Annotated in this window: 104 protein-coding genes and 2 tRNA genes (2 of these 106 cut by a window edge); 48 read left to right on the plus strand and 58 right to left on the minus strand. The window is 71.6% G+C overall.

The window, feature by feature from the left end; genetic code table 11:
* On the minus strand, window positions 1-381 hold the 5' portion of the coding sequence (locus ACMTAK_RS20240; RefSeq protein ID WP_413807527.1) for an MFS transporter. It extends 987 nt beyond the left edge of the window; the window shows 381 of its 1,368 coding nt (coding positions 1-381); the start codon lies at window positions 379-381; its stop codon lies beyond the left edge, outside the window.
* 229 nt (window positions 382-610) lie between these two features.
* Between ACMTAK_RS20240 and ACMTAK_RS20245 the strand changes: the two genes are divergently transcribed.
* The 9 genes from ACMTAK_RS20245 to ACMTAK_RS20285 all read left to right on the plus strand — a co-directional run bounded on the left by ACMTAK_RS20245 (window position 611) and on the right by ACMTAK_RS20285 (window position 5,087).
* Window positions 611-1,372 (plus strand): FadR/GntR family transcriptional regulator, encoded by a 762-nt coding sequence (locus ACMTAK_RS20245; protein ID WP_262702879.1) that lies wholly within the window; start codon window positions 611-613, stop codon window positions 1,370-1,372.
* 131 nt (window positions 1,373-1,503) lie between these two features.
* Window positions 1,504-1,815 (plus strand): gas vesicle protein GvpO, encoded by a 312-nt coding sequence (locus ACMTAK_RS20250; RefSeq protein WP_413807528.1) that lies wholly within the window; start codon window positions 1,504-1,506, stop codon window positions 1,813-1,815.
* Between the two features lie 26 nt (window positions 1,816-1,841).
* A complete protein-coding gene (gene gvpJ, locus ACMTAK_RS20255; protein WP_413807529.1) occupies window positions 1,842-2,318 on the plus strand; it encodes a gas vesicle protein GvpJ in 477 nt (158 codons plus the stop codon).
* 3 nt (window positions 2,319-2,321) lie between these two features.
* Window positions 2,322-3,062, plus strand: a complete 741-nt coding sequence (locus ACMTAK_RS20260; RefSeq protein ID WP_413807530.1) for a GvpL/GvpF family gas vesicle protein — start codon at window positions 2,322-2,324, stop codon at window positions 3,060-3,062.
* A 1-nt stretch (window position 3,063) separates the two neighbouring features.
* On the plus strand, window positions 3,064-3,324 hold the full coding sequence (locus tag ACMTAK_RS20265; protein WP_413807531.1) for a gas vesicle protein GvpG: 261 nt from the start codon (window positions 3,064-3,066) through the stop codon (window positions 3,322-3,324).
* Complete coding sequence (locus tag ACMTAK_RS20270) at window positions 3,321-3,686, plus strand: gas vesicle protein (protein WP_413807532.1); 366 nt, start codon at window positions 3,321-3,323, stop codon at window positions 3,684-3,686. The genes ACMTAK_RS20265 and ACMTAK_RS20270 overlap by 4 nt, the downstream gene beginning before the upstream one ends.
* Window positions 3,683-4,498, plus strand: coding sequence for a GvpL/GvpF family gas vesicle protein (locus ACMTAK_RS20275; RefSeq protein WP_413807533.1), 816 nt, complete (start codon window positions 3,683-3,685; stop codon window positions 4,496-4,498). Before ACMTAK_RS20270 ends, ACMTAK_RS20275 begins: the two co-directional genes overlap by 4 nt.
* Window positions 4,495-4,794 carry a gas vesicle protein gene (locus ACMTAK_RS20280; protein WP_413807534.1) on the plus strand — a complete coding sequence of 100 codons (300 nt, stop codon included), beginning with the start codon at window positions 4,495-4,497 and terminating at the stop codon, window positions 4,792-4,794. The genes ACMTAK_RS20275 and ACMTAK_RS20280 overlap by 4 nt, the downstream gene beginning before the upstream one ends.
* Entirely contained in the window at window positions 4,791-5,087 is a 297-nt protein-coding gene (locus ACMTAK_RS20285) for a gas vesicle protein K (RefSeq protein ID WP_413807535.1), read from the plus strand. The genes ACMTAK_RS20280 and ACMTAK_RS20285 overlap by 4 nt, the downstream gene beginning before the upstream one ends.
* A gap of 12 nt (window positions 5,088-5,099) precedes the next feature.
* On the opposite strand, the gene ACMTAK_RS20290 is transcribed toward ACMTAK_RS20285, so the two are convergent.
* Window positions 5,100-5,561: a MarR family winged helix-turn-helix transcriptional regulator gene (locus ACMTAK_RS20290; protein WP_413807536.1), complete on the minus strand. Its 462-nt coding sequence runs from the start codon at window positions 5,559-5,561 to the stop codon at window positions 5,100-5,102.
* A 99-nt stretch (window positions 5,562-5,660) separates the two neighbouring features.
* Here ACMTAK_RS20290 and ACMTAK_RS20295 point away from each other — a divergent pair, with 99 nt between their 5' ends.
* On the plus strand, window positions 5,661-6,032 hold the full coding sequence (locus ACMTAK_RS20295; protein ID WP_413807537.1) for a VOC family protein: 372 nt from the start codon (window positions 5,661-5,663) through the stop codon (window positions 6,030-6,032).
* Window positions 6,033-6,176: 144 nt separating this feature from the next.
* Here ACMTAK_RS20295 and ACMTAK_RS20300 read toward each other — a convergent pair whose 3' ends face one another.
* The 4 genes from ACMTAK_RS20300 to ACMTAK_RS20315 all read right to left on the minus strand — a co-directional run bounded on the left by ACMTAK_RS20300 (window position 6,177) and on the right by ACMTAK_RS20315 (window position 11,213).
* Window positions 6,177-6,575: a VOC family protein gene (locus ACMTAK_RS20300; protein WP_413807538.1), complete on the minus strand. Its 399-nt coding sequence runs from the start codon at window positions 6,573-6,575 to the stop codon at window positions 6,177-6,179.
* A gap of 72 nt (window positions 6,576-6,647) precedes the next feature.
* Window positions 6,648-7,634, minus strand: a complete 987-nt coding sequence (locus ACMTAK_RS20305; protein ID WP_413807539.1) for an aldo/keto reductase — start codon at window positions 7,632-7,634, stop codon at window positions 6,648-6,650.
* Between the two features lie 223 nt (window positions 7,635-7,857).
* Window positions 7,858-10,428: an ABC transporter permease gene (locus ACMTAK_RS20310; protein ID WP_413807540.1), complete on the minus strand. Its 2,571-nt coding sequence runs from the start codon at window positions 10,426-10,428 to the stop codon at window positions 7,858-7,860.
* Window positions 10,425-11,213, minus strand: coding sequence for an ABC transporter ATP-binding protein (locus ACMTAK_RS20315; RefSeq protein ID WP_044570893.1), 789 nt, complete (start codon window positions 11,211-11,213; stop codon window positions 10,425-10,427). The genes ACMTAK_RS20310 and ACMTAK_RS20315 overlap by 4 nt, the downstream gene beginning before the upstream one ends.
* A gap of 446 nt (window positions 11,214-11,659) precedes the next feature.
* Here ACMTAK_RS20315 and ACMTAK_RS20320 point away from each other — a divergent pair, with 446 nt between their 5' ends.
* Window positions 11,660-13,246, plus strand: a complete 1,587-nt coding sequence (locus tag ACMTAK_RS20320; RefSeq protein WP_461773813.1) for an MFS transporter — start codon at window positions 11,660-11,662, stop codon at window positions 13,244-13,246.
* Between the two features lie 62 nt (window positions 13,247-13,308).
* Here the strand turns inward: ACMTAK_RS20320 and ACMTAK_RS20325 are convergent, their stop codons facing one another.
* From ACMTAK_RS20325 to ACMTAK_RS20335, 3 genes are all read right to left on the minus strand, one after another.
* On the minus strand, window positions 13,309-14,229 hold the full coding sequence (locus tag ACMTAK_RS20325; protein ID WP_413807541.1) for a coiled-coil domain-containing protein: 921 nt from the start codon (window positions 14,227-14,229) through the stop codon (window positions 13,309-13,311).
* Between the two features lie 253 nt (window positions 14,230-14,482).
* Window positions 14,483-17,719 (minus strand): SUKH-4 family immunity protein, encoded by a 3,237-nt coding sequence (locus ACMTAK_RS20330; RefSeq protein ID WP_413807542.1) that lies wholly within the window; start codon window positions 17,717-17,719, stop codon window positions 14,483-14,485.
* A 5-nt stretch (window positions 17,720-17,724) separates the two neighbouring features.
* Window positions 17,725-18,702 (minus strand): HNH endonuclease, encoded by a 978-nt coding sequence (locus tag ACMTAK_RS20335; RefSeq protein WP_413807543.1) that lies wholly within the window; start codon window positions 18,700-18,702, stop codon window positions 17,725-17,727.
* A 196-nt stretch (window positions 18,703-18,898) separates the two neighbouring features.
* Here ACMTAK_RS20335 and ACMTAK_RS20340 point away from each other — a divergent pair, with 196 nt between their 5' ends.
* Both ACMTAK_RS20340 and ACMTAK_RS20345 read left to right on the plus strand, forming a co-directional pair.
* A complete protein-coding gene (locus tag ACMTAK_RS20340; RefSeq protein ID WP_413807544.1) occupies window positions 18,899-19,420 on the plus strand; it encodes a YwqJ-related putative deaminase in 522 nt (173 codons plus the stop codon).
* A 92-nt stretch (window positions 19,421-19,512) separates the two neighbouring features.
* Entirely contained in the window at window positions 19,513-20,001 is a 489-nt protein-coding gene (locus ACMTAK_RS20345) for an SUKH-3 domain-containing protein (RefSeq protein ID WP_044581511.1), read from the plus strand.
* Window positions 20,002-20,177: 176 nt separating this feature from the next.
* Here ACMTAK_RS20345 and ACMTAK_RS20350 read toward each other — a convergent pair whose 3' ends face one another.
* A complete protein-coding gene (locus ACMTAK_RS20350; RefSeq protein WP_413807545.1) occupies window positions 20,178-21,716 on the minus strand; it encodes a sensor histidine kinase in 1,539 nt (512 codons plus the stop codon).
* Between the two features lie 156 nt (window positions 21,717-21,872).
* Here ACMTAK_RS20350 and ACMTAK_RS20355 point away from each other — a divergent pair, with 156 nt between their 5' ends.
* From ACMTAK_RS20355 to ACMTAK_RS20385, 7 genes are all read left to right on the plus strand, one after another.
* Window positions 21,873-22,766, plus strand: a complete 894-nt coding sequence (locus ACMTAK_RS20355; RefSeq protein WP_413807546.1) for a hypothetical protein — start codon at window positions 21,873-21,875, stop codon at window positions 22,764-22,766.
* A 29-nt stretch (window positions 22,767-22,795) separates the two neighbouring features.
* Window positions 22,796-22,867, plus strand: a tRNA-Gln gene (locus ACMTAK_RS20360).
* A gap of 107 nt (window positions 22,868-22,974) precedes the next feature.
* Window positions 22,975-24,432: a bifunctional UDP-N-acetylglucosamine diphosphorylase/glucosamine-1-phosphate N-acetyltransferase GlmU gene (gene glmU, locus ACMTAK_RS20365; protein ID WP_413807547.1), complete on the plus strand. Its 1,458-nt coding sequence runs from the start codon at window positions 22,975-22,977 to the stop codon at window positions 24,430-24,432.
* Window positions 24,433-24,503: 71 nt separating this feature from the next.
* On the plus strand, window positions 24,504-25,481 hold the full coding sequence (locus ACMTAK_RS20370; protein ID WP_413807548.1) for a ribose-phosphate diphosphokinase: 978 nt from the start codon (window positions 24,504-24,506) through the stop codon (window positions 25,479-25,481).
* A gap of 199 nt (window positions 25,482-25,680) precedes the next feature.
* Window positions 25,681-26,280: a 50S ribosomal protein L25/general stress protein Ctc gene (locus ACMTAK_RS20375; protein WP_413807549.1), complete on the plus strand. Its 600-nt coding sequence runs from the start codon at window positions 25,681-25,683 to the stop codon at window positions 26,278-26,280.
* An 87-nt stretch (window positions 26,281-26,367) separates the two neighbouring features.
* Window positions 26,368-26,958 carry an aminoacyl-tRNA hydrolase gene (pth, locus tag ACMTAK_RS20380; protein WP_037950921.1) on the plus strand — a complete coding sequence of 197 codons (591 nt, stop codon included), beginning with the start codon at window positions 26,368-26,370 and terminating at the stop codon, window positions 26,956-26,958.
* Window positions 26,959-27,027: 69 nt separating this feature from the next.
* Entirely contained in the window at window positions 27,028-27,546 is a 519-nt protein-coding gene (locus ACMTAK_RS20385; RefSeq protein WP_413807550.1) for a hypothetical protein, read from the plus strand.
* Between the two features lie 538 nt (window positions 27,547-28,084).
* Here the strand turns inward: ACMTAK_RS20385 and ppc are convergent.
* On the minus strand, window positions 28,085-30,805 hold the full coding sequence (ppc, locus tag ACMTAK_RS20390; RefSeq protein WP_413807551.1) for a phosphoenolpyruvate carboxylase: 2,721 nt from the start codon (window positions 30,803-30,805) through the stop codon (window positions 28,085-28,087).
* A gap of 247 nt (window positions 30,806-31,052) precedes the next feature.
* Here ppc and ACMTAK_RS20395 point away from each other — a divergent pair, with 247 nt between their 5' ends.
* Window positions 31,053-32,033 carry an acyl-CoA desaturase gene (locus ACMTAK_RS20395; protein ID WP_413807552.1) on the plus strand — a complete coding sequence of 327 codons (981 nt, stop codon included), beginning with the start codon at window positions 31,053-31,055 and terminating at the stop codon, window positions 32,031-32,033.
* Complete coding sequence (locus ACMTAK_RS20400; RefSeq protein ID WP_413807553.1) at window positions 32,030-32,740, plus strand: TetR family transcriptional regulator; 711 nt, start codon at window positions 32,030-32,032, stop codon at window positions 32,738-32,740. Before ACMTAK_RS20395 ends, ACMTAK_RS20400 begins: the two co-directional genes overlap by 4 nt.
* Before the next feature lie 561 nt (window positions 32,741-33,301).
* Here ACMTAK_RS20400 and ACMTAK_RS20405 read toward each other — a convergent pair.
* Both ACMTAK_RS20405 and ACMTAK_RS20410 read right to left on the minus strand, forming a co-directional pair.
* A complete protein-coding gene (locus tag ACMTAK_RS20405) occupies window positions 33,302-33,520 on the minus strand; it encodes a DUF397 domain-containing protein (RefSeq protein ID WP_413807554.1) in 219 nt (72 codons plus the stop codon).
* Complete coding sequence (locus ACMTAK_RS20410) at window positions 33,517-34,389, minus strand: helix-turn-helix domain-containing protein (protein ID WP_413807555.1); 873 nt, start codon at window positions 34,387-34,389, stop codon at window positions 33,517-33,519. Before ACMTAK_RS20410 ends, ACMTAK_RS20405 begins: the two co-directional genes overlap by 4 nt.
* A 185-nt stretch (window positions 34,390-34,574) precedes the next feature.
* Here ACMTAK_RS20410 and ACMTAK_RS20415 point away from each other — a divergent pair, with 185 nt between their 5' ends.
* Complete coding sequence (locus ACMTAK_RS20415; RefSeq protein WP_413807556.1) at window positions 34,575-35,090, plus strand: hypothetical protein; 516 nt, start codon at window positions 34,575-34,577, stop codon at window positions 35,088-35,090.
* Window positions 35,065-35,649, plus strand: a complete 585-nt coding sequence (locus ACMTAK_RS20420; RefSeq protein WP_413807557.1) for an ATP-binding protein — start codon at window positions 35,065-35,067, stop codon at window positions 35,647-35,649. The genes ACMTAK_RS20415 and ACMTAK_RS20420 overlap by 26 nt, the downstream gene beginning before the upstream one ends.
* On the opposite strand, the gene ACMTAK_RS20425 is transcribed toward ACMTAK_RS20420, so the two are convergent.
* The 3 genes from ACMTAK_RS20425 to ACMTAK_RS20435 form a co-directional block, all read right to left on the minus strand.
* Window positions 35,574-36,218: a Uma2 family endonuclease gene (locus tag ACMTAK_RS20425; protein ID WP_413807558.1), complete on the minus strand. Its 645-nt coding sequence runs from the start codon at window positions 36,216-36,218 to the stop codon at window positions 35,574-35,576. The two genes, ACMTAK_RS20420 and ACMTAK_RS20425, sit on opposite strands and share 76 nt — an antisense overlap.
* 125 nt (window positions 36,219-36,343) lie before the next feature.
* The gene (locus tag ACMTAK_RS20430) at window positions 36,344-36,706 is read right to left on the minus strand and encodes a VOC family protein (protein ID WP_413807559.1); all 363 of its coding nucleotides are present in this window, start codon (window positions 36,704-36,706) and stop codon (window positions 36,344-36,346) included.
* Window positions 36,703-37,527 (minus strand): trans-aconitate 2-methyltransferase, encoded by an 825-nt coding sequence (locus ACMTAK_RS20435; protein WP_413807560.1) that lies wholly within the window; start codon window positions 37,525-37,527, stop codon window positions 36,703-36,705. The genes ACMTAK_RS20430 and ACMTAK_RS20435 overlap by 4 nt, the downstream gene beginning before the upstream one ends.
* Window positions 37,528-37,661: 134 nt before the next feature.
* Between ACMTAK_RS20435 and ACMTAK_RS20440 the strand changes: the two genes are divergently transcribed.
* A complete protein-coding gene (locus ACMTAK_RS20440) occupies window positions 37,662-38,159 on the plus strand; it encodes a MarR family winged helix-turn-helix transcriptional regulator (RefSeq protein ID WP_413807561.1) in 498 nt (165 codons plus the stop codon).
* Here the strand turns inward: ACMTAK_RS20440 and ACMTAK_RS20445 are convergent.
* From ACMTAK_RS20445 to galT, 4 genes are all read right to left on the minus strand, one after another.
* Window positions 38,118-38,996 carry a LuxR C-terminal-related transcriptional regulator gene (locus tag ACMTAK_RS20445; protein ID WP_413807562.1) on the minus strand — a complete coding sequence of 293 codons (879 nt, stop codon included), beginning with the start codon at window positions 38,994-38,996 and terminating at the stop codon, window positions 38,118-38,120. The genes ACMTAK_RS20440 and ACMTAK_RS20445 overlap by 42 nt on opposite strands.
* Window positions 38,997-39,341: 345 nt before the next feature.
* Window positions 39,342-40,535, minus strand: a complete 1,194-nt coding sequence (galK, locus tag ACMTAK_RS20450; RefSeq protein ID WP_413807563.1) for a galactokinase — start codon at window positions 40,533-40,535, stop codon at window positions 39,342-39,344.
* On the minus strand, window positions 40,532-41,560 hold the full coding sequence (gene galE / locus ACMTAK_RS20455) for a UDP-glucose 4-epimerase GalE (RefSeq protein WP_413807564.1): 1,029 nt from the start codon (window positions 41,558-41,560) through the stop codon (window positions 40,532-40,534). The genes galK and galE overlap by 4 nt, the downstream gene beginning before the upstream one ends.
* Entirely contained in the window at window positions 41,557-42,600 is a 1,044-nt protein-coding gene (gene galT, locus ACMTAK_RS20460) for a galactose-1-phosphate uridylyltransferase (protein ID WP_413807565.1), read from the minus strand. The genes galE and galT overlap by 4 nt, the downstream gene beginning before the upstream one ends.
* 162 nt (window positions 42,601-42,762) lie before the next feature.
* On the opposite strand from galT, the gene ACMTAK_RS20465 reads away from it, so the two are divergent.
* Entirely contained in the window at window positions 42,763-44,433 is a 1,671-nt protein-coding gene (locus ACMTAK_RS20465) for a sodium:solute symporter family protein (RefSeq protein WP_413807566.1), read from the plus strand.
* 27 nt (window positions 44,434-44,460) lie between these two features.
* Window positions 44,461-44,832, plus strand: a complete 372-nt coding sequence (locus ACMTAK_RS20470; protein WP_413807567.1) for a hypothetical protein — start codon at window positions 44,461-44,463, stop codon at window positions 44,830-44,832.
* A 73-nt stretch (window positions 44,833-44,905) separates the two neighbouring features.
* On the opposite strand, the gene ACMTAK_RS20475 is transcribed toward ACMTAK_RS20470, so the two are convergent.
* The 9 genes from ACMTAK_RS20475 to rsmI all read right to left on the minus strand — a co-directional run bounded on the left by ACMTAK_RS20475 (window position 44,906) and on the right by rsmI (window position 56,129).
* Window positions 44,906-45,634: a response regulator transcription factor gene (locus ACMTAK_RS20475; RefSeq protein WP_413807568.1), complete on the minus strand. Its 729-nt coding sequence runs from the start codon at window positions 45,632-45,634 to the stop codon at window positions 44,906-44,908.
* 270 nt (window positions 45,635-45,904) lie between these two features.
* Entirely contained in the window at window positions 45,905-47,752 is a 1,848-nt protein-coding gene (locus ACMTAK_RS20480) for a hypothetical protein (RefSeq protein WP_413807569.1), read from the minus strand.
* Between the two features lie 314 nt (window positions 47,753-48,066).
* Window positions 48,067-49,887 carry an ABC-F family ATP-binding cassette domain-containing protein gene (locus ACMTAK_RS20485; RefSeq protein ID WP_413807570.1) on the minus strand — a complete coding sequence of 607 codons (1,821 nt, stop codon included), beginning with the start codon at window positions 49,885-49,887 and terminating at the stop codon, window positions 48,067-48,069.
* Between the two features lie 60 nt (window positions 49,888-49,947).
* Window positions 49,948-50,913 (minus strand): 4-(cytidine 5'-diphospho)-2-C-methyl-D-erythritol kinase, encoded by a 966-nt coding sequence (locus tag ACMTAK_RS20490; RefSeq protein WP_413807571.1) that lies wholly within the window; start codon window positions 50,911-50,913, stop codon window positions 49,948-49,950.
* A 260-nt stretch (window positions 50,914-51,173) separates the two neighbouring features.
* Window positions 51,174-52,040, minus strand: a complete 867-nt coding sequence (gene rsmA / locus ACMTAK_RS20495) for a 16S rRNA (adenine(1518)-N(6)/adenine(1519)-N(6))-dimethyltransferase RsmA (RefSeq protein WP_413807572.1) — start codon at window positions 52,038-52,040, stop codon at window positions 51,174-51,176.
* A gap of 189 nt (window positions 52,041-52,229) precedes the next feature.
* Entirely contained in the window at window positions 52,230-53,405 is a 1,176-nt protein-coding gene (locus tag ACMTAK_RS20500) for a ubiquitin-like domain-containing protein (RefSeq protein ID WP_461773814.1), read from the minus strand.
* Window positions 53,406-53,537: 132 nt separating this feature from the next.
* Window positions 53,538-54,458: a TatD family hydrolase gene (locus ACMTAK_RS20505; RefSeq protein WP_413807573.1), complete on the minus strand. Its 921-nt coding sequence runs from the start codon at window positions 54,456-54,458 to the stop codon at window positions 53,538-53,540.
* A 132-nt stretch (window positions 54,459-54,590) separates the two neighbouring features.
* A complete protein-coding gene (locus tag ACMTAK_RS20510; RefSeq protein ID WP_413807574.1) occupies window positions 54,591-55,067 on the minus strand; it encodes a hypothetical protein in 477 nt (158 codons plus the stop codon).
* Between the two features lie 186 nt (window positions 55,068-55,253).
* Window positions 55,254-56,129, minus strand: coding sequence for a 16S rRNA (cytidine(1402)-2'-O)-methyltransferase (gene rsmI, locus ACMTAK_RS20515; protein WP_413807575.1), 876 nt, complete (start codon window positions 56,127-56,129; stop codon window positions 55,254-55,256).
* A 259-nt stretch (window positions 56,130-56,388) separates the two neighbouring features.
* Between rsmI and ACMTAK_RS20520 the strand changes: the two genes are divergently transcribed.
* The 4 genes from ACMTAK_RS20520 (at window position 56,389) to ACMTAK_RS20535 (ending at window position 61,579) form a co-directional block, all read left to right on the plus strand.
* Window positions 56,389-58,170, plus strand: a complete 1,782-nt coding sequence (locus ACMTAK_RS20520) for a dolichyl-phosphate-mannose--protein mannosyltransferase (protein ID WP_413807576.1) — start codon at window positions 56,389-56,391, stop codon at window positions 58,168-58,170.
* A gap of 159 nt (window positions 58,171-58,329) precedes the next feature.
* Window positions 58,330-59,970, plus strand: coding sequence for a penicillin-binding transpeptidase domain-containing protein (locus ACMTAK_RS20525; RefSeq protein WP_413807577.1), 1,641 nt, complete (start codon window positions 58,330-58,332; stop codon window positions 59,968-59,970).
* A gap of 239 nt (window positions 59,971-60,209) precedes the next feature.
* On the plus strand, window positions 60,210-60,704 hold the full coding sequence (locus ACMTAK_RS20530; protein WP_413807578.1) for a YbaK/EbsC family protein: 495 nt from the start codon (window positions 60,210-60,212) through the stop codon (window positions 60,702-60,704).
* The gene (locus tag ACMTAK_RS20535; RefSeq protein ID WP_413807579.1) at window positions 60,701-61,579 is read left to right on the plus strand and encodes an EamA family transporter; all 879 of its coding nucleotides are present in this window, start codon (window positions 60,701-60,703) and stop codon (window positions 61,577-61,579) included. The genes ACMTAK_RS20530 and ACMTAK_RS20535 overlap by 4 nt, the downstream gene beginning before the upstream one ends.
* A 26-nt stretch (window positions 61,580-61,605) precedes the next feature.
* Here ACMTAK_RS20535 and ACMTAK_RS20540 read toward each other — a convergent pair whose 3' ends face one another.
* The gene (locus ACMTAK_RS20540) at window positions 61,606-62,388 is read right to left on the minus strand and encodes an SDR family NAD(P)-dependent oxidoreductase (protein ID WP_413812948.1); all 783 of its coding nucleotides are present in this window, start codon (window positions 62,386-62,388) and stop codon (window positions 61,606-61,608) included.
* A gap of 159 nt (window positions 62,389-62,547) precedes the next feature.
* Between ACMTAK_RS20540 and ACMTAK_RS20545 the strand changes: the two genes are divergently transcribed.
* Window positions 62,548-63,822, plus strand: coding sequence for a serine hydrolase domain-containing protein (locus ACMTAK_RS20545; RefSeq protein WP_413807580.1), 1,275 nt, complete (start codon window positions 62,548-62,550; stop codon window positions 63,820-63,822).
* A gap of 190 nt (window positions 63,823-64,012) precedes the next feature.
* On the opposite strand, the gene ACMTAK_RS20550 is transcribed toward ACMTAK_RS20545, so the two are convergent.
* From ACMTAK_RS20550 to ACMTAK_RS20570, 5 genes are all read right to left on the minus strand, one after another.
* Window positions 64,013-64,783 (minus strand): energy-coupling factor ABC transporter ATP-binding protein, encoded by a 771-nt coding sequence (locus ACMTAK_RS20550; RefSeq protein ID WP_413807581.1) that lies wholly within the window; start codon window positions 64,781-64,783, stop codon window positions 64,013-64,015.
* Window positions 64,780-65,544 carry a cobalt ECF transporter T component CbiQ gene (gene cbiQ / locus ACMTAK_RS20555; protein ID WP_037948253.1) on the minus strand — a complete coding sequence of 255 codons (765 nt, stop codon included), beginning with the start codon at window positions 65,542-65,544 and terminating at the stop codon, window positions 64,780-64,782. The genes ACMTAK_RS20550 and cbiQ overlap by 4 nt, the downstream gene beginning before the upstream one ends.
* A 2-nt stretch (window positions 65,545-65,546) precedes the next feature.
* A complete protein-coding gene (locus ACMTAK_RS20560; RefSeq protein ID WP_413807582.1) occupies window positions 65,547-66,677 on the minus strand; it encodes an energy-coupling factor ABC transporter permease in 1,131 nt (376 codons plus the stop codon).
* A gap of 214 nt (window positions 66,678-66,891) precedes the next feature.
* Window positions 66,892-69,150: an MMPL family transporter gene (locus tag ACMTAK_RS20565; RefSeq protein WP_413807583.1), complete on the minus strand. Its 2,259-nt coding sequence runs from the start codon at window positions 69,148-69,150 to the stop codon at window positions 66,892-66,894.
* A 135-nt stretch (window positions 69,151-69,285) separates the two neighbouring features.
* Complete coding sequence (locus ACMTAK_RS20570) at window positions 69,286-69,903, minus strand: TetR/AcrR family transcriptional regulator (protein WP_413807584.1); 618 nt, start codon at window positions 69,901-69,903, stop codon at window positions 69,286-69,288.
* A gap of 173 nt (window positions 69,904-70,076) precedes the next feature.
* Here ACMTAK_RS20570 and ACMTAK_RS20575 point away from each other — a divergent pair, with 173 nt between their 5' ends.
* Window positions 70,077-73,376, plus strand: coding sequence for a S41 family peptidase (locus ACMTAK_RS20575; RefSeq protein WP_413807585.1), 3,300 nt, complete (start codon window positions 70,077-70,079; stop codon window positions 73,374-73,376).
* Window positions 73,377-73,515: 139 nt separating this feature from the next.
* Here the strand turns inward: ACMTAK_RS20575 and ACMTAK_RS20580 are convergent, their stop codons facing one another.
* The 4 genes from ACMTAK_RS20580 to ACMTAK_RS20595 all read right to left on the minus strand — a co-directional run bounded on the left by ACMTAK_RS20580 (window position 73,516) and on the right by ACMTAK_RS20595 (window position 77,487).
* Entirely contained in the window at window positions 73,516-73,821 is a 306-nt protein-coding gene (locus tag ACMTAK_RS20580; protein WP_413807586.1) for a hypothetical protein, read from the minus strand.
* Between the two features lie 119 nt (window positions 73,822-73,940).
* Window positions 73,941-74,864 (minus strand): SDR family oxidoreductase, encoded by a 924-nt coding sequence (locus ACMTAK_RS20585; protein WP_413807587.1) that lies wholly within the window; start codon window positions 74,862-74,864, stop codon window positions 73,941-73,943.
* Window positions 74,861-75,961, minus strand: coding sequence for an alpha/beta fold hydrolase (locus tag ACMTAK_RS20590; RefSeq protein WP_413807588.1), 1,101 nt, complete (start codon window positions 75,959-75,961; stop codon window positions 74,861-74,863). The genes ACMTAK_RS20585 and ACMTAK_RS20590 overlap by 4 nt, the downstream gene beginning before the upstream one ends.
* Window positions 75,958-77,487 carry a flavin-containing monooxygenase gene (locus ACMTAK_RS20595; RefSeq protein ID WP_413812949.1) on the minus strand — a complete coding sequence of 510 codons (1,530 nt, stop codon included), beginning with the start codon at window positions 77,485-77,487 and terminating at the stop codon, window positions 75,958-75,960. Before ACMTAK_RS20595 ends, ACMTAK_RS20590 begins: the two co-directional genes overlap by 4 nt.
* A gap of 200 nt (window positions 77,488-77,687) precedes the next feature.
* On the opposite strand from ACMTAK_RS20595, the gene ACMTAK_RS20600 reads away from it, so the two are divergent.
* The gene (locus ACMTAK_RS20600; protein WP_413812950.1) at window positions 77,688-78,389 is read left to right on the plus strand and encodes a MerR family transcriptional regulator; all 702 of its coding nucleotides are present in this window, start codon (window positions 77,688-77,690) and stop codon (window positions 78,387-78,389) included.
* Window positions 78,390-78,523: 134 nt separating this feature from the next.
* Here ACMTAK_RS20600 and ACMTAK_RS20605 read toward each other — a convergent pair whose 3' ends face one another.
* A complete protein-coding gene (locus ACMTAK_RS20605; RefSeq protein WP_413807589.1) occupies window positions 78,524-79,327 on the minus strand; it encodes an exodeoxyribonuclease III in 804 nt (267 codons plus the stop codon).
* 63 nt (window positions 79,328-79,390) lie between these two features.
* Here ACMTAK_RS20605 and ACMTAK_RS20610 point away from each other — a divergent pair, with 63 nt between their 5' ends.
* Complete coding sequence (locus tag ACMTAK_RS20610) at window positions 79,391-79,960, plus strand: GNAT family N-acetyltransferase (protein WP_413807590.1); 570 nt, start codon at window positions 79,391-79,393, stop codon at window positions 79,958-79,960.
* Between the two features lie 62 nt (window positions 79,961-80,022).
* Here the strand turns inward: ACMTAK_RS20610 and ACMTAK_RS20615 are convergent, their stop codons facing one another.
* Window positions 80,023-81,189: a trypsin-like serine peptidase gene (locus ACMTAK_RS20615; protein WP_413807591.1), complete on the minus strand. Its 1,167-nt coding sequence runs from the start codon at window positions 81,187-81,189 to the stop codon at window positions 80,023-80,025.
* 339 nt (window positions 81,190-81,528) lie between these two features.
* Here ACMTAK_RS20615 and ACMTAK_RS20620 point away from each other — a divergent pair, with 339 nt between their 5' ends.
* Window positions 81,529-82,026, plus strand: coding sequence for a Dps family protein (locus ACMTAK_RS20620; RefSeq protein ID WP_413807592.1), 498 nt, complete (start codon window positions 81,529-81,531; stop codon window positions 82,024-82,026).
* 69 nt (window positions 82,027-82,095) lie between these two features.
* On the opposite strand, the gene ACMTAK_RS20625 is transcribed toward ACMTAK_RS20620, so the two are convergent.
* The 7 genes from ACMTAK_RS20625 to galU all read right to left on the minus strand — a co-directional run bounded on the left by ACMTAK_RS20625 (window position 82,096) and on the right by galU (window position 87,604).
* A tRNA-Ala gene (locus ACMTAK_RS20625) sits at window positions 82,096-82,169 on the minus strand.
* A gap of 75 nt (window positions 82,170-82,244) precedes the next feature.
* Window positions 82,245-83,510 (minus strand): divisome protein SepX/GlpR, encoded by a 1,266-nt coding sequence (gene sepX / locus ACMTAK_RS20630; RefSeq protein ID WP_413807593.1) that lies wholly within the window; start codon window positions 83,508-83,510, stop codon window positions 82,245-82,247.
* A gap of 142 nt (window positions 83,511-83,652) precedes the next feature.
* The gene (locus tag ACMTAK_RS20635) at window positions 83,653-84,276 is read right to left on the minus strand and encodes a GNAT family N-acetyltransferase (protein ID WP_413812951.1); all 624 of its coding nucleotides are present in this window, start codon (window positions 84,274-84,276) and stop codon (window positions 83,653-83,655) included.
* A complete protein-coding gene (locus ACMTAK_RS20640) occupies window positions 84,273-84,833 on the minus strand; it encodes a MogA/MoaB family molybdenum cofactor biosynthesis protein (protein WP_413807594.1) in 561 nt (186 codons plus the stop codon). Before ACMTAK_RS20640 ends, ACMTAK_RS20635 begins: the two co-directional genes overlap by 4 nt.
* Window positions 84,830-85,312 (minus strand): cyclic pyranopterin monophosphate synthase MoaC, encoded by a 483-nt coding sequence (gene moaC, locus ACMTAK_RS20645; protein ID WP_138914182.1) that lies wholly within the window; start codon window positions 85,310-85,312, stop codon window positions 84,830-84,832. Before moaC ends, ACMTAK_RS20640 begins: the two co-directional genes overlap by 4 nt.
* Before the next feature lie 65 nt (window positions 85,313-85,377).
* Complete coding sequence (gene glp / locus ACMTAK_RS20650; RefSeq protein ID WP_413807595.1) at window positions 85,378-86,697, minus strand: molybdotransferase-like divisome protein Glp; 1,320 nt, start codon at window positions 86,695-86,697, stop codon at window positions 85,378-85,380.
* 4 nt (window positions 86,698-86,701) lie between these two features.
* Window positions 86,702-87,604 carry a UTP--glucose-1-phosphate uridylyltransferase GalU gene (galU, locus tag ACMTAK_RS20655; RefSeq protein WP_413807596.1) on the minus strand — a complete coding sequence of 301 codons (903 nt, stop codon included), beginning with the start codon at window positions 87,602-87,604 and terminating at the stop codon, window positions 86,702-86,704.
* An 85-nt stretch (window positions 87,605-87,689) separates the two neighbouring features.
* Between galU and ACMTAK_RS20660 the strand changes: the two genes are divergently transcribed.
* On the plus strand, window positions 87,690-88,289 hold the full coding sequence (locus ACMTAK_RS20660; RefSeq protein ID WP_413812952.1) for a 5-formyltetrahydrofolate cyclo-ligase: 600 nt from the start codon (window positions 87,690-87,692) through the stop codon (window positions 88,287-88,289).
* A 134-nt stretch (window positions 88,290-88,423) separates the two neighbouring features.
* Here ACMTAK_RS20660 and ACMTAK_RS20665 read toward each other — a convergent pair whose 3' ends face one another.
* Window positions 88,424-91,192, minus strand: coding sequence for a penicillin acylase family protein (locus ACMTAK_RS20665; RefSeq protein WP_413807597.1), 2,769 nt, complete (start codon window positions 91,190-91,192; stop codon window positions 88,424-88,426).
* 252 nt (window positions 91,193-91,444) lie between these two features.
* Between ACMTAK_RS20665 and ACMTAK_RS20670 the strand changes: the two genes are divergently transcribed.
* The 5 genes from ACMTAK_RS20670 (at window position 91,445) to mscL (ending at window position 95,789) form a co-directional block, all read left to right on the plus strand.
* On the plus strand, window positions 91,445-92,932 hold the full coding sequence (locus ACMTAK_RS20670; protein WP_413812953.1) for a potassium/proton antiporter: 1,488 nt from the start codon (window positions 91,445-91,447) through the stop codon (window positions 92,930-92,932).
* A 134-nt stretch (window positions 92,933-93,066) separates the two neighbouring features.
* Window positions 93,067-93,423 (plus strand): FmdB family zinc ribbon protein, encoded by a 357-nt coding sequence (locus tag ACMTAK_RS20675; protein ID WP_413807598.1) that lies wholly within the window; start codon window positions 93,067-93,069, stop codon window positions 93,421-93,423.
* A 99-nt stretch (window positions 93,424-93,522) separates the two neighbouring features.
* Window positions 93,523-94,368 carry an S-methyl-5'-thioadenosine phosphorylase gene (locus tag ACMTAK_RS20680; RefSeq protein WP_413807599.1) on the plus strand — a complete coding sequence of 282 codons (846 nt, stop codon included), beginning with the start codon at window positions 93,523-93,525 and terminating at the stop codon, window positions 94,366-94,368.
* A 149-nt stretch (window positions 94,369-94,517) separates the two neighbouring features.
* Window positions 94,518-95,189: an RcpC/CpaB family pilus assembly protein gene (locus ACMTAK_RS20685; RefSeq protein WP_413807600.1), complete on the plus strand. Its 672-nt coding sequence runs from the start codon at window positions 94,518-94,520 to the stop codon at window positions 95,187-95,189.
* A gap of 132 nt (window positions 95,190-95,321) precedes the next feature.
* Entirely contained in the window at window positions 95,322-95,789 is a 468-nt protein-coding gene (gene mscL, locus ACMTAK_RS20690; protein ID WP_107073523.1) for a large conductance mechanosensitive channel protein MscL, read from the plus strand.
* Window positions 95,790-95,796: 7 nt separating this feature from the next.
* Here the strand turns inward: mscL and ACMTAK_RS20695 are convergent, their stop codons facing one another.
* Both ACMTAK_RS20695 and ACMTAK_RS20700 read right to left on the minus strand, forming a co-directional pair.
* Window positions 95,797-95,985, minus strand: coding sequence for a hypothetical protein (locus ACMTAK_RS20695; RefSeq protein WP_020868976.1), 189 nt, complete (start codon window positions 95,983-95,985; stop codon window positions 95,797-95,799).
* A 3-nt stretch (window positions 95,986-95,988) separates the two neighbouring features.
* Window positions 95,989-96,531, minus strand: a complete 543-nt coding sequence (locus ACMTAK_RS20700; protein WP_413807601.1) for an AMP-binding protein — start codon at window positions 96,529-96,531, stop codon at window positions 95,989-95,991.
* A 202-nt stretch (window positions 96,532-96,733) separates the two neighbouring features.
* Between ACMTAK_RS20700 and ACMTAK_RS20705 the strand changes: the two genes are divergently transcribed.
* Both ACMTAK_RS20705 and ACMTAK_RS20710 read left to right on the plus strand, forming a co-directional pair.
* Window positions 96,734-97,876 (plus strand): P1 family peptidase, encoded by a 1,143-nt coding sequence (locus ACMTAK_RS20705; protein ID WP_413807602.1) that lies wholly within the window; start codon window positions 96,734-96,736, stop codon window positions 97,874-97,876.
* A 105-nt stretch (window positions 97,877-97,981) separates the two neighbouring features.
* Window positions 97,982-99,010: a pyridine nucleotide-disulfide oxidoreductase gene (locus ACMTAK_RS20710; protein WP_413807603.1), complete on the plus strand. Its 1,029-nt coding sequence runs from the start codon at window positions 97,982-97,984 to the stop codon at window positions 99,008-99,010.
* Between the two features lie 7 nt (window positions 99,011-99,017).
* Here ACMTAK_RS20710 and ACMTAK_RS20715 read toward each other — a convergent pair whose 3' ends face one another.
* The 3 genes from ACMTAK_RS20715 to ACMTAK_RS20725 form a co-directional block, all read right to left on the minus strand.
* Window positions 99,018-101,117 carry a PTS fructose transporter subunit IIABC gene (locus ACMTAK_RS20715; RefSeq protein ID WP_413807604.1) on the minus strand — a complete coding sequence of 700 codons (2,100 nt, stop codon included), beginning with the start codon at window positions 101,115-101,117 and terminating at the stop codon, window positions 99,018-99,020.
* A gap of 85 nt (window positions 101,118-101,202) precedes the next feature.
* Window positions 101,203-102,147 carry a 1-phosphofructokinase gene (pfkB, locus tag ACMTAK_RS20720; protein ID WP_413807605.1) on the minus strand — a complete coding sequence of 315 codons (945 nt, stop codon included), beginning with the start codon at window positions 102,145-102,147 and terminating at the stop codon, window positions 101,203-101,205.
* Complete coding sequence (locus ACMTAK_RS20725; protein WP_413807606.1) at window positions 102,144-102,905, minus strand: DeoR/GlpR family DNA-binding transcription regulator; 762 nt, start codon at window positions 102,903-102,905, stop codon at window positions 102,144-102,146. The genes pfkB and ACMTAK_RS20725 overlap by 4 nt, the downstream gene beginning before the upstream one ends.
* A gap of 296 nt (window positions 102,906-103,201) precedes the next feature.
* On the opposite strand from ACMTAK_RS20725, the gene ACMTAK_RS20730 reads away from it, so the two are divergent.
* Window positions 103,202-103,939, plus strand: a complete 738-nt coding sequence (locus ACMTAK_RS20730; RefSeq protein ID WP_413807607.1) for an SDR family NAD(P)-dependent oxidoreductase — start codon at window positions 103,202-103,204, stop codon at window positions 103,937-103,939.
* A 188-nt stretch (window positions 103,940-104,127) separates the two neighbouring features.
* Here ACMTAK_RS20730 and ACMTAK_RS20735 read toward each other — a convergent pair whose 3' ends face one another.
* Window positions 104,128-105,132, minus strand: a complete 1,005-nt coding sequence (locus ACMTAK_RS20735; RefSeq protein WP_210951328.1) for a sigma-70 family RNA polymerase sigma factor — start codon at window positions 105,130-105,132, stop codon at window positions 104,128-104,130.
* Window positions 105,133-105,504: 372 nt separating this feature from the next.
* Here ACMTAK_RS20735 and ACMTAK_RS20740 point away from each other — a divergent pair, with 372 nt between their 5' ends.
* Both ACMTAK_RS20740 and ACMTAK_RS20745 read left to right on the plus strand, forming a co-directional pair.
* On the plus strand, window positions 105,505-105,939 hold the full coding sequence (locus ACMTAK_RS20740) for a hypothetical protein (RefSeq protein WP_413807608.1): 435 nt from the start codon (window positions 105,505-105,507) through the stop codon (window positions 105,937-105,939).
* Between the two features lie 156 nt (window positions 105,940-106,095).
* Window positions 106,096-107,214 carry a questin oxidase family protein gene (locus ACMTAK_RS20745; protein WP_413807609.1) on the plus strand — a complete coding sequence of 373 codons (1,119 nt, stop codon included), beginning with the start codon at window positions 106,096-106,098 and terminating at the stop codon, window positions 107,212-107,214.
* Between the two features lie 112 nt (window positions 107,215-107,326).
* On the opposite strand, the gene ACMTAK_RS20750 is transcribed toward ACMTAK_RS20745, so the two are convergent.
* On the minus strand, window positions 107,327-108,109 hold the full coding sequence (locus tag ACMTAK_RS20750) for a dioxygenase family protein (protein WP_413807610.1): 783 nt from the start codon (window positions 108,107-108,109) through the stop codon (window positions 107,327-107,329).
* 127 nt (window positions 108,110-108,236) lie between these two features.
* Between ACMTAK_RS20750 and ACMTAK_RS20755 the strand changes: the two genes are divergently transcribed.
* Window positions 108,237-108,737 (plus strand): MarR family winged helix-turn-helix transcriptional regulator, encoded by a 501-nt coding sequence (locus ACMTAK_RS20755; RefSeq protein WP_413807611.1) that lies wholly within the window; start codon window positions 108,237-108,239, stop codon window positions 108,735-108,737.
* Between the two features lie 153 nt (window positions 108,738-108,890).
* On the opposite strand, the gene ACMTAK_RS20760 is transcribed toward ACMTAK_RS20755, so the two are convergent.
* Together ACMTAK_RS20760 and ACMTAK_RS20765 are read right to left on the minus strand one after the other, a co-directional pair.
* Window positions 108,891-110,399 (minus strand): MFS transporter, encoded by a 1,509-nt coding sequence (locus ACMTAK_RS20760; RefSeq protein WP_413807612.1) that lies wholly within the window; start codon window positions 110,397-110,399, stop codon window positions 108,891-108,893.
* A gap of 182 nt (window positions 110,400-110,581) precedes the next feature.
* On the minus strand, window positions 110,582-111,082 hold the 3' portion of the coding sequence (locus ACMTAK_RS20765) for a TetR/AcrR family transcriptional regulator (protein ID WP_413807613.1). The gene runs 150 nt beyond the window's last position; 501 of the gene's 651 nt are visible here — the last part of the coding sequence; its start codon lies off the right edge, out of view — the gene reads right to left on this strand; it ends in the stop codon at window positions 110,582-110,584.

Raw genomic sequence — 111,082 nt, forward strand, 5'->3', positions numbered from 1 at the left:
CTCGGCGACCCCCAGCAGAAAGCGCAGGGCGTACAGCTGCTCGGTGGAGTTCACCCAGGTGAAGAGCAGAGAAACGATTCCCCAGGTGACCATGATCCGAGCCAGCCAGCGGCGGGCACCGAACCGGTGCAGCGCCATGTTGCTGGGCACTTCCAGCAGGATGTAGCCGATGAAGAAGACGCCCGAGGCGAGCCCGAACTGAGCGGCGCTGAGGCCCAGGTCCTCGCCCATGCCGTTGGGCTCGGCGAAGGAGACCGCGGTCCGGTCGAGGAAGTTCACGAAGAACATCAGGGCGACGAACGGGACGAGTCGGATCGCGATCTTCCTGATCGCCGATCTCTCGACGTCCGTCGTGACCGGGGTGACGACAGGGGTGCCCATAGCGGCTCCTCACTGGGCGGGACGGCGTTGTCCGGTGGAGTGAGCCTCACGCTAGCCACTCATCGAAAATTGGTCACCAATTAACCAAAGTGATGAGCATCGCTTTTACCGCAGGCCAATAGCCTCTTGACAGAACCCCGCCGGACACATAGCCAGGAGCCGGAGACGTCCGCTCCGGCAACTGGTGATGTACTGGTGGGTCCAGCCAGACCGCTAAGGGGAACGCCACGTGAGCGCTGAGTCCGACCAGCCGAACTTCACCGCCTTGCTGCGTCCCGTCGTCCGGGAGTCGTCGGTGAGCGAGGTGGCCAAACGGCTGCTCGACCACCTCTCCGAAGGCCATCTGCGGCCCGGCACCCGGCTCCCCGCGGAGCGTCAGCTCGCCGAGGCGCTGAACGTGGCCCGGTCCAGCGTCCGTGGCGCGCTGTCCGCCCTCGACGTCCTCGGCATCATCGAGATCCGTCCCGGCTCCGGGTCCTACGTCCGGGCCGGCACCTCGGAGTTCCTGCCCCGCGCCATCAACTGGGGCCTGATGCTGGGCCAGCGCCGCACCCATGACCTGGTCGAGGTGCGCACCTTCATGGAGGGCATGTCCGCCCGCCTCGCCGCCGAGCGCGCCGAACCCGCGGACGTGGACCGCCTCGAGGCCCATCTGGAGCACATGCGCGAGGCGGGCAGCGATGTCACGGCGTTCATCGACGCCGACATCGCCTTCCACCTGGAGACGGCGACCATCGCCCGCAACTCCGTGCTCAGCGACATCCTGCACAGCATCCGTTCGCTCCTCCAGGTCTGGATGGAGCGCGCGGGAGACATCGAGGGCACGGTGGCCGGCACGCTCAAGGAACACGCCGCGATCCTCCAGGCCATCCGCGACCACGACCCGGAGGCCGCCGAGCGGGCCATGGCGGAACACATGCACTGCGCGAGCGAACGGCTGTGGTCCTCGCTGAGCCCGCAGGAGCGGGACGAGGCGGGAAAGGGCGCCTGAGCGCTCCGCCGCGAGTGCCCTGAGCCGCCGTCCGCCGCAGCTGCCCTGAGTCGCCGTCGATCGTCCGGCGGTCCCGCGTCCGGCCCATCACGACAGGCGGCCGGACACGCCCTGTGATCACACTGATGCACATGGCAGAGCGAGACCCGCGCCCGTCGCCCACCAAGACGAGTACCCGGCCCCGGGCCCCCAAGCCGGCCGAGGCCGCCCGGCACGCGTGCGAACAGCTCGCCTCGCTGCTCGTCCATGAGCCCGAGGGCGTCAGCGGCGTGGCCCGCCACGAGGACGGCTGGCTCGTCAGCGTGGACGTTCTCGAGGTCGCCCGGATCCCCGACACCACCAGCCTGCTGGCCACGTACGAGGTGCGCGTCGACGAGCGGGGCGAGCTCCAGGAATACCGGAGGGTCCGTCGCTACCGGCGCGGTGCGGCCGACGACTGCTGAGACGACAGCCGAAAGGACGCTCCGAGATGCCCACTGGCACTTATACGGAAGAAGTCGTCTGCGTCCAGCGGACCGGCACCCTCTACGACTGCCTGGAACTCATCCTCGACCGGGGCATGGTGATCGACGTCTTCATCCGGGTCTCCCTCGTCGGCATCGAGATCCTGAAGATCGACGCCCGGATCGTGGTCGCCAGCGTGGACACGTACCTCCGCTTCGCGGAGGCCTGCAACCGCGTGGACCTCGAATTCGACCGCAGCAGCACGACCGTTCCCGAGCTGCTGGGCGGGGTCGCGAGCGGCGGCGGGAGTCCGGCCGGGCGGATGGCCACTGGCCTCGGCAGGAAGAAGGCCAAGAAGGCGGTGGCGGGCGTGGGCGAGAAGGTCAAGCGGGCCGTCGGGGCCGATGAGGAGGAAGAAGGGGAGCGGGAGGAGCGGGAGAGCCGCCCCCGGCGGCGCACCGCCCCGACCCGCCGCCGTTCCGCTTCTTCGGAGGAGGGCTGATCCATGACCGCGCCCGCGCCCGCACCGCAGAGCGTGTACGTCTACGGCGTCGTCCGCGCCTCCCATACGGTGCCGCCCGGCCGCACCGGAGTGGGCGAGCGGCCCGCCCCGGTCCGTACCGTCCGGGCCGGAGCGCTGGCCGCGGTGATCAGCGACGCTCCCGCCCGGCTCCGCGCCAAGCGCCGCGACCTCCTCGCCCACCAGGACCTCGCCCTGACGCTGGGGCGGGACGGGCCGGTGCTGCCGATGCGCTTCGGGATGGTCGCCCCCGACGAGGAGTCGGTGCGGCGGCAGCTGCTGTGCACACAGAACGACTGCCTGGCCGCGCTCGAACGCGTCGACGGGCGGATCGAGATGAACCTCAAGGCGCTGCCCACCGAGGCCGACCTGGGCGCGCTGGTACGGGAGGACCCCGAGGTGGGCCGGTTGCGCACCGCCGCGCGCCGGGCCCCGGGGTACGAGGCCGACGTGCGGCTCGGCGAGGCCGTGGCACGCGGGCTGAAGCGCCGGGCAGTGGCGGCCGCCGCCACGGTGCTCGCGGAGCTCTCGGCCGTGGCGGACGCCACGGTGCACGGCCCGGAGGTCGAGGGATGCGTACTCAACGCCTCGTTCCTGCTGGACCTGCGCGAACAGCGGGGGTTCGAGGGCGCCGTGGAACGCCTCGCGGCCGCCCACCGCGACCGGGTCGAACTGCGCCTCACCGGCCCGCTGCCCTGCTACAGCTTCACGGAAGGCCGGGCCTGAGATGGGCGTACTGAGCCAGGTCGTCCTCTTCCCGCTGGCGCCGGTGCGCGGGGTGGTGTGGGTCGCGGAGCGCGTGCGGGACATGGCGGAGGAGGAGATGTGCCATCCGTCGGTGCTGCGCGCCCGGCTCGCCGCGCTGAACGAGGCCCTGGAGTCGGGGGCGATCGGCCCGGAGGAGTTCGACCGGGAGGAGGACCGGCTGCTGGATCTGCTGGAGCGCTCGGGCGGCCGGGGAGGAAGGGCGAGGGTGCGGACGCCATGACTGAACGCGACCTGGCCCACCCCTCGTCCGTGACCACCGAGCGGCACCCCTCCGACCTCGCCGAGATCCTGGAACGCGTCCTGGACAAGGGCATCGTGATCGCCGGTGACATCAAGATCGACCTGCTGGACATCGAACTGCTCACCATCCGGCTGCGGCTGTTCATCTCCTCCGTGGACACCGCCCGCAAGGCCGGAATCGACTGGTGGGAAACCGATCCCGCGCTCTCGTCGCGCGCCGCGCGGGACACCCTCGCGCAGGAGAACGCGGAACTGCGCGAGCGGCTTCACGCCCTGGAGTCACGGATCGGCGCGGAGGAGCTCAGCACGGTCGGCGCGGCCGAGGAGGAGAGGCGCCCATGACCGAGGCCCCCACCCTCGTCTACGCCTTCGCGGTCTGCCGGGGCGGCGACCTCACCGCACCGGCGGGGCCGTTGGCGGAACTCCCCGGGCTCGGCACCGGCGCCCCCGTCCGTACGGTCGCGGCGGGCCCGCTCACCGCCGTGGTCCAGGACGTGCCCCCGGCCGGGTACGACGAGGAGGCGCTGCGGCGGCGGCTGTCCGACGGCGCCGAGCTGGAGCGCTGCGCCCGCGCCCACCACGCGGTGATCACGGCGGTCTCGGCGCTCGCCCCGGCCGTTCCGCTGCCCCTGGCCACGGTCTATCTCGACGACGGCCGGGTCCGCGAGGCCCTGGGCGACCGGGAGACGTCCTTCCTGACCGCCCTGGACCGGATCGCTGGCCGGGTCGAATGGGGCGTCAAGGTCTACGCCCCCACGGGACCGCCACCCGCCCCGGAAGCGGCCCCGGCGGAGGGCCCCGGTCCGGCCAGGAGCGGCCGCGCCTATCTGGACCGCGTCCGCACCCGGCAGCGCGGCCGCGAACAGCGCCACACCCTGGCGCTGCGGGCCGCCGAGCGGGTGGACACCGTCGTCCGGGGCCTCGCCGTGGCCGCGCGCCGACTGCGCCCGCACGGCGTCGAGGTGACCGGGAAGCACCGCACCCATGTGCTGAACGCGGCCTACCTCCTCGACCTGGGCCGGGAGCGCGAACTGCGCGCCGCGCTCGCGTCGTTGCGCCGCGACGAGACGGACGTCCAGATCGAACTCTCCGGACCGTGGGCGCCCTACTCCTTCGCCGACGGCGGGATCACGGACCCGGGGGCGACCCCATGACCAGCCCGCCCACCGGGGACACCACCCCGGCGAAAGCGCTGTGGGAGACGACCCCCGCCGCCACCGCCCGCAAGGAGTCCCCCGAGTGGGGAACCACCCCCGCCGAGGCGCTGGGCCCGCTCGGCGTCCCCCTCGTGGACCTCCTGGACCGGGTGCTCGCCACCGGCGTCGTCATCAGCGGCGACCTGGTCATCGCGATCGCCGAGGTCCCCCTCGTCCGCCTCTCCCTGCACGCCCTCCTCTCCTCGGTCAACGAACGGGTCCGGGCCCCATGGACCGACAGCGGCCCACTATGAGCGCGCCGATCCCCGCCACCCCCTCCCGCGTGGACATCGACCGCGACTCGGTCGGCCGCGACCTGGTGGCCCTGGTGCTGACGGTCGTCGAACTCCTCCGCCAGCTGATGGAGCGCCAGGCCATCCGCCGCATCGACGCGGGCGGCCTCACCGACGACCAGATCGAGCGCATCGGCACCACGCTGATGCTGCTCGACCAGCGCATGACGGAACTGTGCGACCAGCACGGCCTGACCCCGGAAGACCTCAACCTGGACCTCGGCCCCCTGGGCACCCTGCTCCCCCGCGACTGAGGCAGGGGCCGGTCAGCCGCCGAGGGCTTCCGCCATGCGGTCGAGGTCGGCGAGGAGGGCGGCCAGACGCCGCCGCGGGAGGGCGTCGACCATCGTCCGTTCGATGGCGTAGACGGCGGACCGGGCCGCGTCGAGGCGTTCGCAGCCGTGCTCGGTGAGGTGGGCGGGGAGCGCGCGGCCGTGGTCGGTGGTGGCGGGCCGGGAGATCAGGTCCGCGTCCTGGAGGCCGCGGAGGACGACGTTCATGGACTGCCGGGTGACGAACGCGGAGCGGGCGAGCTCGGCGTTGGACAGGCCGGGCCGCTGGTCGAGGAGTTCGAGGCAGGCGTACTGCGGCACCGTCAGCCCGTGCTCGCGCAGCGCCTTGTCCATGGCGCCGCGCAGCGCCGCGGCGGCGCGTTTGAGGCGGTAGCCCACATGCTCGGTGACGTCGTCGGCGGGGTGCGGCGGGGGCACGGGCGTCCGGTCTTCCATGTCAGGATTTTGACATAGGAGGTGGCCGTGCGTACAGTCCATGCATGTCAAAGTCCTGACATCGAAGTCACTGACTCAGCCAACAACCGGGGAGGCCCCATGCCCACCACCATCGACGGCCCCGACTTCATCGCCTTGCAGGTGCGCGACGTCGAGGCGGCGGCCGCCTTCTGCGAAACCCATCTGGGCCTGCGGCGGGCACCGGCCTCGCCGCCCGGCGCGGTGGTGTTCGCCACCGAGCCGATCCCGTTCGCCGTCCGCGAGCCGCTGCCGGGCGTGAACCTCGACGACGCCGCACGTCCCGGCCTCGGAGTGGCCCTGTGGTTCCGCACCACGGACGCCCAGACGCTGCACGACCAGCTCGCCGCCGCCGGGGTGCCCATCCTCAGCCCGCCCCAGGACAGCCCCTTCGGCCGCACGTTCACCTTCATCGGCCCGGAGGGCTACGCCCTCACGGCGCACGGAGGCTGACCGTGACCGCCGTCGTCCCGCGTCCGCGCCGCGCACATCGGCGGCCCCGCGCCGTAACCCCACCGAAGAGCCGGGTCGTGACCACACCGAGGAGCCGGTCCGCCCCCCGTCCGCGGACCGGCTCTTCGCCGGTGACCGACAGGGTCAGCCGTTCTCGACGACCATCACCGCGTTGCCGTCCGCGTCCCGGAAGCTGAACATCGGCGGCACCGGGGCGCCCCAGCGCTGGACCTCCGAGTCGGTGTCGACACCGCGCCCGCGCAGCGCCGCGTGGTCGGCGTCGATGTCCTCGGAGGTGAGGATGATGCCGGTGTCGTAGCCCGGCCCCTGCCCGCCCTCGCGCGGCAGAACCAGCGCGATCCCGGTCGGGGCGCCCGCCGGGGCCACCTCGATCCAGCGGTGACCGTCGCCGAAGGGGATGTCGGCACGCTTCTCGAAGCCGAGCGTGCCCACGTAGAACTCCAGCGCCCGGTCCTGATCGGCGACGGTGACGGCGACCCGGCCCACCTCGGTGAAACGGGCGCCTTTGGCGGTCTCGGTCATGGTGATCTCCCTTGGGGTGATGCGTTCACCTCCCAAGACCCCGGACCGCCCCGAAACTCATCGGTCCCCCGGTCAGCGGTTGACGAAGGTGAGGCTCTTCTCGTCGTAGCGGGTGCCGGCGACCTGGTCGGCCGGGGCGGCGGCGTCGATCGCGGACAGTTCCTCGGGGGTCAGCTCGAGGGTGGCGGCGGCCAGGTTCTCCGCCAGGTACTTCTGGCGCCGGGTGCCCGGGATGGGGACCACGTCGTCGCCGCGGTGCTGCACCCAGGCGAGGGCGAGCTGGCCCGCGGTGACGCCCTTCGCGGCGGCCAGTTCGTCCAGCTTCTCCACGATGGCCAGGTTCTGCTCGAGGTTGCCGTCGGCGAACCGGGGCTGGGTGCGGCGTACGTCGCTCTCCGGCAGGCCGTCGGTCGAGGTGTAGCGACCGGTGAGGAAGCCGCGGCCGAGCGGGGAGAAGGGCACGAGGCCGATGCCGAGCTCACGGCAGACCGGGACGATCTCGTGCTCCAGGTCCCGCGTCCACAGCGACCATTCGCTCTGCAGGGCCGCGATGGGGTGCACCGCATGGGCCCGGCGGATGGTCTCCGCGCCCGCCTCGGACAGTCCGAGATGGCGCACCTTGCCCGCCCGCACCAGCTCGGCCATCGCGCCGACGGTCTCCTCGATGGGGACGTCGGGGTCGACGCGGTGCTGGTAGTAGAGGTCGATGTGATCGACGCCGAGCCGCCGCAGCGAGGCGTCGCACGCCTGGCGGACATACGCGGCGTCCCCCCGGATCGCGGTCGGCTCCCCCAGCCGGTTGGCGAACCCGAACTTGGTGGCCAGCACCGCCTGATCCCGCCGCCCGGCCAGGGCCCGGCCGAGCAGCTCCTCGTTGTGCCCGGCGCCGTAGAAGTCGGAGGTGTCCAGCAGCGTGACGCCGAGGTCGAGGGCGCGGTGGAGGGTGGCTATCGACTGGGCGTCGTCGGAGTCGCCGTAGCCGTGGCTCATCCCCATGCAGCCCAGGCCCTGGGCCGTGACGGTCAGTGCCCCCAGGCGGCGGATGGGCAGTTCGGACATCGGGTGCCTCCCTCGTGGTTGTGACGATCACGCTAGGAGTTGGAGCGCACTCGAAGTCAAACCAGCGGAACCCCTGGAATCCGACGCCCGGAATCCGACCCCGAGACACACGGCCGGCCCGGTGCGCTCCCCCGTCGCGCACCGGGCCGGCCGGTCGGCCTGCTGCCCATCCCCCCATGGAGGGCAGCGGGCCCGTTTCCCCCGTTGGCCGCTCCCCCGCCGGTTATTCCGTGGCGATCGCGTTCAGGACGTTCATCCGCGCCGCCCGGAAGGCCGGGACCAGGGCCGCGATCAGGCCCACGACGGCGGAGCCGATGAAGACCGTGATGATCGTCGGCCACGGGATCTCCAGGGTCTTCAGACCCTCGAGTGCCAGCAGCTTCTGCGCCGTGGTGCCCCAGCCCATGCCGAGCCCGAGGCCCAGCAGGGCGCCGAAGAGGGCGATGACCACGGACTCCAGGCGGATCATGCGGCGCATCTGGCGGCGGGAGACGCCGATGGCGCGCATCAGGCCGATCTCGCGGGTCCGCTCGACGACCGAGAGGGCCAGGGTGTTCACCACGCCGAGTACGGCGACGATGATCGCGAGCGCCAGCAGGCCGTAGACCAGGTTGAGCAGCTGACCGACCTGGTCCTTGACCTCCTTCTTGTAGTCGGTCTGGTCGCGCACCTTCACCGACGGGTAGTGGTGCAGCTGGGACTTGAGGGAGGCGTACGCCTGCTTCTCCTGGCCGTCCTTGGCCTGCGCCAGCATCATGACGTCCGCCGGGATCAGCTTGGCGGGGACGTAACGCTCGACGGTGGCGATGTTGAGGTAGATCGCGCCCTTGTCGAGGCTGACGTCGTCCGAGGTGATCGCGGCGACGGTCAGCTTGGCGGTGCGGCCCTCCTTGAACGCGACGGTGAGGGTGTCGCCCCGCTTCACCTTGTGGTCCTTGGCGAAGCCCTCCGGCACGGACATGGCGTCCTTGCCGTACGCGGCGGCCAGGTCGCCCTCGACGACCGGGGTGCGCAGGTCCTCGGCGTACGTCGGGCTGGCGGCCGAGAGGTCCTTGGTGACCGTCTTGCCGTCGGGCAGGGTGAGCTTGGTGCCCTCGATGTCCTTGGCCTCGCTGATGTGCTTCAGGCCCTTGGCCTGGCGTACCGCGTCGGCGATCCCCTTGGTGATCGGCTGGCCGGTGTCGGACTGGACGATGAAGTCCGCGCCCACCGACTTGTCCAGCTCATCGGTGGCCGAGGCGACCATCGAGGAGCCCACCACCGACAGACAGGCGACCAGCGCCAGACCGATCATCAGGGCCGCGCCGGTGGCACCGGTGCGCCGCGGGTTGCGCAGCGCGTTGCGCTCGGCCAGCCGGCCGACCGGGCCGAAGATCCGCAGCACGACGGTGGCCAGTACCCGGACCACCAGACCGGCCAGCAGCGGGCCGATGACGATGAAGCCGATGAGGGTCAGCACCACGCCGAGGCCCAGGAACATCGAGCCGTCGACCGCCTTGTCCGCGTTTCCCGCGACCACCAGGGAGGCCGCGCCGCCCGCGGTGAGCAGGGTGCCGATCGCGCCGCGGATCCATCCGGCCTTGCTGTCCGCCGGGGTGCCCGCGTCGCGCAGGGCCGCCATCGGGGAGATCTTCCCGGCCCGGCGGGCGGGGATGTACGCCGCGATGACGGTGACGACGACGCCGATGCCGATGCCCACGATGGGCGTGGTGGCCTTCACCGTCAGCTGGTCGGTGCTCAGGTGGAGCCCCGCGCTGCCCATGATCTTCATCAGGCCGACCGCGAGGCCGACGCCGCCGAGGACGCCGAGGATCGAGCCGACGACGCCGAGCAGCAGCGCCTCGATCAGCACCGACCGGTTGATCTGCTTCCGGCTGGAGCCGATGGCCCGCATCAGGCCGATCTCCCGGGTGCGCTGGGCGACCAGCATCGAGAAGGTGTTGACGATCAGGAAGATGCCGACCAGGACGGCGATCCCGGCGAAGCCGAGCATCGCGTACTTCATCACGTCCAGGAACGAGCCGATGTCGTCCTCGGCCTCCTTGCTGGACTCGGCCTTCGTCTGCACCTTGACCCCGGTGCCGAGGTCGGCGACGACGTTCTTCTTCAGCTGGTCGTGGCTGACGCCCGCCTGGGCGGTGAGCGAGTAGCTGGAGTAGACCCCGGGGGCGCCGAGCAGCTTGCGCTGCGCGGTGTCGGTGTCCATGTAGATCAGCGTGGCGCCGGGGTTGGTCACCTGGAACGTGGCAATGCCGACGATCTTCGCGCGGAACTCGCCCGGGATGGCGATGATCCGCACCTCGTCGCCCAGCTTCAGCTTCTTGCTCTCGGCGGTGTCGGAGTCGACCATCACCTCGGTCGGGCCGCGCGGGGCGTGGCCGGAGGTGATCTCGACCGAGCGCTTCTCGGTCGGGTCCCAGTTGGTGCCGATGGTCGGGGCGCCGGTGTCCGAGCCGATGCTGTTGTCGTTGCGGTCGGCGGCGGTGACGGACTGGCTGGTGGCGTCGCCGAGCACCGACTTGACGCCGTCCACCTGCTTCAGCCGCGCCAGCTCCGAACCGGGCAGGGTACGGATCCGGCCCTGCCGGGTGTCCTTGTCGCTGACGCCCTTGGGGCTGACCGTGACATCGGAGGCCGTGCTCGCGAAGAGCTTGTCGAACGTGGCGTTGGTGGTGTCGGTGAAGACGAGCGTGCCGCAGACGAAGGCCACCGACAGCAGCACGGCGATCGCCGACAGCGCCATCCGCCCCTTGTGGGCGACGAAGTTGCGCAGTGAGGTCTTGAGAACGGTCATGACACCCGTCCTCGCGCGTCGAAGTGCTTCATGCGCTCCAGGACCAGATCGGCCGTCGGGTTGTACATCTCGTCGACGATCCGGCCGTCGGCCAGGTACAGCACCCGGTTGGCGTAGGAGGCGGCGACCGGGTCATGGGTGACCATCACGATGGTCTGGCCCAGCTCGTCCACCGACCGCTTGAGGAAGCCCAGCACCTCGGCACCGGCCCGCGAGTCCAGGTTTCCGGTCGGCTCGTCACCGAAGATGATCTCGGGGCGGGCGGCGAGGGCACGCGCCACGGCGACGCGCTGCTGCTGACCGCCGGAGAGCTGGTTCGGACGGTGCTTGAGCCGCCCGGCCAGGCCCACGGTCTCCACCACCCGGTCCATCCAGGCCCGGTCGGGCTTGCGGCCCGCGATGTCCATCGGCAGCGTGATGTTCTCGATCGCGCTGAGCGTGGGCAGCAGGTTGAACGCCTGGAAGATGAAGCCGATCCGGTCCCGGCGCAGCTTGGTGAGCTTCTTGTCCTTCAGCTTGGTGATCTCGGTCTCATCGATGAAGATCTGCCCGGAGCTGACGGTGTCCAGACCGGCCAGGCAGTGCATCAGGGTCGACTTGCCGGAGCCGGACGGGCCCATGATCGCGGTGTACTGCCCCCGCGCGATGTCCACGTCCACCTGGTCCAGCGCGACCACCCGGGTCTCCCCGGAGCCGTACGCCTTGGTGACCTGACGTGCGCGGGCGGCGACGGCCGTATGTCCTCCGCTGCCCCCGGTCCTGGGAATCGATACAGCCGTTGTCACGGTCTTTCTCCTTCGGTGTCCGATCGGCGATCTCTGTTCCCCGATCGCCGCAATAAGACTGCCGCGATCCGGGAACCTCCGCGATGGGGAATGACTCCCTCTCAGCGGTAGGGCTAGCCCCACCCCTTAAGTCGCGCAGCCCGTAGCAACCATATGAAGTGGGGACGACAGGCTCCTCATCCGCCCGGACGAACCGGGAGTAGGAGTACAGGGTGGGCATCCCCTAGGGGAGTGAGTCCTGGGTCTGACCCCGGACTCGGGGTCGATGGTGCACCCTCCCGCCACGTCAGGCTCAAACCAGGCCGTCTGGACAGCCCGGATGCGTTCTTCCGCCAGCCTGCCCCGGCATGGAATCGTGGGTCGTACAAGAATCGTGCGCACGCGAGTCCGTCGTACGAACAACAGGGACACGTGCCGGCGCGGACCGGCGGAGGGAGCTCGCCACCGTGGGCGGCACCGCACGACGGCCGATGGACGCGGACCCCGGGCCCGCCGCACCCCAGCTCCACTCCGAGACCCCGACCCCGAGCCACCGCCGCCCCGTCGTCGCCGCCCTGATGCTCGGCATGTCGCTGGCCGCGCTGGACTCGACCATCATCTCCACCGCCGTCCCGCAGATCGTCGGCGACCTCGGCGGCTTCTCCGTCTTCTCCTGGCTCTTCTCCGGCTATCTGCTCGCCGTCACCGTCTCCCTGCCGCTGTACGGAAAGCTCTCCGACACCTTCGGCCGCAAGCCCGTCCTGCTCGCGGGCGTCGTGTTCTTCGTCATCGGCTCGCTGCTGTGCGCCGGGGCCTGGAACATGGCCTCCCTCATCGCCTTCCGGGTCGTCCAGGGGCTCGGCGGCGGGGCGCTCCAGGGCACCATCCAGGTCGTCGCCGCCGACCTCTATCCGCTCAAGGAGCGCCCGAAGATCCAGGCCAGGCTCTCCTCGGTATGGGCGCTCTCCTCCGTGGCGGGCCCCGCGATCGGCGGAGTGCTCGCCGGATACGCCGACTGGCGGTGGATCTTCCTCATCAATCTGCCGGTCGGCGCCCTGGCGTTCACCCTGATCACCCGGCATCTGCACGAACCGCGACGGCACCGGGAGAGCCGCCCCCGGGTCGACTGGGCCGGGGCGCTCGGCGTGTTCCTCAGCGGCGGGCTGCTGCTGACCGCCCTCGTCCAGGGCGGAGTGGCCTGGGACTGGCTGTCCGCGCCCTCGCTCACCATGCTCGGCGGCGCCGCGGTGTGCGCCGCGGCCACCGTATGGATCGAACGGCGCGCCGCCGAGCCGATCATCCCCGGGTGGGTCTGGCGCCGCCGCACCATCTCGGCGGTCAACGTCGCCTTCGCCGCGCTCGGTCTGCTGATGATCGCCCCGACCGTCTTCCTGCCCACCTACGCCCAGTCGGTGCTGGGGCTCGGACCGATACCGGCCGGGTTCGTGCTGTCCACGATGACGCTGAGCTGGCCGATCGCGGCCGCGCTCAGCAGCCGCGTCTACAACCGCGTCGGCTTCCGGCGCTGCGCCATCACCGGGATGACGGCCGCCACGCTGGTCCTGGCCGCCTTCCCGTTCCTCCCCTACCCGGGCGCCGCCTGGCAGCCCGCGCTGATCATGCTGCTGCTCGGGGGCGCGCTCGGGCTCTTCCAGCTGCCGCTGATCATCGGGGTGCAGTCGTCCGTCGGATGGGCCGAACGCGGCACCGCCACCGCCTCGATCCTCTTCTGCCGCCAGGTCGGCCAGAGCGTCGGGGCGGCGCTCTTCGGCGCCGTGGCCAACACCACGCTGGCCTCCCGGCTCACCGATGCCCCCGACGCCATCCGGCCGGGGCTGCCCGACGACCTGGACTCGGTCTCGCGCGCCCTGGAGCACCCCGGCGCCCTCACCGACCAGGCGGCCGACTATCTGCGACGGGCCGTGGACACCGCCGTCGACCACGTCTATCTGGGCTCGGCCACGGCCGCGCTGCTGGCCCTGCTGGCCCTGGTCTTCCTCGCCCCGCGCCGCTTCCCGGTCCGTACGGAGGCGGACGCGGAAGCGGAAGCCTGAACGGCGGCCGGAGACGGCTGCGGCTGCCGGTGCGCGGGTCGGTCGGCGGTTCTCCGGTGGGTTCAGGACTCGTGGTGCGGGGCCGCCGCCGCGTCCTCCGCCACCGGCTTACCGGTCAGCGCCGCCAGACTGCCGCGCACATGCTCCAGATGTGCCTTGAGCTCCTCGCGCCGCTCCACATGCTCGCGCAGCGTCCGCTCCGTCTCCCGCGCCAGCCGCTCCTCCCGGGCCCGCGCCTGGGCGATGATCTCCGCCGCCTGCGCCTGCGCGTCCTCCTGCCGCAGCCGAGCGGCCTGATCGGCCATCCCGTACTCCCGCTTGGCGTCGGCGAGCCCCGCCTGGGCGTACTCCTCGAGCTGGGCCAGCCGGGCCGTCATCGCGTTGTCCCGCTCGGCCAGTTCGCGGCCCGCCGCCTCCCACCGCTCGGCGTGCTCCCGCTCCTGCTCGGCCAGGATCCCGGCGGTGCGCTGCCGCATCTCCTTCAGCTCCGCCAGCGCCTGGGCCCGCCACTCCTTGGCGTCCTGGCGCGAGACGGCCCGCAGCTCGTCCACATCCACCTGGGCCGACTCCAAGGTGGCGCGGGCCGCCACCTCGGCGGCCTCGCGGACCAGCTCGGCCTCGTCGCGGGCGGCGTCCCGCACCGTACGGGCCACGGCCTGCGCGGCCTCCCACTCCTCCTGCGCCGTCGCCTCGGCCGCCGCCCGCAGACAGACGACCTCCTCCTCGGCCGCCATCAGGATCAGCTGGGCCCGGTCGCCGAGGGACTCATAGGTCTGGGGGGCCAGTTGGGAGATCACCTCACGCAGCCGCTCCGCCTCGGCGGTCAGCTCATTGGCCAGCACGGTGAGGCGCGCGGCGCGCTCCCACGCCGCGTCCCGCGCTTCGGACAGGTCGGCCACATAGCGGTCGACCTGCGCGGGACGGTAGCCACGGCCCCGTCCGCCGACGATGGTGAAGCCATGACGTGACACCGATGCGCCCATCCTTGGAACCCCTTTTGTCCGGTATGCAACGCGCTTCGGCGCACATCTTTATAGATGGCCTCTCATCCCCATAACGCGACACTCCGCCCATATCCGCGGCCGGGAGCGCCGCCGGTGACAACAACGACGAGGCGCCCGCCCCCGTCACGGGGGTCGGGCGCCTCGATCGCCATTCGTTCTCCGGTCGCGCGGTGCGTTCCGTGGCACGCGGTCAGGGCCGCGCGGGCGGGCTCACAACGGGCTCACAACAGACTTACAGCAGGCCGTCCCACATCTGCTCCAGCAGCACCGCCCACCAGTTGTCCGGCGTGGACAGCGCCGCCGGGTCCAGGCCCGCGAGCTGCGCCTGGAAGTCCACGGTCCAGCGGCCCGCCTGGTCCGGCGTCAGCCCGTACCGCAGCCGCCACATCCGGCCCAGCAGCGCCATGCACCGCACGAACTCCGGCAGCCCGGTGTTCACGAACTGCGGCGCGGCCGGCTGGGGCGTCGCCTCCAGCGGCACCGCCACGATGTTCGCCGTGCCGTACTGCACACACAGCTGACGGCCGAAGTCATTGCCCATGACCAGGTACGAACCCGCGTCCGGCGCGGGCTGCACCCCGCGCTCCGCCGCCAGCTCCGCCAGCGTCGGCACCGGGCGGCCCGCCTGAGCCTGCGCCCAGAAGAACGGACCGAAGTCCAGCGGCAGCCCCGCCCACACCAGCGTCTGCGCCACCACCTCCGGAACGCCCATCCGCGACACCGCGCGCTGGTCGAAGCGGACGATGCCCTGCGGCCCGAACGACTGGCCCAGCTCATGCGCCAGCCCCTCCGGCGGCACCGGCGGGATCGGCTGCACCTGGCTGGGATGCGGCAGCGGCACCCGGTTCGGCGCCGGACGGGCCGGGCCGTCCGCCACCTGGTGCAGCTCGCCCTGGTGCTCCAGCAGATGCCGTACGCCCTGCTGCCGGGTGGCGTGATCGCGTCCGTACGGAGCGGTGTGGCTGATCCGCACCTGCGGCCAGCTCTCCCGGATCATCCGGGCGCAGTAACCGCCGGGCAGATCACAGGACTCCAACTCGGTGTGGAGCTCCAGCACCTGCTGCGGCGGGACGTTCATCGTCCGCAGCTCATGCAGGATCTGCCACTCCGGATGCGGGGTCCCGGGCGCCGAACGGCGGATCAGCTGCTGCTCCGAGCCGTCCTGGGCGCGGTAGCGCAGCACCGCCATATAGCCCGGACCCACGGTCGGCTGACCGGGGGGCGGCGGCGGATACGCATAGCCGGGCTGCGGCGCCATCCCCGGCGCGGGCGCGCCCGGAGGCGGCGCCACCCCCTGAACGGGAGCGCCGGCGGGCGGCGGCATACCGGGGGCGCCCGGCGCGCTGGGGGCACCGGGTCCACCCGGGTACGGCGGCCCGGCCGCGCCCGGCGGGGGCGGCGGCGTGTGCGGACCACCCGCACCGGGGACACCGGGTGGGCCGGGCGGCTGCGGGCCGGACGGGGCACCCTGGCCCGGAGCGCCGGGAGCACCGGGCGGATGCGGGGTGCCCGGGGGCGCACCCGGACCACCGGCGAGCATCGTCGCGGCAGCGTGCACACCACCACCGGGCGTCCCCGGAGCACCAGGCGGAGGCGGCGTCTGACCACCACCCTGCCCACCAGAAGCACCGGGGGCGCCATGGGCGCCCGGCGCGCCGGGCGGACCAGGCGGCCCGGGGGGACCGGGCGGCCCGGGGGGACCGGGCGGGCCGGGCGGATGCGGGGTGCCCGGGGGCGGGGTCTGGCCGGGCACACCCGGACCACCGGCGAGCATCGTCGCGGCAGCGTGCACACCACCACCGGGCGTCCCCGGAGCACCAGGCGGAGGCGGCGTCTGACCACCACCCTGCCCACCAGAAGCACCAGGAGCACCAGGGTTACCGGGCGCACCAGGGTTAGCGGGCGCACCCGGCGCACCGGGAGGCTGCGGGGCGCCGCCGAGGCTGTCGGAGTCGAGCTGCGAGACCAGCTGCGTCGGTACGTATCCCCCGGCCGGAGCGCCGGGGGCACCGGGCCCCGACGGCGCGGGCGGCGGAGGCGTGGAGTCCGCACCCGGCCGGGCACCGGGCGCACCGGGCGCACCCGGCGCTCCGGCCGGGGCACCGGGCGGCGGAGGCGTGGGTCCACCGCCCGCCTTACGGGTGGCGGCGTCCGCGATGTCGCTCGCGTTGGGATTGGCACCCGGACCGGCACCCGGACCGGCACCGGGGCCGCCCTGCTGCCCCGGGAAGTCGAGGGACGGGGCGATGGCCGTGGGCGGCAGCGCGCTGCCGCCGGACATCAACTCGGTCTTGGCGTCGGGCCGTACGCCCGGCGCCGGGGTGTCCTCGTCGTCGAACCCCGCGAGCGGCGGGGCGAAGACCGTGGCGGGCGGGGCGACCGAGCGGTCGTCGTCATCGTCGCCCTTGATGTCCGTACCGGCCCACGGCGTAGCGTCGCCGGGCGTCGCCGCGTTGTCGGCCTGGCCCCCCGAGGAGGGCGTACCGGCGCCCGGCGCGGGCGGGGCCCACGGGCCGGTCCCACCGGGCGGGGGCGGGGGCGGCGCGTTCCGCCAGCCCTCACCGCCGGACGGGGCACCGGGCGCAGAAGGGGCACCCGGCGCGGGCGGGGCACCCGGCGAGGGCGGGCCGTCCTGCGGCCGGTCACCCGCGAGCGGACGCGCGACACCGTCGGACGGCCAGTCGTCCACGGCACCGCCCCGGTCCCGGGGCGCACCCGGAACGGGCCCAGGCGGAGCAGGCGCACCCGCAACAGGCGCGGGCGGAGCCGACGGCGCGCCCGGCGCGCTGTGCGGCGCGTCCGGACCGGCGCTCCGCGCGCCGCCGTCCGACGGCCAGTCGTCCACGCCCGGGGCCCGGTGTCCCGGCGCCCCGGGCCCGGTGGCCCCGGACCCGGCCCCGGGCCCACCGGCCGGCGGCCAGTTGTCCTCCGGCGGCAAGGGAGGCGAAGCGGCGCCAGCAGGCGGAACAGGAGACGCGGAAGGACCCGGAACCGAAGCGGAACCGGCGGACGCGGCGGCCGCATCCGGCCCGCCCCCGCCCGGCTCCGCCCGCTGCTCGGGAAGGTCCAGCCGCCCCTCGGACCGGCTGCTCATCGCGTCCGCCGCCTCCTGCAACCACTCCGGCGGAGTCAGCAGGAAGGACGTCGCGTTCAGGTCGATGCGCTGCTGCCGCCCGGTGGTGGACTCGTCGCGGGAGCCGTCGGTCGTGCCGTACCGCTCCTCGTAACGGCGGATCACCTCGCCCACCGGCAGCCCCGGCCACAGCGTGGTCTCACCGCTGTCGCGGGCGATCACCATCCGCGTGCCCTCGGCCCCGTGGCCCGAGACCGGTCCGTCCGCGCGGTCCTCGGCCCACACCACGAAGCCCAGATCGAACTCCCGGACCCGCGCCTCGCGCTGCTGATAAGCCGGCACATCGCCGTTGATCCAGAGTTCCGCGCGCTCCTGCGCCTGTGCGAAGGTCACCATCGCGCTCACCCCTCCACCGGGACGGCGTACGCGAATCCACCGTCCACCATCAGGTTCGCCACGGTCTCCAGCTCCGGCGGATTGCCCGCCAGCCGGAGCAGGAAGGCGTCGAAGTCGTCGCCGCACGGCAGCAACAGCCGCTCCACCCGCTCCTGGACCGTCCAGCCGTCACGGTCCCGCGCGTCGTCATACGCACAGAACCACACCGAGCCGATCGCGTCACCCTTCACCTTGACCGCGATCACCCCGCCCTGGACGAAGCCCACGCCCAGATAGTCCTTGGTGAAGTGGTCCCGCAGACACTTGTTGATATAGACGAGGTCATTGACCGCCGCCTCGTCGCGCACCGTGAAGAAGGGCTGGTCGATCAGCAGCCCCAGCTCCGGGTCGAGCGCCGTGCCGACCGGTGCGCAGCCCCCCGCCGCCTTGAGGAAGGCGCGGTACGAATCGGGCAGCCGGTAGCCGAGGTCCTCCTCGACGCCGAGCACCTGCTCCTCGGCGACGGAGATGCCCCGCAGCGGCAGGCCCACATGCATCGGCCGGGTCTCCTGCAGCGGGCGGGTGCCCCGCTTCTCCTGGTCGACCTGCGCCGTGGCGAGCCCTCCGTGGTGCCGCAGCAGCGCCTTGACCTCGACCGGGATCAGCTCCATGCGCCGGGTGCCGACGACGTGGTGCCAGGTCCAGCCGTGCGGGGTGGCCACCGCCGACGCCCCGTTCCACAGCTCGTGACCGGTGGCGTGCAGCGCCGCGTTCGCCGAGACGTAGTCCGTCAGCCGGAGCTCGTCGACGCCGAACCCCTCCGGGGGCTCGGCGATTTCGGCGGCCGCACGCGCATACGGCGAGAAGTCCGGAAAGCCGTTTTCGTCCACACGGACGCCCTTGGGGTGGCGCGCGGCCCGGACCGGATCCGGGAAGTGCACGACCTGCCCGGCGTAGGCCGTGTTCGGTGGCGCGGCATGCTGCCCGAGCCGACCTGTCGTCATGGCGGTTGCCCCCTGCTGATGCTGGCTACTGGGCACAGCCTATGCGGTGACGCAACCGTCCGAACCGGGCGGCCATCCACCCTCACGACGGCCTCCGTCCCCACCAGGTCGTTCAGACCCGGACTACCGCAGCGCCCGCGGGATTTGGCAATCTGATCATTGCAACCGGGGGATTGCACAGGGAGGGATCCACCACATGCACATCACGCAGAGCAACGGAGGCGGCGACGGCGCCACCCCCGCGGCCGGCGACCCCCGGCTGAGATGGAGCAGCGTCGACCCCGACGCCGGCCCACCACCGCTCCACCGCCGCCGCGACGGCATCCTGCCCGCCGTCGCGGCCGCGCTGTCCGTCCGCGGCGAGACGCTGACCTGCACCGGGGGCAAGGCCGACCAACCGCCGACACTCCATCCGCTGGTGCGGGAATTCCTCGACGCGCTCGCCAGCGGCCAGCGTGAACGATTCACCGGCCGCTGCCCCGAAGTGATCCTGCTCTCCCGCCATCTGGCGAACGTCGAGGCGGGCCGCTCCAAGCGCGCCTCCCGCAAACCGCTCACCCAGGGTGAGGCCCGCCGCTCCCTCAAACAGGCCAAACTCACCACTCGCCGGATCCGGGAGGCGGGCGACCCGCAACACGGCAGCTACGCCCCGCCCTGTCTGTCCTGCGCCGCGCTGCTGGCCCATTTCGGCGTACGGGTGGTGGGTGAGAGCACGTGAATCAGGCACATCAAGCACCACAAGCACCACAGACGGTCCAGGCCCCGCCGGGAACACGGGCACCGCAGCCGACACGCCCGGCGCGGCAGTCGATCGACCGCTTGGACGTCACCCGCTTCTCCGTCGCCGTCGACGCCGCCCTGCGCGAGGCGGGCTGGCAGCCCGGCCACTGGGACATGCGGCGCGCCGAGGTCTGGGCCGACACCCTGCGCGCCCACACCTCCCCCGCGGGCCACCGGCACGCCGTCTTCCCGGCGGCGGTCGAGGCATGGGCGGAGTTCGGCGGGCTGCACATCCAGCCGCCCGGCGCGGGCCGCGAGATCGCCCCGACCCCGTTCCGCATCGATCCCCTGCTCGGCCTCCACCTCGCCCGCACCCTCGGCGACCTGGGCCGGGCCCTGGAGACCGAGGTGAGCCCGCTGGGCGAGGAGGCCGACGGGCAGGCGGTGTTGACCATCGACGCGGAGGGACGGGTCTACAGCCTCGACCACACCGGGGACTGGTACCTCGGCCCCACCCTGGACGCCGCCCTCAGCACCCTCGTCACGGGCGCGCTCCCGGCCAGGCTGACCCGCGCGTAACGCGCGCCGTACCGCGCGCAATCCGACCGGGCGAAGGCGCCCCGTAGGGGCGCGGGGCTGTGTCGATACGCGGCTCCGCCGCGGCTGCGCCGATATGCGGCTCCGCCGCGTGGGCGACCAGCCACGACGGCGCCGCGGACGAACGACGGCGGCTCAGGGCACTTCCAGCGGAGCGCTCAGGCGCTCTTCGCCCGCTCCACGCCCCCGCCGCGGCCCTCGGCCGCGGCGCGGTCCGCACGAGACGTCCCGTCCGTGTGATCCGTGTCATCCGGACGGCCGGGGCCGTCCGGGCGGCCGTCCGTCCCGTCCGGGATGACCGCCGACACCCGGAAGCCACCCGCCTCCGTGGCCCCCGACACAAAGCCCCCGCCGAGCGTCGAAACCCGCTCCCGCATCCCCACCAGGCCGTTCCCCCCGCTCGGCAGCCCCGCGTCCGCCGCGCCGCGCTCCGACGGCCCGTTCTCGACCAGGACCGCGACCTCGGCGGTGCGGTGCGCCACCCGGACCCGGGCACTCGCGCCCGGGGCATGCTTGTGGACGTTGGTCAGCGCCTCCTGGACCACCCGGTAGGCCGTCTGCTCCACCGGAGCCGCGTACCGCCGCTCCTCGCCCTCGACCGAGAGCTCCACGGCCATTCCCGCCGCCCGGGACTGCCCGACCAGCGCCTCCAGCTCCGCCAGCCGCGGCCCCCCGGCCACCTCCACGCCCTTCCCGGCCGCCCCCGCGGCCTCGGCGGCCTCCGCGGCGGCCGAGGCCGCGGCCGCCACCCCCGCCAGCGGCCTCTCCTCGGCGGAGGACCCGGCAGCATCGGCGGCGCCGGAGGAGGAGAGCCCGGCGACGGCCGAAGACGAGGACCCGGCGGCGAACGCCGCCCCCGCCCGCAGACCGTCCTCCGACCGCAGGACCCCCAGCATCTGCCGCAGCTCCGTCAGCGCCTGCCGCCCCATGTCGCCCACCAGCGCCGCGTTCTTCGACGCCTTCTCCGGATCCTTGAGCGCCACCGCCTGAAGCGCCGCCGCGTGCACCACCATCAGGCTCACCCGGTGCGCCACCACGTCGTGCATCTCCCGCGCGATCCGGGTCCGCTCCTCGTTACGGGCCCACTCGGCCCGTTCCTCCGCCCGGTCCGCGAGCAGCGAGAGCTCCCGCTCCAGACCGTCCGCCCGCTCCCGCAGGCTCTCCACCAGCCGCCGCCGCGCCCGGACGTACAGCCCCAGCAGCACGGGCGGGGCGGTCAGCCCCAGCGTGAGCACCATGGCGAACATCGGGGCCTCCCACACAGAGGTCCCCAGACCACTCTGGGGATTGTCCCGGCGGAGGCCGATCACCGTGACGAGAAAGCTGCCCACCGCAGCCATTCCGGCCAGCACCGCCGTGATCCGGCGCGGCACCTCGGACGAGGCGAGGGTGTAGAGCCCCACGACGCCGAGCAACAGACCCATTTCGGCGGGGGTGACCGCGATCGATATCAGCACCACGGCGATCGCCCAGCGCCGCCGCAGCACCAGCGTGCCACCGACGAGCACGCCGATCAGCACCCCGGCGACCACCGGAATCCGGGCATCGTGGGCGAAACCGACACCCTCCGCCGCGCACTCGATCGACGACGCCCCGGCGAGCAGGACATCGAGCCCCATACTTCGCCGCCGCGCCCACCACCACGGCCCCGCGGGCGCGCCCCGCGCGCCCGCGGTCTCTTCCCCCGTCGAACTCATAGCGACCAGCCTACGGCCGGGCGCCAGCGCTTTTCCCGGGGACACGACGGCGCGGAGAAGACTCGAACATCAGGTAAAACCACCCATTTAACTCGAACGAATGAATCGCCCATGTTTTCGACCCACCGCGTCCGGATGTCGAACGACCCTGTGGCCATGAACGAACCACGGCGCCGCGACGGCGACAGCGTGGGCGGCCTGCTCGACGGAACGACCACGTTCGAAGAACTGAGGGAACGGGCGATCGCGTTACGGAAGCAGGGGATGAGCCGCAGACAGATCCGCGACCGGCTGAAGGTGAGCAACAACGACATCCTGAACCGCCTCCTGGAGGGCGAGCCGCCACCCGACTGGACCAAGCGCCCCAACGCCAAGGACGACCTACGGGCCAGGGCGCGCGAGATGCGACTCCAGGGGATGACCTACGACAGGATCCAACTGGAGCTGGGCTGCTCCAAGAGCTCCATCTCGCTCTGGGTCCGCGACCTGCCCAAACCCGACCGCCCGCCCCGCACCCGGGAGGAGGCATCGGCCATCGCCAAGCGGGGCTGGGAAGCGACGATGCGGCAGCGGGAGATCGAGCGGCAGCAGACGAAGCTCTCGGCGGCGCGGGAGATCGGCGCGATGACGGACCGGGAGCTTTTCCTGGTCGGCGTCGGTCTCTACTGGGCCGAGGGCACCAAGAGCAAGCCCCATCGCCTCAGTGAAGCCGTCGTCTTCATCAACAGCGACCCCGACATGATCCAGACCTATCTCGCATGGCTCAGCCTGCTCGGGGTCCAGCCGGAACGCATCCGCTATCGGGTGATGATCCACGAATCCGCTCAAGTGGCCGACGCGGAACGTTACTGGGCGAGCCTGGTCGGCGTGGGTGTCGACACCTTCGAGAAGACCACCCTGAAGAAACACAACCCTAAGACCGTCCGGAAGAACACCGGCGAGCACTACCGAGGGTGCCTGGTGATCCGCACCCTCAAAGGGGCTGACCTATACCGTCGCATTGAAGGCTGGTGGTACGGCATAGTGGTGGGAGCCAGGTCGACGATCTAGCGGGTTGTCCGATTTGGCACCTTTTGCCATCCCCTGTGGTGTAATGGGCAACACGTGGCGCTTTGGACGCTTTGTTCCAGGTTCGAGTCCTGGCAGGGGAGCTTCAAGTTCGGGTCCTGACTTCCCGGCTCGGGACCCTCCTTCCTTTCCGCCCGGAAACCTCTCGGTATCCTGCGGGTGTCCACCCCCGAAGCCGAAGGGCACACCCGTGAGCGCCAACCGCCCGGCAGCCGTCGTCGTCCTCGCAGCGGGTGAGGGCACCCGCATGAAATCGGCGACCCCGAAGGTTCTGCACGCCCTCTGCGGCCGCTCCCTCGTCGGGCATGTCGTCGCCGCCTCCCGTGAGCTCTCCCCCGAACATCTCGTGGTCGTGGTCGGCCACGCCCGGGAGCAGGTCTCCGCGCATCTGGCCGAGACCGACGCCGAGGTGCGCACCGCCGTCCAGCACGAGCAGAACGGCACCGGGCACGCCGTCCGGATGGGCCTGGAGGAGCTGTCCGACAGCGGGGTCGCCCTCGACGGCACCGTGATCGTCGTCTGCGGTGACACCCCGCTGCTGACCGGCGGGACGCTCCAGCGGCTCGCCGCGGCCCACGACGCCGACGGCAACGCCGTGACCGTGCTGTCCGCCGAGGTCCCCGACGCCACCGGCTACGGCCGGATCGTGCGGGAGGACGCGACCGGCGCCGTCACCGCGATCGTGGAGCACAAGGACGCCACCGACGCGCAGCGCGCGATCCGCGAGATCAACTCCGGGGTCTTCGCCTTCGACGCCCAGCTGCTCACCGACGCCCTCGGTAAGGTGCGCACCGACAACAGCCAGGGCGAGGAGTACCTCACCGATGTGCTCGGCATCCTGCGCGAGGCCGGGCACCGGGTGGGCGCGTGCGTGGCGGGCGACCATCGCGAGATCGTCGGGATCAACAACCGCGTCCAGCTGGCCGAGGCCCGCAGGCTGCTGAACGAGCGGCTGCTGGAGCGGGCGATGCTGAGCGGCGTGACCGTCGTCGACCCCGCCACCACCTGGATCGACGTGACCGTCACCTTCGAGCCGGACGCGCTGGTCCACCCCGGCACCCAGCTGCTGGGCGCCACCCACCTGGCCACGGACGCCGAGGTGGGGCCGAACTCCCGGCTCACCGACACCACCGTCGGCCAGGGCGCGGCCGTCTCGTTCACCGTCGCGGACGGCGCGGAGATCGGCGCGGGGGCGAGCGTGGGGCCGTACGCGTATCTGCGCCCCGGGACCCGGCTGGGGGCCAAGGCCAAGGCCGGCACGTATGTGGAGATGAAGAACGCCACGATCGGCCAGGGCACCAAGGTGCCGCATCTGTCCTATGTGGGCGACGCGACGATCGGCGAGCAGACCAACATCGGCGCCGCCAGCGTCTTCGTGAACTACGACGGTGTGAACAAGCATCACACCACCATCGGCAGCCACTGCCGGACCGGAGCCGACAACATGCTTGTGGCTCCCGTCACGATCGGGGACGGCGCATACACCGCCGCCGGATCGGTCATCACCAAGGATGTACCCCCGGGCTCGCTCGCCGTCGCACGCGGACAGCAGCGGAACATCGAGGGTTGGGTCGCCCGCAAGCGCCCCGGAAGCGCCGCGGCGCGAGCCGCCGAGGCCGCTCGTGGGGAGGACGAGGGCCGGCAGTGACATCTGCACAGGTACGCCGTGCGGGGCGTACGGTGAGAAGTGCACCAAAGTGACATCCAAGGAGACTTGTTGTGACCGGGATCAAGACGACCGGCGAGAAGAAGCTGATGCTCTTCTCCGGCCGCGCCCACCCCGAGCTGGCCGAGGAGGTCGCCCATGAGCTGGGCGTCAGCTTGGTCCCGACCAAGGCATTCGACTTCGCCAACGGCGAGATCTACGTCCGCTTCCAGGAGTCGGCACGCGGTGCCGACTGCTTTTTGATCCAGAGCCACACGACTCCGATCAATAAGTGGATCATGGAGCAGCTCATCATGATCGATGCGCTGAAGCGGGCCTCCGCGCGCTCGATCACGGTGATCGTTCCGTTCTACGGCTACGCCCGTCAGGACAAGAAGCACCGTGGCCGTGAGCCCATCTCGGCCCGGCTGGTCGCCGACATGCTGAAGACGGCGGGTGCCGACCGGATCCTCACGGTCGATCTGCACACCGACCAGATCCAGGGCTTCTTCGACGGCCCGGTGGACCACCTCTTCGCGCTGCCGGTGCTCGCGGACTACGTGGGCGCCAAGGTCGACAAGTCCAAGCTCACCGTGGTGTCGCCGGACGCCGGCCGGGTGCGGGTCGCGGACCGCTGGTGCGACCGGCTGGGCGCGCCGCTGGCGATCGTGCACAAGCGGCGGGACCCGGACGTGGCCAACCAGGTCACGGTGCACGAGGTGGTCGGCGATGTGCGGGGCCGGGTGTGTGTGCTGGTCGACGACATGATCGACACCGGTGGCACGATCTGCGCGGCGGCGGACGCGCTGTTCGCGAACGGCGCGGAGGACGTGATCGTGACCGCCACCCACGGTGTGCTGTCGGGTCCGGCCGCGGACCGGCTGAAGAACTCCAAGGTCAGTGAGTTCATCTTCACCAACACTCTGCCGACTCCGAACGAGGTGGAGCTGGACAAGGTGACCGTGCTGTCGATGGCGCCGACGATCGCCCGCGCGGTCCAGGAGGTCTTCGAGGACGGCTCGGTGACCAGCCTGTTCGAGGAGCAAGCGTGAGCGGCTTAACCTCCCCGAATCGGACGTAGAGGCCACTCCCGTCAGGGGGTGGCCTCAGCCATTGGTAGAATCGTTGAGTTGCTCGGCGAGGGAGGCCGCTTCTCACAGCGGCTGTCCGTTATCGACGCGCTCTTCGTAGCAGGTCTGTCGTGGGCCGGGTGACGCCCACACACCGTAAACGATCTACGAGGAGTGCCCCATGGCCGAGGTCAAGATCGCCGCTAAGCCCCGCACCGAGTTCGGCAAGGGTGCCGCCCGCCGCACCCGCGCCGCCGACCGCGTTCCCGGCGTGGTCTACGGCCACGGCGTCGAGCCGCTGCACGTCACGCTGCCGGCGCACGACCTGCTGATGGCGCTGAAGACCCCGAACGTGCTGATCCGTCTGGACGTCGAGGGCGGCAAGGACGAGCTGGTCATCCCGAAGGCCGTGCAGCGTCACCCGATCAAGATCGGCGTGCTGGAGCACATCGACCTGCTGCTGGTGCAGAAGGGCGAGAAGGTCACCGTCGAGGTGCCGATCATCACCGAGGGCGACCTGGCCCCGGGCGGCAACCTGCTCGAGCACCTGCTGAACGCCCTGCCGGTCGAGACCGAGGCGACCCACATCCCGGAGTCGGTCACCGTCTCCATCGCGGGCCTGGACGCGGGTGCCACCATCCACGCCAAGGACATCACCCTCCCGGCGGGCACCACGCTGGCCGTCGAGGAGGACGCGGCCGTGCTGCAGGTGGTCGCCGCCCAGGCCGAGGCTCCGGCCGAGGAGGGCGCCGAGGGCGGGGCCGAGGGCGCCGAGGCGTAATCTGCGCCTGCTCCCTTTTCGCTTCCGCGGCCGCCGTCCCGCCCCCCGGGGTGCGGGACGGCGGCCGTCCTCAAGGAGAGACATCAGATGACGGACGACACGAGCCCCTGGCTTGTGGTGGGCCTCGGCAACCCCGGTGGCGAGTACGCGGGCAACCGCCACAACGTCGGCTTCATGGTGGCCGATCTGCTGGCCGAGCGGATGGGCGCCCGTTTCAAGGCGCACAAGTCGCGGGCCCAGGTCGTCGAGGGCCGGGTGGGTCCACCCGGGCCGGCGAGCCGCCGCGTCGTGATCGCCAAGCCGATGTCGTTCATGAACCTCTCGGGCGGTCCGGTGACCGCGCTGCGCGACTTCTACAAGGTGCCGGTCGGTCATGTCGTGGCCGTCCATGACGAATTGGACATCGATTACGGCGCGCTGCGGTTGAAGATCGGCGGTGGTGACAATGGCCACAATGGGCTGAAGTCGATCACCAAGTCGCTGGGTGCGGACTACTGCCGGGTGCGCTTCGGAATCGGCCGCCCGCCGGGCCGGATGGATGTCGCGGCGTTTGTCCTCAAGGACTTTTCCGCTGCGGAGCGCCGGGAGTTGGACTACTTCGTGGACCGCGCGGCGGACGCGGTGGAGACGCTCATCGCGGACGGGCTGGAGCGCGCGCAGGGGACGTACAACTCCTGAAAAACGCCGTTCGCCCGTTTGTTCGGCGGAAGGTTGACCGGCGGCCCGGGGATGGCGAGGATCGCCGCCATGGCTTCCACCGGTGTGACCAAGCGCAGCCGTACACGGCGGGCGGGCGAGAGCGCGTACGGGTTCCTGTTGCTCGCGAAGAACGTGGCGATGACGCTCGTCGCGCTGCTGATCCTGGTCGCCGGGGTGTGGTCCTCCTGGGGCGACGCCAAGCCGTCGACGCTGACCAAGGGGCTTGAGCGCGGCACCGTCACGGTCTCCGACTGCGGCGACGAATGGTGCACCGGCTCCTTCACCCCGGCCCGCGAGGGCGGCAAGTCCCGTGGCCGGGTACGGATCGACGAGGCCGTCACGAACGGGACGGGCGACCGGGTGCCCGTCGCCCTCAAACCGGGCACGGACCACGCCGTCCGCACCGGCGCCGCCGGCATCCTCCACGCCTGGGTCCCCTTCGGCGGCTCCCTCCTCCTCAGCTCCCTGATCGTCGCGGGCGGCCTCGGCCTACGCCGCACGGGCTGGGCCATGGGCCTGCTGGGCGCGGCACTGCTCGGTGCCTCCTTCGCCACGCTTACGCTGTAGCGCTCACCGGGTCCCCCTCCTGCGTCCGGGCTCGCTCTTCGTCCCGGGACCACCTCGCCGTGGTACGACCGCCCTTCGTGGCTTGGGCAGTTCGGCACCGCCGGACACGACGGTGGGGGTCCTCGCCGTCGCGGCGGGGAAGAAAAGCCGTACCCGGCAGACAAGCCCCGTCCCCGAGCCGGGAAAACGTGCCCGGCAACGCCGAAGCGCACACGGGCAGTTCGGCACCGCCGGACACGACGGTGGGGGTCCTCACCGTCGCGGCGGGGAAGAAAAGCCGTACCCGGCAGAGAACCCCCACCCCGAGCGGGGACGTGCCGGGCAACGCGCGGCGGACCGCCGGGAGCGCGCGCCGACGAGCGGTGAAGCAAGGCGCGGCGTACCCGCCAGGGGGCCGGGCTTGGCAGCGGCGGAGCCTGGTGCCTGGCGAGGGGGCCGGGGGCGGAGCCCCCGGAAATCTCACTACCTCAGCGACACCATCGGGCGGGGCCCGCTCCGTCAGGAGTGGGCCCCGCCCGGTGTCGGGTGCACGCCGTCGTCAGCCGGTGTTGCGGAGGCCCGCCGCTACGCCGTTGACCGTGAGGAGGAGGGCGCGGGCGAGCAGGGGGTCAGGGTCCTCGCCCCGCTCGGCCGCGGTGCGCTGGCGGTGGAGCAGGGTCACCTGCAGATACGAGATCGGGTCGAGGTAGGCGTCCCGGACGTGGAATGTCTGCTTCAGCACCGGGTTGGAGTCGAGGAGTTCCCGTCCACCCGTGATCCGCAGCACCTCCCGCACCGTCAGCTCGTGCTCCTCCTGGATCACATCGAAGACATGCTTCAGCTCATCCGGGACGAGCGTGTCGACGTAGTGCCGGGCGATCCGCAGGTCCGTCTTGGCCAGCGTCATCTCGACGTTGGAGAGGAAGTTGCGGAAGAAGTGCCAGTGCTGGTGCATTTCGTCGAGGACCTTGTCGAGTCCCGCCTCGCGGGCGGCCTTGAGGCCGGAGCCGACGCCGAACCAGCCGGGGACGATCTGCCGGGACTGGGTCCAGCCGAAGACCCACGGGATGGCCCGCAGCCCGTCGAGCCCGGCGCCGGAGTCGGGGCGGCGGGAGGGCCGGGAGCCGAGGTGGAGTTCGGCGAGCTGGTCCACCGGTGTGGAGGCGAAGAAGTACGCGGGCAGGTCGGGGTCGTCGACGAGCGTGCGGTAGGCGCCGTGCGCGGCTTCGGAGACGGTTTCCATGGCCGCGTCCCAGCGGGCGAGCGCCTCGTCGGACTGGCGCGGGGCGGTGTGCAGGGCGGATGCCTGGAGCGTGGCGGCCACCGTCAGCTCCAGGTTCTCGCGGGCGAGCGAGGGCACGAGGTACTTGTCGGAGATGACCTCGCCCTGCTCGGTGACCTTGATCTCGCCCTCGAGGGTGCCCCACGGCTGCGCGAGGATCGCGTCGTGGGTGGGGCCGCCGCCGCGGCCGACGGTGCCGCCGCGGCCGTGGAAGAGCCGCAGCCGTACGCCGTGCCGGTGGGCGACGTCGCGCAGCAGCCGCTGGGCGCGGTGGATCTCCCACTGGGAGGTGGTGATGCCGCCGAACTTGGAGGAGTCGGAGTAGCCGAGCATGACCTCCTGGACGTCGCCGCGGAGGGCGACGAGCCGCCGGTAGGAGGGGTCGGCGAGCATCTCGTCGAGCAGCTTGTCGGCGATCTTCAGCTCTTCGGTGGTCTCCAGCAGCGGAACGATGCCGATCTTGGCCCAGCCCGCGTGGAGGTCGAGCAGCCCGGCCTCGCGGGCGAGGACGGCGGCGGCGAAGACGTCGTCCGAGCCCTGGCACATGGAGATGATGTACGACTCGACGATCTCGGGGCCGAAGCGCTCGAAGGACTCGCGGATGGTGTGGAAGACGCCGAGGGTCTTGGCACCGGCGGCGTCCAGCGGCGCGGGGGTGGGGGCGAGGGGGCGCCGGGAGCGCAGCTCCTTGGCGAGCAGCTTGCGGCGGTAGTCGCGCGGCATGTCGGCGTAGCGCCAGGACTCCTCGCCGAGCCGGTCGAAGAGCTGGCCGAGGGCGTGGTGGTGGGCGTCGGCGTGTTCCCGGACGTCCATGGTGGCGAGCTGGAGACCGAAGGCGGCGAGGATCCGGATGGACCGTTCGAGCCGGCCGTCGGCGATGAGCCGGCCGCGGTGGGCCCGCAGGGAGTCCTGGACGAGGTGGAGGTCGGCGAGGAGCTCACCGGAGCCGAGGTAGTCGCGGCCGGGCTGGTGGGGGGTGTCCCCGGCGAGCCGCTCGCGGGTGTTGACGAGCTTCTGCCGCATACAGGTGGCCTTGAGCCGGTAGGGCTCCTCGGCGTTGAGCCGCTTGTAGCGCGGGCTGATCTCGGGCAGCAGTTCGAGGTCGCGCTGGAGGGAGGCGAGGAGCTCCTCGGAGGCGCCGGTGTTGCGGATGGAGCTGGAGAGCGCGGCGCGCAGCTCGTCGACGATCTCCAGCGCGTCGGTGATGCCGTGCTCGTGCTGGAGGATCAGGACGTCGCGGGTCACCTCGGGGGTGACGTTGGGGTTGCCGTCGCGGTCGCCGCCGATCCAGGTGCCGAAGGTGAGGGGGCGGGTGGTGGCGGGCAGCTCGACGCCCACGCGCATCAGCTCCGCGGTGAGGTCCTCGAGGACGTCGCCGACGGCTCCTGCGTGCAGCTCGTCGAGGTAGTAGATGGCGTTGCGGGCCTCGTCGGCGGGCTCGGGGCGGGCGACGCGCAGCTCGTCGGTCTGCCAGAGCAGGTCGATGCTCTCGGCGAGCCGCAGGTCGGCGCGGCGGGCGTCGCCGCCGACGGCGAGGGTGTCGAGCAGCTCGGCGATGCGTCGGAGCTTGGTGAGGACCGTGCGGCGGGCGGCCTCGGTGGGGTGGGCGGTGAAGACGGGGCGCACACCGAGGTTGGCGACGGTCTCCCGGAGGTGCTCGGGGTCGGCGTCCTTGAGCTGGTCGGCGGTGCGGGCGAGGATGCCGCCCTCGGCTGCGCGGCGGGCGCGCAGCTCGCGGCCGCGGTGCACCTGCTCGGTGACGTTGGCCAGGTGGAAGTAGGTGGAGAAGGCGCGGACCAGCTTGGCGGCGGTCTCGAGGTCGGTGGAGCCGAGCAGCTCGGCCGCGGCCTCGCCGTCACTGCGGGTGAGGGCGCGGACGCGCTCGACGAGTTCGAGGAGGTCGTGACCCTCCTGTCGGACGAGGGTCTCGCCGAGCAGGTCGCCCAGACGGCGGATGTCGGCACGCAGGGCGGCGTTGGTGTGGTCGGCACTGCTCACAGGTGCGGGCTCCTTGCAGTGAACGGGATTCGAATCGCGGCATCAGAGGGTGCGCGGCGGGTGCCGCGGGCTGCTGACCCGGTGCTTTCGGCCATGTGCGGACCGCGCTGTCCGACGCTCACCAGGATAGGCGGCACGCCCCTGTGTGAGACCAGAGCCCTATTGCCCCGCTTCCCGGCCCTGCCATACTTACGACGCCGTAGGTTACGCATCCGTAGCCATGCCCCCGAGCCCCACGAGGGATCCCATGACTGCAAGCCCCGACGTGGTCAACGACACGCCGAAGGCCCAGGAGGCCCCGCTTCCCTCCGCCACGCTCGGCGGGGACAGCAAGCGCTCCATCGAACAGATCACCCTTCTCCTGTTCATCACCGTCCCCTTCGTCGCGCTGCTCGCGGCTGTCCCCCTGGCCTGGGGCTGGGGAGTCAGCTGGCTGGATCTGGCGCTGCTGGTGTCGATGTACTACATCGGCTGCCACGGCATCACGATCGGCTTCCACCGCTACTTCACCCATGGCTCGTTCAAGGCGAAGCGGCCGCTGCGGATCGCGCTGGCGATCGCGGGGTCGCTGGCGGTGGAGGGACCGCTGGTCCGCTGGGTGGCCGATCACCGCAAGCACCACAAGTTCTCCGACGCGGAGGGCGACCCGCACTCCCCGTGGCGGTACGGCGAGACCATTCCGGCCCTGCTCAAGGGGTTGTGGTGGGCCCATATCGCATGGATGTTCGATGAAGAGCAGACGCCGCAGTCCAAATACGCACCGGATCTGATCAAGGACGGCGCCATCCGGGCCGTCTCCCGGCAGTTCGTGGTGTGGACCGTGGTCTCCCTGATGGTGCCGCCGGTGATCGGCGGACTGGTGACCTGGTCCTGGCAGGGCGCGGTGACCGCCTTCTTCTGGGGGTCACTCGTCCGGGTGGCTTTGCTGCACCATGTGACCTGGTCGATCAACTCGATCTGCCACGCGGTGGGCAAGCGCCCGTTCAAGTCGCGGGACCGCTCCGGCAATGTGTGGTGGCTCGCGGTGCTCTCGTGCGGCGAGTCCTGGCACAACCTGCACCACGCGGACCCGACCTGCGCCCGGCACGGGGTGATGCGGGGGCAGCTGGATTCCAGCGCCCGGATCATCCGCTGGTTCGAGAAGGCGGGCTGGGCGTATGACGTCCGGTGGCCGAGCCAGGACCGTATCGATGCCCGCCGTCAGAAGGAAACCGCCGGAGCGGCATGATAGACGGCGTGGCGACCGACAGTAATACCAGCGGTGAAAGGGACCGGCCGCGCCGGGCCGGCCGGTCCTCCGGAGCCGGGGCCCGGCGGCCCCGCCGGGTCCGGATGACCGGCAAGGAGCGCCGGGAGCAGCTGCTGGACATCGGTCGCACGCTCTTCGCCGAGCGCGGCTTCGAGGGCACCTCGGTGGAGGAGATCGCGGCGAAGGCCGGGGTCTCCAAGCCGGTGGTCTACGAGCACTTCGGCGGCAAGGAGGGGCTGTACGCGGTCGTGGTGGACCGCGAGATGCGACGGATGCTCGACATGGTCACCACATCCCTCACCGCGGGCCATCCGCGCGAGCTGTGCGAGCAGGCCACCTTCGCCCTCCTGGACTACATCGAGGAGTACACGGACGGCTTCCGCATCCTCGTCCGGGACTCCCCCGTCGCCCAGTCGACGGGCACCTTCGCCTCCCTGATCAGCGATATCGCCACCCAGGTGGAGGACATCCTGGGCCTGGAGTTCAAGGCCCGCGGCTTCGACCCCAAACTGGCCCCCCTCTACGCCCAGGCCCTGGTGGGCATGGTCGCCCTGACCGGCCAGTGGTGGCTGGACGTCCGCAAACCCAAGAAGGCCGAGGTCGCCGCCCACCTGGTGAACCTGGCCTGGCACGGCCTGGACGGCCTGGAGCAGAAGCCCCGCCTGATAGGCCATCGCAAGTCCTGACCCTCCCGGGACTGGTCCGCGCGTCCCCCTGTCGGGATGATGGGGACCTTCGGGGGAGGGGGAGACAGGACATGAGTGCGGGGGAGCGGTCCGAGGCGCGCCGGAAGGCGGTGGCCGTGGGGCCGGGCGTCTGTCATGCGCTTGGTCTGATGATGCCGGCCATCACGGAGTGGGTGCGCGCCGCTGCCTCCGGAGCCGTACCCGGGCAGCGAGGCGCTGGGGACCCCCGTGGGAACTCCGCTGGGGAGCCCGCCGGGACTCGTCGGCGGGCGTGAAGCTCCGCTGGACGGGAGGACGCCGCCCGCGAAGGAGGTCTTGTCGTCCCCCTCGACCACCTGCGGCAGCACGAGCACGGCGAACGCGAGGGCGGCGGCCACCAGTATCCAGATGCCGCGCTGCCGCTGCTCCTCGCTGCCCCCGCCCATGCCCGGATCCGCCCCGCCCGACGCGCCGCTCATGGCCCTCCCCCGAGAAACGTGGCCACCGCTTTGTTGTTCAGCTTTGTTGTTCAGCGCGTCAACGGTCTCATGACATAGCGCTTCAGGGGAGCGCCGCGGAGCCTCAGTCGCGCCGGCGTCCCGCCTTCACCTCGCTGACGAACGAGGCGAAGGCGCCGGCGGGGAAGGTCAGGACGGGGCCGGTCGGGTTCTTGGAGTCGCGGACGGCGATGTGGGTGCGGAGGTCCGCGACCTCGACGCACTCATTGCCCTCCGGGCCGCTGTAACTGCTTCTGCGCCAGACTGCGGCTGCCATACCACCGGTGGATATGCGATCGCTCATGAAGAGAACTCCTGTCGCACGGTCCCCAGCAGCCGCAGGGACGCTGTCGAGTCGGCTGCCTGTGAACGAAGGTAATCGAACGACAACTTATAGGAAGACACCGCGTCCACGTCGTCAAGGTACAAGCCCCTGCGCCGCATCTCGATGTACACGACGGCCATGGAGTTGAGCGGGTTTCGTGCGTCGTCCCGGCCGAGGATGACGAAGTGCCCGGACCCCGCAGCATGGGCTCCAGCCGTGAAAGGGAGCAGCTGGATATCGACGTTCGGGCGCTGCGCCATGTCGTAGAGGTGGTCCATCTGCTCGGCCATCACCGCCTCATCACCCACGATGCGCCGGAGTACGGCTTCGTCCAGGATTACCCACAGGTGCAGGGGCACTTGCCGGTCAAGGATGCTCTGGCGCTGCATACGGGCGTCGACCATGCGCTCGACCTGCTCGTTGGGGGTGCGCAGTTCACTCGCCCGGTGGATCGCGGTCGCATAGGAACGGGTCTGAAGTAGTCCGGGCACGACGTTGTTCGCGTACACGTGCTCGTACTCCGCCTCATGCTCGAACGAGACCAGGGGATCGATCCACTCCGGTACCGCGCTGTTGCCGACCCACCAGCCCTCGGATTGCGACTTGACGACGCGCACCAGCGCGTCCCGTTCCTCTGCGGATGCCTCGCAGGCATCGGCCAGTGCCTTGACCGTGGCCCAGCGAATACGCGCGCGGTCCTGCCACGCCTCGTACCGGCTCACTGTCGCCTTGCTCACGCCCGCACGCTCGGCGACTTGCGTCTGCGTCAGGCCACAACGCTCACGCAGCGCGATCAGCCCCCGCGCGATCTGCATGCGTCCGGCCGGTCCCGTCATCGTGGCGGTCATCCCACGCTCCCTCCCGTCGAGTCCGCCGAGCGTATGCGGCGATGCACATCGAGTTGACTGCTCCAGCGAGTCAGTCACCCACACTGGTGAACTCTACTGACGTAAAGGCCAGTTGTTGGAATTCAATGGCAAGCTCCTCGTGAAGGTCGAAGATGCACCAGCCGAACGCCGCAAGGGAGCCACCCATGACACCGCACACCCCCACCGCCCTGGCCGTCGCCGCCGGAGCCCGGTTATCCGACGTCGAACGGGCCTGGCGAACCGGGCGGGCCGTGGAGGTGCCCATCGGGGCGGCGTGGAACGTCACGCGCGTGACCGGCACGATCGGGGCAGCCGCCCTGCACCGGCTGCGCGCGAGAGGCACCGCCCTCGGGCTCGTGCTGGACGTGCCGCTGCGGGCGACGGTCGAATTCCTCGCGCCGCCAGGCTGCTCCGCGAGCTGGCCGCCGCTGACCGGCACGCGCTGCGTCGCCTCCGGCGTCATGCGCTGGCCGTCACCCGTGGCGAACCTCCTCGCCGGTCGCCGGGCCGCCTGCGGGCGGCGCTGGATCGTGGGGCCGACCACGGCGGGCCCGCTCACCACCGACGGCGACGAGCTGTGCGAGGCCGTCGCCGCCGCGCTCGCCCATCTCGCCGGAGTGTGGCTCTCCGATGTCCGTACCAAGGGAGCCGGTCGTGGACCAATGCGCCGCGTCTCTTGAGGCGGTCGGCGCCGCGCTCGGCAGCGCCACCCGCCCGCAGACGCTCATCCTGTGGACGCTGCCCGGCGACGATCTCGCCTCCGCCTCCACGGCCCGTCGACACGTGGCCGGGACGGCGCGTTCATGGGGGTTGCCCAGGGAGACCACCGAGGCACTGGAAACCGTCGTCGGGGAACTCGCCGCCAACGCACTGGAACACACCGCCAGCCGCTCGGTCGCGGTCACGCTCGCGCTGGCCGGGCGCTCGGCCGTCGTCACCGTGACCGATGAGGGTGCGGGCGACATCCCGGTCACCGCTCTGCCCGAGGGGGACGACGAGCACGGCCGCGGCCTGTTCATGGTCGCGGCACTGGCATACCGCTGGGGCGGGCGACGCTCCCGCGAGGGACTTACCGTATGGGCCGAGGTGATCACGGGAACGCGACTTCCGCGGGAAGGGGCTACACCGTCACCCGGCTCACCCCGGACCGGAACGGCTGAGCGTCACGGCCTGACGATGGCCTCTCCGATGACGAAGCCCTTGGCGGGGCCGTCGGGGATGACGGCGTCGGTGCCGTAGGGCACGCGGTGCTCGTCGGCGTAGACGGCCTTGTCGGGGTCGGGCGCCGTGAGGATGACGACCGTGCCGTCGCCGTCGAAGTCGTCGATCAGGACGTAGAGCGGGATGCCCGCGCGGGCGTAGGCACGGCGCTTGCGCTTTCTGTCGCGGGAGCGGGCCTCGTGACCGGGCGAGACCACCTCAAAGGCCGCCTTGACCCCGCCTGCGTCCACTCCGAGATCTCCCTCGTCGGGGATCTCGTCGAGGTCCTCAGGGGCGATGAAGAGGTCGGGGATCCACACCTTACGGCGGTGGATGACATTTACGTCGTGGTACGTGACATCGTCGCCGTCTGCGAGATGGGCCTCCAAGGCCCGGCGGAGGCGATTGATGATCACGCCATGACGGCGACGACCGGTGGGCGACACCTCGATGAACTCCTCGATGATCTCGGCCCGGTAGCCCTCGGGGAGTTCCATGGCCTTCCACGCCTGCCACAGCACCTCGTCCAGGGACACAGCTTCCTGCCCGGCGACCGGGGGCAACCCGTCGTCCACGGCAGAGCACGGCTCATGCGCGAGAGCGGTCATCGTGAAGCACCTCCTCCATCAGTCTGGGCGCCGACGCCACTGCGGCACAAGCGACACCGTGACGCCATGCGTCCGCGAGGGCTCAATCACGGCAAACATCGAACTGATCATCCGATCGGGTGATATCACCCGATCGGCTCCAGGAACTCCAGCCGGTTGCCGACCGGGTCCTCGGAGTAGAAGCGGCGGTGCCCCGGCAGTTTCTCGTCCCAGACGACCTCGGCGCCGTGCCCGGCGAGGCGGGTGGCGAAGGCTTCTATGCCGACGACCCTGAGACCCGGGTGGGCCTTGCGGGAAGGGCGGAAGTCCGGGTCGATGCCCAGGTGCAGCTGGACCGGGCCGCGGGCGAACCACAGGCCGCCATTCGCGGCCAGGGCGGCCGGTTTGGGGGCCTCGGTCATGCCGAGCACCTCGCCGTAGTAGGCGCGCAGGGCGGATTCGCTGCCGGGTGGGGCGGCGAGCTGTACGTGGTCGAGGGCCGTGATCATCGGGGGGCCTTGTGGGCGACGACGAAGACGCGGCGGAACGGGAAGGCCGTGCCATGGGGGGCGGCGGGGTAGGCGTCGCGGAGGAGGGCGGCGTAGGTGGCCAGGAAGCGGTCGCGGGCGGGCGGGTCGTCGGCCAGGGCGGTCAGGACCGGGCGCAGGGCGGTGCCCTTGACCCAGTCGAGGACGGGGTCGGGGCCGGTCAGGATCTGCACATAGGTGGTCTCCCAGGCGTCGACCTCGCAGCCGAGCGCCGCCAGGCGCGCCAGGTACTCGGTCGGCTCCAGGACGCCACCGGGGTCACGGACGCGGTCGGCGAGGCGGTCGCGCCACTCGGGGGCGTTGCACAGGTCGCGCAGCAGGGTGTGGCTGGGGGCGGTGAAGTTGCCGGGGACCTGGAAGGCGAAGGTGCCGCCGGCGCGCAGTCCGGCCAGCCAGGTGGGGAAGGCGTCGGGGTGGCCGGGGACCCACTGGAGGGCGGCGTTGGAGACGATCAGGTCGTAGGGCTCGTCAGGCGCCCAGTTCCGCACATCGGCCTGCCGGAGGTCGAGGCGGCCGCCGCCGGTGGTGGCGCCCGCGAGGGGCCGGGCCTCGGCGAGCATCTCGGCGGAGTTGTCCAGGCCGGTGACCTGGGCGTCGGGCCAGCGGTCGAACAGCAGGGCGGTGACGTTGCCGGGGCCGCAGCCGAGGTCGGCGATGCGGGGCGGGCGGCCGGGGTCGGTGGGCAGCTCGGGGACGCGGGCCAGCAGGTCCAGGAAGGGGCGGACGCGGTGGCCGGCGTGGCGCAGATACTGCCGAGGGTCCCAGTTGGGCGCGGTGGTCATGATCGGTCCCCCTGCGGGTACGGTCGATACGAGGCGCCTGGGTCGCTTCCACGCGTCCCGGCGTCTTACCGTGCTCCACGTTATCTCTTGATGTCAAGAGACTTCATGTCGACAGACCCACTACACTGATCGCCATGGAGGACGAGGTCGATCGGCTGGTCGCGGCGTGGCGGCGGGAACGCCCCGACCTCGATGTGGAACCGCTCGAAGTGCTCAGCCGGGTCAGCCGGCTCGCCCGCCATCTCGACCGGGCACGGCGGATCGCCTTCGCCGAGCACAATCTGGAGCCCTGGGAGTTCGACGTCCTGACCTCGCTGCGCCGGGCCGGGTCCCCGTATCAGCTCTCCCCCGGGCAGCTGCTGACCCAGACTCTGGTCACCTCGGGCACCATGACCAACCGCATCGACCGGCTCGCCAAGAAGGGGTTGGTCGAGCGGGGGCCCGACCCCAGTGACCGGCGCGGTGTGCTGGTCCGGCTGACCGCCGAAGGGCGTGACCGCGCCGATCAGGCACTGGCGGGGCTGCTGGAACATGAGCACGCCATCCTGGCCGAGCTCTCCCAGGCCCAGCGCGCCGAACTGGCCGCGCTGCTACGCCAGCTGACCGCCCCGTTCGACAATCTCCCCGGCTAGGTCGACCGGGCCCACACCGGCGCGCCGGGCCAGCGCCACGGCCGCCAGCGTGGAGTGGACGCCCAGCTTGCCCAGCACGTTCTGCATATGGGTGCGGACGGTGTGCGGGGAGAGGAAGAGCCGCTCGGCGACCGCCTTACGGCCGAGCCCGGCCACCATGCAGCGCAGCACCTCCCGCTCACGCGGCGTCAGCGACTCGACCAGCCGCTCACTTTCGGTACGGTGCTTACGGGCGGCCGTCAACTCCCGCAGGACGCCGGTGAGCAGAGCGGGCGGCAGATGGGTCTCCTCCCGCAGCACCCCCCGGATGACCGCGAGCAGCCGGACCAGTGAGCAGTCCTTGGCGACCCAGCCGGACGCCCCGGCCTGGAGCGCCGCCGCCGCGCGGCGCGGATCGTCGCGCTCGGCCAGCACCACGGTGCGCACCCCCGGCTGGGCGGAGCGGACCGCGCCGACGAGCGATATGCCGTCGGCCGCCCGGCCGTTCACCGCCCGGGCGGGACCGCCATGGGCCCCACCGTGCGGCCCGCCGTGCGCGCCGACATGCGCCCCGCCAGGGGTGCCGCTGTGCGCCGTGCCGTTCGCCCCGCCGTACGGCAGCTCGGCCGGTACCGGAAGCGGTGGCCCCACACCGTCGGCGGCCGTGCCCAAGTCGGCGTCGACCAGCAGGATGTCGAAGCGGCGCCCCTCCGCCGCCCCACGCTCCAGACAGCGCAGTGCCGCCGGCCCACTTCCGGCCGCCGCCACGTCCACGTCCTGCTCCGCCGCGAGGGCGGCCGCTAAGGACTCGGCGAAAATACGATGGTCGTCGACCACGAGAACCCGAATACGTGCCACGAACAACCCCCCACGTCGCCGGATGAAAGATCCCGGATACACCGAGAAAAACAGTGCGGGTACGGCGCCCGACGCAAGGTCACCACAACCCGCACGGCCGCCGCCGTGCCCTGATTGCTACCCCACCCCGGGCGTCGTACCTGACTGTCTCGCCCCCTGATAAGCGTCGGCCCCCACCGACGCTGTACTCAGAGTAAGGCCGTGGTCTCATATAGGAAGCGGATTAGCGAAACTGACCGCTCTCGCCTGTTCACTGTGGGTTTCTTGTTCGCTCTTGGGGAGTACGAGATCCAACAGCGGCGAAAAATTACCGGGGGGCGATCGAGGGCCGGTGGGTACGGCCCCTTACAGCCGCCGCGCCCCCGCACTCGGCACCGCCGGGAAGATCCGCGGCGCCCGGTGCCCGGCCGCGCCGAACGCCTCGGTCACCGACTTGCTCACCGCCTCCGCGTCCGCCTCGGCCACCAGCACGATGGCCGAGCCGCCGAAGCCGCCCCCGGTCATCCGCGCCCCGAGCGCCCCCGCCGCGCATCCCGTCTCCACGACCAGGTCGAGCTCGTCGCAGGAGATCTCGAAGTCGTCGCGGCAGGAGGCGTGCCCGGCGGTCAGCACCGGCCCGATGGACCGGATGTCCCCCGCGTCGAGCCGCTCGATGACCTCCTCCACCCGCCGGTCCTCGGTCACCACATGGCGCACCCGCCGCCGGGTGGCCGCGTCGCAGCCCAGCCGCTCCAACTCGGCGAGCGTCGCGTCCAGCCCCTCGAAGGGCACGTCCCGCAGCGCCCGCACCCCGAGCGCCCGCGCGGCCGCCTCGCACGCGGCGCGCCGGCTCGCGTAGGCGCCGTCGCCCAGCTCGTGCTTGACGCGGGTGTCCACGACCAGCAGCCGCAGCCCCTCGGCCGCCAGGTCGAACGGCACCTGGCGCTGGGTGAGATCACGGGCGTCGAGGAAGAGGGCGTGCCCCTCGGTGCAGCACGCCGACGCCATCTGGTCCATGATCCCGCAGGGCACGCCCACGAACGCGTTCTCCGCGCGCTGGCACAGCTGGGCGATGCGCGGCGGGGTGAGCCCCAGCCCGTACAGATCGTTGAGCGCGGTGGCCGTGACCACCTCCAGCGCGGCAGACGAGGACAGTCCGGCGCCGGTGGGCACGGTGGACGCGAAGTGCAGATCCGCACCACCGGCCTCGCCCGTCAGCAGCCCCGCCTCGCGCAGCGCCCAGACCACTCCGGCCGGATAGGCGGCCCAGCCGCCGCGGTCGCCGCCGCCCGCGACCGGCGAAAGCTCCTCGACCCGCAGCTCGACGACCCCGCCCGGGACGTCGCCCGAGTGCAGCCGCAGCGCCCCGTCGGTGCGCGGGGAGGCGGCGGCCAGGCAGGTGTGGGGCAGGGCGAGCGGCATCACGAAGCCGTCGTTGTAGTCGGTGTGCTCGCCGATCAGATTGACCCGGCCCGGCGCCGCCCAGACGCCGCCGGGCTCGGTGCCGTAGACCTCGCGGAACTCCGCCGTGACCCGCCCGGGGCCGTGCTCGTCCGTCACTGACTCTCCCTCCGCTGCGCGAACTCCCATGCGTCCGCGACGATTCCGGCCAGGTCGGCGCGGGTCGGGCGCCAGCCCAGGCGCTCCTTGGCACGCTCGGCGGAGGCCACCAGGACCGCCGGGTCGCCGCCGCGGCGCGGGGCGGCGATCTCCGGGATGGGGTGGCCGGTGACCTGGCGCACCGTCTCGATGACCTCGCGGACGGAGAAGCCGTTCCCGTTGCCGAGGTTGCAGATCAGGTGCTCACCAGGATTGACTCCGCGGCGCGCAGCGCCTCCGTTGAGGGTGGTGGTGGGAGACGGGAGGGCCGCGTCGAGGGCGAGCAGATGGGCGTCGGCGAGGTCGGCGACGTGGATGTAGTCGCGGACGCAGGTGCCGTCGGGGGTGGCGTAGTCGTCGCCGAAGACCGAGATGGCCTCACGGCGGCCCTGGGCGACCTGGAGCACCAGGGGGATGAGGTGGGACTCGGGGTCATGGCGCTCGCCGTACGCCCCGTAGGCGCCCGCGACGTTGAAGTACCGCAGGGAGACCGCGGCCAGGCCATGGGCGGCGCACTCACCGCTGATCATGTGGTCGACGGCGAGCTTGCTGGCCCCGTAGGGGTTGGTGGGCGCGGTCGGGAGATCCTCGGTGATCGGGACCTGGTCGGGCTCCCCGTAGGTGGCGGCGGTGGAGGAGAAGACGAGGGTGCGCACCCCGGCGCCGCGCATCGCGGCGAGCAGCTCGGTGGTGCCGCCCACATTGTTGACCCAGTACTTCTCGGGGTTGACGACGGACTCGCCGACCTGGGAGAACGCCGCGAAGTGCAGTACGCCGTCGTAGGAGGGGTCGAGCCACTTGGCGGCGTCCTGGATGCGGCCCTCGATGAACTCCGCGCCCTCGGGCACCCCGGCGCGGTGGCCGGTGGAGAGGTCGTCCAGCACCGTCACCCGGTGCCCGGCTTCGAGCAGATGCGCCGCGACCACGCTGCCGACATAGCCGGCACCGCCGGTGACCAGGTACTTCTTCTGCTGCGCATTGCTCACTTGCTCGCTACCTCTCGCAGTCGCTCAGCCGCGGCCTCCGGCGGCACATCGTTGATGAACACATTCATGCCGGATTCGGAACCCGCGAGAAACTTCAGCTTGCCGGAAGTGCGGCGGATGGTGAAAAGCTCGAGGTGAAGTGCGAATTCACCGCGGTCGGCCATGCGGTACGGCGCTTGGTGCCAGGCGGAGATGTAGGGCGTGGGCGGCTCACCCTCCCCGAAGATCCGGTCGAAGCGCTTCAAGAGTTCCAGATACATCTGTGGAAACTCCGTGCGCGCGGCCTCGTCCAGCGCCGGCAGGTCCGGGACCCGCCGCTTCGGGTAGAGGTGCACCTCGTAGGGCCAGTGGGCGGCGTAGGGGACGAACGCGACCCAGTGCTCGCCGTCGAGCACCACCCGTCGCCCGTCGGCCAGTTCATCGGCGACCACATCATCGAACAGATTCCGACCGGTGGCCTCACGGTGCTCGCCAAGTGAACGGAGCATCAGCTGTGTACGAGGGGGCACAAAGGGATACCCGTAGATCTGGCCGTGCGGATGGCCGAGGGTGACGCCGATCTCCTTGCCGCGGTTCTCGAAGCAGAAGACCTGCTCGACGGCGGGGTGTTGGGCCAGCTCGGCGGTGCGGTCGGTCCAGGCGTCGAGCACCAGAGCGGCCTGTTCGGCGTCGAGGTCGGCGAAGGAGGCGTCGTGGTCGGAGGTGAAGCACACGACCTCGCACCGGCCCGAGTCACCGGCCAGCGACGGGAAGCGGTTCTCGAAGACCACGACGTCGTAGTCGGAGGCGGGGATCTCGCTGTGCCGCCCCTCGCGGGAGGGGCACAGCGGGCATTCGTCGGCCGGCGGGTGGTAGGTGCGGGCCTGGCGGTGGGAGGCGATCGCCACCCGGTCGCCGAGCAGGCGGTCGTGCCGGATCTCCGAGCGGGTCGCGATGGGGTCGAGCGGCCGCTGGTCGACGGCGTCGCGCACCGCGTCGTCGCGTGCGTCGTAATAGATCAGCTCGCGTCCGTCCGCGAGCCGCGTCGCCGTCTTCTTCACTCCGCCAGCTCCTGTCAGGTGCACCCAACACAACTCAACATAATGAACCACAAGCCAACAGCGGCGTCAATGCGCGGCGTAGGCGCTCGGACAAACCACAAGAATTCGGATACGTTCACCGAACGTTTCTGGTGCATTCCGTTCAGGCGATGAGGCGAGACCATGCACTATCTGGCCGAAGGGCTACGGCTGCCCACCAACGCACTCGACTACACGATCCTGATCCTCTATTTCGTCGTCGTCCTCGGCGTGGGATTCGCCGCCAGAGCGAGCGTCAAGACCAGCCTCGACTTCTTTCTCTCCGGCCGGTCGCTGCCCGCGTGGGTCACCGGTCTGGCCTTCGTCGCCGCGAACCTGGGCGCCCTGGAGATCCTGGGGATGGCCGCCAACGGCGCGCAGTACGGGGTGTACACGGTGCACTGGTACTGGGTCGGGGCGATTCCGGCCATGGTCTTCCTCGGCCTGGTGATGATGCCGTTCTACTACGGTTCCAAGGTACGGTCCGTCCCCGAGTTCCTGCTGCACCGCTATGGACCGTCCTCGCATCTGCTCAGCTCGATCATCTTCTCGGTCGCGTCGGTACTGATCGCGGGGGTGAACCTCTACGCGATGGCGATCGTGGTGGAGGCGCTGCTGGGCTGGCCGCAGTGGGTGGCCATCGTGGTCGCGGGTCTCTTCGTGCTCGCGTACATCACCCTCGGCGGACTCTCCTCGGCGATCTACAACGAGGTGCTGCAGTTCTTCGTGATCCTGGCCGCCCTGATCCCGCTCACCGTCGTCGGCCTCCGGCGGATCGGCGGCTTCGGCGGGCTCAAGGACTCGCTCACGGACTCGCACGGCCCCAACTTCGTCTCCGCCTGGGGTGGCACCGGCATCGGCTCGTCCAACCCGCTGGGGGCCAACTGGCTGACCATCGTGCTGGGCCTCGGCTTCTGTCTGAGCTTCGGCTACTGGACGACCAACTTCGCCGAGGTGCAGCGCGCCCTGTCGGCCAAGAACCTCTCGGCCGCCCAGCGCACTCCGCTGATCGCCGCGTTCCCCAAGATGTTCATCCCGCTGATCGTGGTGGTCCCCGGGCTGATCGCCCTGGTCATGGAGCCGGACATCGGTTCGAAGACGAGCGGGCTCCAGTACAACGACGCGATTCCGCTGCTGATGAGCGAACTGCTGCCCAACGGGGTGCTGGGGCTCGCGGTGACCGGGCTGCTGGCCGCCTTCATGGCGGGCATGGCGGCCAATGTGTCGTCCTTCAACACGGTCTTCACCAACGACATCTGGCGGGCGTATGTGCAAAAGGGCCGCCCGGACGGGTACTACCTGCTCACCGGGCGGGTGGTGACGGCGATCGGGGTGCTGGCCGGTATGGGCACGGCCTTCATCGCCTCCTCGTTCAGCAACATCATGAACTACCTCCAGACCCTGTTCTCGTTCTTCAACGTGCCGCTGTTCTGCGTCTTCATCATCGGGATGTTCTGGAAGCGGGCCACCGCCGCGGCGGGGTTCTGGGGGCTGCTGTGCGGCACGGTGGCCGCGATGATCAACTACTTCTGGCTCTATCTGGGGGATGTCATCGCCATCCCCAGCGACCAGGGCGCCAACTTCGTCTCCGCCATCGTGGCGTTCGTGGTCGGCGGGGTGGTGATGGTCGCGCTGACGCCGTTCACCAAGCCCAAGCCGGTGGAGTCGCTGGCCGGTCTGGTCTACGGCACCACGGCGCCCGGGGTGGCCGAGCCACCGGCGCCGGGCGACGAGGCGTGGTACCGCCGTCCGGCCGTGCTGGGCTGGAGCGCGCTGATCCTCGCGGCCCTGTGCTACATCCCGTTCTCCCTGTGACCCTTCCGGGATTAAGGAGCGTGCGCCATGAGTGAGGAGTACGAATACCGGCACGAGGTCGAGGAGCTGGAGCAGAAGTCGGCGACCGCGGCCCGGCTGTTCGATGTGCGGCGGATCATCGGCGGGCTGTTCGTGATCTACGGGATCCTCGTCCTCATCGCCGGGTTCACCGCCTCGGACGCGGATGTGAGGAAGGCGTCGGGCATCAACATCAACCTCTGGACGGGGTCGTGCATGCTCGCGGTCGGCCTGTTCTTCCTGCTCTGGATGAAGCTCAGGCCGCTGTCCGCGCCCGGCGCCGCACCCAAGCCGGAGCCCGCTCGGCCCGGGGGCGGCCCCGGTGCCGGGGGCGGGACCGGAGAGCCCGGGGGCCGGGAGCCCGGGTCCGGAGCGGGCTGAGCGACGCGGGCACCCGGCCACCGCGCCCGGCCCGGCACGGCGTGGCCCGGCACGGCACGGCACGGCTTGAGGTCTACGGCGCCGACGCGGGCGGTTGCGGCGCGGGAGGCGGCTGGGGCGGGGACGGGGCGGGGCGGCGCGTCGCCGCGCGGTCCAGCAGCCCCGTACGCGCCGCCAGGGCCGCCGCCTCCAGCCGCGAGCCCACCCCGAGCTTCATCAGCACCCGCTGCACATGGGTGCGGGCCGTACTGGGGGCGATCCCCATGCCCGCCGCGATCAGCCGGGTGTCCTCGCCCTCCGCGACCCGCACCAGCACCTCCACCTCGCGCGGGGTCAGCATCCGCAGCAGCCGGGCGCCCTCGTCGTCGGGCTGGGCCGCGGGGTTGAGCAGCTCCGCGAACGCCCCCTGGAGCAGCTGGGGCGCCACGGCCGCCTCGCCCGCGCGCGCCTTCATCATGGCGCGTTCGACGCCCTCGATCCGCTCGTCGTGGCGGACGTAGCCGGACGCCCCGGCGGCGAAGGCGGCGGCGATGCCGCGCGGGCTCGGCACCGGGCCCAGCACCACGACCGCGACCTGTGGCCGCTCCTTCTTGATCCGCACCACCGGGTCGAACACCCCCGGCTCGGCGGGTGCCGCCGTGCCCAGCAGGCACACCTCAGGTGCCCGGCTCACCACCAGGTCCGCCGCTCCCGCGCTCGGCGCCGCCGCGGCGAGCACCCGGTGCCCGCGCAGCTTCAGCGCCGAGGCGAGCGCCTCCGCGAGCAGACGGTGATCGTCGACCACCATGAGTCGCACACCCATGAGCTCCCCCCATTCGCTCAGGGGGGAAAGCTACACGCTTGTTCGACGTTGCGCGCCCCTTACCGGGCAGAAGCCCCCCGGAATGCCGAAATCCCGGCCATTCGTGCCTACTTGACGTCCGGTTGACGTCCCAATCCGATCGATGCGGCCGGGTTCCCAGGGGGCGCGCACCCCGGCGCTCCGCCCGAGCGGACAGCGGCGGCCCCGCCCATACGGTGTCGTACGGGCGGGGCCGCCGTGGGGTGGGCAGGCCGGGCGGACGCCGGAGCGTCAGCTCGCGCCGAAGATGATCGCCAGCGGGTCGTCCCGGTCGTAGGTGCCCGAGGGCTTGCTGGCGTAGACGTCGCTCATGTAGAGGTGCTCCCCGGAGTAGATGATCTCCGAGTAGCTGGGGCTGAACTTCTGCTCCATCTCATGGCTGGCGACGGGGTTCTGCAGCAGCTTGGTCTTGGCGTACGACTTGGGGTCGATCCGCCAGACCGCGCCGCCGGTCTCCCAGGTGCTCTCCTGGTAGGCGAGGACGGAGCCGTCCTTGTCCAGCCCGAGCGGGGTGAGGGCGGCGCCCTTGACCCCGTCGGTCTTCCCGATCGGCTTGCCGGTCTTCAGGTCGAAGGCCACGACCTCGTTGGCCGTCGCGGCGCTGGAGTCGGTGCGGTCCTCGGAGCCGAGGAAGAGGGTGTTCGCCGACTTGGAGACGGCGAGCTTCCGGCAGCCCTCGACGTTGGTCGACTCGCACTTGGCGTCGTACTTGCCGTTCTCGGTGCCGATCTTGCCGAGCACCTTGCCGGTCTTGGCGCTGTCGTCGATGGACAGGAAGTCCGAGACCGCCGAGCCGGTGGAGTCACCGGCGTCCAGGCCGATCACCAGCGGATCGGTGGAGGCGACATGGACGTAGTCGATGCCCTGCGAGACCTTGTAGGCCGACTTCACCGCGCCCGTCTTCGGGTTCAGCGTCTGGACCTGGATCTGCGGGTTGTCGTAGTCGCCGCAGCGGCGCACCGCGACCAGCTTGTCCTCGCCGCCCGCGTAGCCGTCGTCCGAGCACTGCTCGCCCGACTTGGGCTTCCACAGGGACTGGCCCGAGCTGGACCAGGCGGCGCCGCCGCTGGTGCCGCCCGCGGCCACGGTTCCGCCGCCGATGGTGACCTCGTCGAAGCGGATCTTCTCGTCACCCTCCTTGACGTTCCGGTGCCACAGCATCTTGCCGTTCTTCAGGTCCAGCAGCCCGACCTCGGTGCAGCCGGGGTACTTGTCCTCGGCCGACGGCTTGGCCTCCTGGTAGAGGACCGTGGTCAGCCCGTCCTTGGTGAGGTGGTCCGAGGACCAGCAGACCGCGCCGTCCAGCGGGATCGTCCACTTGGCGGCGCCGCCGCTCAGCGGATAGCCGACGATCTTGTAGACACCGGCCTTCACGAAGGTGTCGTCGGTGGTCCACATGCCCTCGACGGTGACCTGGTCGGAGACCTTGGGCATCGGGACCTTGTTGAGCAGCTTGGCGTCCACGGCCTTGGCAGGCTTGTCCCCGCCACCCGTGGTGCCGCTGGAGGAGCCCTGGCTGGACTGCTTGTCCTTGCCCTTGGCCTCGCTGCCGCCGCCGTCGTCGCCCTTGGTGGCGAACCAGATGCCGCCGCCGATGATCAGCGCGACCGCGACCACGGCGCTGACGATGATCGCCATGCGCTGCTTGGACTGACCGGAGCCACCGGGGCTGCCAGAGCCGGGGCCGCCGGGGTACTGGGCCTGCGGCGGCTGGCCGTACTGCGGCTGGCCGAATTGCGGCTGACCGTAAGGCTGCTGGCCGTACTGCTGCTGACCGTAAGGCTGCTGGCCGGATCCGTACGGCGACCCAGCGCCCTGGGTCGGCTGGCCGTGCGCCGGCTGATCCGGGTAGCCGTAGCCGCCGGCGCCCTGCGGGGGCGTCTGCGGCGGCGTCGGCGGTGCCGACGGCGGCGGAGGCGGCGGGGTCTGCGGCGGCTGGCCGGGGGCCTGCGGATAGCCGTAGCCCTGCTGGCCCGGAGGCGGCGTGGGCGGCTGCTGTGGGTAGCCGTAACCAGGTTCCTGCGGCGCACCGAAGCCGCCCTGCGGCGGCTGGTTTGGCGGCGGAGGCGGCTGTGACATGCGAATTCCTTCAGATGCGGGACCCATCGTCCGACCGGCCTCCCCCGCGATCCCGGTGGGTCAAAGGCCCCCGGGAAGGAGCGAATCGGACAGGGCACCCCGCCATTGAGCGGAAGGCAGGCGGGAGTTCTTTGTATCACCCGTAAGGGGCGCAATAGGGACCAGTGTCCAGGTCATCGATCAGCTGAGACCGGCCTGTGACGCGACCGTTGCCAGGGCGCGCGCCATCGCCGCACAACCTCTTCACACGATGCTTTCAGGCCACTCACATCACGCGTCGCCGACTCACGCGGCGTCGGCTCACGCGTCGCGGCTCATGCGTCATCGGCCAGCTCCAGCCAGCGGGTCTCCAGCTCGTCCCGCTCCCCCGTCAGCTCGCGCAGCCGCGTATCGAGCTCGGCGACCTTGGCGAAGTCCGTGGCGTGCTCGGCGATCCGCTCGTGCAGCTCGGACTCCTGCTCGCTGATCCGGTCCAGCCGCCGCTCGATGCGCTGAAGCTCCTTCTTGGCGGCGCGCTGGTCGGCCGCCGACCGCTGCCGGGCGGCCTGTTCGCCGGTCTTCTGCTTGCCGGGCGAGGCGGCGGCCGGGGCGGCCGCGGCCAGGGCCCGCTGCCGCCGCTCCAGGTACTCGTCCACGCCGCGCGGCAGCATCCGCAAGGTGGCGTCGCCCAGCAGGGCGAGCACCCGGTCGGTGGTGCGCTCGATGAAGTAGCGGTCGTGGCTGATGACCACGAGTGAGCCGGGCCAGCCGTCGAGCAGATCCTCCAGCTGGGTCAGGGTCTCGATGTCCAGGTCGTTGGTGGGCTCGTCCAGGAAGAGCACATTGGGCTCGTCCATCAGCAGCCGCAGGATCTGCAGCCGGCGCCGCTCACCGCCGGAGAGATCACCGACCGGGGTCCACTGCTTCTCCTTGGTGAAGCCGAACTTCTCGCACAGCTGGGAAGCGGTCATCTCCCGGCCCTTGCCCAGGTCGACGCGCTGCCGGATCTGCTCCGCGGCCTCCAGGACCCGCAGGTTCCGGTCGAGTTCGGCGACCTCCTGGGACAGATACGCGAGCTTTACGGTCTTGCCGACCACGATCCGGCCCCCGGCGGGCTGCTGTTCGCCCTCGCTGCGGGCGGCTTCGGCAAGGGCGCGCAGCAGCGAGGTCTTGCCCGCGCCGTTCACCCCCACCAGGCCGATCCGGTCACCGGGCCCCAGCTGCCAGGTCAGATGCTTGAGCAGCACCTTGGGCCCGGCGGTTACGGTCACGTCCTCCAGGTCGAAGACGGTCTTGCCGAGCCGGGAGTTGGCGAACTTCATCAGCTCGGCGCTGTCGCGGGGCGGCGGGACGTCCGCGATCAGCGCGTTGGCGGCCTCGATGCGGAAGCGGGGCTTGCTGGTGCGGGCGGGGGCGCCGCGGCGCAGCCAGGCGAGCTCCTTGCGCATCATGTTCTGCCGCTTGGCCTCCTCGCTGGCGGCGATGCGCTCGCGCTCGGCGCGCGCGAAGACGTAGTCGCTGTAGCCGCCCTCGTACTCGTGGACGGCGCCGCGCTGGACGTCCCACATCCGGGTACAGACCTGGTCGAGGAACCAGCGGTCGTGGGTGACCACCACCAGGCCCGAGCGGCGGGCGCGCAGATGCCCCGCCAGCCAGGAGATGCCCTCGACGTCGAGGTGGTTGGTGGGCTCGTCGAGGACGATCAGGTCCTGCTCGGCGATCAGCAGCTGGGCGAGCGCGATACGGCGGCGCTCACCGCCGGACAGCGGGCCGATGACCGTGTCCAGCCCCTGAGGGAAGCCGGGCAGGTCCAGCCCGCCGAACAGCCCGGTGAGCACGTCCCGGATCTTGGCGTCACCGGCCCACTCGTGATCGGCGAGGTCGCCGATCACCTCATGGCGGACGGTGGCCGCGGGGTCGAGCGAGTCGTGCTGGGTGAGCACGCCGAGCCGCAGACCACCGGCGTGGGTGACGCGGCCGTCGTCGGCGGGCTCCAGCTTGGCGAGGATCCGGATGAGCGTGGTCTTGCCGTCGCCGTTACGGCCGACGACGCCGATGCGGTCGCCCTCGTTCACTCCGAGGGAAACGCCGTCCAGCAGGGCACGGGTGCCGTACACCTTGCTGACGGATTCAACGTTGACCAGGTTGGTCGCCATCACACTCCATTACGCGGATCGATCGGCGTCCCAGGGTAGTCGCCGCGCGGGGCGCCGCGCTCAGGCGTCGACCAGCCGCGCCCCGGGGACCGGGCCGGAGGTCACGCGGACCGTGCGGCAGGTGCCCGAGGCGGCCAGCCCGGTCGCCACCGCCTGCGCGGCCTCGGTGTCCTTCGCCAGGAAGGCGCAGGTCGGACCGGAGCCGGAGACGAGGGAGGCGAGCGCGCCGGCCTCCGCGCCGGCGCGCAGGGTGTCGGCGAGCGCGGGGCGCAGCGAGAGCGCGGCGGGCTGGAGATCGTTGGAGACGGCGGCGGCCAGCGCGGTGGCGTCGCCGGTGCGCAGCGCGTCCAGCAGCGCCTGGGAGGGCTCGGGGTCGGGGACATCGGCGGCGCTCGCGCCCGCGCCGGACGCCTCGCGCAGCCGGTCGCATTCGCGGTAGACGGCGGGGGTGGACAGCCCGCCGTCTGCCACGGCGAACACCCAGTGGAAGGTGCCGCCGGTCTCCAGCGGCGTCAGCAGCTCGCCCCGGCCGCGGCCGAGGGCCACGCCGCCGACGAGGCTGAAGGGGATGTCACTGCCCAACTCTGCACAGATCGCGAGGAGTTCGGCGCGGGTCGCCTGGGTGCCCCACAGCGCGTCGCACGCCAGGAGCGCCCCGGCGGCATCCGCGCTGCCGCCCGCCATACCGCCCGCGACGGGGATGTCCTTGGCGATATGGAGATGCACGCCGGGCGCGATGCCGTGCCGCTCGGCGAGCGCGAGAGCGGCGCGGGCCGCGAGGTTGGTGCGGTCCAGCGGCACCTGGCCGGCATCCGCGCCCTCGACGGTGATCCGGAGGGCGTCGGCGGGGGTGGCGGTGACCTCGTCGTGGAGCCCGACGGCGAGGAAGACGTTGGCCAGGTCGTGGAACCCGTCGGGGCGCAGCCCGCCGACCGCGAGCTGGACGTTGACCTTGGCGGGCACACGGGCGGTCACGGGGCGGCTCACGGGGCTCCTCGGTGGGTTCGGGTGTTCCGGTGCGGCCATTGTCCCGCGGTGCGAGGGGGGCCTGCGGCGGCCTTGTCCCCCACCCCGCCCCTTCCCGAACCGGGAGCAAGCCCCCGGGTCGGGGTCCGGGGTGGGGCCCCGGTTACGGGAAGGGGCGGGGTGGGGAAAGCTCCGGTGCCTGACGCCTGCCGGTGTACGGCCGAAGCGAGCCCCGGCACGCGGTGGAGCCGTGCATCGGATGCTGCGGGGAGGGGCGGGGTGGGGTGGGGAGCAAGCCCGCCCGCGGGCGCGGTGTGTGGTCAGGTCCCGGGTCCGTGCTCGGCGATCGCGGCGAAGTCCTCCACCGTCAGCGACTCCCCGCGCGCCTGCGGCGAGACCCCCGCGGCCTTCAGGGCCTCCTCCGCGGCCCCCGCCGAACCGGCCCAGCCCGCGAGCGCCGCCCTGAGGGTCTTGCGGCGCTGGGCGAACGCCGCGTCCACCACCGCGAAGACCTCTTCCCGGGTGGCGTTGGTGCGCGGGGGCTCGTCCCGGCGGATCAGCGAGACCAGGCCGGAGTCGACGTTCGGGGCGGGCCAGAAGACGTTGCGGCCGATCGCGCCCGCGCGCTTGACGTGGGCGTACCAGGCGGCCTTCACGGAGGGGATGCCGTACACCTTGGAGCCGGGCGGGGCGGCGAGCCGGTCGGCGACCTCGGACTGGACCATGACCAGGGTCCGTTCGATGGTCGGGAACCGCCCGAGCATATGGAGCAGCACGGGCACGGCGACGTTGTACGGCAGGTTGGCGACCAGCGCGGTCGGGGCGGGGCCCGGCAGTTCGGTCACCCGCAGGGCGTCGCTGTGCACCAGCGCGAACCGGTCGGCGCGGTGCGGCAGCCGGGCCTCGACGGTCGCGGGGAGGGCCGCGGCGAGTACGTCGTCGATCTCGACGGCGGTGACCCGGTCTGCGGCCTCCAGCAGCGCGAGGGTCAGCGAACCGAGCCCGGGGCCGACCTCGACGACCACGTCGTCCGGGCGCACCCCGGCGGTCCGGACGATCCGGCGGACCGTATTGGCGTCGATGACGAAGTTCTGGCCGCGCTGCTTGGTCGGACGTACGCCGAGCCGCGCCGCGAGTTCGCGGATGTCGGCGGGGCCGAGCAGAACGTCGGAGTCGGTGGAGCTCACCCAGGAAGTTTAGGCCCCGTTTCAGATCCCCTTTTCAAGGCTCGGTCCTCTCACGGCTCGGTCCTCCCCCGGCTACCGCCGACACGTGCCCCCACCGGAGCGCATCAGCCTTCCCCGGCTACCGCTGCCAGGGTCCCCCGGCCGGAGGGCCCGAGCACCCTGGAATCGGGCCACCCGGCCGAGCCCCCATCACCGGTGAAGCTTCGAGCCACAGCTGGGCCAGGGGCTGGCGCCGCGTTGTTGGTAGAGCTTCTTCGCACGGTAGGTCTGCTCGGACGGGGGCGCGTCCTGGGGGCGGCCGTGGCCGCCGAGGGCGTGCCAGGTGCCCTGGTCGAGCTGGTAGAGGCCGCCGTGGCGGCCGGAGCCGTCGACCGCGTCGGGCCGGCCGCCCGATTCGCAGCGGGCCATCGCCCGCCAGTTGAGCCCGTCCGCCGGGCCGCCGACGCCGGCGGGCACGGTCATGGTGCCGACCCGGACGATCCTGGCCACGGGCGCCTTGACGACCTCGCTGCCGATCTTCCGCGGCCGCTGCCGGACGCCGTTGACGCTGCGCACCCGGTAGGTGATGCGCAGGGTGCCCGGCTCGCCGGGCCGGGCCACCAGCTCGGTGCCCTTGGGGAGCGTGGGGTCGGCGCGGTGCACGGTGGTGAAGGGCACCGGATGGTCCCGGACCTCCTTGCCGCCGGTGATCCGCATCACCGTCACCGTCTGGCCGTCGCGCGGGAAGCTGTCCCGCGGGACGGAGGTGGTGTCCTGGCCGCGCAGGGTGAGCCCGGCGGCGGCGAGGGCCTCGCCGATGGTGGCCGCGTTCGTGCGGACCACGTGGGGGCGCCCGTCGGCGAGAAAGGTGACGGTGCGCTGGGTACGGACGTGCAGGAGCAGCCCTCGGCTGGTGATGGCGGCGGAGCGGGAGGCGGACAGGTACGCACCCTCGGCACGTACGCCCAGTTGGCGCAGTGCGCCGTCAACCGTGCGGGCGGTGGTCCACACCCGGCGGCGCTCCCCGTCGAGGGTGAGGGTGACGGGACGGCCGTAGCGGACGGCGATCTCGTCGCCGTCGCCGAGCCGCTCCCCGGGCTCGGGGGCGACGATGTCGTGCGCGCCGACGCGGACGTCCAGGTCCGCCAGCAGCTCGCCCACGTCGTCGGCGTAGGTGTGCAACGTGCGCGCGTCGCCGTCGACGGTGAGCCGTACGGCCTTGTCCTGGGCGACAAAGGCGGAGGTGCCGCCGGCCAGGGCGGCGACCACCATCGCCTGCGGCAGCAGCCGGCGCATCGGATCGGTCCGGCCGGTGGCGCCGCGCCGGGCGGCTCGGCGGGCGGCGGCACGGCCGCCCGGGACGCGGTGGCTGGCCCTGCGGCTCACGACAACACTCCGGTAACACTCCACAAGTCCACTGGTCAGGCGTTGGATCCGGGACTGTAGCGGAGTGGGGGTGACTCTCCAAAGCGAGATCATCACGCAGTGTGATCACCGCCCTCGGATCGCCACCGCCCCTCAATAGCCGAAGACGCGCGCCGTATTGGCCGCCACGGCGGTCGCCAGGGTGTCCTCGGGGACGCCCTTGACCTCGGCCATGGCCCGCAGGGTGAGCGGAATCAGATACGGAGCGTTGGGCCGTCCGCGGTAGGGGACGGGGGTCAGGAAGGGCGCGTCGGTCTCGACGAGGACGAGGTCGAGCGGGGCGACGGCGAGGGCGTCGCGCAGCGGCTGGGCGTTCTTGAAGGTGATGTTGCCCGCGAACGACATGTAGTAGCCGCGCTCGGCGCAGATCGTCGCCATGGCCGCGTCACCGGAGTAGCAGTGGAAGACGACGGTGTCGGGCGCGCCCTCCTCGGCGAGCACCCGCAGCACGTCGTCGTGGGCCTCCCGGTCGTGGATGACCAGCGCCTTGCCGTGCTCCTTGGCGATGGCGACGTGACGGCGGAACGAGCGCTCCTGGGCGGCCATGCCCTCCGGCCCGGTGCGGAAGTAGTCCAGGCCGGTCTCGCCCACGCCGCGCACCTGGGGCAGCGCGGCCAGGGCCGCTATCTCGTCGAGGGCCGCGTCCAGGGCGGCGTCGCCGCCGGGCTCCCTGGCGCCCTGCCGGGACCAGCCGTCGGGGTCCCCCAGGACGATGCGCGGCGCCTCGTTGGGGTGCAGGGCCACCGTGGCCCAGACGCTCTCGTGCGCCGCCGCGATCTCGGCCGCCCACCGGGACCCGGCGAGGTCGCACCCCACCTGGACGACGGTCGTGACGCCGACCGAGGCGGCCTTGGCCAGTGCCTCCTCGACGGTGCCCGACTGCATGTCCAGGTGGGTGTGGGAATCGGCGACCGGGACCCGCAGGGGCTCCGGCGGCGGCGGGGGCGCGTCCTTTTCCTTTTGCGCGCCGCTCGCCTTGCCACTGCCGCCGGGGGTCGATGCTGTTTTCGCCATGGACGCGATTCTATGAATCCCGGTGAATGTGAGGTGAATCGCGTCCGGCCGCTCAGTTGACCGGCGCCCGGCTCAGGTGAACCGACTACAGAGCCGGCTCATGTGAAACAGCTCATATGAACCGGATCGTACTCAGTCGCGGTGGTGCTGAAAGGGATGCAGCAGATTCGGAAGGTGCCAATGGTGCCCACGGCGTCGCGCGGGGTCCTCGTTTTCCGGTGCGCGGTCCGGCGCGGCGTCCGCCTCGGTCTCCGGTGCGCCGGTGCCTTCCCCCCGGTCCCGGGTGGTGTGCGGCCTCCCGCGCCGCGCACTCTCCAGGACGGAGGAGACCTGACCCGAGCGCATGATCCGCACCAGATGCGCACCGCAGTTGACGCAGTCGGGGCTCGTCAGCGGGGAGGGGACGCGCCGGCCGTCGGTGAAGTAGACGACGAAGGCCCGGCCGTCGCCGTCCACGTGGTGTTCGATGTCGTACGACCGCTCCCAGCCGTGCCCGCACTTCATGCAGGCGAAGGCGTACGCCTCGTGGGCCACCTCGCCGGACTGATCGGAGGGGGTGTGGGCGGCTATCGGATGAGCACCGCTCGAGGTTCCCGCTATATCGCTCATGGCAGCTCCTCTTGTCACACAGGACAAGTCTTCCGGGATGGGATCGCCCCAGGTCTTCCACAACCAGTGGACGCCTTTCCCGGCGCCATCGCACGGGCTCTTCCCTCTCTTTGAGCGAGATTTGGCAACGGCGATGGAGAAACTGGCGAGCAACTGCCCGGCTACTAACCTGAGCTTTGCTTTTCGCTACGGGGCTTTACCTTCGCGTGGCATGCTTCCCGCGGCGTTCTTCGCCGCCACGACCGCGTCGAACACCTGTCGTTTGGGCACCCCGGCCTCCTGCGCCACCGCCGCGATGGCCTCCTTACGGCGCTCACCGGCCTCCTCGCGCACCGCGACCCGGCGGGCCAGCTCGGCGGGGCCGGCCTCCTCGGGTCCGGGCGCGGGGGCGCCCTCGACCACGATGGTGATCTCGCCGCGTACGCCCTCCGCCGCCCAGGCGGCCAGCTCGGCCAGCGGGCCGCGCCGCACCTCCTCGTAGGTCTTGGTCAGCTCCCGGCACACCGCGGCGCGGCGGTCCGGGCCGAACACCTCGGCCATGGCCGCGAGCGTGTCGTCCAGCCGGTGCGGGGCCTCGAACCAGACCAGGGTGCGGCGCTCGTCGGCGACCTCGCGCAGCCGGGTCAGCCGCTCCCCCGCCTTGCGCGGCGGGAACCCCTCGAAGCAGAAGCGGTCCACCGGCAGCCCGGACACGGCCAGCGCGGTGAGCACCGCGGACGGGCCGGGCACGGCGGTGACGGTGATCCCGCGCTCCACGGCGGCGGCCACCAGCCGGTAGCCGGGGTCGGAGACCGACGGCATGCCCGCGTCGGTGACCAGCAGCACCCGGGCGCCCCCGGCCAGCGATTCGACCAGCTCGGGCGTGCGGGCCGACTCGTTGCCCTCGAAGTAGGACACCACCCGGGCGGCCGGGCGCACGTCCAGGGCCTGGGTGAGGCGGCGCAGCCGCCGGGTGTCCTCGGCGGCGATCACATCGGCGGCCATGAGCTCGGCGGCCAGCCTCGGGGGCGCGTCCGCCGTGTCGCCGATGGGGGTCCCTGCCAGTACGAGCGTTCCAGTCACGCCCCCATCCTCGCAGCCGGGCGCGGCGGGCCCGGCGACCGGCTACGGCGTCGACCACGACCGGCTACGGCGTCGGCCACGACCGGCCACGACCGGCTACGGCGTCGACCACGACCGGCCGCGGCGTCGGCCGGGACCGGCCGCGGGCCCGGCCCCGAGGCGACCGCGGGCCCGGTCCCGGGGCCGCCGCCCCGGGCACGAATCCCCGTTCGCCGCCTTTCCCCGCCACACTCACAGACCCCTTCCCTACGATGGGCCGGTGAGCAGTGACACCGCGACCCACGCCCAGCCGGGCAAAGCCACCGGCCAGCAGCCGCCGGCCTGGCAGCGCCGGCTGCGCCGTTTCGGATACGCGGGCCAGACCAGGCCCGGCGTACGGGAGCGGCTGGTCCCGCCGTACGCGGAGCCGGGCACCCGGCTCTGGGAGATCCTCGGCGCGACCCCCTCGGCGGCGGCCAGAATCGCCCGCTGGAGCGGCTGGGGCGGTCCGCTGCTGGTCGCGCTGTGCGCCGGGCTGACCCGCTTCTGGCACCTGGGCAGCCCGGACAACGTCATATTCGACGAGACGTACTACGCCAAGGACGCCTGGTCGATCTGGGAGTACGGCTACGAGGGCACCTGGCCGAAATCCGCCAACGACCGGATTCTCGACGCCCCGCAGCACATCCCGCTCAGCGACGCGGCCTCGTATGTGGTGCACCCGCCGGTGGGCAAGTGGGTCATCGGGCTCGGCGAGCAGTTCTTCGGGCTGCATCCGTTCGGCTGGCGGTTCATGGTCGCGGTGCTCGGCACCCTCTCGGTGCTGATGCTGTGCCGGATCGGGCGGCGGCTGTTCCGGTCGACTTTCCTCGGCTGCCTCGCGGGCGCGCTGATGGCCGTGGACGGGCTGCACTTCGTGATGAGCCGCACGGCGCTGCTCGACCTGGTCGTGATGTTCTTCGTGCTGGCCGCCTTCGGCTGTCTGCTCGTCGACCGGGACCTGGCGCGCGCCAGGCTGGCGGCGGCGCTGCCAGCCAATGAGGATGGCGCGGCGCGGCCGGACCCGGCGGTCGCCCGGGGCCTGAGGCTGGGCGCGCGGCCGTGGCGGATCGCGGCCGGGGTGCTGCTGGGCCTGGCGATCGGCACCAAGTGGAACGGGCTGTACGTGCTGGCGGCCTTCGGCCTGATGACCGTCCTGTGGGACGTGGGCAGCCGCCGCGCCGCGGGCGCCCTCCGCCCCTACCGGGCGGTGCTGCGGCGCGATCTGGGCTGGGCGTTCGTCTCGCTGGTGCCTGTGGCGATCCTCACGTACATCGCCTCCTGGTCGGGCTGGTTCACCGCGAGCGGCAGCTACGACCAGGGGCGCGGCTGGCGGCACAGCGGCTATTTCCGCCACTGGGCCGAGTCCGCCAAGTCCGCCGGCGGCGGCGGCCACGGCACCGGCGGCGCCTTCGACTGGCTGCTCAACCCGCTGCGCAGCCTGTGGCACTACGAGTCCGAGGTCTACAAGTTCCACGTCAACCTGGACTCGCCGCATGTCTACCAGTCCAATCCGTGGAGCTGGCTGGTCCAGTCCCGCCCGGTCTCGTACTTCTACGAGTCCCCACGGGCCGGCCAGGAGGGCTGCCCCAAGGACGCCGCCGAGAAGTGCGCGCGCGAGGTGCTGGCCATCGGCACCCCGCTGCTGTGGTGGACGGCCTGTTTCGCGCTGCTGTACCTGCTGTTCCGATGGGCGCTGCGGCGCGACTGGCGGGCGGGCGCGATCCTGTGCGGGATCGCCGCGGGCTATCTGCCGTGGTTCCTCTACCAGGACCGGACGATCTTCTCCTTCTACGCCGTCGTCTTCGTGCCCTTCCTGTGCCTCGGGGTGGCGATGATGATCGGCGCGCTGCTGGGGCCACCGGGCGCGAGCGAGACCCGCCGGGTGATCGGCGCGGTCGGCTCGGGCGCCCTCGTCCTGCTGATCATCTGGAACTTCATCTACTTCTTCCCGCTGTACACGGGCCAGACGATGCCGATGGACGACTGGCGGGCCCGGATGTGGCTCGATACCTGGATCTGACCCCGCTCGGCCCCGGGCCCACCGCATGGATCCGGCCACGGCCCCCGCGCCCCCTACTGTGAGGGCGCGGGGGCTTCACGTGGTGCCGGTAGAGTGCCGGGCACCGCGGCCCTCATCGACTGATGGGGGGAACCGAGAACACAGTGTGGGGGTTCTGAAATGCGGAGTGGCGCGAGAGCCGCGATCGTCGGTGCGGTGTTCGCCGCCATGGTCGGTGTGGCCGGTTGCGGCAGCGGCCAGGACGATTCAGCCGGCCCGAAGGACGGTGCGAGCGCCGGCTCGGGTGACGACAAGCCGTCCCTGAAGAAGGTGAAGACCGGCCCGCCGAGCGCGGCCGAGGTCAAGACCACCGCCCACGCGTTCCTGGCGGCCTGGTCGGCGGGCAAGACGGCGAAGGCCGCCGCCCTTACGGACGACAGCGGCGCCGCCACCACGGCGCTGAGCGGCTATCGCACAAAGGCCAAGGTGGCCAAGGTGACGCTGGACGCGGGGCAGGCGAGCGGCGCCAAGGTGCCGTTCTCGGTCAACGCCCAGCTCTCCTCCGGCGGTGACAGCGTCCCCTGGACGTATGAATCCTCGCTGACCGTGACCCGCGACACCAAGACCGGCAAGCCGGTCGTCGCCTGGAAGCCCTCCGTGGTGCACCCCGACCTCGCCGAGGGCGACACGCTCAAGACCGGCGCGTCCGAGGCACCGCCGATCAAGGCGGTGGACCGCGACGGCAAGGAGCTGACCGCCTCCGAGCACCCGACCCTCAAGACCGTCCTGGCCGCGCTGCGCGAGCGGTACGGCAAGAAGGCGGGCGGCGAGGCGGGCGTGGAGACCTGGATCGAGCGCGCCAAGGGCTCCAAGTCCCCCGACAAGACCCTCAAGGTGCTCTCCAAGGGCACCCCGGGCACGCTCCGCACCACGATCGACGCATCGCTCCAGCGCACCGCCGAGCAGCAGGTGAGCAAGCGCACCAAGGCGTCGGTGGTCGCGGTCAAGCCCAGCACCGGTGAGATCCTCGCGCTGGCCAACTCCCCCGCGAGCGGCTTCAACACCGCCTTCCAGGGCTCGTACGCACCCGGCTCGACGATGAAGATCATCACCTCGACGACGCTGATGGACAAGGGACTGGCGGCGTACGGCAAGCCGCATCCGTGCCCGAAGTACTTCAGTTACGGCGGCTGGAAGTTCCAGAACGACAAGAAGTTCGAGATCAAGAACGGCACCTTCGAGCAGAGCTTCGCCCGCTCCTGCAACACGGCCTTCATCAGCCAGGCGGGGAAGCTGAAGGACGACGACCTGAGCAAGGAGGCCCGGGACGTCTTCGGCATCGGCCTCAACTGGCAGACCGGCGTGCCCACCTTCGACGGCGCCGTGCCGGTGCAGTCCGCGGCCTCCAAGGCCGCCTCGCTGATCGGCCAGGGCGGCGTGCGGATGAACCCGCTCAACATGGCGTCGGTCGCGGCCACCGCCTCCACCGGCACCTTCCGCCAGCCGTACCTGGTCTCGCCGTCGCTGGACGACCGGACGCTGGCCAAGGCGAGCAGGACGATGAAGTCCAGCACCCACGACCAGCTGAAGAAGCTGATGAAGCTGACGGCCACCTCGGGCACCGCCGCCGAGGCGATGGCCGGGATGAGCGGTGACTTCGGCGCCAAGACCGGCTCGGCCGAGGTGGACAACCAGGAGAAGCCGAACGGCTGGTTCAGCGCGTACCGCGACGATGTCGCGGCCGCCGGTGTGGTCCCCGAGGGCGGCCACGGCGGCGACACGGCGGGCCCGATCGTGGCGGCCCTGCTGCGCGCGGGCTGAGCCTGCGCGGATACGCCCCAGGAGCCGGGCGGGCGCATACGAGCGCCCGCCCGGCTCCTTCGCGTCCGGCCGGTCAGCAGTGGGGCATGTTGGGCCCGCCGACTGAGCGCCTTGGGCGGGCCGGGGGCGGTCGGCCGGGCGGTCGGCCGGGGGGCCGGGGCGGGTAGGCCGGGGCGGTCGGCCGGAAGTGCCGGGAAAAGTCCTGGCGAGGGGCGTGGGGGCGTCGATAGCGTCGTTCCATGGTCGACTCCACCCCTGACAGCGCCGCCCACCCCCGTTTCGCCGACGCCCTGCGCGAGCTCGGCCTGGCCGTCGAGGTGCGCCGGTTTCCGGACGCCACCCGTACCGCCGCCGAGGCCGCCGCGTCGATCGGCTGCGAGCTGAGCCAGATCGTCAAGTCGCTGGTCTTCGTGGCGGACGGACAGCCGGTGGTGGTGCTGATGGACGGGGCGTCACGGGTCGACGTCGAGCTCGTACGGCATGAACTGGGCGCCGGGAGCGTCCGCCGGGCGGACGCGGCGCTGGTGCGGGAGACCACCGGCTACGCCATCGGCGGGGTGCCGCCCTTCGGCCACCGCACCCGCACCCGCGTCCTGGCCGACCGCCGGCTGCTGGACCACGAGACCGTATGGGCCGCGGCGGGCGATCCGCACACCGTCTTCCCGCTCGACCCCAAGACCCTGATCGCGCATGCCGAGGGCACCCTGGTGGATGTGCGCGAGCGTTCCGCATGACCCCGCTGGTCGCGGCCGCGGTGCTCATCGCGGCCGTCACCCACGCCAGTTGGAACGCGATCGCGCACGGCATCAGGGACCAGTTGCTCGCCTTCACCCTGGTGGGCGGCGGCGGGGCGCTGTGCGGGCTGGCGCTGCTGCCGTTCACCCCGCTGCCCGCCGCGGACGCCTGGCCGTATCTGCTGGCGTCCGCGGCCATCCATGTGGTCTATCAGCTGCTGCTCATGCGCTCGTTCCACCTGGGCGACTTCGGCCAGATGTACCCCATCGCGCGCGGCACCGCCCCGCTGGTGGTGACCGTGGCCGCCGCGGTCTTCGTCGGCGAGCGGCCGGACCGCTGGCAGGCGGCGGGCATCGCGCTGGCCTCGGCGGGGCTGGTGGGCGTGGCGCTGTGGGGCATCAGGGGGGCGCGGCACGCCGAGCGCGAGGGGAACGGCGGGGGCGCACCGCAGTGGCTCGCCCTTACGGCCGCCATCGCCACCGGTCTGTCCATCGCCGCGTACACCGTCGTGGACGGGCTGGGGGTGCGCGCCTCCGGCAGTCCGCCCGCCTACATCGCCTGGCTGATGATCCTTGAGGGCTTCGCCATCCCGGTCTGCGCCCTGGCCATCCGGCGCGGTGCGCTCCTTCGGCAGCTGCGGCCGGTCGCGGCGCGCGGGCTGCTCGGCGGGCTGCTCTCGGTCACCGCCTACGGCCTGGTGCTGTGGGCCCAGACCCGAGCCGAGCTCGCCCCGATCGCGGCGCTGCGCGAATCGTCGATCATCGTCGGCGCGGCGATCGGGGCGCTGTTCTTCAAGGAGGGGTTCGGCGGTCCGAGGATCGCGGCGGCGGGGCTGATGGTGGCGGGCATCGGGCTGATGCTGCACGCGGGTTGACCCCGCCGTATCCCGTCGACCCCGTCCTACCGGTGACCGAATGCCCTGCGCACCGCCACGTTCGTGGTCGTGATGCCGCCGTCCACGGGGAGGGTGATCCCGGTGATCCAGGCCGCGTCGGAGGAGGCCAGGAAGGTGATGGCGGCGGCGATGTCGGTGGGTTCGCCGACCCGCCCGAGGGGGTAGACCTCGGCGGCGCGGCGCAGGGTGTCCTCACGGCCGTCCCAGCCGGGGGTGCGGATCGTGCCGGGGGCCACGAGGTTGACGCGGACGCCCCGTCCGGCGGCGTGGGCGGCCAGGGTGCGGGTGAGGCTGCCCAGGCCCGCCTTGGCGGCGCTGTAGGCGTGGTTGCCGAAGTCCTGGAGGCCGTTGACCGAGCCGACGTTGACGATCGCGCCCCGGCCCTCCGCGGCGGCCAGATGCGGCAGCGCGGCGCGGGAGCAGCGGAAGGCGCCGCTCAGGGTGACGTCGATGTCCTGCTGCCACTCGTCGTCCGCCTGGTCCTCGAACAGCGGGGTGTCGACGTGGCACGAGTGGGCGCTGTTGACCAGGACGTCCAGTCTTCCGAAGCGCCTTACGGCGTGCGCCACGGCCGCCTCGACGTCCGCCCGCCGGGCCACGTCACAGCCCAGCGACTCGGCCTCGCCGCCGTCGGTCCGTATGGACTCGGCGGCCTTCGCGGCCAGTTCACCGTCCCGGTCGGTGATCAGCACCCGGGCGCCCTCGTCGGCGAACCGGCGGGCGGTCACCTCCCCGATCCCGCGCCCCGCGCCGGTGAGCATGACCGCGTAGCCCTCGAATCTCCGCACCGTGTGCCCCTTCTCGTCGGCTCGGGGACCGCCGCCGCCCCATGGCGGCGGGTCCGCCGGGATCATGCCCGGCCCCGGCATGATCCTCCCGCGCGGGGCGTTGCACCATAAGGAGAAACACAAGCACACACGCTCGGTCGGCATGGCGGGAGTCGGACAGTGGTGGACGTCCAGGGCATGGTGGCGGACGGTTTCGAACCGGTCCGGGACGCCTTCGCGGCGAACTTCGCCCGGCACGGCGAGCGCGGCGCGGCCGTGGTCCTGTACCGGGAGGGCGAGAAGGTCGTCGATCTGTGGGGCGGTACGAAGACCCCCGAGGGCGGCCAGGACTCCGGCGGCCGTGAGGACTCCGACGGCGGCGAGGAGCCCGATGGCCGTGAGGGGTCCGACGACGGCCCCGAGCCCTGGACCCAGGACACCGCCCAGGTCGTCCGGTCGGTCACCAAGGGCGTGGCCGCCGCCGTGCCGCTGCTGCTGCACCAGCGCGGCCAGTTGGACCTGGACGGCCGGGTCAGCACCTACTGGCCGGAGTTCAAGGCGGCGAGCAAGGAGCGGGTGCTGGTGCGGCATCTGCTGGCGCACCGCACCGGCGTGCCCGTGCTCGACACCCCGCTGACCCCCGCCGAGGCCATCGACGGCATATCCGGGCCGCGGGCCGTCGCCGCCCAGCAGCCCGTATGGGAGCCCGGTACGGCGCACGGCTACCACGCCCAGACGTACAGCTGGCTGCTGGGCGAGCTGGTGCGCAGGGTCACCGGGCGGACCATCGGGCGCTGGATCGCCGAGGAGATCGCCCGGCCGCTGGGGCTCGACCTGTGGCTCGGGCTGCCCGAGGAGCAGCGGGGCCGGGTCGGCCGGATCGCGGCGGTGGAGGCGCTCGCCGCGCCCGCCGCCCACGGGCCGCGGCTGCGCCCCAAGCGGTCGGTGGCCGAGGCGTACCGGGACCCCGAGTCGCTGACCCGGCGGGCGTTCGCCGCGATCACCCCGCTGCCGGACGAGAACGACCCCGCCTATCTGGCCGCCGAGTTGCCCGCCTCGGGCGGGGTGGCGACCGCCGAGGCGCTGGCCCGCTTCTACACGGCGCTGATCGGCCCGCTGCCCTCGGCCCGTACGGCCCGCTCGGGGGGCAGGCTGTTCGCCCCGGCGACGCTGACGATGGCCCGTACCGAGGAGTCCGCGGGCCCTGACCGGGTCCTGGTCGTCGGCACCCGGTTCGGCCTCGGCTACATGCTGCACGGCCCGGCCTGTCCGCTGCTGGGGCCTGGCTCCTTCGGCCACCCGGGGCGCGGTGGGTCCCTCGCCTTCGCCGACCCGGAGGCGCGCATCGGCTTTGCCTACGTCACCAACGGTATGCGGCGCGGCGTCACCGCCGATCCGCGTGCGCAGGCGCTTGTGCGCGCGGTGCGGACAAGCCTGGCGGCGCTGGAGGCGTAGCGGCCCGAGGTGCCGCTGGTGCGGCGTGGCGGCGGGGCGGCGGGGCGGCGTGGAAGAGAGGGCGCCGCGCGCCCCCGGTATGCCTCCGAGCGCCCTCCCGTACCCCGCACACGCGGGTCCGCCCCCTAGCCCGTCACCTCACCGGCTAGCCCGTCACATCACCGGCACCCTGCCGGAAACACCGGCATCCTCACCTCACCGGCACCGTCACCGAGCGCGGGTCGAAGCCGAAGGGGAGCTCCAGCCGGTGCTCGCGCATCAGCTCCTCGTCGCACAGCAGCTCCTGCGTTCCGCCGTCCGCCGCGATCACCCCGCCGCTGAGCACCACCGAGCGCGGGCACAGCTCCAGCGCGTACGGCAGATCGTGGGTGACCATCAGCACGGTCACCTCCAGGGAGCGCAGGATGTCGGCGAGTTCGCGGCGCGAGGCCGGGTCGAGGTTGGACGACGGCTCGTCCAGGACCAGGATCTCCGGCTCCATGGCCAGTACGGTCGCCACGGCCACCCGCCGCCGCTGCCCGAAGGAGAGGTGGTGCGGCGGCCGGTCGGCGAACTCCGCCATCCCGACCCGCTCCAGCGCGCGGCGCACCCGCTCCTCCAGCTCCGCGCCGCGCAGCCCGGCCGCGGCCGGGCCGAAGGCCACGTCCTCGCGCACGGAGGGCATGAACAACTGGTCGTCCGGGTCCTGGAAGACGATGCCCACCCGGCGGCGGATCTCGGCCAGATGCGCCTTCGCCACGGGCAGCCCCGCGACGGTGACCGCCCCGGCGCCCGCCGTAAGGATGCCGTTGAGGTGCAGTACGAGCGTGGTCTTGCCCGCGCCGTTGGGCCCGAGGAGCGCCACCCGCTCGCCCCGGGCCACGGTCAGATCGACGCCGAAGAGGGCCTGATGGCCGTCGGGGTAGGCGTAGGCCAGACCGGACACCTGGAGGGACGGCGGGGTGGTGGCGGGGTCGGTCATGGCAGCATCCATCCGGTCAGGCAGACCGCCAGCGCGGTCAGCGGGAGGGCGGCGGCGTACATCCACTGGGTACGGGACGCCGTCACATCGTCGATCACCGGCATGGTGCCCGTATAGCCCCGGCTGACCATCGCCAGGTGGACCCGCTCGCCCCGTTCGTAGGAGCGGATGAACAGCGCCCCGGCCGAGGAGGCGAGCACCCCCCAGTGCCGCACCCCGCGCGCCTCGAAGCCGCGCGACTGGCGGGCGATCCGCATCCGGCGCATCTCATCGGAGATGACGTCCCCGTAGCGGATCATGAACGAGGCGATCTGCACCAGCAGCGAGGGCATCCGCAGCCGCTGCAACCCCAGCAGCAGGGCGCGCAGTTCGGTCGTGGACGCCAGGAGGACGGAGGCGGCGACGCCGAGGGTGCCCTTGGCGAGGATGTTCCAGGCGCTCCACAGCCCGGATTCGCTGAGCGACATCCCCAGCGCCTCCACCCGCGGGCCCTCCGCGATGAACGGCATCAGCACGGCGAAGGCCACGAACGGGATCTCGATCAGCAGCCGCCGCAGTACGTACCCGGCCGGGATCCGGGCCGCCACCGCCACTCCGGCCAGCAGCACCGCATACGCCCCGAAGGCCCAGACGGCCTCCCGGGGCGTGGAGACGACCACCAGGACGAAGCAGAAGACAGCGGCGATCTTGCAGTGCGGAGGGAGGGCGTGAACCGGCGACCGGCCCTCCCGGTAGAGCTTGTGCGCGTGTCCCGCACCCACGGTCAGCCCCGCTCGCTCTCGGCCGTCGCCCTGCGCCGCCGTATGACGATGAAGACCCCGGAGCCGACGGCGAGCGTGGCCCCGACCCCGATCACCCCGGCGAGCCCGCCGGAGAGCCGGGCGTCGGTGATGTCCTTGACGCCGTAGTCGGCGAGCGGGGAGTCCTTGGCGGCGTGGTCCTCCTTCTTCTGGTCGATCCCCTTGTCATGGGCGACCTTCTCCAGCCCGTCGGGGCTGGCGGAGGCGTAGAAGCTGACGACCCCGGCGCACAGCAGCGCGGCGGCGAGCCCGGCCCACCACACGGGCCGCGCCGACCGCCGCGGCGCGGCGGCGGGCTCGGGGGTCCGGACAGCCTCGGGGGTCCCGGCGGGCTCGCGGGTCCCGGCGGTCGCGGCGGCGGGTTCGGCCGCCGGGCCCTCGGCCCGCGCCACCGCCCCCGGGGCGGCCGGGGCCAGCGGGCTGCTGCGGATCTCCAGCGGACGCGCGGTCACCCCCCGCGCCCCGTACACCAGATCCGGCCGTACGGCCACGACGGCACCGACCGTCAGCGCGGTGATCGCCGCCTCGCCGATGCCGATCAGCACATGCACCCCGACCATCGCCGCGAAGACCTTGCCGATCGCCACATCGGCCGTGCCGCCGAGCGCGTAGATCGCCGTGAAGGCCACCGCGGCGGCCGGTACGGAGACCAGCGCCGCCACGAAGGACGCGACGGTGACCGTACGGCGGCGACGCGGGGCCAGCTTCACGATCGCGCGGAAGAGCGCGTACGCCACGACCGTGGTGACCAGGGCCATGTCGGTGATGTTGACGCCGAGCGCGGTGAGCCCGCCGTCCGCGAACAGCACGCCCTGCATCAGCAGCACCACGGAGACGCACAACACCCCCGTGTACGGCCCCACGAGTATCGCGGCCAGCGCCCCGCCCAGCAGATGGCCGCTGGTCCCGGCGGCCACGGGGAAGTTCAGCATCTGCACGGCGAAGATGAACGCCGCGACCAGCCCGGCCAGCGGCGCGGTCCGCTCGTCGAGCTCCCGCCGGGCACCGCGCAAACTGACCGCTACGGCCCCGGCCGCGACCACACCGGTCGCCACCGACACCGGTGCGTCGATGAATCCGTCGGGCACATGCATGGCGGGACTCCGCTCCTGAGCTGCAGCTACCGGCCCGATGGTAGCCCGTATCTGCAAGTCATTCGCAAGAGCGCCGACGTCGCGGAATCGCGCGGACTCCCGGAAAACGCCGAACGGCGGCCTTCCGGGAACGGAAGGCCGCCGTCGGGCCGAGGCGTGACGCCAGGTGTTCAGACGCGGGTCATAGGCGAGTCAGACGCGAGTCAGACGTGAGTCAGACACGGGTCAGCTCGGCGTCGGGGTCGGAGTCCCTGTCGCGCCGCTGGTCCGCGGAGGGCTGCTCGAGCTGCTTGCGCAGGCCCTCGCCCTCCACGTCCACGTTGGGCAGCGCCCGGTCCAGCCAGCGCGGCAGCCACCAGGCCGCCTTGCCGAGCAGCGCCAGGACCGCCGGGACGATGGCCATGCGGACCACGAAGGCGTCGAAGAGAACGGCGGTGGCGAGGCCGAAGCCGATCATCTTGATCATCGACTCGGACGAGCCGATGAATCCGGCGAAGACGCTGATCATGATGACCGCGGCCGCGGTGACCACCCGGGCGCCGTGCCGGAAGCCGGTGACGACGGCCTGGCCCGGGCGCTCGCCGTGGACGTACGCCTCCCGCATCCGGGTCACCAGGAAGACCTCGTAGTCCATCGCCAGACCGAACACCACACCGATCATGAAGATCGGCATCATGCTCATGATCGGGCCGGTCTCCTCGACCCCGAACAGGTCCGCCAGCCAGCCCCACTGGAAGACCGCGACCACCGCGCCGAGCGCCGCGACGACGGAGAGCAGGAAGCCGAGCGCCGCCTTGAGCGGGACCAGGACGGACCGGAAGACCACCATCAGCAGCAGGAAGGCCAGTCCGACGACGAGCACCAGATAGGGCACCAGCGCGTCGTTGAGCTTCTGCGAGATGTCGATGTTCATCGCCGTCTGGCCGGTCACCAGCACCTCGGCGCCGGTGTCGGACGTGAACCCGCTCGCCTTGTCCCGGATGTCGCCGACCAGGTTCTCGGTGTCGATGCTGCTCGGCTTGTACTTGGAGATGACGGTGAGCGTCGCGGTGTCACCGGCCTTGTTGAACGTGGCCGGGCTGACCCCCGCCACCCCGTCCAGACCGGTGATGGCCTTACGGACCTGCTGGGCCGCGCCCCTGGCGTCATCGCTGCCCTTGGCGTCGACGACCACCATCAGCGGACCGTTGTAGCCGGGGCCGAAGCCCTCGGAGATCGTGTCGTACGCCTGGCGCTTCTGACTGCTGACCGGCTGCGAGCCGTCGTCCGGCAGACCGAGCTCCAGGCTGGCGGCGGGCAGGGCGGCAGCACCCAGGCCGAGCACGGCCACCAGCAGCACCAGCACCGGGCGGCGCAGCACGAAGCGGGCCCAGCGGGTGCCCATGTTGGGCTTCTCCTCGGGGGCTTCCGCGCCGCTCGCGGCGGCCGCCGCGGCACGCTCCTCCATCCGCCGGCGCGCCCTGCGCCCGAACACCCGCTTGCCCGCGAAGCCCAGCACCGCCGGGATGAGGCTGATCGCGATGAGGACGGCGATGACGACCGTACCGGCCGCGGCGAAGCCCATCTTGGTCAGCATCGGGATGTTGACGACGGCGAGGCCGACCAGTGCGATGACGACCGTAAGGCCGGCGAAGACGACCGCGGAGCCCGCGGTGCCCACGGCACGTCCGGCGGCTTCCTCCCGGTCCCGTCCCTCGGCCAGCTCCGCGCGGTAGCGGGAGACGATGAACAGCGCGTAGTCGATGCCGACCGCGAGGCCGATCATCATCGCCAGTGTGGAGGTGGTGGTGGACAGCCCCAGGGTGGTGGCGAGCGCGGTGATCGACGAGATGCCGATGCCGACGCCGATGAGCGCGGTCAGCAGTGGCAGCCCGGCCGCGACCAGCGAGCCGAAGGTGATGGCGAGGACGACCGCGGAGATCGCGATGCCGATGATCTCGGTGGAGCCGGTCTCCGGCATCTCCTGGAGCGCGTCACCGCCGATCTGCACCGACAGCCCCGACTTCTCGGCCTTCTCCCCCACCTCCTTCAGACCGTCCTTGGCGGGGTCCTTCAGCTCCATGGCGTTGACCTTGTAGCTGGTCAGGATGTACGCCGTGGTGCCGTCCTCGCTGACGGCCCGGGTCTGGTAGGGGTCGGCGACCGAGGCGACCTGCGGCGAGCTGGCCTTGAGCTCGGCGACGGTCTTGGTGACCACCGCCTTGTTGTCCGGGTCGGTCATCTTCTCGCCACTCGGGGCGCGGAAGACCACACGGGCGGTGGCACCGTCCGCGTTACCCCCGGGGAACCGCTGTTCCAGCAGGTCGAATGCCTTCTGGGCCTCGGTGCCCGGAATGGAGAAGCTGTCGTTGGCGGGCTGGGAGGCGGTGGCGGCGCCGACGCCCGCGACCGCGAGCAGCGCCACCCATATCAGCGCGACGAAGCCGCGTCGCCGGAAGGCGAACCGGCCGAGTTTATAGAGGAAGGTGGCCACGAGAAGGAGTGCTCCCGTCGATTGTCTGTCAGGGCAGGGATGGGTGACCGAACCGGCGACGAGAGCGGCGCGCCGGCCGGGGCCTTATGTGGTTGTGCGGGGAGATCAGGGGGAGTGAGGAGGCGAGAGGAAGGGCTATGCGGCGCCGAGTGCGGGGAGGATCACGGCGTCGATGTACTCCAGGAGATACGTCTGGTCCGGCTGCTTGCCCTCGACGAGCGGTCGGGTGATGAACGCGCCGCACATCATGTGCACGACGTAGTTCAAGGCGGGCCGGTCCGGGGCGACTTCGCCGCGGTCGACGGCGCGCCTCAGCAGCGCGTGGAGCGCGTCGATCTCGGGGAAGATCAACAACTCTCGCAGGGCCTGATGAAGGTCCGGGTTGTCATGGCTTGCGTGGGCGAGTCCCCTCATCAGCGCGGCGTCCCGCTCATGGGCGGTCTCCGAACACCGCGCGATCTCCCGCAGGTCCCCGCGGATCGATCCGGTGTCGACGCCTTCGAGCAGAACGGGCTTGGTGTGGCGCAGTGCGGTCGCGACCAGCTGCGGCTTGCCTTTCCACTGGCGGTAGAGGGTGGCCTTGCTGGATCGGGTGCGGGCCGCGACGGCGTCCATCGTCAGACCTTCGTACCCGACCTCACCCAGCAGCTCGACCACCGCCTCGTACAGCTCCCGCTCGCGCTCGGGGGAGAGTCTGCTGCGGCGCACCCGGGCGGTGTCGCGGTCCTCCGTCGGCTGATCCGTGGCCCGCATGGGGTGTCGCCTCCCTCCGGACTTCCCGGCTTTCGAACATCCGAACTTCCGAACGAAACGGTTTCGTACCCCTCCAGCATAAGCCCGGCAGAATCGAAACTACGCCGTTTCGTTCGTGGTCTCGGTCACACAACCGAGTTGCTCCGAATGGCGTAGCTCGAAAACATGGGTGGGTGGAGCCTTACGCATGCGACGACGACCTGGCGTACCTGCGATTCCCGCATCTGCACGGCGACTTGCTGTGCTTCGCGGCCGAGGACGATCTGTGGGCCGCCCCACTGACCGCCCCGGGTGAGCCACCCGGGCGAGCGTGGCGGCTCACCGTGGACCGTACCCGCGTCGGGCCTCCCCGCTTCTCCCCCGACGGCTCCCAGATCGCGTTCACCACCTGGCGCAGCCTCGACCCGGAGATCTATCTCGTCCCCTCGGCCGGCGGCCCGGCCCGCCGGCTGACCTACTGGGGCAGTACGGACGCCACGGTCTGCGGCTGGACCCCGCCGGACCAGGACGGCGCCTCCCAGATCCTCGCGGTCTCCTCCCATGAGCAGCCGTTCTCCCACTTCTCCTGGGCCTACAGCCTGCCCACCGACGGCAGCCCCGGCGGGCGGCTGCCGTGGGGGCCGGTGGCCGACATCGCGGTGGCCGACCTCGACGGCGAGCGCCGCACCCTGCTGCTCACCGGCAAGCCGCCGCACGAGCCCTCCACCTGGAAGCGCTACCGGGGCGGTGCGATGGGCCGGCTGTGGCTGCACGGCACCCGGCTCGTGGAGAAGCTGAACGGCCATCTGGACGCGGCGATGTTCGTCGGCGGCCGGATCGCCTTCCTCTCCGACCACGAGGGCATCGGCAACCTCTACTCCTGTCTGCCCGACGGCACCGATCTGCGCCGCCACACCGACCACGCCGACTTCTACGCCCGGCACGCCTCGACCGACGGCTCCCGCGTCGTCTACCAGTGCGCGGGCGAGCTGTGGCTGGTGGACGACCTGAGCCCGGACGGCGAGCCGCGCAGGCTGGACGTGCGGCTCGGCGGCGCGCGCACCGGGCGGCGGCCCTACCAGGTGCCCGCCGCCTCGCACATCGACTCGCTGTCGGTGGACACCACCGGGCGGGCCAGCGCGGTGTGCGTCCGCGGCAGCCTGTACTGGCTCACCCACCGCGACGGTCCCGCCCGCACCCTCGCCGACACCCCGGGCGTGCGGGTGCGGCTGCCCGTGATGCTGGGCTCGACCGGCCGGGTCGCCTACCTCACCGACGCGGAGGGCGAGGACGCGATCGAGATAGCGCAGCTGCCCCGGGCCACCGGCCCCACCGAGCCGCGCCGACTGGCCGCCGGTCGGCTGGGCCGGGTGCACGAGCTGGAGCCCTCGCCGGACGGCGACCTGCTCGCGGTCGCCGCGGGCGACGGGCGGCTGCTGCTGGTGGACACCTCCCCCGACGGGGACGGCGAGGTCACCGAGCTGATCCAGTCGGACAACGGCCCGGTGGGCAACCTGGCCTTCGCCCCCGACTCGGCCTGGCTCGCCTGGTCCCACCCCGGGATAGGGCGCTCCCTGCGCTCTATCAAGATCGCGCGGCTGGCCGACCGGACCATTGTGGATGTGACCAATGGGCGGTTCGAGGACGAGGAGCCGGTCTTCACCAGCGACGGCCGCTATCTCGCCTTCCTCTCCTGGCGCGGCTTCGACCCGGTCTACGACGTGCACACCGGCGACCTCTCCTTCCCGCTGGGCTGCCGCCCCTATCTCGTACCGCTGTCCTCCGCCACCCCCTCGCCCTTCGCGCTGTCCCCCGAGGGGCGCCCGGCGGCGGGCGGGCTGGACCCGGACGTCAGCGGGGGCGAGAGCGACGGCGACGGCACGGTGACGGTCGAGGTGGAGGGGCTGGCCAGCCGGGTCACGGCCTTCCCGGTCTCCGCGTCCAAGTACTCGTCGCTGAGCCCGGTCAGCGGCGGCGGGCTGGTGTGGCTGCGCTGGCCGATCTCGGGCGCGCTCGGCGAGACGTTCGCCAGCCCGGACGAGACCTCGAGCCGCCCCACCCTGGAACACTTCGACCTGGCGAAGGCCAAGCGCACCGAACTCGCCGGTGAGCTGGACTGGTTCGTGGTCAGCGGCGACGGCACCCGGCTGGTGGCGTACGACGACGGCGATCTGCGCGCGATGCCCGCCACCGAGTCCGGCGACAGCGACTCCACCGTCCACCTCGACATGCGGCGGATCCAGCACACCGCCGATCCGGCGGCCGAGTGGCGGCAGGCGTATGACGAGGCCGGGCGCATCACCCGCCACTACTACTGGGACCCCGGGATGTGCGGTGTCGACTGGGACGGGGTGCTCGACCAGTACCGTCCGCTGGTCGAACGGGTCGCCTCGCCCGACGAGTTCACCGATCTGCTCCGCGAGACCCTCGGCGAGCTGGGCACCTCGCACGCCTATGTCAGCGCCGCGCGGCGCAACGAGGGGCCGTCCCACTACCAGCGCCCCATCGGGCTGCTCGGCGCCAACCTCACCCGCTTGCCCAAGGACGGGCGGTGGGCGGTGGCCCGCATCCTGCCCGGTGAGTCCTCCGACTCCCGGGCCCGCTCACCGCTGGCCGGTCTGGGGATCCGGGACGGCGCCGTGCTCACCCATGTCGACGGGCGCCCGGTGGACCCGGTCGCCGGTCCGTATCCGCTGCTGACGGCCGCGGGCGGCACGACGGTGGAGCTGACCTTCGAGCCGCCGGACGGCGAGGGGCCGCCGCGCCGGGTCGCGGTCTCCCCGCTGATCGACGACCGGCCGCTGCGCTACCAGGACTGGGTCGCCCAGCGCCGGTCCGTGGTGCGGGAGTTGAGCGACGGGCGGTGCGGCTATCTCCACATCCCCGACATGGGCGGGTCCGGCTGGGCGCAGTTCAACCGCGATCTGCGCCGCGAGATGTCGCTGCCCGCGCTGATCGTGGACGTCCGGGGCAACGCGGGGGGCAACATCAGCGAGCTGGTGGTGGAGAAGCTCACCCGCAAGGTCATGGGCTGGGACCTCACCCGCAACGCCCAGCCCGTGTCGTACTCCAGCAACGCGCCGCGCGGGCCGATCGTCGCGGTCGCCGACGAGGCGACCTCCTCCGACGGCGACATGATCACCGCGGCCTTCAAGATCCAGGGCATCGGGCCGGTGGTGGGGCTGCGCACCTGGGGCGGGGTGGTCGGGATGACCGGGCGTCACCGCCTCGGCGACGGCACGTCGATCACGGTGCCGATGAATGCCGCGTGGTTCGACGCCTACCGCTGGGGCGTGGAGAACCACGGTGTGGAGCCGGACATCGAGGCGCCGCGCTCCCCCGTGGACTGGGCGGAGGGCCGCCATCCGCAACTGGGGGTCGCCGTCCGTACGGCGCTCGATCTGCTGGAGCGGCATCCGGCCGCGACCCCGCCGGACTACTCGGACGTCCCCGACCTGCGCCGCCCCCAACTGCCGCCGCGCAACGGGAACTGAGCGCGGCGGACGCGGGCGGACGCAGGCGCGGGCGGCACGCAGGGGCGGGCGGCACGCAGGCGCGGGCACGGGCGGGCGGCACGCAGGGGTGTATCCCCATGGTCGACCATGGGGATACGCCCCTCCCGCCCTCTGTGCGTCACATCTCTTCGAAGGGCTCCTGGTCCATCGTCTCGTCGCCCACGCCCGGCTGACGTCGCTCACGACCCATCCGCTGGGACTGCCCGTGAGCCTCCGGCCGGTCCTGCTGGCCACGGCGCTGCCCCTGCCCCGGTTCCCGGCGGGCGCGCTCCTCCATACGCTCACCGGACTGCATGCGCTCAGCCGACTGCGTGCGCTCACCGGACTGCGTCTGCTGACCGCGCCGCGGCTCCTGGCTCCGCCTGCCCTGCTGCTTCCGCTTGGCCTGCTCAGCCTTCTCGTTCGACTGGTCCTTGGGGCCCATGTGTCACTCCTCATCGGATGAATGGCGTCGGGCCCGACAAGAGTTACACGCACCGACTTTCTCCGCATTCCGGACCGACAGAGCCGAAGAAAGTGCAGGTCAGGTCGGTTGACGGAGCGTTACTGGTGACCCTCCGTGCCTACGGTGCCCACGGCCCCCGCCGTGCGCGCCTTCTCGTCCGCCGCGCCGCCCTCGCCCACCAGACCGCCCCGCGCCTCCCGGGTGGCCGCCAGCCTAGGCTCGGCGCGGCGCATCTCGCGCCGCCCCACGGCGAGGATGAACGCGGGCAGATAGCCGCGCGTCGACTGCATACCGCGCAGCCACCACTGCGCGTACACATGCGCCGACCGGCGCTCGATGCCCGCCACCAGCCGCTCCACCGCCGGGCCCAGCGGATAGGTGCGGCCCGCGGGCCAGGGCAGCCGCTGCCGCAGCTCGCGCATCACCTCGTCCCGGTCGGCGCCGCGCACCATATCGGTGTCCGTCCAGCTCAGATAGCCCACGCCGACCCGGACCCCACGGTGGCCCACCTCGGCCCGCAGACTGTGGGCGAACGCCTCGACCCCGGACTTGGACGCGCAGTACGCCGTCATCATGGGCGCGGGCGCGATCGCGGCGAGCGAGGCGATCTGGAGCAGATAGCCGCGACTGGCGGTCAGCGCGGGCAGGAAGGCGCGGGCCGTGGTGGCGCTGCCCAGCAGATTCACCTCGATCACCCGCCGCCAGGCCCTCTCATCGGTGTCGAGGAACGGACCGGCCTGGGCCACGCCCGCGTTGGCACAGACGATGTCCACCGCGCCGAACCGCTCCACGACCTCCTCCGCCACCCGCGTCATCGCCTCGGCGTCGGTGACATCGGCGTGCCAGTAGGCGGAGTCGGTGGGCAGCCGCTCCGAGACCCGCTTCAGCTCCTCGGGCTCCAGGCCCACCAGCGCGACCCTCGCGCCGCGTGCGGAGAGCTTGCGGGCGAGCAGCTCGCCGACGCCCCGCGCCGCACCCGTCACCACCGCGACCTGGCCCTCAAGACCCCTGCGTGCACTCATGCCGTCTGCTCCTTCGCTGCCACTGCCGTGTGCCCGGCTTCCGTCGCTGTTGTGGGGTGCGATACCTGAGAGGGGGATTCCTGAGAAGTGGGCTGGGATTTCTGAGGGTGGGATTCCTGGGAGTGGGATTCCTGAGAGTGGGGTTCCTGAGAGTGGGATTCCTGAGAGGCTGTGAGATCAGTTTCCCGGGCTGTCCCGTACTCCTCGACCAGGCCGCGTATCACCCCGGTCACCGCCTCGGGATCCTCCAGCGGGGTCATATGGCCGAGCCCCGGGAGCTCGGTCAGTCCGGTGCAGTGCGGCAGTGCGGCGGCGAGGGCGTGAGCGTGCTCGGGCGGGGTGAGCCGGTCGGCGGTGCCGACGATGACGGCCGTGGGCACGGCCAGTTGACCGACCCGCGCGTCCAGTTCGAGGTCGGCCAGGACCCGGCCCCATCCGGCGCGTACGACGCGGGGGCAGGCGTGCAGGATCCGCGCGGCCACCTCCACCGTGGCCGGGTCGGTGCCGGGGCCCATCGCGACGTACCGCACCAGCCGCTTGGCGAGCGGGGTGACCGGGCCCAGCGGGGCGCGTGAGCCGAGCAGCAGGCGGTGCGCCCGCGCCCGCGCCCGTGGGGAGCGCAGCGGCACCACCCTCGACCGCTCCATCAGCCGTGAGGCACCGGTACTGCACAGCACCGCGGCGGCCGCGCGCTCGCGCAGCGTCGGACGGTCGGCCGCGGCCATCAGCGTCATCGCCCCCATGGAGTGGCCCGCCAGCACGGCCCGCCGACCGGGCGGAAGGGTCGCTTCCAGCACCGCCACCAGATCGTCGGCCAAGGCGTGGGTGCTGTAGCCGCCGGGTCCTGGGGCCGGGCTGCGGCCATGGCCGCGCTGGTCGTAGAGGATCACCCGGTGGTCGGCCGAGAGGGCGCGCAGCACCGGCGCCCAGAAGGCCGTGGAGCAGACCCAGCCGTGCGCGAGCACGACGGCCGGGGCGTCCTCGGGGCCGTGCAGCTCCGTATGGATCCGGCTCCCGTCGGCCGAGACGACCGTCAGCTCGCGATCCGGCACGGGCGGGACGTACGGCCCCGAAGGCGGCGAAGGAGCCCGCCTCACCGCGATCCCCTCCCCGCACCGGCCGTGGACACCGTGGCCTTGACCGGCCCGGTGCGCGGCCGCACCACCGTGTACTCGGCGAGGTCCACGCGCCGGGTGACCCTCCTCAGCTCGGACGTCGTACCGGGCCACAGGGTGGTGTTGCGGCCGTTGTCGAGGTACCAGCTGTCGCAACCTCCGGTGTTCCACACCGTGCGTTCCATCCTCTCTTGGATCATGTCGGTGTAGGCGCGCACCGCCGAGGGCCGGGCGTCCAGCGCCACCTTGCCGCCGAGGGTGTCCAACTGGCGCAGATAGTCGGCCATATAGGCCAGCTGCGCCTCGATGACGAGGATCATCGAGCTGTTCCCGAGGCCGGTGTTGGGCCCGATGATGGTCAGGAAGTTGGGGAAGCCCGCCGGGGTGGTGCCGCGCAGCGCCTCCATCCCGCCCCTCCACTCCTCCGCGAGCGTCGTCCCGCGCGCCCCGGTCACCCGCTGGGCTATGGGGACGTCGGTCACATGGAAGCCGGTGCCGAAGATGATCACGTCGGCCTCGGTCTCGGTGCCGTCCGCACCGACCAGGGTGCTGCCGCGCACCTCCTTCAACCCTGTGGGGACCACGTCCACATGCGGCTGGGCGAGCGCCGGATAGTAGTCGTTGGAGAGCAGGATGCGCTTGCAGCCGATGCGGTAGTCGGGGGTCAGCGCCGCCCGCAGCCCCGGATCCTTGACGGCCCGTCGCATATGGGCGCGGGCCAGCCGCTCCACGAACCGCATCTCGCCCGGCCGCTTGGTGAAGGCCCCGACCTGCAGCTCCCGGATGCCCCACAGCACCCCGCGGCGCAGCGACCGGGTGGCCGGGATCTTCGAGTGCAGCCATCGCTCGAGGCCGCTGATCCGGCGGTCCATCCGCGGCAGCACCCAGGGCGGTGTGCGCTGGAAGAGGGTGAGCCGGCCGACCTCACGCTGGATGGCGGGAACGATCTGGATGGCCGAGGCGCCGGTGCCGATCATCGCCACCCGCTTGCCGCGCAGATCGGTGGTGTGGTCCCAGCGCGCGGAGTGGAAGACGGCGCCGGGGAAGCCGTCGAGCCCCGGGATGTCCGGGATCCGGGGGTCGGCGAGCGGACCGGTGGCGCTGACCACCACATCGGCGGTCAGCGAGCCCCGCGCCGTGTCCACCTCCCAGTGCACCGCCTCGGTGTCCCAGCGCAGGGACCGCACCTCGGCGCCGAAGCGCAGGTGCGGCCGCAGCCCGAAGGTGTCGGCGACCCGCTCCAGATAGGCACGGATATGGGGCTGACCGGAGAAGTTCCGGGGCCAGTCGGGGTTGGGCGCGAAGGAGAAGGAGTACAGATGCGACGGGACATCGCAGGCACAGCCCGGATAGGTGTTGTCCCGCCAGGCGCCGCCGACCGCGTCCGCGCGCTCCAGCACCACGAAGTCCGTGATGCCCGCGCGGCGCAGCCGCACCGCCGCCCCCAGCCCGCCGAACCCGGCCCCGATCACCGCCACCCGTACATGCTCATGCGTCAGCCCAGCCATGCCGCCGCCTTCCACGAACGCGAATACGACCGTGCCAGCAATCACTGGCACGATGGGAGCGTAGGACAGGGATCTACCAAGCGGTAGGGGCTGTGGATAACGAAGTTACCGGCGGTCGCACCCGACCGGCCGGGGCATGGGCTTCGGCATAGGCTTCCCTCGTGGCGACGAGCGAAGCGGACGAGGTACGCGAGTACCGCATGGCGGAACTGGCCGAGAAGGCCGGGATCACCGTGCGGACCCTGCGCTTCTACCGGGAGCGCAAGCTGCTCCCGTCGCCACGCCGCGAGGGCCGGATCGCCTGGTACAACGACCACCATCTGGCCCGGCTGCGGACGATCGCGGCGCTGCTGGAGCGCGGCCACACCCTCGGCGGGATCGCCGAGCTGCTCGCCGCCTTCGAAAGCGGCCGCCGGGACGTCGGCGAGCTGCTCGGGCTGCCCGGCGCCGCCGCCTCCTGGCCCGCGGAGACCCCGGTCCGGCTCCGGCCCGAGGCGCTCGCGGACTACTTCCAGGGCGAGGTCACCCCGGAGAACCTCAGCACCTCACTCGACCTCGGCTACCTGGCCGTCGACGGCGACGAGATCGTCCACCTCAGCCGCCGCCTGCTGGACGTCTCACACACCCTGGTCGAACAGGGCGTCCCGCTGGCCGCCGTGCTCGGCGCGGCGCGCGAGGTGCGTGAGCATGTGGACGCGATCGCCGAGACCTTCGTCACCCTGCTGCGCGCCCATGTGCTGGCGGACGCCGTGGAGCGCGGCGAGGACGTCGGCGAGACCGTGGAGCGGCTGCGGCCACTGGCCACGAGCGTGGTGGACGCCGAGCTGACGATGGCCATGAACCGCCGGATGCGGGCGGAGCTGGGCGAGACGCCACCCAAGGGCCACTCCGGGAGTCAGTGAGCCCAAGGCGCCGACAAGCCCGCGGGGCGGGCGAACCCACGGAGACCGACGAACCCACGGAGACCGACGAACCCACGGAGACCGACGAACCCACGGAAGCCGACGAACCCACAGGACCGCCGCCCCCGCGAACCTCAGTGCGCCGGGCCGTAGGCCACCGTCACCGGGGCGTGGTCGCTCCACCGCTGGTCGTAGGCGGCCGCCCGCTCCACCACCGCCTTGACCGCGCGCCCGGCGAGCCCCGGGGTGGCGATCTGGTAGTCGATGCGCCAGCCCGCGTCGTTGTCGAAGGCCCGGCCGCGGTAGGACCACCACGAGTACGGACCCGCGACGTCCGGGTGCAGGGCGCGCACCACGTCCACGTACGCCGCCTCCTCGAAGACGCTGGTCAGCCAGGCGCGTTCCTCCGGCAGGAAGCCGGACTTCTTCTGGTTGGCCTTCCAGTTCTTGAGGTCGCCCTCCTGGTGGGCGATGTTCCAGTCGCCGCACACCAGCGCCTCGCGCCCACCGGCCGCCGCCCGCTCGCGCAACTCCTTCAGATACGGAAGGAACTCCGCCATGAAGCGCTCCTTCTCGTCCTGGCGGTCCGTGCCGACCTCACCCGAGGGGAGGTACAGGCTGCCGACGGTCACGCCCGGCAGATCGACCTCCACATAGCGGCCGCTGCCGTCGAACTCGGACGACCCGAAGCCGACCCGGACGCCCTCCAGCCCGCGCCGGGCGTACACCGACACCCCGGCCCGCCCCTTGGCCGCCGCTGGGGCGTGCACCACATGCCAGCCGTCGGGTTCTCGGACCGTCTCGGGCAGCTCCTTGGGCTCGGCGCGCACCTCCTGGAGGCACACCACATCGGCCGCGGTGCCGTCCAGCCAGGAGACGAAGCCCTTCTTGGCGGCGGCGCGCAGCCCGTTCACATTCACGGTCGTCACGGTGAGCACGCCCGGCACGATACGCGACAAAATCAACGGCCCCTCCCCCTGCATAGAAGTACGATCCATCGCATGGACGTTCGAGTCATTCGCTACGATCACCCTGACGCCCGCAAACTCGACGAGGAAGTGCAGGTGGAGTACGCCGAGCGCTACGGCGAGGGTGATCTGACGCATATGGACGCGGCCCACTTCGACCCGCCGCACGGCCTCTATCTCATCGTGTACGACACGGACGGCACCCCGGTCGCGAGCGGCGGCTGGCGCAGCCAGGAGCGGAGCGAGGAGGGCTACGAGGACGGGGACGCCGAGATCAAGCGGATGTTCGTGGTGCGCGCGGCACGCGGGCGGGGGCTGGCCCGGCGGATCCTGGCGGCGCTGGAGGACAGCGCGCGGAAGGCGGGGCGGGTGCGGATGGTCCTGGAGACCGGCACCGAGCAGCCCGAGGCCATCGCGCTGTACACCTCGTCCGGCTACGCACCGGTGACCAAGTTCGGGATCTACCGCTTCGAGGAGACCAGCCGCTGCTACGCCAAGCTCCTCACGGACGCGACGGGCTCCACGGACATGCCGGGCGCAGCGGGCACGACGGGCACGACGGACCTCACGGATGGACTCACGGGCGCACCCGTAAGCCCATGACGAAGGGCCCGCTCCGAACGCGGAGCGGGCCCATTGACGCCTGTCGCGTGTCTGCGAGCCGATCAGCCCTGACCGGCGAACTTCTTACTGATGGCCTCGAACACGCCCTTGGCCTCGGCGCCCAGATGCGGCCCGGCGAGCCAGGTGTGTCCGTACGAGCCGATCGAACTGTTGGACACCAGCACCGTCTTACCGCCGTGGTTGACGAACCAGCCACCGCCCGAGGTACCGCCCGTCATAGAGCAGCCGATCCGGTACATCGTCGGCGAGGTGGGCGAGAACGACAGCCGACCCGGCCTGCTGGTGCAGTTGAACATCTTCGCCCCGTCGTACGGCGGGGCCTGCGGATAGCCGTACGCGCCGATCGAGCTCACCCGGTCCGCCGACGGCGCCCCGAACCACACCGGCACCGAGGCCCCGACCGTCTCCTGCAGCGACTTGCCGCCACCGTTCTCGGGCTTCAGATGCAGCACCGCGAAGTCGTACGCCGACCCGACCCCGCCGGTCTTACCGCCTTGTCCGATCCACTCGGACGAGGTCTGCGACCAGTCCGCCCACCACACGCCGTAGGGGCTGACCTCGTTCTGCGCCGCCGACTGGGTCTGCTCGGCCGGCAGTCCGTTGTCGTTGTACGAGGGCACGAACACGATGTTGCGCATCCAGCCGCCCTGCTTACCGGAGTGCACACAGTGGCCCGCGGTCCACACCAGGTTGGACTTCCCCGGGTGGGCCGGGTCGTCGATGACCGTCCCGGAGCACACCATCGGCCCCTCGGGGCTGTCGAAGAACACCTTCCCGACCGGCGCCATGTTCTGGTGGTACGGCCGCGAGACCTGCTTGGCCGGCACGGCGGGCGGCTCGGGGTCGGTGGCCGCCTGGTCCTGGCCGGCGCTCTGCGTGGAGACGGTGTGCGACGAGTCCTTCGCCTTGGCCATCCGGGACGGCTGCCAGAAGTTCTTGATGATCGGATTGGCGAATTCCGATGCCTTGCGGGCCCACTTGTCCCAGTCCTTCCAGCCGCCCTCCTTCCACTTCTTCAGGTCGTCCAGACTCGTCGGGACGCCATCGGGCAGCTTGATCCCGTCCTTGGCCTGCTGCTCGGTGGACGCGGCCGAGGAGCTCGACGAGGAAGCCGCCTCGTCGTCACCGGGCCCGCAGGCCGAAGCGGAGACCACCAGCAGCGCGGTCATGGCCGCGGCCGCCACGGTGGAACGGCGTATGAGTGGCATGGAGCCTTATCCCCCTGTTGTGGTGCAGTTGTTGCGCTGTGATGTGTTGTGCCGCCCTCTGCCCTACGGCGCTTTCACGCCATGGAGCCGCAGGACCGGGCACCTACTATGCCCGTGCCCCTGGCCTGCGCCATCACCTGTCCCCCGGCTCGCACCAAACACGAACGCGGTAAGCACGATTCCATGACATCGCGCGCCCTCCCCCGGCGGCCGAACGTCCACCCGAGCGGATCAAGCCCGGTGGCGAGGCGCAGAGACCTCCTTAAGGCTTGACCGCATACGAACACGGGCCTCCTGTGCCAGGGGTCTGCTCTGCGGCGCTTTCGAAGGAGACACGCCATGGCCGCTTCTGGAGGTTCCCGACGTTCGGAGCGCGATGTCGCCGGATTCACGGCCTCGCCGCAGCTCGCCCAAGCGTTGCAGCAGATCGTGGTCGACCTCGTCGAACTGCACCTCCAGGGCAAGCAGGCCCACTGGAACGTGGTCGGCCACAACTTCCGGGACCTGCACCTTCAACTGGATCAGATCGTGGACGACGCCCGCGAGTCGGCCGACACCATCGCCGAACGCATGCGCGCCCTGGCCGCCATCCCGGACGGCCGCTCCGAGACCGTGGCAGCGACCACCACACTCCCCGCCTTCCCGGCGGGCGAGGCGAGCGTGAGCGCCGTCGTCGACCTCGTCACCGCCCGCCTGCGCGCCACCGTCGACACCCTCCGCACCCTCCACGACCAGGTCGACAGCGAGGACCCCTCCACGGCCGACCTGCTGCACGCGATCATCGACTCCCTGGAGAAACACGCCTGGATGGTCAGCGCCGAAAACCGCTCCGCCTGATCCCGCCACACAAAACCAGGCACCAAAAAGCCCCCGCCGAATATCCCCGGCGGGGGCTTTGAGCTGCGGTGGACCTGAGGGGATTTGAACCCCTGACCCCCTCGATGCGAACGAGGTGCGCTACCAGTCTGCGCCACAGGCCCTTGCAACGAGTGAAACTCTAGCATCCCCTCCGGGGTGCTTGGTAATCCGTTCCTCGCTGGTCAGTGAAGGGGCCGTCACTCGTTGGCAGCACGCGGCCGGTCCTCGTCGGCGTACTGGTCGAAGAGGGGGGTACGGCCGCGGTCGCGGGTGCCGCGGGGTGGGGCGGCGACCGGGTCCGGGGCCGGGGCGGGGTCATGGGCGGAGGCGGGGTCGACGGTGCTGGAGCGGGCCGAGCTCCAGGCGTCGGGGGCGGCCAGGTCGACGCTGCCGGTGGCGCGCGGAGCGACCGGGGCGGTGACGTAGGTGGGCAGCGGGACCGGCACCGGCTCCCAGCCCTCACCGGCGGCCGGGCCCCGCTCCCGCTCGCGCTCCTGGTCCACCCACTCGGCGTGATCGGTCTGCTCGACCAGCGCGCGGCGCCCGGCCGCGTGCGGCGAGGGCGCCTTCGCGGGGGCGGGCTCGGCCTCGGCGGGAGGGTCGGCGGGGCAGTCCTCGGCGGAGGGCTCCTCGGCGGACGGATGGGCCCGCGGACGGCGCTCACGCAGCCGCTGCGCGGCCTGCTCGGCGTGGCGCTGGTCCATGGTGAAGGCGAAGCGCCGGCGCTCCTGGGCGCGGAGATAGGCGATATAGGCGCTGAGCAGTATGGCCGGGATGCCCGGGGCCCACAGGAAGGCGAGGCCGCCGACGGCCGCGACGATCGCGCCGAGAGTGAAGGCGACGAAGAGGATCACGGTGGTGCGGCGGCGGCGCGCGAGCACTCGGGCGCGCCGTCCGCGGTCCAGCGCGCTCCAGCCTCCGCCGCCTGCCCCGCGTGCACCGCTCACGCTCCCGGCGCCCGCGCCCCGCGCACCGCTCGCACCTCCGGCGCCCGCAGCCCGCGCACCGCTCGTACCTCCGGCCCCCGCGCCCCGCGCACCGCTCGCGCCTCCGGCCGCCGGTGCCGACGCGCCCTCGGCGGGGGCGTCGGCGCCCATGGAGACGGGGGCACGCAGGGTTACGGGCTCGGCGAAGGCCCGGACGTCGACCGCGTCGGTCACCGCTTCCGGGTCGGCCGCGTAGCGCCCCGGCTCGGGGGCGCCACCCGTGGCGGGGGCGTCCGCGTCCTCGGCGGTGCGCTCGGCGGGGTCGTCCGCCGGGTCCCCGGGGCGCTCGAGGTCCACACGGCTCTTGGCGTAACGACGCTCCATGCCCGCCCGTCCGGACAGCAGCCGGATGGCGGTGCTGAAGCGTTCCGTCGGACGGGCCTCATTGAGCTCGTCCTGCCTACGAAGCCACATCGGCACCAAATAGGCGGCCCAGGCCCCGACGATGACTGCGTAGATGAGGCCACTGCTGCTCACGCTCACACGGTAGAGGGGTCCGCATGAGGCCATCTGCCAATTGGCGCGGTGTGTCGCACGATCTGGCTGATATCTCGAAAGTTTTTTGTGATTGTTGGGATGACCAGGTTGGAAATGTTCTCCCGATATTCGAACAGGTATTTTATTTCTGCGATGCTCCTGGTCGGGTCCGGTGCCACCGGTTCAGCAGTCCCTCGGACAGTTCCTCCGCCGTGAGCGCGTAGACCAGGTGGTCGCGCCATGCGCCGTCGATGTGCAGATAGCGCGGCCGCAGCCCTTCCTGGCGGAATCCCAGTTTCTCCACCACCCGGCGACTGGGCAGGTTCTCGGGCCGGATACACACCTCGATGCGGTGCAGTCCGACGGTGCGGAAGCAGTGGTCGACGGCGAGCGCCACCGACGTCGGCATCACTCCGCGCCCGGCCACCGCCTGGTCGACCCAATAGCCGACATGGCCCGAGCACATCGACCCCCAGGTGATCCCGGCGACCGTCAACTGCCCGGCCAGCCGCCCCTGGTACTCGATGATGAACGGCAGCATCCGCCCCGCGTGCGCCTCCGCCCGCAGATGGCGGACCATCTGCCGGTAGGTGGGCCGGTGGGTGACGGGGCCGCCCGGCGGGGGCGGCGGAATGGTCGCCTCCCAGCGCCGCAGCCACTCCCGGTTGCGCTGGTTGACCTCGCGCCAGGCGCGCTGGTCGCGCAGCTTTATGGGGCGGAGGACGGTGTCGCCGTCCGCCAGCACGACCGGCCAGGGGGCGTTCAGCGCGAGCTCCCGGCCTGCCCCGCGGGATCGGCGGGATCATCGGCGGAGGCGGCGGAATCGGCGGGTCTGCGGTGGTCCCCACCGTGGATCTGGTCGACCGCGTGGACCAGGAGGCGGCCGAGCACCTCAAGGCCGTCACGCACCCCTCCGGTGGAGCCGGGCAGGTTGACGACCAGGGTCGTGCCGGCGACCCCGGCCAAGCCCCGGGAGAGCGCGGCGGTGGGCACCTTGGCGAGCCCCTCGGCGCGGATGGCCTCCGCGACACCGGGGATCTCGTAGTCCAGGACCCGGCGGGTGGCCTCCGGGGTGCGGTCGGTGGGAGTGAGGCCGGTGCCGCCGGTGGTCACCACGACGTCGTACGAGGCCGCCACGGCGTCCCGCAGCGCGGCCTCAACCGGATCGCCGTCGGGCACCACGCGCGGGCCGTCCACGGCGAAGCCGAGGGCGGCCAGCCCCTCGGCGATCAGCGGGCCCCCGGTGTCGGCGTAGACCCCGGCGGCGGCGCGGTTGGAGGCGGTGACGACCAGGGCGCGGCGTGACGCCGCTGAGCCGCTCATGCCCGGCTCCAGTCGCCGGACTTGCCGCCGGTCTTCTCCTCCACCCGGACGTCGGTGATGACGGCTCCCTTGTCGACGGCCTTGACCATGTCGATCACCGTCAGGGCGGCGACTGAGACGGCCGTCAGGGCCTCCATCTCCACGCCTGTGCGGTCCGTGGTCTTCACGGTCGCGGTGATCTCGACGGCGTCGTCGGCGACCTCGAGGTCCACCGTGACGCCCGACACCGCGAGCGGATGACACAGCGGGATCAGGTCCGGGGTCCGCTTGGCGCCCATGATGCCCGCGATCCGGGCGGTGGCGAGGGCGTCGCCCTTGGGGAGGCCTTCGCCGCGCAGCAGTTCCACGACGCGCGGCGCCACGCGCACGCGGCCGCTCGCCCGGGCGGTCCGCGCGGTGACGTCCTTGGCAGAGACGTCGACCATGCGGGCGGCGCCCGACGGGTCGAGGTGGGTGAGATGGTCCTGGGCGCTGCTCATCGTTCTCCCGGTCCGGGCCAGGTGGCTCCTGTGTGGGACGACACCGTACCCGCCGCGGTCGGCGGCTAGGCCAGCAGGACGACGTCCACCTCGGCGCCGGGGGCGACCTGGGTGACGTCCTCGGGGACGACGATCAGCGCGTTGGCGTGCGCCATGGCCTTGATCAGGTGCGATCCCGCGCCGCCCACCGGGCTGACGGTGGCCGGCCCGTCGAGTGTGGCCGGCTCGTACCAGCCACGCAGGAACTGGCGCCTGTCCTTGGGCGAGGAGACGACACCCTCGGGGCAGACCGCCTGGACGGTGGTGCGGTGGACGTCTGCGCTCCCCAGCATGGTGCGGATGACGGGGCGCACGAAGAGCTCGAAGGAGACATACGAGCTCACCGGGTTGCCGGGCAGGGCCATCAGCGGGGTGTTCTCCGGGCCGACCCGGCCGAAGCCCTGGGGCTTGCCGGGCTGCATGGCCAGCTTGCGGAAGTGCACCTCGTGCATCGCCTCCTTGACCACGTCGTAGGCGCCGACGCTGACGCCGCCGCTGGTGACGACGATGTCGGCGCGGACCAGCTGGTCCTCGACGGCGGCGCGCAGCGTGGCGGCGTCGTCGGCCACCGCGCCCACCCGGTAGGCGATCGCGCCGGCCTCCCGGGCGGCGGCCGTGAGCTGGAAGCTGTTGGAGTCGTGGATCCGGCCGGGGCCCGCCTCCTCACCGGGCTGGACCAGCTCGCTGCCGGTGGAGAGCACCACCACCCGCGGCCGGGGCCGCACCAGCACGGTGGCGCGGCCGAGCGCGGCCAGCAGCCCCAACTGCGAGGCGCCCAGGACCGTGCCGGCGCGCAGCGCGAGCTCGCCCGCGTCCGCGTCGCTGCCCCGGGTGCGCACGTGCTGGCCCTCCCGCGCCGGGCGGAAGACGCGCACCCTGCCGCTGCCGCCGTGGGGGTCCGAGCCCCGCGCGGGCATATGGGTGACCGGCCCGCTGTCGAGTCCGCCGTCGGTCCACTCGACGGGGACGATGGCCTGGCCGCCGGGCGGGACCGGGGCACCGGTCATGATCCGGGCCGCCTCGCCCGGGCCCACGGCGGGCAGGTCACCGCTGCCCGCCGCGATGTCGCCGATGACGGTCAGCACCGCGGGATGGTCCTCGGTCGCGGCCGCGACGTCAGCGGTACGGACGGCATAGCCGTCCATGGAGCTGTTGTCGAACGGCGGAAGCGCGCCGGGGACGGTGACGTCCTCCACCAGGACGCAGCCCTGGGCCTCGAGCAACTGCAGCTCGATCGGCTCCAGCGGATGGACGTGCCCGAGGATGTCGTCGAGGTGCTCGGCCACCGTCCAGACCCGGTCCTGGTCCGGGCCGCGGTCGGCGGCCCGTTCTGCGGTGCTGCTCAAGGTGCTACATCTCCTCGGTGACGTAACTGCGAAGCCATTCCCGGAACTCCGGGCCCAGGTCTTCACGTTCGCACGCGAGTCTGACAATGGCACGCAGATAGTCGCCACGGTCGCCTGTGTCGTAGCGGCGTCCCTTGAAGACGACGCCGTGCACCGGGCCGCCGAGGTCCGGACTGGAGGCTAGCGCCTGTAGGGCGTCGGTGAGCTGGATCTCGCCACCGCGGCCCGGCTCGGTCTCGCGCAGCACCCCGAAGACGGCAGGGTCGAGCACATAGCGGCCGATGACGGCGTAGTTGCTGGGCGCGTCCGCGCGGTCGGGCTTCTCGACCAGGCCGGTGACCTGGACGACGTCGTCGTCCACGGTCGGCTTGACGGCCGCGCAGCCATAGAGGTGGATCTGCGCCGGGTCCACCTCCATCAGGGCGATGACACTGCCGCCGTGCCGCTCCTGGATGTCGACCATGCGGGCCAGTAGCGGGTCGCGGGCATCAATGAGGTCGTCGCCGAGGAGGACGGCAAAGGGCTGGTCACCGACGTGCGGGGCGGCACAGAGCACGGCGTGGCCGAGACCCCTGGGGTCTCCCTGGCGCACGTAGTGCATGGTCGCCAGGTCGCTGGACTCCTGGACGCGGGCGAGTCGGGTCTCGTCGCCCTTACGGGTCAGGGTCTCTTCGAGCTCGTAGTTGCGGTCGAAGTGGTCTTCCAGGGGGCGCTTGTTACGACCGGTGATCATGAGGACGTCGGACAGCCCGGCGGTGACTGCTTCCTCGACGACGTACTGGATCGCCGGCTTGTCGACGACCGGCAGCATCTCCTTGGGGGTGGCCTTGGTGGCCGGAAGAAAGCGGGTTCCGAGTCCCGCGGCAGGGATGACAGCCTTGCTGATCCGAGTACGCGATTGAGTCATGTACCGAACCCTATCCGGTGCCTTTGGGACAGATGATGAGCATTCGGTGAATATGGCATGAGACAGGGAGATTGCGCACCCAGTGATCAACACCGACGCTAGTAAGCGCGCGTTGCGGAGACGTCACCTGACGATGAGGTCCAGGTTGACGGCGGATGACATCGAGACGGCCGGCACCGCTCTGGCGTGTCGTGCCCTGGAGCTTCCCGAGCTCGCCGGGGCGGCCACGGTGGCGGCCTATGTGTCCGTGGGCGGCGAGCCCGGCACGCACGCCCTGAGGGAGGCCCTGCGCGCCCGCGGGGTCCGGGTGCTGCTTCCGGTGCTGCTCGAGGACGACGATCTCGACTGGGGCGAGGACGAGGGGCCCGGCCGGCTGGCACCCGCCCGGCGCGGCCTGCTGGAGCCCGAGGGGCCGCGGCTCGGCCCCGAGGCGGTGACCGGGGCGGACGTGGTGCTGCTGCCCGGGCTCGCGGTGGACCGGCGCGGGATGCGGCTGGGCCGCGGCGGTGGCTCGTACGACCGGGTGCTGGCCCGGCTGGCGGCGGCGGGGGCCGACCCGGCGCTGGTGGTGCTGCTGTACGACGGCGAACTGCTGGACGAGGTGCCCGGGGAGGCCCACGACCGTCCGGTGCACGCGGCGGTGACGCCGTCCGGCCTCCACCGCTTCACGCCGCGGCCCCGCTGAAGGCGCCAGGAGGCGCCTGTCGGCGAGGGCGCGAGGATCGAACGGGCCCGGGGCCGACCGGGAGCGGAAACGCCCCTCAGACGGCCACCGGGCCCTTCGGTGCCCCGTGCGGGGCCCTGGGTGCTCCATGGGCACTACGGGGTGAGCGCCAGCTCGTCCTCCGTCGCCTTGTCCACGGCGCTCTTGTTGAACGCCCAGGGCAGCAGCTCGCCCTTCGCCCACTTCTCGGTCTGGTCGGTGTAGTGCGCGTTGTAGGCGTGGCCGGAGGCGCCGGTGAGGTTGATCCAGCGCGACTTGTCCAGGTTGTCGAGGTTGACGATCATTCGCATCGAGGGGACCCAGGTGACGTCGTAGCCGCCCGCGGCGTTCCAGCCGGTGGCGTTGACCGCCGCCTCGCCGCCGGAGAGGTTCCACGGGCCCCGGTTGAGGAGCCACTGCACCACGCCGGGACCGTCGGTGCCCAGGGTCTGGTTCTTCAGCGTCAGCCGGTGCAGCCGGCCCCAGCTCCAGCTGTTGATGTCCTTGCCCAGCTTGGCGGTGAGCTCCGAGCGCGCGGCCCGCATGGCCTGCCCCAGCAACTCGTCACGGTTGGTGGCGCCGGGCTTGTTGCGGGTGCCCGCCGTCTTCCACCAGTCGTTCTTCGGGTCCTTGATGATCTTGCGCAGGACCTCGTACCAGCGGTCGCCGCCGTCGGGCTGGGCCATGTCGGGGTCGCGCTTACCGCATTCACGCACCAGCCGGGCGTTGCCGTTCAGATCCTCCAGCGGGCCCGAGTCGTCGGCCGGGCGCACCCGCAGGCACTCCCCCTTGACCCGCAGCTCCTTGGGGAGCTTGTCGCCGAAGGCCAGCTTGAGGGTGTTGCGCCAGACGGCGTTGAAGTAGGCGGCGGCCGCCGAGTCCGAGTCCTGGGTGTAGTCCCAGCTCTCCAACAGCTTCTGGGCCTGGCCTACGTAGTCGTCCTTGACGTCGATCTTCAGCAGATAGGGCGTCAGCAGCTTGGCGATCTCGCTGCTGTTGTCCATCTGCAGGGACTGCATGTCGTCCGTGGAGATCTTCCCGCCATCCTTGACCTTCGACTCGATGAGGTCGGTGATGCGCTGGCTCCGCGCGCCGTAGCCCCAGTCGTCGGTCAGCAGATACGGGTAGTTCTTCTTGTCTATGACGGCCTGGTTGGCGGTGACGATATAGCCGCGATCCGGGTTGAGCTCCCAGGGCAGCGCCGACTGCGGGATGTACTTGCTCCACTTGTAGCGCGAGTCCCAGCCGGGCGCCGGGTAGCGGCCGTCACCCTCGGAGCGCACCGGGATCTGGCCGGGCGCCTGATAGCCGATGTTGCCCTTGGTGTCGGCGTAGATGAGGTTCTGGGAGGGGACCGCGAAGTCGCGGGCCGCCTTGCGGAAGTCGCTGAAGTTCTTGGCGGTGTTGAGCCTGAAGACCGAGTCCATGGTGTTGGACGGGGTCAGCGCGGTCCACTTCAGCGCCACCGCGTAGCCGTCGCCGCGGTCGGGGGCCACGTCATCGGCGCCGGTGCCCACCGGGGCGCTCTTACCGACGCCGGTGAGCTCGTCGTCACGGTCGGAGACGATCGGGCCGTTGTTGGTGGTGCGGACGGTGATCTTACGGCTCGCGCCGCCCGCGACCTTGATGGTCTCCTCGCGGGTGGTGAACGGAACCTGCTTGCCGTCGTAGAGATAGCCGTCGGAGGTGACCTTCTCCAGGTACAGGTCACTGACGTCGGCGCCGAGGTTGGTCATGCCCCAGCTGATGTCCTGGTTGTGACCTATGACGACACCGGGCAGACCCGCGAAGGTGAAGCCCGCGGTGTCGTACGGACACGCGCTGCTGACCTGCTTGCAGTGCAGCCCCATCTGGTACCAGACGGACGGCAGCTGGGGCGCCAGGTGCGGATCGTTGGCGAGCAGCGGCTTGCCGGTGGTCGTGTACTTGCCGGAGACCACCCACGAGTTGGAGCCGATACCGGTCCCGTTCGGGCCCAGCAGCGCCGGAACGTCGTCCAGGGTCTTGGAGAGCGAGGACAGCTGCGTCTGCAGCCCCTGAGCGGCTCCGGTGGCCCCTCCGTCCACCGAGCCGGTGCCACCCGTACCGCTCGTGGAGCCGGCCGGGGTGCCCTTGGGGTCGAACTCGTCCGTGACCTCGTTGACGGCGCCGCCCTGGACGATCGGCTTGTTCCGGCTGTACGGGTAGGACGGGTAGAGCTCGTCTATCTGCTTGGCGCTGAGCCGGTTGGAGGCCAGGGCGCGGTCCACCTCGTCCTGCATGTTGCCGCGCAGGTCCCAGGCCATCGCCTTCAGCCACGCCAACGAGTCGACCGGGGTCCACTTCTCGGGCTTGTAGCCGTCGTTCTTGAAGTCCAGGGCCGCGTACTCGACGGACAGCGCGTCGCCTTGGTGGTCCTTGAGGTAGGCGTTGACGCCGTCGGAGTAGGCCCGCAGATACTTCTTGGTGGCGGCCGACACCTTGGTGTCGTACTCCTGCTTGGCGACCCGGTGCCAGCCCATGGTGCGCAGGAACGCGTCGGTCTCCACCTGGCCGGAACCGAACATCTCCGAGAGCCGGCCCGCGGTCATATGGCGGCGGACGTCCATCTCCCAGAAGCGGTCCTGGGCCTGGACGAACCCCTGGGCGCGGAAGAGGTCCTCGGGGGTGCCGGCGTAGATCTGAGGTATCCCGTAGCCGTCACGTTTGACCTGCACGGGGCCGGACAACCCCTTCAGCTGCAGCGATCCCGTGGTCTCCGGGAATGAGGCTCGAACTGTACTGATGCTCCAGTACGCGCCGTAGCCGACGCCCCCGACGAGCAGCAGCACGACTGCGATCACGATCAGGCGGAGACGTCGGCTCTTCTTCTTTTTGGGAGAAGAGCCGGTTGTGTTGGCGGGCATCGCTGTCCTTCGAGGGGCAGGGTGAACCTGGAGTGCTGGAGCAACCATAGGCGCAGCGCTGTCGCCGCCCCTACGCGGAGTCATGACTGACGCCCTGCACCGGCCACCGCCCGGGCTCCTACACCTCGGTGAAGCCTTCTCGTGGGAGGCTCGCGTCAAGATCCCGTAAAATGTTAGGTAAGGCAATGAAGTTCCGGTCGGTGGGGACCCCTTCGCAGCGTTCCCTCCGCTCCCGCGAGAAAGGGTCGGCCCCTGACTGTCCACCACCTCAATGAGCTGCTGTTGATCTGCTCCCTCGTCCTGCTCTTCGCGGTGGCGGCCGTAAGGGTGTCATCGCGCAGTGGACTGCCCACGCTGCTGATCTATCTCGGGATCGGTGTCGCCATCGGCACGGACGGGATCGGCGTCACCTTCAACGACGCCGAGCTGACGCAGATCCTCGGCTACGCCGCGCTGGTCGTCATCCTGGCCGAAGGCGGTCTGGGCACGAAGTGGGGCGAGATCAAGCCCGCCCTGCCGGCGGCCGCCGTCCTGTCCACCGTGGGCGTCGCGGTGAGCGTGGGGATCACCGCGGCGGCGGGGCACTACGTGGTGGGACTGGACTGGCGGCAGGCGCTGATCATCGGCGCGGTGGTGTCCTCCACGGACGCGGCGGCGGTCTTCTCGGTACTGCGCACGGTGCCGCTGCCCAAGCGGCTCACCGGCGTCCTGGAGGCCGAGTCGGGCTTCAACGACGCCCCTGTGGTGATCCTGGTGGTCGCCTTCTCCAGCCAGGGCCCCATGGAGTCCTGGTACTCACTGATCGGCACGATCGCCCTGGAACTGGCGATCGGCGCGGTGATCGGCATCGCGGTCGGCTGGCTGGGCGCCTACGGCCTGCGGCATGTGGCGCTGCCCGCCTCGGGTCTGTACCCGATCGCGGTGATCGCCATCGCGGTGACCGCCTACGCGGAGGGTTCGCTGGCGCACGGGTCCGGCTTCCTCGCCGTCTACCTCGCCTCGCTCATCATGGGCAACGCACGGCTGCCGCACTGGCCGGCGACGCGCGGCTTCGCCGAGGGGCTGGGCTGGCTCGCCCAGATCGGGATGTTCGTCCTGCTGGGGCTGCTGGTCACCCCGCATGAACTGGGCGATGACATCCTGCCCGCCCTCGTGGTGGGGCTGGTGCTGACCGTGGTGGCCCGTCCGGTGTCGGTCCTGGTCAGCACGGCGCCGTTCCGGCTGCCCTGGCGGGAGAAGGCACTGCTGTCCTGGGCCGGACTGCGCGGGGCGGTGCCGATCGTGCTGGCGACCATTCCGATGGTCAGCGATGTGCCCGACAGCCGCCGGATCTTCAACATCGTCTTCGTGCTGGTGATCGTCTACACCCTGGTCCAGGGGCCGACGCTGCCCTGGCTCGCCCCCCGGCTGCGGCTCGAGGAACCCGAACCGGCCGACCTGGGCATCGAGTCGGCGCCACTGGAGCGGCTGCGCGGCCATCTGCTGTCGGTGTCGATCCCCCAGTCGTCCAAGATGCACGGCGTCGAGGTCGGCGAGCTACGGCTGCCCCCGGGGGCCGCGGTCACCCTGGTGGTCCGGGACGAGACCAGCTTCGTACCGCTGCCCTCCACGGTGCTGCGGCGCGGCGACGAGCTGCTGGTGGTGGCCACGGACCCGGTGCGCGACGCGGCTGAGCGGCGGCTGCGGGCGGTTGGCCGGGGCGGCAAACTGGCGGGCTGGCTGGGCACGGGAGCGGGTTGAGAGGGCCCGCCGGAGGCCGCCTCGGGCGGTGTGTTCGATCACCGTATGTCTCGTCCCAGTGGACTGACGGGCGGGAATACTGCACTATGGAGCGTCGTTAGCACTCATCGAGTGAGAGTGCCAGGAGGAAGAACGTGCCGACCTACCAGTACCAGTGCACCGAGTGCGGCGAGGGCCTCGAGGCGGTGCAGAAGTTCAGCGACGACGCGCTCACCGAGTGCCCCAACTGCACGGGACGCCTGAAGAAGGTGTTCTCGGCGGTCGGCATCGTGTTCAAGGGCTCCGGCTTCTACCGGAACGACAGCCGCTCCTCCTCAAGCGGCGCGAGCGGCGGCTCCAGCAAGCCGGCGGCGAAGAGCGACAGCTCCGACTCGTCGTCCCCTTCGTCCTCTTCCTCGTCCTCGGACTCGTCTTCCTCGTCCTCGACGTCCTCGTCGTCGACCTCATCCTCGTCGTCTTCGTCGCCCTCGACGTCGAGCTCGGCCGCCTGATCCGGCCGCCTGGTTCTTCGGCTTCAACGACACCCCGCCGCCTCCCCCGGGAGACGGCGGGGTGTCGTTCGCGTGGGCGCGGGTGGCTAGGGTGATCACATGGTCGAGACCAGCAGGCAAGCAGACATAGGGGTCATCGGGGGATCGGGGTTCTACACGTTCCTCGACGACGTGACCGAGATCACCGTGGAGACTCCCTATGGGGCGCCGAGCGACTCGCTCGTCCTCGGCGACATCGAGGGGCGACAGGTCGCCTTCCTCCCGCGGCACGGCCGCAAGCACCATCTGCCGCCGCACCGCATCAACTACCGCGCCAATCTCTGGGCCCTGCGCTCGCTCGGGGTGCGACAGGTCTTCGGCCCGTGCGCGGTCGGCGGACTGCAGCCGGAGTACGGACCCGGCACTCTGCTCGTCCCGGACCAGCTGGTGGACCGCACGAAGGGGCGTACACAGACCTATTTCGACGGCGAGCAGCTGACGGACGGCCGGATCCCGAATGTGGTGCACACCACATTCGCCGACCCGTACTGCCCGGTGGGCCGGAGGGCGGCCGTGGACGCGGCGCGCGGACGCGGCTGGGAGCCGGTGGACGGCGGGACGATGTGCGTGATCGAGGGACCGCGCTTCTCCACCCGCGCAGAATCGCGCTGGCATGCGGCGCAGGGCTGGTCGGTGGTCGGCATGACGGGCCACCCGGAGGCGGTGCTCGCCCGTGAACTGGGCCTCTGCTACACCTCGTTGACGCTGGTCACCGATCTGGACGCGGGAGTTGAGACCGGCGAGGGCGTCACCCACACCGAGGTGCTGAAGGTCTTCGGGGAGAACGTGGGCCGACTGCGCGAGGTGCTCTTCGACGCGGTGGGCAGGCTCCCGGAGACCTCCGGCCGGGACTGCCTGTGCACCCACGCCCACGACGGCTGGGACCTGGGGATCGAGCTTCCGTAGGCGCGGCGCGGGAGCGGGTGTCGCTCGCGCGGGTGGCCGAGCTTTCCACAGGCCGGTGGCCGTCCACAGGCCCGAGCGGGATCGGGCGGGGACGGGCATGGTGAGGGAGCCAGAAGCACCCGGACCCTCACGGCAGGCGGTGATGTGCCATGTCCCATCCGTCCCCCACCCTCGCGTTACCCCGCTCCGCTCCCCCGGCCCGCGCGGTGCCCCGCTTCGATCCGGTGCGCACCGGACGCACCGGCGGATTCGGGCTGCGGCGGTCCGTGCGGCGACGCCGCCGTGCGATGGCGGCCGGGCTGGCGCTGACAGCCGCCGCACTCGCGGCCGCCGCACCGTCCGGCCGGGGGCACACGGACGCGGTGTCCTCCCGGGCGCCCGCGCCCGCGGGTGAGGAACGGCGGGGCGGCCCGCGCCCCGCGATGGTCTCGGCGCCGGTCCGGATCGCCGACGCGGCGGCGGTAGGGCTGCTGCACCCCGGCGACCGGGTGGATGTGCTGGCCACACCGCTTCCGGACGCCGCACGGACCCGGTCGTCCGGAACGGCGGCCCGGGTGGTCGCGCGTGGGGTCCGGGTGGCCGATGTGCCGGGGGCGCGGAGCGCCCGCGCGACGGACGGCCGAGCCGACGGCGGCGCACCGGGGCCCGATCCGGACGCGGATGCGAGCGGCGACGGGGCACTGGACGGCGGCGGGGCGCTCGACGGCGCGGCGATCGGCGGCGGGGCGCTGGTGGTGCTGACGGTGTCGCGAGCGGACGCCACCGTGCTGGCCGGGGCCGCTGCCGACTCCCGACTGGCGGTGACGCTATGCCGCTGCTGACTCCACCGGCTCCCCTGATGCCCCTCTCACCTGCGGGTGTAGGTTGCGGAACCGTCCGCTCAAGCACCGACGCGGCGAAAGAGAGGCAGTGGGTTGAGCCAGGAGAAGGTGACCGAGGAGAAGAAGAGCGTCATGGAAGGGTTCAAAGCCTTCCTGATGCGCGGCAATGTGATCGATCTGGCCGTCGCGGTCGTCATCGGAGCCGCCTTCACCGCCGTCGTGAACTCGATAGTGAAGGGCCTCATCAACCCCATAGTCGGAGCCTTCGGCACGAAGGACCTCGAGAAGTACCGCTCCTGTCTCAAGGCGCCCTGCGAGACCAACGCCACGGGCGATATCGTCCACGGCATCCCGATCCTCTGGGGAAGCGTGCTCTCCGCCGTGCTGACCTTCCTGATCACCGCGGCGGTGGTGTACTTCCTGATGGTGCTGCCGATGTCGCGCTATCTGGCGCGGAAGGCCGCCAAGGAGGCGAAGGCGGAGGAGGAGCAGGCCGTCGCGGACGCCGAGGAGATCATTCTGCTGCGCGAGATCCGCGACGAGCTGGTGGCACAGCGCGCCACCGCCCGCGACGGTGGCGGCAGCGGCTCCAGCGCCTAGGAACCCGTCAGAGGTGGTGGGGCGGCTTCTCGTCGAGGAACCGGGCCAGATCAGCGGCATCGTCGGCACTGTCGCCGCCGGGAACCCGCTCGCCCCACCCGTGGTCCGTATCGTCCGATGACCGCTGCGCGAAGGGATCGTCGAAGATCAGCGCGGCGGCCGGATCGCGCGGTCCAGGGGCGGGGGCGGTGCTCATGCCTCAAGAGTACGGCCCGGGCAGCGGCTCGGTGTACCGGCCGAGCTCGTCGTGCCACCACAGGTCACGCCCGGGCCTCCAGGACACCGGGCAGGCCAGCCGGTGGACCACCAGGACGGACCGCACCTCGGGACAGCCGGCCAGCGCCCGGTCGACATGCCGCTTGAGCGGCTGTATCTCCCCGCCGTGCTGCCCGGCGTCCGCGGTGATGACGACCTTGGCGCCGACCTCCCTGATCCGGTCGCGCAACTCATGGGGGCGCAGCCCCACGGGGAGGCTGGCGCGGACGACGTCGAGCCGGCCGCAGGCGAGCGTGGCGATCACGGACTCGGGCACCAGCGGCAGATGGACCGCCACCCGGTCCCCGGCGCTGACGCCGAGCCGGGTGAGCGCGGCGGCGGCCCGGGCCGCCTGGTCGAGCAGCTCGGCATGGGTGAGCTCCTCGGTGCAGTCCGGCTCGCTGATCCAGCGGAGGGCTACCCGGGCGGCCCGCCGAGGGTCGGCGGCCGGTGTCGGGAGCTCCTCCGTCCGAGACGTACGGGGCACGGCGGTCTTCTTTCGGACGGGGGCGAACGGCATACAGCTCAGATTGCTGCCACGCCATCAACGTCTGATGAACGCCCTCTATATGAGAGGCCCTCATCCCGTCCGGTGCGCTTCGGCGGTGATCGCGGAAGGGCGGATACGGGGGTGGTTCGCGCCTCGCCACTCGACCATGCCACGCCTTCCCGTGCTACGCATAGCTTCCATGGATGCCGAGCGGACAAACCCCGAATCAGTTCCCACCGGTCCGGCCGACGGCCTGACGGATATCCGCGGACTGCGGGTGGGGCATGCCCAGCGGTCCGGCGGCCGCCGGCTCACCGGGACGACCGTGGTGCTGGCCCCCGAGGGCGGTGCGGTCGCCGCCGTCGATGTGCGCGGCGGTGGGCCGGGCACCCGGGAGACCGATGCCCTCGATCCGCGCAATCTGGTCCAGCGCGTCGACGCCGTCGTACTGACCGGCGGCAGCGCCTTCGGACTCGACAGCGCCTCGGGGGTGGCCTCCTGGCTGGAGGACCACGGTCGGGGCTTCCGGGTCGGCCCCGATCCGGCGCAGGTCGTTCCGGTGGTCCCGACCGCCGCCCTCTTCGACCTGGGCCGGGGCGGCGACTGGCGGGCGCGCCCGGACGCCGCGCTGGGGCGCGAGGCGATCGAGGCGGCGGCCGGTTCGGAAACGGGGGCTCCGGTCGCGCAGGGCAATGTGGGGGCCGGCACGGGCGCGGTGGCCGGTGGGCTCAAGGGCGGCACCGGTTCGGCCTCCACGGTGCTGCCGTCCGGCGTCACGGTGGCCGCGCTGGTGGTGGTCAACGCCGCGGGATCGGTCGTCGATCCCGGTACGGGTGCGCTGTACGGGGAGCACTACAGGTCGTCGGAGGAGGGCGGGCCGCACCGGCCCGGTGCGGCCGTGCACGTGGAGGCGATGCGTCGGCTCGCCGCCGCGCGGGCCGAGTCGGAGCGGCGGCAGGCCGCGTCGGTGCGGCCTCCGCTGAACACCACGCTGGCCGTGGTCGCCACCGACGCCGTGCTCACCCGGGCCCAGGCGCAGAAGCTCGCGGGCACGGCGCACGACGGGCTGGCGCGGGCCATCCGGCCGGTACATCTGCTCTCCGACGGTGACACGGTCTTCGCCCTGGCCACCTGCGGGCGCCCGCTGATACCGGAGGGCGACCCCGAGGACGCCGGCGATCCGGCGTTCGGGGTGCACCGGGAGAGCGGTGCGCTGAACGAGATCCTGGCCGCCGGGGCGGATGTGCTGACCCGGGCGGTGGTCAAGGCGGTGCTCGCGGCCGAGACCGTGGACGGCCCGGGCGGTGTCTTCCCCGCGTACCGCGATCTCTACGGCCTCTGATCCGCGAGGGCCGGAGGAAGGAAGCGTCCGGCCGGAAATCCGCGAGGGCCGGAGGCCCGGCCGGGAGAAGCGGGCCGGAGGCGATAAAGAGAAGGGGGGCTTCGGATGGATGCGGATCTGCTGATCGTCGGCGGTGGCCCGGCGGGCTGCGCCGCCGCCGTGATGGCGGCGAGCGTGGGAATGGGCTCGGTGCTGATCGAGTCGAGCGGCGCCCTGTGCGGGGCGTTGCGGCGCATCCCGGTGGTGCGCAATGTCCTCACCGTCACCAACGGCCCGGATCTGGCGGCGGCGATCGAGGCCGACCTGGCTCAGTGCGATCTGTGCCGGGTGGAGCTGGGCCGCCGCGCCACGCTGATCGAGGCCTTCGACGACCGCATCGAGGTCACGGTCGAGCCGGTGGAGTCCGCGGAGCCGGTGGAAACCGCGGAGGCCGCGGGGTCCGATCGGGCTCCTGGCTCGCGGCTGACCGCTCCGTATGCGGTCGTCGCCACGGGGGTCGGGCCGCTGGGCCCCGAGGGAGCGGGATGGCTCGGGGCCGCGGCGGGCCGGGCGCTGCCGCAGCTGTGGGAGGCGCGACCGGACACGATCGACGACCGGACGGTGCTGGTCCTGGGGGCGGACCGGCCCCTGGGTACCGTCGCGCGGGCTCATCCGGAGCTCAGGGCCCGCTTTGTGGTGGCCTATCCGCCCGAGGACGCCTACAAGGCCGAGGAGATCCGGCGGGACCCCCGGGTGGAGCTGGTGGCCGTGCGGCGGCTGGAGTTGGGGCCCGGGTCCGCGTCGGCACCGGTCTCCGCCTCGGCACCGGTCACCGCCCAGGTCGAGACGGTGGGGGGCGAGCGGCGGACGCTCACGGCCGATCTCGCCTTCCTCAACCTGGGCAGCGCCCCGGCGCCCCCGGCCGGGGCCGTGGCCACCGACCGGTCCGGGTACTGCCCTCCCGGGAGCCAGCATCCCCGGGTCTTCACCGCCGGTGATCTGCGGTCGGTCCGCTTCCAGCGGATCGCGACCGCCATGGGGTCGGGTGGCGAGGCCGCACTCGGCGCCTACTACGCCTCGCGCGGTCTGCCCACCGAGACCGGCGCCCCGCCCACGGACGTGGGCGGGGCGCCGGGCCCGACAGGGGGTGGCTGAGATGCGGTCAGACCGCCACCGCCACCTTCGACTCGTCCTCGGTGGTGCCGCCCGTGGCAGCACCGCCGCCCGTCTGGCCGGTGGCCCCCGGCTCCGCCGTCTTCCGCAGCCCCTTGAGGAAGACCACCAGACCGGTCGAGACCACCGTGCCCGCCACGATGGCCAGCAGGTAGAGGAACGGCTGGCCGATCAGCGGGACCACGAAGATGCCGCCGTGCGGGGCGCGCAGCGTGCAGTCGAACGCCATCGACAGCGCACCGGTGACGGCACCGCCCACCATCGAGGAGGGGATCACTCGCAGCGGATCCGCCGCGGCGAACGGAATGGCGCCCTCACTGATGAAGGAGGCACCCAGCACCCAGGCGGCCTTGCCGTTCTCCCGCTCGGTCTTGGTGAACAGCCGTCCGCGCACGGTGGTCGCGAGGGCCATCGCCAAGGGCGGGACCATACCGGCGGCCATCACAGCGGCCATGATCTTGAGGCTTCCGGTGGAGGGGTCCGACACGGCGATACCGCCGGTCGCGAAGGCGTAGGCCACCTTGTTGACCGGGCCGCCCAGGTCGAAGCACATCATCAGGCCGAGGAGGACACCGAGGCCGATGGCGTTGGCGCCGGAGAGGCCGTTGAGCCAGTCGGTCATCGCCTCCTGCGCGGAGGCGATGGGCTTGCCGATCACCACGAACATCAGGACACCGACGATCGCGGAGGAGACCAGCGGGATCACCACCACCGGCATGATGCCGCGCAGCGACGCCGGGACCTTGAACCGCTGGATGGCCATGACGACCGCGCCCGCGATCAGACCCGCGACCAGACCGCCGAGGAATCCGGCCTTGATGGTGGTCGCGATGTAGCCGCCCACGAAGCCGGGGACCAGACCGGGCCGGTCGGCCATGCCGTAGGCGATATAGCCCGCAAGGACCGGCACCAGGAAGGTGAACGCCGCACTGCCGATCTGGAAGAGCAGCGCCGCCCAGCTGCTGGTCTCGGTCCAGACGAAGTGGTCCGCCACGGACTTGGCACTCGCGATCTCGTAGCCGCCGATCGCGAAGGCGAGCGCGATCAGCAGACCGCCCGCCGCGACGAACGGGACCATGTAACTGACGCCCGTCATCAGCCACTTGCGCAGCCGGGTGCCGAAGCGGTCACCGGCGGCACCGTCCGCGTCCATCGGCGCCGAGCCCTCCGCCGCGCCGTCGGCCGGTGCGGCGATCTCGCCCCGCGCGGCCTTCCCGCGCGCCTCGGCGATGAGCTCGGCGGGACGGTTGATGGCCGCCTTCACCCCGACGTCCACGGTCGGCTTGCCCGCGAAGCGGGCCTTCTCCCGCACCTCCACATCGTGCGCGAAGACCACCGCGTCGGCGGCGGCGATGGTGGCGGCGGGGAGCTTGTCGAATCCGGCCGAGCCCTGGGTCTCGACCACCAGCGCGACCCCGGCCTCGCGAGCGGCGTTCTCCAGCGACTCGGCGGCCATATAGGTGTGGGCGATGCCGGTGGGGCAGGACGTGACGGCCACGATCCGGAAGGGGGCCACCGGCTCCGACGCGGTCTGGGAGGCGTCGGAGGACACAGCCGAGTCGGGGGCGGCAGGCTCGGCGGGAGCAGGCTCCGCAGCGGCAGGCTCACCCGCAGCGGGCTCAGCCGCGGCAGGCTCAGCCGCGACGGGCTGCTCGCCGCGGATCAGGGCGGCCACCTGTTCGGGCTGGTCGGCCGAGCGCAGCGCATCGGTGAAGTCGGCGTTCATCAGCTGCCGCGCAAGGCTCGACAGGATCGTCAGATGGTCGCTGTCCGCGCCCGCCGGGGCGGCGATCAGGAAGATCAGATCGGCCGGTCCATCCGCCGCGCCGAAGTCGATCCGGGCCGCGCTGCGCCCGAAGGCCAGGGTCGGCTCGGTGACATGGGCGCTGCGGCAGTGGGGTATGCCGATGCCGCCGTCCAGGCCGGTCGGCATCTGCTCCTCGCGCGCCGCCACATCGGCGAGAAAGCCGTCGAGGTCGGTGACCCGGCCGGCCTCGACCATGCGTTCGGCGAGCGACCGGGCGGCGGCTTCCTTGGTGTCGGCGGACAGGTCAAGGTCGACCAGATCCGCGGTGATCAGCTCACTCATCTCGCGGCTCCCTTGTGTGCGGTGCCGCCCTGGGGGAGGCGGGCGGACGGAGTGGGGACTGGGGGGTGGGAGTGGGGTCGGCCGGTCACGCGGGCTCCTTGAGCACACGGTCCAGCGGGATGTCCGCCGTGGTGACCACGGCGGACGGGTCGAGGTCGGCCGGGGTCGGCATGGCGCTGCCCGGCAACTGCACCGCGGCCGCTCCATGGGCCACGGCCGAGGCGAGTGCGGCGGGCCCGGAGCCGCCCGCCGCGAGGAATCCGGCGAGCGAGGCGTCGCCCGCGCCGACGTTGCTGCGCACCGCGGTGACCCGGGCGGTGCCGAAGTACGCGCCGGTCTCGTCGACCAGCAGTTGGCCGTCGGCGCCCAGGCTGGCGAGTACGGCGCGGGCGCCCAGCCCGCGCAGTTCCTCGGCCGCCTTGACCGCCTCGCCCACGGTGACCAGCGGACGGCCCACAGCCTGGGCCAGTTCCTCGGCGTTGGGCTTCACCACATCGGGGCGCTCACGCAGGGCGGCGGTCAGCGAGGGGCCGGAGGTGTCCAGGGCGATCCGGGCGCCCGCCCGGTGGGCCCGCGCCACCAGCTCGGCGTACCACTCGGGCGCGAGCCCCCGGGGCAGGCTGCCGCAGCAGGCGATCCAGTCGGCGCTCTCGACCCTCGTCCGGACGGCCTCCAGCACCGCCTCGGCCTCGGCGTCGCTCAGTTCGGGCCCGCTCGCGTTGAGCTTGGTGAGGGTGCCGTCCGGTTCGGCCACGGAGATGTTGACCCGGGTCGAGCCCGCCACGGGCACACCCGCCGCCTCGATACCCAGCTCCTCCAGCAGCCGGGCGAGCAGGGCGCCCTCCGGTCCGCCGAGCGGCACCACGGCCACCGTGCGCTGCCCCGCGGCGGCCACGGCGCGCGAGACATTGACGCCCTTCCCGCCGGGGTCGACCCGGTCGGCCGTGGCCCGCAGCACGGCGCCGCGCTCCAGCGCGGGGATCTCGTACGTACGGTCCAGGCTGGGGTTGGGGGTGACGGTGAGAATCATGCGCGTGCCACTTCCGTGCCCCGGCGCTCGATGGCCAGGGCGTCCTGGGGGCTGAGCCCGGCGTCCGTGATGAGCAGATCGACATCGTCCAGGCCGCCGAACCGGGCGAAGTGCTCCCGGCCGAACTTGGCGGAGTCCGCGAGCAGCACCACCCGCCGGGCCGCCGCGATCATGGCGCCCTTGACGGCGCCCTCCGCGAGATCGGGTGTGGTGAGCCCGCCGTCCAGTGAGAATCCGTTGGTGGCGAGGAAGACCACATCGGCCTTGATCTCGCCGTAGCCGCGCAGCGCCCATGCGTCCACGGCGGCCCGGGTGCGATGGCGGACCCGCCCGCCGACGAGGTGCAGCGCGATACCGGGGTGGTCGGCGAGGCGGGCGGCGACCGGCAGGGCGTGGGTGACGACGGTGAGCTTGGCCTCCAGCGGGAGGGCGGCGGCGAACCGGGCCGCCGTCGATCCCGCGTCGATGATCACGCTGCCGTCGGACGGCAGCTCGGCGATGGCGGCCCGCGCGATCCGGTCCTTCTCATCGGCGGCGGTGGACTCGCGCTCGGCGAGATCGGGCTCGAAGTCCAGCCGTCCGGCCGGGATGGCGCCCCCGTGCACACGGCGGACGAGCCCCGCCCGGTCGAGGGCGCGCAGATCACGCCGTACGGTCTCGGCGGTGACCTGGAACTCCTCGGCGAGGGACAGGACATCCACCCGCCCGCTCTCGCGAGCGAGCCGGAGAATCTCCTGCTGACGCTCCGGTGCGTACATGTGGGTTTACGTCCCTTCCATGCCCGAACCTGTGATTTCGCGGCCAGGTTACGTGGGCGATGCAGGAAAGTAAACAGACTCGGGCATCAAACAAACCCGACCGGGCATATTTCGTGGCTCAATGCCTCAGCCCGGGCTGACCCGCCCCTGGCTGCCCGCCCATCGCCCCAGCGCACCGTCCGAATCCCGCCGGACTTCCGTGGCCCGCCCGGCCAGGATCTAGTCATGTCCCCCGGGACCACCGCAGAGCGGAATTTTTACCACATACCAGGACCACAAGAAATAGAGGAGAAGGCATGACACTCGACGGCAAGGCGGCCCTGGTCACCGGCGGCAGCCGGGGCATCGGCGAGGCCGTGGCGATCCGGCTCGCCGAGGAGGGTGCCGACGTCGCCCTGACCTACCACAGCCAGGCCGAACGCGCGGCGGATGTCGTCGACCGGATCAAGGCGCTCGGCCGCCGCGCCTGGGCCGTGCAGGCCGACGGCATCGACGCGCAGGCGGTGCGGGCCACCGTGGAAGGGACGGCCGCCGAGTTCGGCCGTCTGGACATCCTGGTCAACAACGCGGGCGTCGGGGTCCTCGGCCCCATCGCCGAGCTGTCGCTGGACGATGTGGACCGGGTGCTCGCCGTGAATGTCCGGGCGCCGTTCCTCCTGGCGCAGGCGGCCACCGCGCATATGGCCGACGGCGGGCGGATCATCAGCATCGGCAGCTGTATGGCGGAGCGCGTCGCCTTCCCCGGCGGCAGCCTCTACGCGACCAGCAAGACCGCGCTCACCGGCCTCACCAAGGCCCTGGCTCGTGAGCTCGGCCCGCGCGGAATCACCGCCAATCTGATCCACCCCGGCCCCGTGGACACCGATATGAACCCGGCCGACGGCGAGAACGCCGCCTTCCAGAGCGGCTTCACCGCCCTCGGGCGCTACGGCCGCACCACGGAGATCGCGGCGACCGTGGCCCATCTCGCGGGCGACAGCGGCCGCTACATCACTGGCGCGTCGATCGCCGTGGACGGCGGCTTCGCCGTCTGACCGGTCGCCCCTCCATCCCCACGGTCGCTCCTCCATCCCCACGGCCGCCCCTCCACCCCCATCGCTCCTCCATCCCCAGACCCCAACGGACAGACAGAAGCGAGCCCCGACGCCAGGGGGGGGAGGCGCCGGGGCTCGGTCTAGGGGTTCAAGGGGGTCTGGTGGCTGGGGACTGCTGGCCTGCGAACTCAAGCCGCTGCGTCGAAACCGGTCTGGCGGGCCATCTTCTTCAGCTCAAGCAATGCGTGCTTCTCGATCTGGCGGATCCGCTCACGCGTGAGGCCATGCTGCTTGCCGACCTCGGTCAGGGTGCGCTCCCTGCCGTCGTCGATGCCGTACCGCGCCTTGATGATGGAGGCGGTGCGGTCGTCGAGGCGGCCGATCAGATCCTCCAGCTCCTCGCTGCGCAGCAGCGTCATCACCGACTGCTCGGGCGAGACGGCCGAGGTGTCCTCCAGCAGATCGCCGAACTGGGTCTCCCCTTCGTCGTCGACCGACATGTTCAGACTGACCGGGTCGCGGGCCCAGTCGAGCACATCCGAGACCCGCTCCATCGTGGAGCCGAGCTCCTCGGCGATCTCGGCGTGCTCCGGCTCGCGGCCGTGCTCACGGTTGAACTCCCGCTGCACCCGGCGGATCCGGCCGAGCTCCTCGACCAGGTGGACGGGCAGCCGGATCGTACGTGACTGATCCGCGATCGAGCGCGTGATGGCCTGACGGATCCACCACGTGGCATAGGTCGAGAACTTGAAGCCCTTCGTGTAGTCGAACTTCTCCACCGCGCGCACCAGACCCGCGTTGCCCTCCTGGATCAGGTCGAGCAACGGCAGCCCACTGCGCGGATAGCGGCGCGCCACAGCCACGACGAGGCGCAGATTGGAGCGAATGAAGATGTCCTTGGCGCGGGCACCTTCGGCGGCTATCGCCTCCAGCTCCTCGCGGCTCGCACCTGCGGCAGGGGTGTCCTCAACCTCCCCGTCCAGGATCTGCTGGGCATACACCCCCGCTTCGATGGACTGAGAAAGCTCGACCTCCTTAGCCGCGTCCAGCAACGGGGTACGAGCGATCTCGTCGAGATACATGCCGACCAGGTCGCGATCGGCGATCTCCCCGCCTGAGGCGCGAACACTGTTGGCCCCATCAGCGCCACCACCGGCGGCGGACTGATTACGGGCGACGGCACGGGTTGCCATGCGTGCTCCCTTACAGATGGATCGGGCGCGGACTATGGACGGACTCTCCGGTGTCGGGTGCCCCGTCCGAAGGAAACAACGACTGGAATCAGGACAGAATTCCCATCAGGCCCCCACGTTTTTACGATCATGCAGTATCCTGTCCAGCCACACGCGGGTCAGCACACCGCCGAGACACCGGGAAGCGCAGGTCAGACCCCCTATGCGGTCGCCCGCTACGGCTTTCCCGCCCTTCTCTCATCTGTCAAGACGAATCTCGCGGGCCGCCGGTTGCCCGTACGGCCCATCGCGCCGGGTTGCCCGGCCCTCCGCATGGGTGTGCGCTGGAAAGTGACAGCCAGGGCGTGGACGCGGCGACGAGGAGGTTCCGCCATGAATGCCCCCACAGCCCCCACTGCCCCCACAGCCCCCGTGCGCCACCACCGCCATCCACGGCTCCCTCTCCAGCTGCACCCCTCCGCCTCCTGGGGCGTCCCGGCCGTTCTGGCGGTGCTCTACGGCGGCTGGGTGATGTTCGTGGCCCACAACCAGGGCTCCACCATCCCCACTGCCGCCATCTTCGGCGTGGTGTCGGCGGCGGTGGTCGGGGCGCTCTGCTACGCCCTCGGCAGGATGACGCCGGGCCTGATGCCGGAGATCCGGGCCGTGCTCTACGGGACGGTCCTCGGCTGTGCGCTCGGCTTTCTGCACTCCGTGAGCGGAGGCTCGGTGTACCGGTCCTCGGGGATCGGGTTGGGGGCGGGGCTCGTGATGCTGGGCATGTCGTTCTACGTCTTCCACGTATGGGCGGAACACCCTCGGGAGTAGCCCCCAGCCCCTCAGCCCCAGCTCTCAGCCCCCAGTCCTCAGCCCTCAGCCCCCAGCGAGCAGCGCTCGGGCCCGGCCCGGCTTAGGTCGTTGGTCCCCGCACGCTTCCGTCCCCGGTCCGTTCCGGGGCCGTCCGGCCCTCCCTAGCGTGAGGTCATGACAGACGACACGAGTGGAACTCTCGACGAAGCCCTCGAACGACTGCACGCCTCCGGCCCCGAGCGTCACGGATGGCTGAGCAATCACGCGCCGATGGCCGTGGAGGCACTGGTGCGCCACGGCCAGGGGCGCACCGTGCACCGCTGGCTGGACCGGTATCGCGAAAAGCTGGAGGAGATGCCGCGCTCGTACGCCGCGATCACCGAGGAGAACTGGCACGAGGCGCTCGGCGATCCACGCCGGCTCGCCGACTGGCCCGACTACTTCGACCGGGAACTCGCCGACCACTCCTGGCAGGACGTGCTCGCCGTGTGGTGGCCGCGGCTGCTGCCGGGCATCGCCGGCGGCGCGACACATCCGGCGATCCGCGTCGGCCACGCCGTACGGACCCTGCTGGACGACCCGGACACGACGGCCGCTCCCCGCACCGCCGAGCTGGCCCACGCCCTCGGCTACTGGGCCGCCCGCCACGCCCCGCTGCCGCCGCTCCGCCAGCAGCCGGGCCCCGCCTCCGGGTCGGCGGCCGACGCGCTGGCCGCCGTGGAGCCGATCGCCGACCAGAGCGGTGGCATACGGGAACGGCTGGTCCGGCTCACCGCCTTCCCCACCTGGCCGCCCACCACCCCGCAGCCCAGTCGGACGACCGGCACCGCGCCCGACCCCGGCCCCGACGGCCTCGCCGGCCTCCCCGACCAGCCCGAGGAGGCGCGCCGACGGCTGACCGAGCTCGTACGGGCCGCGACGCACCGCTACGCCACCCACGGCCACGGCGAACCGATCATGCTGGTCCACGCCGCGACCGCGCCCAACGCCGTCCTGCGCGTCCTGCCCGCGTTGCCGCGCGAGCTGTGGGCGCCGAGCCTGGACGCGGCATGGGCGGCGAGCGCCGCGGTCACGGCGGTGTACGCGCCGCGGGAGCCGCTCCCGGCCGACCGGCTGCCGTCCGTGGACGGGGAGGGCGTCACCCCCGAGGAGGTCTTCGCCCACGCCGCCGCGCACGGCGATGAGCACGCCATCAAGCTGACCGACACCGCGCTCGATGTCGCCCGGGGCACGGATCCGACGGCCCTGGCCGCCGCACTGCACGCCTGCGCGATGATCGACCCGGTGCTCTGACTCAGGAGCCCCAGCCGGGCCGTACTCCCTCGGCCACACCCCACCGAGCCGCCCCCGCCCCCTCACCGAACTCACACGAACTTGCCCAAACTCACCCGTAACTCACACGAACTCATCCGAACTGCAACGACCGCTTCGCCAGCCCCATCCAGAACCCGTCGATCACACTCCGCTGGCCGCCCAGCTCCGCCTCCGCCGCGCCCAGCGTGACGAACAACGGCGCGAAGTGTTCGGTGCGCGGATGGGCGAGCCCCGCCGCCGGGGCCGTGTGCTCGAAGTCCAGCAGCGCGTCGATGTCCCGCGCGTCCAGGGCCTGCTGCCCCCAGTCGTCGAACTCGGCCGACCAACTGGGCGGCATCGGGCCCGACTGCCGTAGCGCGGCCAGGTTGTGGGTGAAGAAGCCGCTGCCGACGATCAGGACGCCTTCGTCCCGCAGCGGTGCCAGCTTCCGGCCGATCTCCATCAGCCTCCGCGGGTCGAGGGTCGGCATCGAGACCTGGAGAACCGGGATGTCGGCCTCCGGATACATCTCGACCAGGGGCACATAGGCCCCATGGTCCAGCCCCCGGTCGGGGATGTCCTGTACCGGGGTACCCGCCGTGCGCAGCGTCTTGCGGATCCGCTCGGCGAGCTCGGGGGCGCCCGGCGCGGCGTACCGCACCTGGTAATAGTGCTGAGGGAAGCCCCAGAAGTCATAGACCAGAGGCACCTGCTGGGTGGCGCCGATCGCCAGCGGGGCCTCTTCCCAGTGAGCGGAGATCATGAGAATGGCGTTGGGTCGGGGCAGGCCGACGGCCCAGGCGGCGAGCTGTCCCGGCCAGACCGGATCGTCGGCGAGCGGCGGAGCACCATGGCTGAGATAGAGCGCGGGCATGCGCCCGTCGAGCGCGGACATGAGGACTCCTCGTCAGTCGACAGAGCTCGCCTAGATGCTTGAAGTCTCAAGCATCTAGTTATCACTGTAGCGCACAGTTATTTAAGATTCAAAGAGAATTCCCTAGAATGGACGCGTGGACGACGCCATGAAAACCCCCTCAGACGCCGACGAGCCGCGTTGGCTGACCGAAGACGAACAGCGCAGCTGGCAGGCGTATGTCCAGGCGAGCATGCTCCTGGAGGACCACCTCGACCGCCAGTTGCAGCGTGACGCGGGCATGCCCCACGTCTACTACGGCCTGCTGGTGAAGCTCTCCTGGGCACCGCGCCACCGGATGCGGATGACCGAACTGGCCGAGGCCGCCAAGATCACCCGCTCTCGGCTGTCCCATGCCGTCGCGCGCATGGAGAAGGACGGCTGGGTCCGGCGCGAGGACTGCCCCGACGACAAGCGCGGACAGAACGCGGTCCTGACCGACAAGGGGCTCAAGGTGCTGCAGGACACCGCCCCCGGCCATGTCACCGCCGTACGGACGGCCATCTTCGACCGGCTCACCCCCGAACAGGTCGAGCAGTTCGGCACCGCATGCCGGATCATCGCGGACGGCCTCCAGCCGGCGGGCGCCGACCTCCCCTGGCTGCGCTGACGCCACCGGGACCAACCGGCCGCGCACAAAGGCCCCGCTTCTCCTCGATGCTCGAGGAGAAGCGGGGCCTTCGTCTGACACAGGACCGCCCAGGAACGACAGTCCAGGAAGGACCGCCCAGGAACAACAGCCCAACCAGCAGGCCTCAGCGCATCAGTGCGCCATCACCGGAACAGCGTCCTCCGCCGCACCGTCACCGGAGCCGGCGACCGCGCCGCCGCCCTCCGGCTGTCCGGCGTTGATGAACGTGATGGCGATGACCGCGGCCAGTACCAGGATGCCGACCGCCCACCAGATGGCGGCGGTGTAGCCGTGCACCATCGACTGCAGCTGCAATGCCGTGCGGGAAGGGGCTCCCGCCGCATGCGACTTGGCGTACTCGGTGGTGGCGCTCGCCGCGATCGTGTTCAGCAGCGCGGTGCCGATGGCGCCGCCGACCTGCTGCGAGGTGTTGACCATCGCCGAGGCGACACCCGCGTCACGCGGCTCGACACCATGCGTGGCCAGGCTCATCGCCGGCATGAAGGCGGTACCCATACCGAGGCCGAGCAGCAGGAACCCGGGCAGGATCAGCGCCGGGTACGAGGTGTCCAGGCCGATCTGGGTCAGCAGCAGCATGCCGACCGAGGCGACCAGGAAGCCCGGCCCCATCAGCAGCCGCGCCGGGACGCGGGTCATCAGCCGGGCACCGATCTGCGTCGACCCGGTGATCATGCCCGCGACCATCGGCAGGAAGGCGAAGCCGGTCCTGACCGGGCTGTACCCCTTCACGACCTGCATGTAGTAGGTGAGGAAGAGGAACAGACCGAACATGCCGATGATGGCGAGGGCCAGCGAGGCGTAGACACCGCCGCGGTTGCGGTCGGCGACCACGCGCAGCGGCAGCAGCGGCGCCTTCACCCGCGACTCGACGACCACGAAGGCCAGCAGCAGCACGGCCGCGGCGACGAACAGACCGATGGTCGGGCCCGCGGACCAGCCGTCGGACTCGGCGCGGGTGAAGCCGTAGACCAGCGAGACCAGACCGGTGGTGGCCAGGATCACGCCGGGGACGTCCAGCCGGGACGAGTTGTGGCTCTCCACCGGCTCGCGGATCACGGCGACCGCGCCGATCGCGGCGATGATGGCGAACGGGATGTTCACGAAGAAGGTCCAGCGCCAGTCCATGTACTCGGTGAGCACACCACCGAGGATCAGACCGACGGCGCCGCCACCACCGGCGATGGCACCGAAGACACCGAACGCCTTGGCGCGCTCCTTGGGGTCGGTGAACATCACCGCGAGCAGCGAGAGCGCGGAGGGGGCGAGCAGCGCGCCGAACACACCCTGGAGGGCACGCGCGCCCAGCAGCATGCCGGTGTTCAGCGCGGCACCGCCGACGGCCGAGGCGGCGGCGAAGCCGATCAGACCGACGATGAAGGTCTGCTTGCGTCCCCACAGGTCGGCGATCCGGCCGCCGAACAGCAGCAGTCCGCCGAAGGCGAGGGCGTAGGCGGTGATGACCCACTGCCGGTTGCCGTCGGAGATGCCGAGATCGGCCTGGGCGCTGGGCAGCGCGATGTTCACGATGGTCGCGTCGAGCACGACCATCAGCTGGGCGAGGGCGATGAATATCAGCGCTTTCCAGCGCCGGGGATCCACGAATTTAGCCGTTTCAGGCATGGATGGGCCTACCTAGCGGTGCGGAGAGTGAGAAATGGGACGTAAGGGGCCGGTCCTGGTCAGACCGGCACGAGCCGTTGGGTAAGACGTAGCGAGAGGCGACGACGCACGAAGGGAAGACGTGTGAACGTGCGCGGAATAAGCGGTGCTCCGGGATCGACCGGGTGCGATTTATGTCACTGTCACGGCCGGTGCTGCAGATCCTCCAAGGTCACGGACTTTCCGGGTAGTTCCGAGTGCGCCGGGGTGTGCAGTCCGTCCAGGAACAGCTGCAGATGCCGGTGCACAAAGGGCTCGAAGTCCACACAGGCGCTGCCGGGCAGCGGCCGGGTGAGCTGGTTGAGCGCGACCATCAGGTCACCGACGCCGATGTCGGTGCGCAGTTTGCCGTCGGCTTTCGCGGCCCCCATCAGGGCTTCGACACCGTCCGCCAGACGGTCGCGGGTGGCGATGAGATCAGGGTGCTCCTTGTCGAGGCCGTCGGAGAGCAGCAGGCACAGCGCGCCGATGTGCTCGTCCGCCGCGGCGTGAACGAAGCGCCGCAGCGCCGAGAAGGTGTCGGTCTCCTCGGCCAGGGCGGATTCGGCCTGGTCGGCGACATGGGACATCACCGAGAGCGCCACATGGTGGATCAGCTCACGGCGGTCCGTGAAGTGCCGGTAGATCGTGGCATTGCCGACCCC

The sequence above is a fragment of the Streptomyces lacaronensis genome, assembly GCF_047337785.1.
GTDB classification, from domain to species: domain Bacteria; phylum Actinomycetota; class Actinomycetes; order Streptomycetales; family Streptomycetaceae; genus Streptomyces; species Streptomyces lycopersici.

What these genes read in the sequence shown, in the direction of transcription:
- ACMTAK_RS20250 (WP_413807528.1), top strand. Translation starts at nt 1,504, where the DNA reads ATGGCAGAGCGAGACCCGCGCCCGTCGCCCACCAAGACGAGTACCCGG.
- gvpJ (WP_413807529.1), top strand. Translation starts at nt 1,842, where the DNA reads ATGCCCACTGGCACTTATACGGAAGAAGTCGTCTGCGTCCAGCGGACC.
- ACMTAK_RS20260 (WP_413807530.1), top strand. Translation starts at nt 2,322, where the DNA reads ATGACCGCGCCCGCGCCCGCACCGCAGAGCGTGTACGTCTACGGCGTC.
- ACMTAK_RS20265 (WP_413807531.1), top strand. Translation starts at nt 3,064, where the DNA reads ATGGGCGTACTGAGCCAGGTCGTCCTCTTCCCGCTGGCGCCGGTGCGC.
- ACMTAK_RS20270 (WP_413807532.1), top strand. Translation starts at nt 3,321, where the DNA reads ATGACTGAACGCGACCTGGCCCACCCCTCGTCCGTGACCACCGAGCGG.
- ACMTAK_RS20275 (WP_413807533.1), top strand. Translation starts at nt 3,683, where the DNA reads ATGACCGAGGCCCCCACCCTCGTCTACGCCTTCGCGGTCTGCCGGGGC.
- ACMTAK_RS20280 (WP_413807534.1), top strand. Translation starts at nt 4,495, where the DNA reads ATGACCAGCCCGCCCACCGGGGACACCACCCCGGCGAAAGCGCTGTGG.
- ACMTAK_RS20285 (WP_413807535.1), top strand. Translation starts at nt 4,791, where the DNA reads ATGAGCGCGCCGATCCCCGCCACCCCCTCCCGCGTGGACATCGACCGC.
- ACMTAK_RS20290 (WP_413807536.1), bottom strand. Translation starts at nt 5,561, where the DNA reads ATGGAAGACCGGACGCCCGTGCCCCCGCCGCACCCCGCCGACGACGTC.
- ACMTAK_RS20295 (WP_413807537.1), top strand. Translation starts at nt 5,661, where the DNA reads ATGCCCACCACCATCGACGGCCCCGACTTCATCGCCTTGCAGGTGCGC.
- ACMTAK_RS20300 (WP_413807538.1), bottom strand. Translation starts at nt 6,575, where the DNA reads ATGACCGAGACCGCCAAAGGCGCCCGTTTCACCGAGGTGGGCCGGGTC.
- ACMTAK_RS20305 (WP_413807539.1), bottom strand. Translation starts at nt 7,634, where the DNA reads ATGTCCGAACTGCCCATCCGCCGCCTGGGGGCACTGACCGTCACGGCC.
- ACMTAK_RS20310 (WP_413807540.1), bottom strand. Translation starts at nt 10,428, where the DNA reads ATGACCGTTCTCAAGACCTCACTGCGCAACTTCGTCGCCCACAAGGGG.
- ACMTAK_RS20325 (WP_413807541.1), bottom strand. Translation starts at nt 14,229, where the DNA reads ATGGGCGCATCGGTGTCACGTCATGGCTTCACCATCGTCGGCGGACGG.
- ACMTAK_RS20330 (WP_413807542.1), bottom strand. Translation starts at nt 17,719, where the DNA reads ATGGTGACCTTCGCACAGGCGCAGGAGCGCGCGGAACTCTGGATCAAC.
- ACMTAK_RS20335 (WP_413807543.1), bottom strand. Translation starts at nt 18,702, where the DNA reads ATGACGACAGGTCGGCTCGGGCAGCATGCCGCGCCACCGAACACGGCC.
- ACMTAK_RS20340 (WP_413807544.1), top strand. Translation starts at nt 18,899, where the DNA reads ATGCACATCACGCAGAGCAACGGAGGCGGCGACGGCGCCACCCCCGCG.
- ACMTAK_RS20350 (WP_413807545.1), bottom strand. Translation starts at nt 21,716, where the DNA reads ATGAGTTCGACGGGGGAAGAGACCGCGGGCGCGCGGGGCGCGCCCGCG.
- ACMTAK_RS20355 (WP_413807546.1), top strand. Translation starts at nt 21,873, where the DNA reads ATGAACGAACCACGGCGCCGCGACGGCGACAGCGTGGGCGGCCTGCTC.
- ACMTAK_RS20375 (WP_413807549.1), top strand. Translation starts at nt 25,681, where the DNA reads ATGGCCGAGGTCAAGATCGCCGCTAAGCCCCGCACCGAGTTCGGCAAG.
- pth (WP_037950921.1), top strand. Translation starts at nt 26,368, where the DNA reads ATGACGGACGACACGAGCCCCTGGCTTGTGGTGGGCCTCGGCAACCCC.
- ACMTAK_RS20385 (WP_413807550.1), top strand. Translation starts at nt 27,028, where the DNA reads ATGGCTTCCACCGGTGTGACCAAGCGCAGCCGTACACGGCGGGCGGGC.
- ACMTAK_RS20395 (WP_413807552.1), top strand. Translation starts at nt 31,053, where the DNA reads ATGACTGCAAGCCCCGACGTGGTCAACGACACGCCGAAGGCCCAGGAG.
- ACMTAK_RS20400 (WP_413807553.1), top strand. Translation starts at nt 32,030, where the DNA reads ATGATAGACGGCGTGGCGACCGACAGTAATACCAGCGGTGAAAGGGAC.
- ACMTAK_RS20405 (WP_413807554.1), bottom strand. Translation starts at nt 33,520, where the DNA reads ATGAGCGATCGCATATCCACCGGTGGTATGGCAGCCGCAGTCTGGCGC.
- ACMTAK_RS20410 (WP_413807555.1), bottom strand. Translation starts at nt 34,389, where the DNA reads ATGACCGCCACGATGACGGGACCGGCCGGACGCATGCAGATCGCGCGG.
- ACMTAK_RS20415 (WP_413807556.1), top strand. Translation starts at nt 34,575, where the DNA reads ATGACACCGCACACCCCCACCGCCCTGGCCGTCGCCGCCGGAGCCCGG.
- ACMTAK_RS20425 (WP_413807558.1), bottom strand. Translation starts at nt 36,218, where the DNA reads ATGACCGCTCTCGCGCATGAGCCGTGCTCTGCCGTGGACGACGGGTTG.
- ACMTAK_RS20430 (WP_413807559.1), bottom strand. Translation starts at nt 36,706, where the DNA reads ATGATCACGGCCCTCGACCACGTACAGCTCGCCGCCCCACCCGGCAGC.
- ACMTAK_RS20435 (WP_413807560.1), bottom strand. Translation starts at nt 37,527, where the DNA reads ATGACCACCGCGCCCAACTGGGACCCTCGGCAGTATCTGCGCCACGCC.
- ACMTAK_RS20440 (WP_413807561.1), top strand. Translation starts at nt 37,662, where the DNA reads ATGGAGGACGAGGTCGATCGGCTGGTCGCGGCGTGGCGGCGGGAACGC.
- ACMTAK_RS20465 (WP_413807566.1), top strand. Translation starts at nt 42,763, where the DNA reads ATGCACTATCTGGCCGAAGGGCTACGGCTGCCCACCAACGCACTCGAC.
- ACMTAK_RS20470 (WP_413807567.1), top strand. Translation starts at nt 44,461, where the DNA reads ATGAGTGAGGAGTACGAATACCGGCACGAGGTCGAGGAGCTGGAGCAG.
- ACMTAK_RS20475 (WP_413807568.1), bottom strand. Translation starts at nt 45,634, where the DNA reads ATGGGTGTGCGACTCATGGTGGTCGACGATCACCGTCTGCTCGCGGAG.
- ACMTAK_RS20480 (WP_413807569.1), bottom strand. Translation starts at nt 47,752, where the DNA reads ATGTCACAGCCGCCTCCGCCGCCAAACCAGCCGCCGCAGGGCGGCTTC.
- ACMTAK_RS20485 (WP_413807570.1), bottom strand. Translation starts at nt 49,887, where the DNA reads ATGGCGACCAACCTGGTCAACGTTGAATCCGTCAGCAAGGTGTACGGC.
- ACMTAK_RS20490 (WP_413807571.1), bottom strand. Translation starts at nt 50,913, where the DNA reads ATGGCCGCACCGGAACACCCGAACCCACCGAGGAGCCCCGTGAGCCGC.
- ACMTAK_RS20505 (WP_413807573.1), bottom strand. Translation starts at nt 54,458, where the DNA reads ATGGCGAAAACAGCATCGACCCCCGGCGGCAGTGGCAAGGCGAGCGGC.
- ACMTAK_RS20510 (WP_413807574.1), bottom strand. Translation starts at nt 55,067, where the DNA reads ATGAGCGATATAGCGGGAACCTCGAGCGGTGCTCATCCGATAGCCGCC.
- ACMTAK_RS20525 (WP_413807577.1), top strand. Translation starts at nt 58,330, where the DNA reads ATGCGGAGTGGCGCGAGAGCCGCGATCGTCGGTGCGGTGTTCGCCGCC.
- ACMTAK_RS20530 (WP_413807578.1), top strand. Translation starts at nt 60,210, where the DNA reads ATGGTCGACTCCACCCCTGACAGCGCCGCCCACCCCCGTTTCGCCGAC.
- ACMTAK_RS20535 (WP_413807579.1), top strand. Translation starts at nt 60,701, where the DNA reads ATGACCCCGCTGGTCGCGGCCGCGGTGCTCATCGCGGCCGTCACCCAC.
- ACMTAK_RS20550 (WP_413807581.1), bottom strand. Translation starts at nt 64,783, where the DNA reads ATGACCGACCCCGCCACCACCCCGCCGTCCCTCCAGGTGTCCGGTCTG.
- ACMTAK_RS20560 (WP_413807582.1), bottom strand. Translation starts at nt 66,677, where the DNA reads ATGCATGTGCCCGACGGATTCATCGACGCACCGGTGTCGGTGGCGACC.
- ACMTAK_RS20570 (WP_413807584.1), bottom strand. Translation starts at nt 69,903, where the DNA reads ATGCGGGCCACGGATCAGCCGACGGAGGACCGCGACACCGCCCGGGTG.
- ACMTAK_RS20580 (WP_413807586.1), bottom strand. Translation starts at nt 73,821, where the DNA reads ATGGGCCCCAAGGACCAGTCGAACGAGAAGGCTGAGCAGGCCAAGCGG.
- ACMTAK_RS20585 (WP_413807587.1), bottom strand. Translation starts at nt 74,864, where the DNA reads ATGAGTGCACGCAGGGGTCTTGAGGGCCAGGTCGCGGTGGTGACGGGT.
- ACMTAK_RS20595 (WP_413812949.1), bottom strand. Translation starts at nt 77,487, where the DNA reads ATGGCTGGGCTGACGCATGAGCATGTACGGGTGGCGGTGATCGGGGCC.
- ACMTAK_RS20600 (WP_413812950.1), top strand. Translation starts at nt 77,688, where the DNA reads ATGGCGGAACTGGCCGAGAAGGCCGGGATCACCGTGCGGACCCTGCGC.
- ACMTAK_RS20610 (WP_413807590.1), top strand. Translation starts at nt 79,391, where the DNA reads ATGGACGTTCGAGTCATTCGCTACGATCACCCTGACGCCCGCAAACTC.
- ACMTAK_RS20615 (WP_413807591.1), bottom strand. Translation starts at nt 81,189, where the DNA reads ATGCCACTCATACGCCGTTCCACCGTGGCGGCCGCGGCCATGACCGCG.
- ACMTAK_RS20620 (WP_413807592.1), top strand. Translation starts at nt 81,529, where the DNA reads ATGGCCGCTTCTGGAGGTTCCCGACGTTCGGAGCGCGATGTCGCCGGA.
- ACMTAK_RS20640 (WP_413807594.1), bottom strand. Translation starts at nt 84,833, where the DNA reads ATGAGCGGCTCAGCGGCGTCACGCCGCGCCCTGGTCGTCACCGCCTCC.
- moaC (WP_138914182.1), bottom strand. Translation starts at nt 85,312, where the DNA reads ATGAGCAGCGCCCAGGACCATCTCACCCACCTCGACCCGTCGGGCGCC.
- galU (WP_413807596.1), bottom strand. Translation starts at nt 87,604, where the DNA reads ATGACTCAATCGCGTACTCGGATCAGCAAGGCTGTCATCCCTGCCGCG.
- ACMTAK_RS20665 (WP_413807597.1), bottom strand. Translation starts at nt 91,192, where the DNA reads ATGCCCGCCAACACAACCGGCTCTTCTCCCAAAAAGAAGAAGAGCCGA.
- ACMTAK_RS20680 (WP_413807599.1), top strand. Translation starts at nt 93,523, where the DNA reads ATGGTCGAGACCAGCAGGCAAGCAGACATAGGGGTCATCGGGGGATCG.
- ACMTAK_RS20685 (WP_413807600.1), top strand. Translation starts at nt 94,518, where the DNA reads ATGTCCCATCCGTCCCCCACCCTCGCGTTACCCCGCTCCGCTCCCCCG.
- mscL (WP_107073523.1), top strand. Translation starts at nt 95,322, where the DNA reads ATGGAAGGGTTCAAAGCCTTCCTGATGCGCGGCAATGTGATCGATCTG.
- ACMTAK_RS20695 (WP_020868976.1), bottom strand. Translation starts at nt 95,985, where the DNA reads ATGAGCACCGCCCCCGCCCCTGGACCGCGCGATCCGGCCGCCGCGCTG.
- ACMTAK_RS20705 (WP_413807602.1), top strand. Translation starts at nt 96,734, where the DNA reads ATGGATGCCGAGCGGACAAACCCCGAATCAGTTCCCACCGGTCCGGCC.
- ACMTAK_RS20710 (WP_413807603.1), top strand. Translation starts at nt 97,982, where the DNA reads ATGGATGCGGATCTGCTGATCGTCGGCGGTGGCCCGGCGGGCTGCGCC.
- ACMTAK_RS20715 (WP_413807604.1), bottom strand. Translation starts at nt 101,117, where the DNA reads ATGAGTGAGCTGATCACCGCGGATCTGGTCGACCTTGACCTGTCCGCC.
- pfkB (WP_413807605.1), bottom strand. Translation starts at nt 102,147, where the DNA reads ATGATTCTCACCGTCACCCCCAACCCCAGCCTGGACCGTACGTACGAG.
- ACMTAK_RS20725 (WP_413807606.1), bottom strand. Translation starts at nt 102,905, where the DNA reads ATGTACGCACCGGAGCGTCAGCAGGAGATTCTCCGGCTCGCTCGCGAG.
- ACMTAK_RS20730 (WP_413807607.1), top strand. Translation starts at nt 103,202, where the DNA reads ATGACACTCGACGGCAAGGCGGCCCTGGTCACCGGCGGCAGCCGGGGC.
- ACMTAK_RS20735 (WP_210951328.1), bottom strand. Translation starts at nt 105,132, where the DNA reads ATGGCAACCCGTGCCGTCGCCCGTAATCAGTCCGCCGCCGGTGGTGGC.
- ACMTAK_RS20740 (WP_413807608.1), top strand. Translation starts at nt 105,505, where the DNA reads ATGAATGCCCCCACAGCCCCCACTGCCCCCACAGCCCCCGTGCGCCAC.
- ACMTAK_RS20745 (WP_413807609.1), top strand. Translation starts at nt 106,096, where the DNA reads ATGACAGACGACACGAGTGGAACTCTCGACGAAGCCCTCGAACGACTG.
- ACMTAK_RS20750 (WP_413807610.1), bottom strand. Translation starts at nt 108,109, where the DNA reads ATGTCCGCGCTCGACGGGCGCATGCCCGCGCTCTATCTCAGCCATGGT.
- ACMTAK_RS20755 (WP_413807611.1), top strand. Translation starts at nt 108,237, where the DNA reads ATGAAAACCCCCTCAGACGCCGACGAGCCGCGTTGGCTGACCGAAGAC.
- ACMTAK_RS20760 (WP_413807612.1), bottom strand. Translation starts at nt 110,399, where the DNA reads ATGCCTGAAACGGCTAAATTCGTGGATCCCCGGCGCTGGAAAGCGCTG.